Origin of the sequence: Sphingobacterium sp. NGMCC 1.201703 (assembly GCF_047784615.1) — a bacterium.
Lineage (GTDB): Bacteria > Bacteroidota > Bacteroidia > Sphingobacteriales > Sphingobacteriaceae > Sphingobacterium.
The window spans coordinates 519,045-634,387 of the sequence record NZ_JBLOHD010000002.1 but is presented as its reverse complement, the minus strand read 5'-3'; the positions used below and the strand labels follow the sequence as shown (position 1 = coordinate 634,387).

Sequence of the window (115,343 nt, the reverse complement as noted above, 5' to 3'; positions counted from 1 at the left end):
TCAATATAATCAAGCCTTAAGTTACGATAGATAGCTTCTTCACTAGAAAGTGAAGGCAAGTCTGGAAGAATATTGAATAAAAGATCCAAGTGTGCGGTCGATCCTGTGCTGAGAATAAGGTCCCGATAAAAATCATTGATATTCGTACTGAAAACCTTGAAGGTAAAACCTAGTTCATCGGTGATTTCCAGTGAATTTTCAGTTTTCTGTACCAAAGTATAACCGCCTAGGAATTTTTCTACGGCATCTATGCTTTCAGAAATGAGCAAGTCTACCGTACTCAGAACCTCGCATTTTCTTCTAAAATCTCCTGTAAAGGATAGGAGAGATGCAGGAAAATGTGTTTTTAAAACAGCATAGAATGCATCAGCTTGGGACAATACTTTCGCGTATAAGAACCAACCTTGATTGGAGATAGAAAATTCGATGGATTTCTTTATTTCTTCCTGCGTTTTTAATCCAAACCCCTTGGCTTCAACAAGGCGGTTTTCATTGCAGGCATAGAGTAGTTCACCTACACTCTCTATGGCCAAGTCTTGCCAGATTATCTGGACTTTTTTAGGCCCGAGACCTTTGATGGCCAACATTTCAACAACTCCTGATGGCGTATTCGCCAATAGGTCCTGGAGCTCCTTAAACGTTCCGGTTTGTGCGACCTCTTTCGCTTTTTCGGCGGTACTTTTTCCTATGCCCGGCTGTGCGCTCAATTCTTCAAGCGAGGCACCATCGATCCGAAAGGGCAATTTGTCCAATTTAAAAGATGCACTAGCCATAGCCTTTGTTCGGAATGGATTTTCGTTATGAAGTTCCATTAATTGGCTACACAATTTAAAAATTTTAGAGATCGCTTTATTGTCCATTATTGTCGGAGAGTTGTTAGGCTACAAATATCCTAAATTTTGAACCAAAATACCAACCAAGTTGATAATATAATGCCGTTAAATAATGTGAAAAAGCTGATTTTGGTCAAAATCATGCGCTGTTTTTTTAAATTAACAACAAAGTGACAAATGACGACTCACTTAACCGGTCATTTTGGCTAAGTTTGCCGTTTTTGGATATTAAAATCGATAAAGGATATGGAGTTTTTTGAACATATCCGATAAGAATTAAGGTGTTATGATAGCAGATATAAGTGACAAAGAGGTCAGTGGTCTTTATAAGACAGGTATTATTCAACAAACAGCCTATTGGTCTGCCGTGAAAAAGATGCAAGGGATAGAATCGAAAGCCTTTAATTTTAAATCCAAGCAATCCGATCTTTATATCGGCGTCCAAGACGATACCTATTTTGTTGGTGACCTATTAATCATCATTCAGGCGATAGATCGTGAACATAGTATAGCTTATGTACCATACGGTCCTGAAATAGAACCTTCGGAAGAAAATCAGGGCCTGTTTTTAGAGCAGCTTTCGGAAAGCTTACGCGCATGTTTACCTCCCAATTGTATTATGATACGTTATGATCTATCCTGGGAATCGCATTGGGCGAAGGAGGAAGATTGTTATGATCTTTATGGCAATTGGTTGGGTGTACCTGAAAAACGAATCCAGGAAATGCGTTTTAATTTTAATACAGAAAACTGGAATTTTCACAAAGCGAATACGGATATTCTTCCTTCGAATACAATTTTTATGAATCTTAGGAAGGAGGAGGATCTCCTGTTAGCCAATATGAAATCCAAGACACGTTATAATATCCATTTGGCTGAAAGGAAAGGTGTAAAGGTTCGTTCTCTGGGTTTAGAGAGTCTGGAGATCTGGTATGAGCTGTACCGGCAGACTGCGCTCCGGAATAATTTTTTCTTGCATGACATCAATTATTTCAAGATTGTGTTATCTGCAAAGGCAGCGGATACCTTGTCACCGGCAGATGTTTTTTTATTGGTCGCTGAAGTGGACAATAAACCTCTGGCGGCTATGTTTCTGGTTATTGCTGCAAACCGCGGGACTTATCTCTACGGTGCCTCTGCTTCCGAAAACCGTAATTATATGGCGACTTACGCTCTGCAATGGCGTGCGATGCAGGTGGCAAAGGAAAAAGGGTGTACGGAGTATGATTTCTTTGGTGTATCGCCTCAGGCTGATCCATCACATCCATTGTATGGACTTTATAGATTCAAGACTGGTTTTGGTGGCGACATCTATCATCGAATGGGTTGTTGGGATTATCCGTTAGACAATGAGAAATATCGCTATTACGCCTCCATGGAGTTTAAAAATCAAAGCTACCATTTGGGCTAAAGATTAAAATACTTCACCTAGTGTCAATCTTACTCCACGGTGATTGGTGCTAACACCATAGTCTATGCCGATGTTGGTGCCCGAGTTTTTGTTGAATTTAATTCGAGCACCTGCACCCGTCCCGATGTTCCAGTCTGCAAACATGGTGTTTTTTGGCCCATTTACGGTGGTGAGATTTATAAAAGCCACAAAGCCAAATAGCCCGTTCTCAGTAATATCACGGCGGTATTCTGATTCTAGGTAAAATAGCGATTTACCACGGAACCGACTTACCGGGAAGCCTCTTCCGGAACTGTTGTAAGGATCCCAGCCCAGATTGGGTAAATCGAGGTAAGGTGCTTTGCTATTGAAAACAGTCCAGAAAAAGCTACGCACAGCAATCATATTCTGCTTATTCGGATCCTGGGTCAAGCGATGGTATCTCCTGATTTCGAGGAATAAGGACTTCCAATTCTGATCACTTCCCATGAAAACCGGGTTAAGGCGGAATTGTAGATTGGCATAGTTGCCAGACCAGGTATTGATCGAGTTGGCCCGGGTGTCATAGATAAGGTTAAGACTGAGTCCCGAGGAAATAGTATGATCTTTCAACGCTGTACCATACGGGTAGGAGGTATATTCTTCAAGAGGAACCGCACTCGTGGATTTGATATTCATACGGTAATCCAGATCATAACCAATACCCATAAACAGTCCGCCGTGGATTCTTTTCAATGCGTGTTGATATAGTCTAAAATAAGTATAATCCAAATTGATCTGTTGGTCGCCGTGATATTCTTTGCCTATTCCCCAGGTTTCATGCGGGTATTTTAATAGCCTGATATCACCATCGATAACCCATGTATTATCTTTTAACCACACATAGGAGCGGATAGGTAAGCCGAATCGCTTTCCAAAATTGGTATAGGGAGTGAAAGTTACTTTAGACATATAGGTACTTTTGCGCTCGCCCAGGTAGAATCCTGCAGTCGTACTTGTAATTAATGCATGCCCCCCTCCAGGGACATTTGTCGAAAAAGGAAGGAATGAAAAGTAAACCTTTTTTCCAGTACTATCGACGGATTGTGGGGGCTTAACATGGAGTATCTCCTTGCCAATATCGATTAGATCCCTTTGCCTACTTGTGTCCGAAATATGCGTGGTTATTTCTATTTCATTGACTGGGCGTTGTGCATAGAGCTCAGATTGAAATATCCCCAATAAAAATGTCAAGGAAACAAGCTGATGTAAAAAAGGATGTCGTCTGTCGTAGTGTGCCATGAAAGCACGCAATCTAAGAGGAATTGCACAGAATTACAATATTGTAAAGAATATTTTATCTGTTATGTCGCGTTTTGTCTATAGGTTGAATAAGCCTGAATTTCATTCACCTAGAAAAAAATAGCGTTTACCGATTTTAATGTAATGTTAATCTAAATGTAATGGAATCAACATATTAGTTGTCTTAAATTTGAATCAGAAAATAAATAAGAAAAAGTTGCAACAAATTTAGCTTGTCTTCGACAATAGAATAAAGAAAATATACTAATACATTATAAAAGAAAAAAATATGAAAACTTTAGTAAAAACATTTGTAGCGGCAGCAATGATAGCGATCTCTACTTGCTCAATGGCTTCGGTTAAACCAGAAGAGCGTAATTTAATTACAGCAGATTTGGCGATTGATGAATATGTTGGTGCAATGACCGAAGGTCAGGTGGGGAATTTAAATAAGCTATTCACTTCTGATTTTAATCAGAAAATCTGTGGTAAACAAGATTTAAATCACAGTCGTTCGGAGATGATCGAGTTCTTGAAAAAACAAAAAGGAATAAAAATGAACTGCAAAACAACAACGCAGATCGTTGAAGAATTACCAGATTACGCTATTGCAAAAGTAACCATGCAATTTGATGGTTTCGCTAAGACCGATTTGATCACACTTGTGAAGGAAAATGGTGCATGGAAAGTTTCTAAATCAGTTAATTCTTACAAATAGGAATTACTGCAAATTGAAATGATGTTTCGGGAAAACGGATCAATGTATAAAAACAACAAAGAGGCTACTTGTGAAAAGTAGCCTCTTTTGTTTGTGGAGCATATCAGGATCGAACTGATCACCTCTTCACTGCCAGCGAAGCGCTCTAGCCAGATGAGCTAATGCCCCTTATTTTTTCTGTCGCTAAGATAGTACCTTTTTTGTAAAAACAAAATTGCTTTTTTATTTTTTTAAATATTATTATTTATTGCTTCTCAGTAAGTAGTTCCTCAGTACGTTTTATCTGCTGATTGTCCTTCCATGCGTCATGTCCCGGAATAACCATTTTTATCTGTGGATACTTCGCTAACAATCTTGCCAATGCAGGCTTCCAGGCTTTGACATCACCATCAGCAACAAATCCCAAGTCTTTGGCTTCCGAACTTTTGATGAAGCAACCCCCATCCAGAATTTGATAGTCTGGAAACCAGACAACGACATTATCCAACGAATGTCCTGCGCCAAAAAAGTTCAAAACGAAGGATTGACCACCGACTTTATAGGTCTTGTTGACTTTAACGAGATGCGTAGCTTGGGCTTTATGATTTGCTTTAAGCAGGTCATTGGTCATTTTTGTCGCATAGGTTGGAATTCCCATACGATTATAATATGCAAAGCCTCCCGCGCGATCCTCGTGCCAATGGGTAGCGTATACTGCAATGACAGGTAGCTGGTGCTTTTGTTTTATGCTGTCCAAAAGCGGGTGATATTGTGTCGAGTCCCAAGGCGTGTCAAATAGAATAACACCTTTCTTGGTGATTAGATAGACCGCATTAGCAGCGTATTTGGTGCCCTCAAAAGTATTATAAGTCGTATAAAGATATAGTTGTGAGTTGATCTTTTCAATGGATAATGGTTTTTCCTGTGCGCGCAAAGATGGCAATATACAGCAAGAAAGACCGAGAAGTAGCGTGGCTACTTTGGCGGAGAAGAGCGAAATAGTATTTTTGAACATAAGTAAATAAACGATTGTTCTGAACGAATATTGTTTTGTTGGACCAGTAAAATTCCTTTTTTTCTAGCTACAATGATGTAATGAAATCTTCTCGATGTGGTGTAAAGGAATCTATCAATTCACCTTCTTCAAGACATTCACAGCCGTGGATTAAATTTGGGTAAATAATACAGGAATCACCTACAGTTAAGATTTCATCTATGCCATCGATGTGGTACCTAAATTTTCCGGCGTTGACATAAGATATTTGTGTATGTGGGTGTTGATGTAGGGCACCGATTGCACCTTTTTGAAAACGTACTTTCATTAACATCAATTCATCGTTATAGACTAATATTTTACGTTGTACACCATCGCCTAGATCTGTCCAGCTCTGCGTTTTATCGTGTTGGAATATCGCACTCATTTTAACCGCTTTTATTTTGAAAAATTAATCAACAAATCTTTATCGTCAATGATAGGAAATAATTATGACTTTTGTACCTCAGCTTTAAAAGTTCTTGATAAGTGTACCTTGTTGATGAGAGAATACCCCGATTTTCTCAGGAAAATAAAGAACATGGATAAAAACTGATCGGTAAAGTACTTGAAAAAACTGTTACTTTGTGTCTGATTAAAGCGAATGTACTGATATGAATTATTTCGACGAACTTATTACGCTATTAGGTGAAGAACAGCAATATGATAAGATGCAGCATGAAGCATTATTATTGAAAAGCAGTTTAAATGAACGAAGAATGCAGGGGGTGACCTGGTTTCCGATTCAGATCACGGATAGCGAACTGGGGCGGGGTGATTATCTGTCAGTTAGTTTAAAAAAAACCAATCACCTTGATGTAGATCATCGGTTTCGTTTTGGGATGCCTGTTTCTCTATTTTCAAACCACGACCCAAATGCGGACAGAATAGACGGCATTATATCTTCGGTTAATAAGGAAAGTATGCGGATTTCATTTCGTGTAGATGAGCTGCCGGATTGGAGTCGAAGGGGAAAACTTGGTGTGGACTTGTTATTTGATGAGCACTCATACCGTGAAATGGAGCATGCATTGCGACAGGCAAAGGAGCTCGCAGCTGATCCACGAAAAGGTAAATTGATCAGAAAGCTTATTGGTGGAGAACAATTACATATTAGAGAAAAAGACGCACATTTTGAGCATACTGATCTTAATTTCGGTCAGAATAAGGCCGTTCAGCAGGTTTTGGATACAACAGATATTGCACTTTTACATGGGCCTCCAGGGACAGGGAAAACGACAACGCTGATCAAGGCAATAGCCGCATTACTCAAGAATAATCAAAAACAGATACTGGTTGTAGCACCTAGCAATACGGCGGTTGACCTACTGACAGAGCGTTTAGATGCTGCTGGAATATCTGTCACTAGGATAGGTAATCCGGTTAAAGTATCTGAACATCTGCAGGAGTTAACCCTTGACAGCAGAATAGATCGTCATAGCGCGAATAAGGATATAAAGTCCTTGCAAAAGCAAGTTAGAACTTATACGGATATGGCCCAAAAATATAAACGCAATTTTGGCAAGGCCGAGCGGGAACAAAGAAAAGCATTGTTCGACGAAGCTTACAGAATCCGGAAAGATGTTGATAAGATTCAGGATTTTATCGTAGCGGATATTCTCGATCGCTCTCAGGTAATAACCGCGACGCTCGTAGGGGCAAATCAAGATGTTATACGAAACCGGAGATATGAGACGGTTGTTATTGACGAAGCTGCTCAGGCACTGGAGCCTGCCTGCTGGATTCCGATATTAAAGGCAGACAAATTGGTGTTGGCTGGAGATCATTGCCAACTCTCACCAACAGTGAAATCAAATAAAGGTATAGGCAATAAGCTGAGCCATACACTGTTTGAAAAACTAATCAATCTTTATCCCGAAGCGATTTCGTTGCTCGATATCCAATATCGAATGAACGAGCAGATCATGAATTATCCGTCCTCAGCTCTGTATGGAGGTCTCTTGAAAGCGGATTGTTCGGTTGCGCATTGGACAATAGCAAACGATTCGGAACCGATTGTATATATTGATACGGCTGGGGCAGGTTTTGAGGAAACCGAAAGCGATGGTGCCATCTATAATCTTGGGGAGGCCAGTTTTCTGAAATCTCATTTAAAGGCAGCCATCGCAACTTGGGTAGGGTCTTCTCCAAGCGAACAATGGCCAAATATTGGGATAATAGCACCTTACCGGAAGCAAGTGTCTGTATTAAAGGAAATGTTGGAGCAGGATGAAGAATTACGGCCGTATGCTGCTATTATTAAAGTACAGACCATTGATAGTTTTCAAGGGCAGGAGAAAGATATTATTTATATCAGTTTGACGCGAAGTAATAACGAACAACAGATTGGGTTTTTATCCGATGTGAGACGGATGAATGTCGCCATGACAAGGGCCAAAAAGAAGTTGGTCGTCATTGGCGATAGTGCGACGATAGGGATTCATTCGTTCTACCAGAAATTTATTGATTACGCAGAAAATCTTGGCCACTACCATAGTGTTTGGGAATGGGATATTGCAGAGATGTAATAGAAAAAGGGACTGCGATGAAATTTTTTCGCAGCCCCAGTCAATTTTTATAAAGAGATGAAATCCATCCAATCAGCCTTTTCGTCATAGTGCATAAGCGGTTCGGCATTATTGTTATTGGAGAGTTGACCGACCAACATGTACAGATCCATACTAATATGCTGACGGGCAATTTCAGTCATTTTATCATTAAAACCAGCGTTATTGATTTGCAGGACATATTGGAAGCAAACAACACGTGCAATTATTTTTCCTAAAGTCACCATCTCGCGCTGTTTAGGTTGAAGCGGGAAGTCGAAATTCAAAATAGAAGAGAAAAATGGAGCCGCAAGTCCGGTTGCCGGATTTATTTTCAGGAATGAAAGCAGATTGCTTTCTTTGCTTTTGCGCATCAGTTTAGCGATTGCCTCCGCTACTTGCGAATAGAGCATCTCGTTTGACCCTTCAAAAATTTGGAAAGGTCTGCTATCTACTAAGCCACGACCTGCAACATGATCCAATCTATAACCATTTGCTCCAGATAATTGTACACAGATCTGTGCAGATTCATGCATCAGGTCGGTCACGAGTGCCTTGACACTATTGGCATCCACGCTGTGGCCAGAAAGATCATTTTGAATTGAACTGATCGAACTACTGTATGCACACATCGCTGAACATATCGTAAAAGCAGCCTGCAAGCGAGACAACTGAAACTTAACCGAATCCAGTTCGTTCAATGGAATTCCACTAACACGTCTTTCCGTGCAATGCTTCATGGCTTCATCCAGCATTCGTTTTATGAATCCCATTCCCATTCCAGGAAACTGAAGTCTGCTCCGGTGTAAAGTATCCAACATCAGTTTTATACCAGTGCTTTCTGGTGTTAACCTATTGTCGACGGGTACTTCGATGTTTATTTTATTGATACCATAAGGAATAGCATACAATCCTAAGCTATTGTATTTTTTTGTTACTTCAATCTTTTGTTCTTCGATGGAATTGTCGGTAACAAAGAAATCTATATCACGTACAAGTTCACCATTCTCATTTTTCTTTCGGGCAGTAACAAGCCAAAAGTCAGCAGCACCTGTTAAACCTTGCCAATGTTTTTCTCCGTTAAGGCGGTATTTATCTCCATCCTGTTGGTAGGAGGTACGCATATTGAGGGCATCACTACCATAGGCTTGCTCAGTAATCATCAGCCCACCCATGGCTTTATTTTCTAGAAATTGATGGAAAACTTTTTCCTGAAGTAAGGTATTACCGTATTTAGCAAAAGGCTCCAAGAATAAAGCGATATTGATCCCGAAGATCAAAGACAGTGAAAGTGATTCATAAGACGCCGCCGCAAGCACTCCTAAACATTCTTTTACATGTAGGCCACGGCCTCCGTGATACTCGGGAATAGCAACAGACAATGGTCTCATTGCCATGATTTCGCTTAAAAACTGAGGTGGTAAACCACGTGATAAGCTTAGGTTATTATAGTCGTATTCCGTATGGAATAAGGTTGATAATCTTTCTTTAAAGTTTCCGATAAATAAATCGAAATTTTGGGCTTTGTTCGTGTGATCTAAAACGTTGGACATCGCTATATTAATTAAATGATGAAACATTTGCAATAGAAGATGTTTACGATAAAGCTTCAAAAAATAGCTGTGAATTTTGCTTACATCCCAATCGCTATACAAAAATAAATCATATCGCTGTGATCGGTCTGTCCACTTCAGTATAAAAGATAGGACAAATCGTGCATATCTGAAAAATATTAAGTTGCCTTGTTACGATAAGAAGTAGGGGAAATTCCTACGATTTTTTTGAATAAACGGGAGAAATAGGAGGGATCAGAAAAATCGAGCTCATAACAGATATCGGCAATACTTTTATTTGATTCAAAAAGAAGAAATTGACTATGCATGATAAGTACTTCTAAGATCAGTTCTTTGGAAGACTTTTTGAACACCGAAAATACGCAGCGGTTTAGGTAATTGGTTGACACCGCGAGCCGGTCAGCATAAAAGCCGATATGTTTTTGTTTTTTGAAGTTTTTGTGCACAAGCTGTTTGAACATCATTGCAATTTCCTGCCTTCGGTTGAGTGCTTGATTGGAAGATGATAGCTTGATAATCTTTAGCAAAAGGGATTTTAGTAAACTTTCGAAGAGTTCTTTATAAGGAGACTCAGAAAGTAATTCATTGTAGAGCAATTTGAATAGCTCGTTAAGGTCGGTACTATCCTGTGAAGCTAAGTTGAGCAGCGGTGAAATGTTAAAGATATTCAGGATCTCCTGTTCCCGAAAAATCGAAGTCATCGCATTATCGTTGATCAGTACACAATGTCCTTTTGCCGATTTGTCCACAGATTTGATCGTCGAAATATTACCATAGTTGCTAATCAGAATCGCTGGTGCTTTTACCACATATTCTTTTGCACCGATCTTATGCTTAAAATGGCCTTCTGTTATATGTACAAGGAGATTGTATCCCAAAAAAATTGGCGGTGTAGGGAATTTAATATATGGAGCGATTTCACTGAGCTGAAAGATCTTGACAGGAGATTGCTGGTACTTTAGGTGTTCCAGACTACCAGTCATAAATCTATCTACAAATTCACCTGCATTTACCTGCTTTTCCATTTTTGTCCATTATGTTTTTGCAAAAACATCAAATTCTCCTATTATCCGATGATTACTATTCGTTGCAAACGGATTTAACGTAATATCAGGATAATATTCCAAAGGTAATGGGATAAAATAGGTTTGTCAATATAAAATGTATGATGGTTTTCAAAATAAGTGCAATATGCTGCCATTGTTACCAATAGCAGCACTCCATGATCGTTTTTATACGAGAGTAGAAAGGTAAGCGGATTTTCTAATCATATAAAACCTGGGCGATAGTTATAATCGATAAAAAATGATTTTGGAAAATGAAGGTTTATCATTAGCTTTAATCATTAGCAAAATCCGAATCGTTTGTTTATCAACGACTTATTTATTATAAACCGAGCGAGTATGAATATTGTATTTATTTTTATTTCATTATTTCTTTCTGTTGTTGCTGTTCGGGCGCAGGACCGGATGAATTACTGTAATGATCACATCCAAACCGGTGCAGAGCGAACTGAGCAATATATACCTTACCTCAATGGTAAGCGTGTAGCTATTTTGGGTAATCCATCTACCGTGATCAAGGAAAAACATCTTGTGGATAGCCTACTCGCCAGAGGAATTAAAATCGTAAAAATATTTGGGCCTGAACATGGATTTCGCGGAAATGCCAGCAACGGAACGAAAGTGCGGGATGAAGTCGATCCAGCAACCAAAATTCCAGTGATCTCGCTCTACGGAAATAAAAAAAAGCCTTCATCGAAAGATCTAAAAGATATTGATGTTTTCATCTTTGATGTACAAGACATGGGGGTAAGATTTTACACCAATATTAACACACTTCGGGACATCATGGAAGCCTGTGCCGAAAATGAGAAGGAACTCTTGATTTTAGATCGCCCTAATCCAAATGCGTATTTGGTCGATGGCCCTATATTGGATATGAAATATAAATCGGGTATCGGTCAGTTTCCGGTTCCGATTGCGCATGGGATGACAATTGCAGAGTTTGCCCAGATGATTAACGGCGAGGGCTGGATGGCGACGACAAAAAAATGCAAGCTAAAGATCATACCTGTACTAGGATATAATCATCAAATGTTATACAAACTACCGGTTAATCCTTCTCCAAATTTAAATACCGAACAGAGTATTCTCCTTTATCCAAGTACTTGCCTTTTTGAAGGTGTAAAGATCAATCATGGAAGGGGGACGGATTATCCCTTTACTGTTTTTGGAAGTCCAGCCTATAAAGAGGTATATCGTTTTTCGTTTACGCCTGTGAGTAAAAAGGGAATGAGTGAAACACCTCTCTTTATGAATGAAGTATGTTATGGTTTAGATCTACGTGAATATGATTTGCAGAAGCTGGTGGACAGTAAGAAAATAAACCTTTCCTGGATGCAGGAACTCTATCGGAATTCTCCGGAAAAAGATAAATTCTTTGATCAGTCATTTTCCAAGCAGATTGGAAGTATAGAAAAATTGGTTGGTGTTGATTCCTTTCGACGACAGGTCACTGAAGGTGTTTCTGAAGAAGAAATTCGAAAAAGTTGGGAACCTGGATTAACACGTTATAAGGAGATGAGAAAGAAATATCTTATATATCCATAATAATTTTGTACCTGTTTTATGTACAGAGGCAAGGAATGTTTTGGTCTTCGGTGATGAATTTATTTTCTTAAAATTTTTTCCATTGACTTGCCTTTCGCCAGTTCATCAATCAGTTTATCTAAATAACGGACTTTTTGAACAAGTGGATCTTCAATATCCTCTATACGATAACCGCAAATGACACCTGTAATCTTTGTTGCATTGCTGTTGAAATTCGGTGCCTGGCTGAAGAAGTGTTCAAAATCAATTTTATCAGCTATTACTTGATTCAGGGAAGTTTCATCATAGCCGGTTAACCAAAATATGATTTCATTGACTTCTTCTATTGTGCGACCTTTTTTTTCTGCTTTTTGTATATAATGTGGATATACTCCAGCAAATGACATGCGATAAATTCTAGTATTGTCCATTTTTCTACTGATGATCGTTTGTGGTTTTTGCTAATTTACTATTTTTTGAACGTGAAATTTCTTTACAATATAATTTTTCCTGTTGTTTTATCAAAAGTAATGGTTTTGTTTTTATCTCCATAAAAGAGTGTAATGAGAAGTGTTTTATCCGTTTCCGAATTGAAAATGATATCTTTTGCGCTCCCTATCTTTAGTTCTGTTTCGCCATTTATGCTATTATCGGTGCAACTAAAAACCCTTTTTTCAATTATTCCTCTTTTCTCAATGATTTCTAACCAAGGCGGGGATAAAACACTATATCCAACGATTTGTGCACGATATTTTTCATTTAGATCTTTTTTCATCCGTAGGCCGTAAGAAGACATGGACAACATCACTGTGTAAAATGGAAGCATCATTGGCAAGATGCTACAAATTAATCCCAATATTAATATAGCCAGCATAACCTTTGCCAGGATCTTTTTCCAGAAGATAACGATAACAGCCATAGTCAGCCCTAGCCATATCCAGAAAAGCAAGACGTCACTAAAATAGCCTATTAAACTTATCTTTTCCAGGTAGTAAGCGAGTATGTCTACGCACAGCAATAGGGTAATAAAAATATATATTATTTGTATTTTACTTTTCATTGTTTGATTTATCGTTTTAAAACAGGATTTTTTTCTTAGATTTTATTCGGAGCATGAATATGATTGAATCTATTGTAACAGTAAATATACGGATCGGAAACAATAAACAATACATTGCAATTGGTTTAAGAAACAATTTTAGGATTAATTGATAAAGGTGATCTAATAATTTTTAAATCCTATCTTTATTGGATACAAAATTTCTGTGAAAAATGAGTCTGAGATACAAGCGAAATATCATTCATATTGAAGAAGAGGAACAGCTACGTATTCAGGATTTTACGGTGCTTATTGGAGGTTGTGGTATTGGGAGTTATATCGCTGAGTGTCTATTACGTATGGGATTTGAAAATTTGATCATCGTGGATGGCGATACAGTGGAAATGACGAATCTTAATCGTCAGAATTATGTAGTGGCGGATATTGGAGTAAATAAGGCGATTGCGCTAAAAGACCGCCTGATGGCCATAAATCCAGAAGCGAAGATTACGGCTTATCCTGAATTTCTTGACCGGAACAATTTGTATAGCCTTGATCTAAATTGTAAAGTCGCTATTAATGCCCTGGACTTTTCCTCCGATATTCCTTTTTTATTTGATGAATATATGGCGGAGCATAACATCCCTGTTGTGCATCCTTACAATTTGGGTTGGGCTGGGTTTTTAACTGTCATTACAGCAGAGAGTCGCAATCTGCGTTCTTTGGATAAAGAACATCATGCCTTTGAGATCAATGTCGGAAAATTTATTGTTGATCGATTACAGAAACAGCATATTGATACAAAATGGTTGGAAGATTTTTTATTGGCATACGGTAAAATTGCTATGGATTCTCCACCACCACAGCTCTCATTGGGGCTATATTTATTAGCTGGAATGGTTTGTCAGGTTGTATTCAATATTGCCACAGATAAACCCATAAAAGTTTTTCCTGAATCCTACTATTTGTCTATGCGTTAATGAAATGACCTATATTGATTGCAATAATTATTATATTTTTGTATTGCATCTGCGTCTCTGTGATGATCTAATCAACAAAAGCTATTTTATAAAAAATATTGAATTTCAACTGCATGAACTGGACACCAGAAAATTATTATTTTACCAAACTTAATAGTGCAGAGCTACCTGAACTTATCCATTTTTATTTGACCACCCTCCAACAGCACTATAAACTTGACAAGTATTCAAAAGAGGATTATCATGCGGACTATAATGCTTTGATAGGAGAGGATTCAGTCTTTTTCGATCAATCTATTTATTATGTTTTGCGGAGCAAGATAAATCATGAAATCCATGCCTCAATTCGAATTACGTATTGGGATAAGAAAACCAGCTTACCTATTCAAAAGCTATTTGGTATTAAAACCGATGACCTGCTGATACCCGGAGTTGATAATTTTTGGCATATCGGACGTTTTGTAATTTCAGGAAAAATTATGGGAAATCGGATTAATATTCTGAAAAAAATGCTTTTTGATGCTTTTTATGGCCCTTATAGTATGGAGGATGGTTTAATCATTGCCGAATGTGACCGGAAAGTTGTGAATACGCTGCGTAAACTTGAAATAGAATCATATCAATTGGGAGATCCGATTATTTATTTTTATTCTGAGACATTACCCATCTATATTAAGTCGGAATGGCTGGAGGCCTTTATCCAAAAAAATAAAACTTCGCAGTACAGTAGTAGGAATGATAGTGACATCCAAAAATTTGTGACTATGTCCAAAGCTATGTTATTGGATTCCAAAAACAATTAGTGAATTTAAGCGCCTTTTAAAAAAGAGATAACTCGATTGCTAATGCTGTGGCTTCAGTTATACTCTTTACTTTTAACTTTGAAAATATCTGTTTTTTGTGAAATTTAACAGTATCAATAGATACATAGAGCCGATCTGCAATCTGATCCATTGTCAGACCCTGTGCAGAAAAAAGTAAAATGTCTTTTTCCCGGGGTTTTAATTTAACACGCGGCGTTTCAACCCAGATATCTTTCACCAGATCATATTCAAATTGCCTTCCATCTTCATCTGATTTGAATCTGATATTACCAGCATTTGGATGCGAAGACATAGAAACCAAACAGAGTGCAATCCAGGGGTTTGAATGGTTATCCAGTAAAAGTGGCTTCAATTTGTGGTTAACAAGTAACGGTTTACTGCCGGGCTGTTTTAGATGAAAATCATACGATATGGAGTATTTTAAACGCTCATCTGCAGATAACTTGCCATAGAAATCAAATCCAACATCGTTTATCTTTTTTAATAAGTGAAGATCATCTTCAGGAACATTATTTACATAATGATGATATCCTTCTTTCATCACTTCCGCAGAGGAACTTCCACATAGAAAGATAGGATTGTCGGAAACAAATAAAAAACTTTTCTTTGAATAGTCAATTAGATAGATGCTCTGATAAGTTAGTCGACTGAGGGATCTTGCGAAATTAATAAATGCGTTGACGATCTCATAATCATCTTGGCTAAAGTTGTCTTTAACATGTATCGGCTCAAAAAAATCTTCAATTTTTATTTTCATATTGTAAAATGGCAAAGATGATCTATTGTTGCTTCAAAATTTCCACTTAGACGAATGTCACTTTTAATAGTAGTTTACAACAATAACAGTTCTTCCTAAATCCAAGGCCTAAAATGGATCTTTCCAAGCATAAGTTGACCCCGCTATTTAAATGAGGGGCTTTTTTGTCTTAAATTCCTGTTGTATAATGGAATAATGTTCTACACAAATGGGTAGAATATTGTCCAGCATGATAAAATGTCGGATTTTACTTTCTATCTTTATATTTTCAAGGTAATTTAAAATTATATAAAGATAGTTTATTGGATTCAAAATACCCAATGACATGTGCTGCTTTATATAGAATCTTCATAAAAATTTTAATTTATTTAGGCCTTTCTTAAAAATACCTCTCCCTGATTATTTCAATTTTCGATTTTATTTTAACGGTGCTAAGTCATCCTTAACTTTAGTCCTATTAAGGGGATAACAAACAGCTTAGATAAGAATATCTCTTGTTTTTACTATGTATGTACATTTATATTTTTTACTTGATATTTCTTATTTTTTATAGTATTATTGTGTTCTTAAATTAAACTTTTGAGCTTTTAATCGTGCTTTGTATTGTTTTTTATTATGTATATACAATATTTCGCCGGTTAAATGAATGCTTGGGGGCGACTCTTCTTATTCAACTGAATTGGAAGCGAAGATAAATTTAAACAGGTAAAAAGAACCGAATACTAGAATAAGCATTTACTGCATATTTTTTATTATAAAATCCATCGATTATGAAAATGCATCTCCCCATTTCCGTTTGTGCCGGTTTACTGTTAATGACTGGGCAGCTTGTTTCGGGACAGGAAATTACAATTTGGCAACTGGGCAATTCTGATGGCTCCAGTGGAGAATTCGCACTGGCTCCAAAGGATTATAAAAAATTCCTTGAACACGATTTTGGTTACGAAGACAATTATTTTTTGGTTGGGCAATCTTCGTTATCGCGAGATTTACCCTATGTGTTACCCGGACCTGCCAACGAATGGGGCGGGACTGGTGGAACTTCTGGACTAAGAACCCATTTTCTGAATTTATACAGTGTATTGAGTGGTCCGGTTGAAAATGGGAAATGGGCTCTGGAAGTAAAATTGGCAAATAGTGATCCTCAGAATAAACCGACCTTACAAATCGCAATCAATGGTAAATCTTATAATTACGAACTCAAGAATAGTGATGGCCCCGTTGATCCGATAGCTACGGGTTCGAAGTCTGGAGCCTCTACCATACGGATAGCATTACCTGACCATCTTATTTCGACGGGATTTAATCAGGTGACCCTTACCGTAATAAAAGGAGGATGGGTTGAGTTCGATTCCTTTAAGTTATTGGGGCCTGAGCAGGTCAAATTGTTAACAGATTACACCTCAGTAATAAAAGGGGTAAGGCAATCGGATTTTGAACTGAAAAATGGAAATGAACGTATACAGTATATGCTTGTTGACCTTTTGAAATTGAAAGATGACGAGCGCATAAAAGTACTATTGGATGGGAAGAAAATCTATGATAAAACTCATGAGAAAGGAGTATCTCGACTTGAGATTCCCATGCCTTATACATCGAAGGAAGTACGAAGCAAATATGCCATCTATGTCAACGATAAATTAATTCGTACAGCTTTCATAAAACGATCCCCAAAGCGATTAGGTGGGGTTTCGGACTATGTCAATACCATGATAGGGGCTGCGCATTCCAGGTGGATGTTGGCACCGGGACCATGGATGCCATTTGGAATGGTTAAGATCAGCCCCGATAACCAGAATATCGGCTGGCAGGCTGGTTACGAGCCATCGATAGAATCCATTGGTACATTTAGCCATATACACGAATGGACAATGGCAGGGCTTGGCACTTTTCCGACAGCGGGCCAATTGAAGACTAGTGTGGGAGACCAATATAGTGTGCATTCAGGTTACCGTTCTGCAATAGATAAAACAAGTGAACAGGCTCCATTGGGATACTACTCCGTCCACCTCCTCGATCAGGATATTGATGCAAAACTTACTGCGGGAACGCGGTCTAGTTTCCAGAAATATACCTATCATAAGTCAGATACCGGACGTGTTATGATCGATCTTAAAGTGAATGGTGAATATGATTATAAGATCAAAGATCTCTCACTTAAAAAGGTTTCAGATTATAAGGTTATCGGTTATAGTAGCCAGTTGTCCGAAAATGTCTGGTCTACTGATGCCAAGCAGGATTATGTCGTTTATTTCGTCATGGAGTTTGATAAGCCAATTATCAATTTCGGTACCTGGCATGATAGTCGTGTTACAACTAAGGCAGATCTGGATGCGGACAGCGCTCAATTTGCAGGTATGTATGTAGAGTTCGACGTTCGTAAAGACAAGGAAGTGCAATTGCGAACTGGGATTTCCTATGTCAGTATAGCTAATGCAGCAGAAAATCTGAAAACAGAACTTTCAGATCCGTTTGGTTGGTCTTTTGAAGCTGTGGTCGAAAATCAACACCGGGTATGGAATGAATTATTAGGTCGCCTGGAGATAAAGAGCAATGACTATCTGGAAAAAGAGAAGTTTTACACCAATATGTACCGCACTTTGGCTAGCCGTAATACGTTTAGCGATGTCAATGGTCAATGGCGATCTTCTGACGAGAAGATCAGAACGATGGAACAGGCAGGGGATCTGGCCCTGGGATGTGATGCGTTCTGGAATACATTCTGGAATTTAAACCAGTTCTGGAACCTGGTAACACCGGAGTGGTCGAACAAATGGGTGCGTTCGCAATTGGCGATGTATGATGCCGATGGCTGGCTGGCAAAAGGGCCCGCCGGGATGGAGTATATTCCCGTAATGGTGGCTGAACATGAAATTCCTTTGATTGTAGGAGCCTATCAGATGGGAATACGCGATTACGATGTTACAAAGGCATTTGAAGCCGTTAAGAAAATGCAGACAACAAGTCCGCTGAAATTTGAAGGTGGTTTTGCAGGTAATCGTGATCTAGATGTTTATCTAAAGTATAAGTATGTTCCTTATGACCTTGGTCGTTTCTCAAATTCCCTGGAATATAGTTTTGACGACTGGAGTGTTGGACAATTTGCAAAATCATTGGGAAAGGAAAAGGAATATGGTTATTTTAATGATAGAGGTAGCTGGTGGAAGAACGCAATAGATGTTAAAAGTGGATATGCGAGGATGAAAGATGCCAAGGGTGAATGGTATCGCGACTTTGACCCGTTTAAATCCGGAGCCAATCATCATTATGTTGAAGGCAATGCATGGCAGTTAACGTTCTTTGTGCCTCAGGATATTCCTGCATTGGCTAAAATGATTGGTGAGGATGTGTTTCTAAAGCGTTTGGAATGGGGGTTCGGAGAAAGTGAAAAATGGCGGTATAATGGACCAAATGATCAATATTGGGATTATCCTGTGGTTCAGGGAAATCAACAGTCTATGCATTTCGCTTATATTTTTAACTGGTTAAACAAACCATGGCTTACACAAAAATGGAGCCGGTCTATCGGTGAACGCTATTATGGACAGGGCATTTCCAATGCCTATCTGGGAGATGAGGATCAGGGACAGATGAGTGCCTGGTATATCATGAATGCGATTGGATTATTCCAACTGGATGGGGGGACACGAACAAAACCTATTTATGAAATTGGTAGCCCATATTTTGAAGAAATTAAGATCAAACTGGGACGGCAATATGGGCGCGGAGATCAATTTGTTATAAAAGCTAAAAATGCGAGCAAAAAGAATATGTATGTGCAACGGGCGATTTTAAATGGTAAACCGCTGCAGACATTTTATTTCGATGCAACGGAATTGCTAAAAGGAGGTGAACTTGTTTTGGAAATGGGCGATAAACCGAATATGCAATGGGGATTGTTGCATTAATCAGATCGTACTGAAATTAACTTTTGACGGGAAACTACACATTCAGATTATTACTTTCTTCGTTAGGCAGGACTGTTTGTTAAAGTTTGGTTAAACACAGTGGAGGGGGATAACAAAGCTCGAAGGATGGCGTTATCAATGTAGTTTTCATAATTTAGGTTAATAATTGGTTAGTTAGTAAAAATCCTGGAGTTCCCCGCTTCAGGATTTTTTTGTTGAAAGATCTTCCTCCAGAGTTGACAATACGCCGATTGCTATTCACAGATATTGGGACTGTACTTTAAAATCAGCAGAGTCGTGGTGATTTAAGTTTATTTTTACTCTTGCTAAATCCTATTAACATTTGTAAAATGATAGATATATGTTTAGCGGATATTTGTAAATCTTTGGTATTATCTGTAGTATTGTGACCACACTTAAAAATGTGCAATCCGCTGTTCATTGTAGCACAAAAGTAGATTGCCTTTATCAACATGATATGATCAAGTTTATCCGCTATTTCCTTTTGGGATTATTTGTTTGGAAGCACGCGTCTGCGCAAAAACTGCCAACAGACTATGTGAATCCTTTTATTGGTACGAGTAATTACGGGACGACCAATCCTGGAGCTCAGGTACCTCATGGTTTAATGAATGTGTCCCCCTTCAATGTAATGGGATCCTCACTTAATGCCTTCGATAAGGACGCGCGTTGGTGGTCTACACCTTATGAACATAGTAATAGCTATTTTACCGGTTTTTCACATGTTAATCTGAGTGGTGTAGGTTGCCCGGATATGGGAAGTTTGTTATTGATGCCTACAGCTGGAAAACTGGAAGTTGACTACCATCAATATGGAAGTACTTATACGCAAGAAGAGGCTCATCCAGGCTATTATAGTAATGTGTTAAAAAAATACGGTATCAAAACAGAGGCGTCCTCAACAGCTCGTGTAGGAGTGTCAAAATTTACTTTTCCGAAGGGACAGGCGAATATTCTCCTCAATTTAGGCGAGGGACTGACGAATGAAACAGGGGCTACAGTCCGTTATGTCAGTGATACGGAACTTGAAGGTTCGAAATTATTAGGTTCGTTCTGTTATACCAACAATCAGGCCGTATATCCTATTTTCTTCGTGATGCGTTTGAATAAAAAGCCCACAAAAAAAGGGTACTGGAAATTTCAACGTGCGGGTGAAAAATGGGAAAACGACTGGAACAAGGATGCCGGCAAATACAAGATTTTTACCGACTATTCAGGCCAACTATCTGGAGATGATCTTGGCGCCTTCTTGAGCTTTGATGTCCAGGAAAATGAAAGTGTGGAGGTTCAGTTGGCGGTATCTTTCGTGAGTGTTGAAAATGCCCGAAAAAATCTGGAGGCAGAGCAGCCAGGTTTTGGATTTGAACAGATCCGAACGCAAGCTTCATCTTTGTGGAACAGTGAATTGTCAAAAATTCAGGTAGAAGGAGGTACTGAAGATCAAAAAACGGTGTTTTATACAGCTATGTATCATGCTATGATCCATCCTAATATATTACAGGATGTGAATGGCGAATATCCGGCTATGGAAAATAGAAAGACCCTCGTTGCAGATCACAACCGCTATACGGTATTCTCTTTATGGGATACTTACAGAAATGTACAACCATTAATGTCACTGGTCTATCCAGAAAAACAGGTTGGTATGATTCGCTCTATGATTGATATCTATAAAGAAAATGGATGGATGCCTAAATGGGAACTTTATAGCCGTGAGAGTTATACAATGGATGGGGATCCAGCCGTACCTGTTATTGTAGATGCCTGGATGAAAGGCATTCGGGATTATGATATTGATACCGCCTATGAGGCATTTTTGAAATCAGCAACGACCACCGATTCGACGAATCGAATCCGTCCGGATAATGCCGATTATGTAAAATATGGTTATGTTCCGCTACGTGATTCTTTTGATAATTCGGTTTCCCACGCAATCGAATATTATGTCGCTGATTGGAATTTAGCACAACTGGCCAGCTCGTTAGGAAAATCCAAAGATGCGCAGACTTTTGGCAAAAGAGCGCAAGGTTACAAACATTACTATTCTCCAGAATATGGAACATTTAGGCCTATTCTTCCGAATGGATCATTTTTGACACCTTTCAACCCATTGATGGGAGCTAATTTTGAGCCTAACCATGGTTTTCATGAAGGAAATGCCTGGAATTATAGCTTTGCGATCCCATTTGATATCCCTGGTTTAGTTCAACTGATGGGGGGGAAGAAGAAATTCGTGGCTAGATTGCAAACAACTTTTGATAAGGGGTATTTCGATGTAACCAATGAACCTGACATGCTTTATCCACATGTTTTTTCGGAGATAAAAGGTGAAGAATGGCGTACACAAAAATTGGTTAAGCAGATTTTGGATAAACATTTTACGAATAGCCCCAGTGGGATACCGGGAAATGATGATACAGGGACAATGTCGACTTGGGCATTAATGAATATGATGGGAATTTATCCTTTTTGTCCCGGCAGACCAGATTATACGATCGTTACTCCGGTATTTGATAAAGTAACTATTCAACTTGATAAAAAGTATTATCCTAAGTCTGATCGTGTGACCATTAGACGCCAAAAAGAGGGCAATGGAGAATTCATCAAAAAAATTATCGTCGATGGAAAGCCATTAGGAGGTTTTAAGATAAGCCATCAAGTTTTGGTCAATAGCAAAGATATCCTGATTGTTACGGGAGACAGATAAATGACACGCAGATTAAAGAAGCTATCTACACTATGAAATATATGAAATACCTGGCAGGTGCAGGTTTATTGGGAATACTGAGCTGTGCCTCACAGCAGGATTCGGCTGAAGGTTCTTATGCAAAATCAGTCAATCCTTTTATAGGGACAGATTTTACGGGTAACACCTATCCTGGAGCACAATCGCCCTTTGGTATGGTGCAATTGAGTCCGGATAATGGATTGCCCGGTTGGGATCGTATTTCGGGTTATTTTTATCCCGATAGCACGATTTCGGGCTTTAGTCATACCCATTTAAGTGGGACGGGAGCTGGGGATCTATATGATATATCGTTTATGCCAGTTACATTGCCTTATCATGAAGCCGCGGAACCTTTGGGCATTCATTCCAAGTTTTCCCATCAGGATGAACAGGCGCATGCGGGATACTATAAGGTAAAGCTGACAGATTATAATATCGATGTAGAGTTAACAGCAAGCCCGCGCTGTGGTATCCAACGTTATACATTTCCTGAAGCGCAGTCAGCTGTTTTTTTGGATCTGAAAAAAGCGATGAATTGGGACGCTACCACCGATTCATATATAGAGGTGGTCGATTCGGTCACCGTACGAGGCTACCGATTTTCTGAGGGCTGGGCCAGAGGGCAGCGTGTCTATTTTGCAACCCGGTTTTCAAAGCCCTTCGAAGCAATTCATATAGACAGTTCAGCAATACAATCAAATGTTGATACGCTTACAAAATCATCCAAACGCATAGGGACGGCTTTCAAAGCACGTTTTGATTTTAAAACAACTGCCGGTGAGCAGGTAACACTTAGTACAGCACTTTCGGGGGTAAGTATGGACGGTGCTTCCAAGAATCTGAAGGCAGAGGTGCCAAAAGATGATTTCGATTATTATTTAAAAGAAGCTGAAAAAAGCTGGAACAAGGAACTTGGTAAGATCACCATCCAAACCGCAGACAAAGAAGCTAAAATGAAGTTCTATACAGCACTGTATCATTCAATGTTGGCTCCTACCATATTTGGAGACGTAGATGGAACCTATTTTGGCGCGGATAGAAAGGTGCATCAGGCTGAGGGCTGGACAAATTATAGTACTTTTTCGCTTTGGGATACCTACCGTGCTTCACACCCCTTATTTACTTACCTTGATCCAAGCCGGGTAAATGATATGGTTAAATCATTTCTTGCATTTTACGAACAGCATGGTCGCTTGCCGGTATGGAATATCTACGGTAGTGAAACAGATATGATGATCGGTAATCATGCAATCCCGGTTATTGTAGATGCGTACTTGAAGGGAATAGGTGATTTTGATGCGCATAAAGCATTGGCGGCTTGTGTGGCTACGGCAAATATAGATAATTATAGGGGGATTGGGTTGTATAAAAAGCTGGGATATGTTCCCTATGATATCGTGGATAAATACAATGCTGATAACTGGTCTTTGTCACGTACGCTCGAATATGCGTTTGATGATCATTGCATTGCTAAGATGGCAGAAAAGATGGGAAACAAAGCCGTGGCATCAACTTTTTTCGCAAGAGCAAAAAGTTATAAAAATGTCTATAATCCTACTACGTCTTTTATGCAGCCACGTAATAGCCAGGGCGCATTTGTAACTCCCTTTGATCCGGAGGAATACAGCGCGCATATCTGCGAAAGTAATGCTTGGCAATATTTTTGGTCAGTTCAGCATGATATCCCCGGATTGATCAATCTTGTGGGGGGAGACGAGCGCTTCGGGCAGAAGTTGGACAGCATGTTTACCTTTCACCCGTCTGATACAAGTAAATTACCTATTTTCAGCACAGGTATGATCGGACAATATGCGCATGGAAATGAACCTAGCCATCATGCTATCTATTTGTTTAATGCAATCGGGCAACCATGGAAAACGCAGCAATATGCTGCTGAAGTAATGGAAAAACTCTATCTCAATAAGCCGTCGGGGTTAAGCGGAAACGATGATTGCGGACAGATGTCTGCTTGGTATGTCTTCAGTGCGCTGGGTTTTTATCCGGTAGATCCTGTGGGTGGAAGATATGAAATCGGTACCCCATTGTTTGAACATAGCGAATTTAAACTTGCGAATGGGAAAAAGTTTACTGTCAAAGCGGATCATGTAAATAAAACCAATATTTACATCCAGTCGGTTACTTTGGATGGGAAGCCGCTCGAAACGAGCTATATCACACATGAGCAGATCATGTCGGGGGCTACCCTTATTTTCCAAATGGGAAGCAAACCTGGGCCGAGGTGGTACAAAAAATAACTGAAAATTAATGCATCGTTTTTGTTGAAAGAACCTCCACTAGCTAACAGCTACTGGAGGTTCCTTGGTGAATGAAGCTATTATTGAATGTTTTTATAAAAGTAGGTTGTACTACACGGTGTGCCATCCGGAAAAAGCGCATAATTCGGAATATTTCCCACAACTTTCCAGCCGCATTTTAGATATAAAGCATGGGCAGGACTATCGGTTACGGTGTCTAAAACCAGAAGTGATTTTTTCATTTTCTTCGCGATGATTTCAATATGTTGCAGTAGATTCTCGGCTATACCCAGACGTCGAAAAGACGAATGTACCAACATTTTTGCCACATCTGCCCGGTGGGGCTGATTTTGGGGAAGGTCTATTTGCAATTGTACAGTCCCAACAATCTGTTCAGTTAGGCTGTCTTTTGCGACAAGTAGTACTGTTTTTTGTTGTTGTACCTTTGCCAGTACATTGTGCCAGAATTCACTTGCCTTTTCTTTACTTATATCCTGCATAAAGCCTACTGAGGCTCCCCCTTGAACAATATCCAATGTTAATGCAGCTAGGTCCGAAACGGTGTTGTTATTTATTTCCTTTAATTCTTGAATGTGGATACTTCTCTTGTCTGAAATATGCATGGTTATATTATCATGTTTTAGTCGTGTGGGATAATTGCGCTTTAATTGAGAAATAGAATTACCGCTTCATGCTGTAATGCGGCCATATGATAAAATGCTTTCAAGTCCTCGAAGTATTGAAGCAGATAATCTAATGCATTTTCATCATCCCAAATTGTGGGATATATATCTTTCTCTAACATCATGATGGAGTCAAAGCGCTGTGTTAATTCTGCTGCTGAAATTTCCTGTAGCGCTAAATCAATCTGTCTGGTTTGTTCGATATCCGTATAGGTCGCTGGACCATAGCCCATGTCCTGATTCCGGTCGATGTCATTGGGGCCAACTAATAGCCAGGATAAAGGAGGTGAGGCCTGATCGTAGGTTCCGATGGATTCTCCTGTTAATAAAAAGAAAATACCTTCCCAGGCTTTATCTATATCGATCAGATTGTTCAAATGTACGGCCTCTTTGCTGTAAACCATATTTCTTAACAGGCGACTATCCGTGAGAAAACTATTCAATGTTTCTGAATTGACCCGGAGAAAATTTTGTATCATGCTCATGATCCCTCGATTTTATCTGATTATTTTTTTTGTTTTGCAGCGTTGTAATGAAACAATGGATTGCACTGTGAATACGCTTCCTGTACCTATGAATTATTACTTCGTGTAAATGCAAAATAAATAACATAGAGCCATCCTAAGATCCCATGGATCAATGCCCATAGAATAGATTTGTTGCGATCCCATGAAGTGACAACTGCAATTACAGAACCAAGTCCGATCCCGGATCGCGTAATCGTCTCAGTTGTAGAGCGGCTAATTTCCTGTCCGAAAACCATACCCGATATCCCAATGAACATAATTAATAAAGCTAATTTTTTCATCATGTTTTATTTAGTTCTTTTCGTTCTTGATTCGTCATTGATTTTCTTCATTCTATTGAATTTCATCTAATGGTCTGTATTCTTTTTCTAAGTTCCGTAATTCTTTTTTAAGAAACAAACTAACGTATCTCTTAACTGGTTTTATCATTCATTAAGGACACAAATGTGGGATCTTTCTTTAAAATTGATCTTTATAAACAGCAAAATAATAACGGATCTTAAAAAACAAGCAGCGAATATTAACTGACTTAAATTGCCTGTTTTGAAAAGACGTTATTTGTTAAAAAATGAGCTATGAGAATTATTATTTTGACATTAATCATCAGTGCATTTGCATTGACATCTTGTGGTGGTAATCTGGATTTTGGTTATAACGAAAAGATTGCCGATCTTTTCTATCAATGTAAGGAGAAGTTGGATGAGAGCTACAATAAATTGTTGGAAGGAGCATATGATGTAGATAAAGCTGACGAATTATCCTACGAAATGACGCTAAAAGAAGTACAGGCATTGAACAGTTATATCAAGGGAATAAAGAGTGAAGTTAATGCATTGACGCCCAGTGAAAGCGCTAAGAGCTTTCATTCGACCATAATGACTTATATGACAAGAATTGCGGATGGTTATGGACCGTTGTTGATCAAATATGTAGATGAACAAAAAAAAGGTGCGAGACAGGCCTTATTGAGAGATATTACTGACGAAAGAGCTAAAATAACAGTCTTAGCTGATACTTGTTTAGAGAAACAGGTAGAATTTTTAAATCGTGTGGGAATAAAAGTTACTGCTGTGCGGTAACACTATTAATTTCGGACAAATGAGAACATGTTTAACAAACCATAGATTTTATTTAATAGGTGTTTTATTCTTGCTAATTGTATCCTGTAAAAGCAAAGCTATAAAGCAGGCTGTTAGCGTTGCCGATCAGCGGCAAATGGTAAGGCCAGACTGGTTAGCCCAGAAGTATTCGCAAGTGACAATGATTGATAATGATCATGTGGCGGTATTAAATGGGAATTACCTCGTGGACATACCATTGCAGTTTAATACAGATTCCAGCTATGTATTTTATTTGAATGCCAAAATTCCAGTCGGACTTTTTAAGGAATCATTGGGGTTTTACCCCGAATTGAAGCAGTTTATTCTTATTGTTCCTGATTGGAAATTTTATGCTGAAGTCAGTAAAATGGCTGCAATGAAAGGTATGTGCGTAGAACCGGAAACGACTAATTTTTACTACTTTATAAGACGGGAAGAGGATCATGTAAAAGTTGATAGAGCTCGCCTTGGAGGACTAGAAAACCCATTGCTTGATTTTGACAAATCTGCGGTTCCGGATGATATGCTAACCGTATACAGGAAGGAAAGCTATGGCTCTGTCTGTTGTCCTCGTGATCCAATGTGGGATATCGCTGATCAGGATAGTTCCTTTATTCGCGGCTTTGAGGAAAAAAATAAATTCAAGGTAACTACTGGGCGATATATTCAAATGCAAGGAAAAGAAGGTGAAAATAGTATATATTACACATTGCCTGGATTAACAACACTACAGCGATTGCAATTTCTGCTTGAGAAACGTGCCCAATGGAGCTTAAACAGAGCAGCCAAGAAAATGCCGCCTTCACCTAAATTGTTTACACCACAATTATTTCAGTTGATAACAATCGGTTTTAACAGGTTTGAGAAAATGCTTTAATAGATAAGACTTCATTGTGGGGTGCGGACCTCCGCTTTTTAAATCTGTCTGTTTTAAGCTGCATGATTTAAATAACATTTGATAAATAAATATAATTTTGAAATAGTATGAGCATAAACAATCCATATAAAATTATGGGCATGGTAGCAATAATCGTATTTATAAGCAGTTCTTGTCAAGGACAAGGTTCAACCAAAGCTGCTAAAATAGCTTCGGAAGAGGCTATTTTGCCAATCAGTCAATTGCAGGGGAAATATAATGCAGCCGAAGATATTTGGGAAAATCCAGATACTGCCTATGAACAATTTATACGATTTGATGGCGAAAATCTTGCTACTTTTTATCGGACGGATGCTGATGGAGCTTTAGGGACCGTTGGTATTGTTGATAAAACAGGAAAGGTTATTGTCCAACCCAACTATTTCAGTACATCAACAAAACCGCGATCTGGCTTTTTTGAAGTACAGGATAGCCAGCAACGTGTAGGTTTGATCGATGTGAATGGGGTAGAAGTTGTACCACCTCAATATGAAACTATCTTTTTGGACGACAGTTTGTTGGAGATTGACAGCACGGTGATCAAAGTCGATAAAGATGGGAAACAGGGTTTTATCGATCGTAACGGGAAGATCGTAGTACCGCTAAAATATCAGCTCCTTGATATCGCGGGTAAGAATAGAATTATGTATATGGAATCACCCCAACATTGGGGATTGATGGATTATAATGGCAAAATAATCACAGCCCCAGTTTTTACACACAGCGGTATCTTTGTCGAAGGAAAAACTGTCTTACAACAAGCCGATGGCGAGGCGTATACCCTTTATGAAGATGGGAGAATTGATAAGAAATAATCGCTATTGTGGACAATGGCTGGAAACGTTCATTTCTGTAAAACTTTGGAATGGTGGGATATGTTTTATGCTGGAAGAAAGATAAACATAATTCCAAAAGAAACCTAAATCATTGTCAAAAAGAACGGAATATGTTCATATGGAAACCTACGGCAGATTGTTCGCAGCCCATTTCAAGTAGTGGACTTGTAAAGTATTATTTGAAATTTGATCTATTTGTTCGTTTCAATTGTTCTAGTGTTATGGAGGTTCAATATTTTTCAGGCACAAGTGGAATCCTGTTGCCTTATAAGAATAAAAGTTATTTTCCCGACAGTCTAAAGGACAGAAGTAGGCTTTCTGTATACAGTCTATTGTTTAATTCGTTGGAGGTAAACAGCTCATTTTACAAAATACCCCGTAAGGAAACTGTCGCTAGATGGTCTCAGGAAACAAGTGATAACTTTCGTTTTACTTTTAAGCTTTGGAAGGGAATTACCCATCAAAAAGGTTTGATTTTTGAACCTAGTGATGTTGTTAGATTTTTGGATATCATCAACGCAGTGGGTAATAAGAAGGGATGTTTATTAATACAATTACCTCCGTCAGCCACGTTTTCTTTGCTGATCAAATTAGATGAACTGTTAAAATGCATTGCGACAGATACACGAAGTTTAGGTTGGCACATCTGCGTTGAATTTCGTCATCGGTCTTGGTATTGTCAGAAAACATTAATCTTATTAAAATCTTATGGTATGAATTTGGTGTTACACGATAAAGATGGTTGCGGAATATACAATATGATGCATGCTGAAAATGATATCATCTATCTGCGTTTTCACGGTCCAGAAGGTGATTATAAGGGAAGTTATGAGAATGCTGTTTTACATGAGTATAAAGGTTATATCAAGGAATGGTTAGCTGAAGGAAAGGAAGTGTATGTCTATTTTAACAATACTATCGGTGATGCTATTAAAAACCTAAGAACCTTAGAAGAGTATGTTAAAAGAGGATAATATACGGATTGTTTAAAAGATATTTTCACGGATATATTCTTTCCCCATATAGCCGTCCCAATTTTCATGGTCTCGCATAATGTGATGATAGACGGTGGTCAAAGCCTGCATTTTGGTCAATAAAGGAATACCTTTCCGAATGCAGTCGTAATCTGTGTAAATTCCATTGCAATCATTCCATTGAAGCCATTGCAGCAACTCCTGACGTTTCATGTGCGTGAGCCTGTCAAAAAGGGATTTATCTTTTAAATCCAGGAGTTGATAGCGCCAATCCTTTGACTGAGAATTCATTGCGATGATTTTTGGTAATTGATAACCGATAATCTGTTTGATGAAAGATTCCATGTGCTGAACAATTAGTTGTTGAACATAAGTTGTATTGGACCATGCGAAACACGATTAACCTGCTTTTTCGTATGATTTCGCAAGATCGCTTTGTAGGTGTATTCTACCGCCTTTGACTTACAAAGAGGCTTAACACCATTATGCATACATTTACGATCAGTGTAATTACCTTTGGGATTATACCATTGGAGCCAATCAACAAGTTTCTCCCGGTCCATTTCCTCGAGCCGTTGAAATAAACCATTTATCTCGCTTTCTTTAAGCTGCTCACGCCAATCGGTCCATATGGGACGCGACGTAAATTCTCTGTTTGCTTTAAATTTATTTTCCATTGTTTTTACTTTTCTGTCGGACTGTAATTAAACAATTAACTTGCTTATGATCGCATTCCCTAATTTACTTTTCATAAATAACGCAATCTGTTGGAGCAATTCAGGGCTGACTTCTGGTACTCTTTCCAGATCCCGGATATACCATTTTTGAATCATTGGATAATGCTTCAGAGCTGGATCAAATTTTACCACTTCAGCTCTGGATGATCTACCTTCGGGATCGTAATACGACCAAAGTACAATAAAGATTGTATGAGGATCTTCATCCGGATAGGGTGTATGAAAGCGAACAATATCGCCAACATGTAATTCCTTATTGTCATATCCTTTTGCCTGTTCCATAAAGACCTTGTCTAAAATTGATATTCAAATATACTAAAAATATTAGTTTTGTAAAATTTTATTGATTTTTTTTGCTAAATATATTGATGGTCGAAATCAGGGCGCTTTGCCTTCTTTTCTATCGGTGAAGAATAAATGATAAAAGGGATTTTGATTAGCGGTTTGCTGGCTAATTTCTTTTTTTGAGCTAAACGCAGTTTATACACTTCTTATTTTTCGTAGAACGTAGACATACCATAGCATTAAGTGGATGAAAAGTAATGTGAAGCAGGAATAATTGTTATTATTCAACAATAATATACTAGAGCTCTTTTTGCGGAGCTCTTAGACGGAAGAGATAATAGTATCAGTCTTTCAGAAACGAAATAAGAGGTTTGATAAATCGGTCGAACGCTTCAATATGGGGCAGGTGTCCGACGTTATCAAGTTCAACGAGTTTTGATCCTTTAATTTTTTGCTGAGTTTCCTTTCCCAAATACTGATACAGACCCATTTTTGCGGCTACTTTAGGATCTTTTACATTGGCTTTACCGATCGCAGTTCTATCTCGCGTGCCAATGATAAGAAGGGTGGGGGTTTTTATATGTTGAAATTCATAAACAACAGGTTGGGTAAAGATCATGTCTGATGTCTTTGCATTTACCATAGCGACGATGGAATAATCCTTAGCTTTTGTCCACCCCGTAAGCAGGTATACCCACTCGTCATATTCCGGCTTCCATTTGTTGTCGTAATAGAAACTACTTTGGTATTTTTTTGCAGATTCATATCCAGCTTTTAATTCCGTTTGAAAATTTTGATCGATGGAAGTATAAGGAGCGACAAGTTTCCAGTCTTCCAGCCCAATGGGATTTTCTAATACAAGTTTTTCTACAGTTTCGGGATACATTAATGTAAACCTCGTTGCGAGCACACCACCCATAGAGTGGCCAAGTAAGGCGACCCTATTAAGTCCCAATCTGTCTAAAAGCAATTTTGTATTTTGGGCTAGCTGCTGAAAAGTAAACTGATAAGCTGTGGGTTTCGAAGATTTGCCAAATCCAATCTGATCAGGTATTATAACGCGATACCCAGCCGAGTTTAGCGCCTGAATGGTTGTTTTCCAGTACGCACCATTGAAATTTTTGCCATGGAGTAGTAAAACGATGTGACCATTTGGTTGCTGCGAGCTGACATCCATATACGCCATTTTTATTTTTTCACCCTGACTGTTTAAATTCAAGTAATGTACTTCATATGGATATTGATAATTATTGAGCATAATATCCAGTACAGGGCGATCTGTTTGCGCGTTTGATAACGAATAGACGAGGCTGAGCAGTACTAGTGCGAACTGTTTTATCGATGACTTCATGTACGTTTTTTTTTAAGTAAACATCATCACTTTGGCAACTTTATTTTATAAACCTGATAGGGTAATTCAACCCAGTCTATGCCATTATTCCATTGCGCATCTCTGGATAGTTGTGCGCATGAAAAGTAAAGATAACCATTACCATCTATACCCAAAGAATCCGGCCATAGCAATCTGGGGTCCTGTGTCAAGAGATGAATTTGTCCATCAGGACTCAGGTATTTGATACTGTAATCCATTGAGGTTGTCAGATAAATGTTGCCGTTCCGATCCGCAAGCAAGCCATGTGTAACGCCTACATTTCCCATATTTTCTACTTTGTCTTGCAGGGCTGATTGGGATAGTGTATCATCCGCAAGGTACTTTGTAGCGATGCGGTATAAGTGCTTTTTATTAATTGGCTTAAAATAGAAGTAATTGAAGTCATGACTTAGCGCTATTCCGTTAACGTGAGAAAGAAAAGGTTTACCGTCCTTATAGCGCATGTCTATGCCGGAATAGGAGATGACAACTTCCGGATCAGCTAATGTGAAGAAACTTTTTTCCAGTACTTTTCTACTATTTCCCGATTGAAGGTCAAGAACAATTATTGCGGCCTGACCAGGATCGGAAAGATAGGCTAGATTCCTTTTGAGGTCAATGCGCACGTCGTTCAACCCTGATTTCGCTTTGTCTAGATCGTCAAATGTATAGATACGTGTTATCTGATTATTTTTTGTATTGATTTTAAGGAGTTTGAATTGTCCGGTGGAAGCAGCACCATCCGGGCCAAAAATAGACCCAGAGGTTGATGGTTTAGAGTCTAATACCCATAAGTTGTCTTGTGCATCCACAAAGATGTCCTGAACGTTTACAAAATGCGAGCTTTCGTCCCCCGAGCTATTCCATGCTTCATTGGGATAAGGGATGCTTTTACCATCAATGATTTCAGTAAGGGCGTATCGATAATCTTTGTTTTGTTTAGGAAATGATACGAATAATCTATTTGTCGAAGTTGCGCTGACGCCTATGGGACGGTATGGTCCAAAAGATGCCGCGACTTCCAGTTTCGGATCCAGCGCGAGTTTATGTTGTGCTTGCATTGTAGAGCATAATAGATGAACGAATAGGAAATAAAATAAAAGTCTTTTGAACATACTTGGTATTTATTTGAGATCTGATGACCGCGCTGAATGAATTGTGAAAACCAATATTCTATTTTATAACTTCTTTTTTACTGTTATTGTTTAATAGGATTATATATAATGGAGGAGGATAGCGCTGTTAGTTCAGATAGAATGGATTCGTGGTGCAAGGAATGATAGATCGTCACTGATTAGATAAAGCTATGAATGCTTTGGATCTTTCAGTAATATCTTCTGTAAGAGCGTTTCGATTTCTTTTGCATGTGTGATAGTCATAAAATGACCAGCTCCTTGAATAACGAAAGTGGGGATCAGATTTCTAATGGGGATAATGCGGTCTTTGCTGCCATGGATATGGATCAAGTTGTTGGGGATAGCCCTGTTTTTCCAATTGAGGATTTGATTAATCGCCCAAGACAGAAATTTAGTATCCGTATCTCGAAGTATTTGTTTCAGTAACTTTTGATCTTCTTTTGAGCTAACACCAAAGAAATAATTTGATAAAATATGATGTGATTTTAGAATTGGAGCAGGAACAAATTTATGGAACTTTAGTGTCGCGATAAGTTTATAAAGTTTAGGAAGTTCGTTATCATCTTTTGCAGATGCGAGTAAAATAACTTGTCTTACATCGATCATTTTAGCTATTTCCATGGCAACCATCCCTCCAAAAGATAAACCAATAAGAACGGGGCTTTTTGTCGTAATTTTAGTCGATAATCGTCGCGCATAGCATGAAATTGATTCGGTTGAAACCGGGGCGATCCATTCCAGGTAGGTAACTTTTAGGTCCTTAAAATTTATTTTGTTGAATACTCTTCGGTCGACACCTAATCCACTAATTATATAAACATGTGCATCGGACATGATGATAGGTTTAAATACATTTTGGCTGCAAGTTATTAATAATGCCTCTATATCCAAAGGCGATTAATATTTAGGTTATGGAACTTCCTAAGACTTCTTAAAAACAAGATACCCAAATACGAGTGGATATCTTGTTTTATGTATAAAGTTTAATAACAGTCTTTTATGTGTTTTTATCTTATGGCTGTTGATAGGGGTCATCAAAATACTTAGATCATTGATATGATTAAGACAAAGTTGCTAAGCTTTTGGCCTCAAAGACAGATAAGTCTTCAAATTGCTCTGCTTGAACTTTTTTTACCCAATTTGGATCTTGTAAGATAGCCCGGCCTACTGCGACCAAATCAAAGTCCCCTCTTTCGTATCGACGTACCAATTCGTCTAGTGAAGCTGGAGATGACTTAAATTCTGAATTTGTAAATACTTCGCCAAAATCTTTATCAAGTCCTACTGAACCCACCGTTATTGTCGGTTGACCGGAGACCTTTTTCAGCCACCCGGCGAAATTTAAATCACTGCCCTCAAATTCTGGCTCCCAATAGCGTCGTTGACTTCCATGAAAAATATCCACGCCCGCGTCGGCTAATGGTAAGATCCAATCTTCCATCAGCTTTGGGGTAGGGGCTAATCTCGCAGTGTAATCTTGCTGTTTCCATTGTGATAGTCTGATGATAATTACAAAATCGGGTCCCACTGCTTTTCGCATTGCTTTCACCACTTCAACTGCAAATCTGGAACGCTCTTTTATCGTTTTACCACCGAATTCATCTGATCTGTGGTTCATCCCTTCCCAAAAAAATTGATCAATCAAATAACCATGTGCTGCGTGTATTTCAAAGGCATCGAAACCTAGCTCTTTTGCAGATTTTGCTGCATCAGCATACGCTTGAATCGTATTTTCTATATCGGCCAAAGTCATTGTGTCGGGACTTTCAAAAGCTGCGGGCGGAGTCCACTGCATGGGGGTATACCCTACATGCCATAGTTGAGGTGCTATTTTACCTCCTTTTGCGTGGACAGCATCTAGAATGTTCTTCCAACCGTTTAAAGCTTGGTCTCCATAAAAATTTGGAATGTCCTTTAAGTTTTTTGACGCTGGCCTTTCGATGACAGTTCCTTCAGTTAGAATCAAACCAACGTCTCCTGCTGCCCGTCGTTCATAATAACCTGTAACGACATCTCCAGGGACCCCGTCAGTAGAAAATGCTCGTGTCATGGGTGCCATGACGAAACGGTTTTTTAATACAAGATTTTTGTATTGGAACGGACTGAATAGTGTTTGTATGCTCATTTTTTTATATCATTTGCGAGTTTCTTTACAAAGATATTTTAAATAGTGTATTTTTGTAACTATTGATAGTATAAAGTAGTTACCTTTGCGTAACTATCAAATGTTTTGGCAATGAAAAGAACTGATTTTAAGAATTGTTCATGCGCGATGCAACGCTCTATGGGAATTTTGGGAACAAGATGGAAGCCCATTATTATATACACACTAAGAGATCGGAAAGCCCGATTTGGGCAACTTGATGCATTGATCGAAAATATTTCAAGAAAGGTGCTGACTTCCTCATTAAAAGAATTGGAGGAAGATGGAATTATTTTGAGAGAAGAATTTAAAGAATTACCTCCTCGGGTAGAATACGCTTTGACTGAAAAAGGCAAGGCACTTATTCCAATTATGTGCGAGTTGGCGAAATGGAATGAGGAATATTATGAGGAGCCCGCACCGTTAGAATTATAAGAAATAGCAAGTAATTTATACCCTTTTGGATATATAACTTACAGAAAATGAAATTTTAAACTCATACGGTTCATAATTATTTAAAATTTAAGTAATATTGAAATGTGAAAAACAAGGTAAATCAAGGACGCAATAAACAGGATTTCATCGAATCTTTTCGTGAAGGTGAAAGGGAAGGTTTAAAGTTCTTGTACAAAACCTTTTATAGTCCAATGTGTTATTTTCTCGAAAAAATGAGCTTGGATAAAGTTATTATCGAGGAAATTGTCCAAGATGTCTTTTTAAAGTTATGGGAAAGGCGGGACGATTTTAATCATTTTGAGTCGATCCGGAGTTTTTTATATACCAGTTGTAGAAATGCCGCACTTAATCGGATTCAACAACATAAGAGATCACAAGAGCTTGCTGATAATTACAGCACACAGATCGATTTGATAGACTTGCCAATCAGCCATCAAATGATCTATCTGGAAACGCTACGTGAGGTTCACGGGGCAATAGAGACCTTGCCAGAACAATGTCGAAATGTAATATACAAGCTGGTCGTTGAAGATTTAAGTCCTCATGAAGTTGCGGTTTCCTTAGGTATTACCACAAGTACGGTATACAATCAAAAGAAAAGAGGAATTGAACTTCTGAGACAAAGGCTTAGGCCTGATCAGTTTTTTTGTCTACTCTTACTTCTTCTTTATTATTAAGTTGTAAATTATAGATTTGATTTTCAATTGGATACAAGGATATTCTCCATCTCTTTAGAGAAACGAAATCGAAATATTGTTTTAAGTATATAAAACAATATGGAGCATACAACCGAACATATTATCTATTTATTGAGTAAGTCAAAGCTTGAGGTATTAAGTGACGACGAACAATTACAGTTAGATTCTTGGCGCCTCAATGCGGTTTCGAACCAGGATGTATATGATATGTTGGACAACAAGGAGTTATTGGTTAAAGATTTGAAGGGCTTGTCTGCCTATGATTGGGAAACTTCCTTTGAGATTTTTGAACAGGAGCATCTAGGTACTCCAAAAACTATTTCCCCTTACTGGAGGATTTGGTTGTATGGAATCGCTGCTATTCTAATTGGTGCATTCACATTGTTTTTCACCCATTATCTGACCGATTCCGGCTATCAAGACAGTCCAGACGTCAAAATTCTTCCAGCCAGGATTGCAGGAACAATCTATCTGAAAAATGGTGATTCGATCGCAATTTCACCTAAAGATACGGTGTTATCTTTCACTTCTCTACCTGCTCGTGAGGCTAAAGAAAATGATAGCTTGCTTATTTCAACACCTAAAGGTGGTAAAATGGCCGTGCTCTTGCCGGATGGAACCAAAGTTTGGATGAATGCCGAAACGCAATTGGATTACTACGAAATAGATAGTCTCAGACAAGTTCGATTAGTCGGTGAAGCTTACTTTGAAGTAGCAAAGAAATATTCTCCTTCAGGAGAACAACCAAAATTGAAACCATTTATTGTTCAGACCGGCGATATTCACGTGACGGTATTAGGCACCCATTTTAATGTTAAGGCAAATCGAAATTTAACTGATTTTAAGACCACATTATACGAAGGAAAAGTAAGGGTTCAGCAGGGAGAAAGACAGCTTATTTTATCTCCGGGAGAAGAGGCATATATGAATACGGGACGCATTGAACGCAGAGTTATAGATACTGAAATAGGCAATCCACTAAAAGATGGTTATTTTATATTCAACTCGGAACGGCTGTCAGTCATTATGGCGGATATTTCTGCTTGGTATAATGTCAACGTGATTTACCTGGATCATGAGATAAAGTCGGAAAAATTTGAGGGGATGCTGTCACGCAATAGCCGTTTAAAAGATATTATCAATGTATTAGAGAGTACAGGAAAAGTCAATTTTAAATTTAAAGAAAATACGATTTATGTAGATAAAAAACGATCTAAATGAAAAGACGAAGCCCTAGACGCTTGCAACAAATAGGGCTTCTGGTCAAGCAATGCTAACTGTAACTGAATTTTATTTCTTAACCTAAAACAAATGTATAAAAATTATGCAGAAGTTTGTCGTGCCCTACACGGACAAACGGAAATTATGAAAAACAGCGATCGGACGGACTTTTGGGGAAGGTCGCATTGGAGGGGAAACATTATGCGTATATCGCTTACAACCATTATGATGTCCTGTTGCCTGCTTCATGTTGGAGCTAAAACTTACGGACAAAGTGTATCTATTCATGAAAAATCTGTTTCGTTGAGAAAGGTTTTTTCGACGATCAATAAACAGACGGGCTATTCCTATGTATGGGCGGCGAAAACGATTGATCCCGATACGAAAGTTAATCTGAACATCGAAAAAGGCACATTGAATGGAACACTCGAAAAATTATTGAATGATCTGAATCTTAGTTTTGAAATTAAGGGGAAGATCATCGTTGTACATGAAAAAGCCGAAAATGCAGCAAGTATATCTAGATACACTGGTTTATCAGATCAAAAAATACTGATCAGGGGATTTATTGTTGATGATAATGATCGTCCATTACAAGGTGCAACCATTCGTGTTAAAGGTGTACCGCAGGGTACGACTACAGATCAAAATGGGTATTTTGAAATCGGTAACGTCAGTACAAAGAATTTGTTAGAGATTACAATGGTCGGATTTTCGCCACTTTCACTACCTGTAAAACCTGATCTTGGAACAATTCGGCTACATGTAATAGATGCGCAATTGCAGGAAGTTAATGTCACTGTAAATACCGGGTATCAAAAAATCAATAAAGAGCGGGCTGCAGGTTCCTTCGCACAAGTGACGGCGAAAGATATGGAGGGACGATTGCAACCCAATCTTTTGGATCGGATTGATGGATTGCTTCCTGGTCTAAATTTGGTTCGTAATACCTCCAGCCCGCAAAATGAAAGAAATAATCTCGGTATCGAAGTCCGTGGACGTTCAACTATCAATGCTCAGGCCGCCCCATTAATTGTTGTGGATGGTATGCCTTATGAAGGTGACCTCACTGCGATCAATCCCAATGATATTGCGTCTATCACTGTTTTAAAAGATGCTTCGGCAGCTTCAATCTATGGTGTACGTTCATCCAACGGTGTTATCGTGATCACAACAAAGATCGGTACTGCAGGTAAAACCAAGGTTGATTATAGCAATACCTTGTCCTTCCGTGGCCTCCCGAGCCGGAAGTATCTCAATCAGATGAGCAGTTCGGAACTGGTCGATTTTCAGAAACAGATGTTCAATTATAGATCAGGTGACTATGCAGCGATTGATCCCCGAAAAGCAATGAACGACGTTTACCGAATTCTTTATAACCACAAAGGTGGAGTGATCTCTGAAGAGGAAATGGAGAAGCAGTTGGACGTCTATCGTAATCGTGACCGATTTACCCAAATGAAGGAATTTCTGAACACAACCCGATTTGATCAACAGCATAATTTGGCGATTTCTGGTGGATCAGATCGTTACACTTATCACTACTCGCTTAATTATACACAACCAGGAGACTATAACAAAGGAAGGGCAACGAATAAGGAGCTGGGATTCAGCCTTAAAAATAATTTTAAGGTGACTGACTGGTTCAATTTTAGAGCCAACATCTTGGGAAAAAACCAAAACAGGGAAGGCGATATCGGCTTTAATTTCTATGATAACTATATCGGTTTTAATGAAAAATATGTGGGGACAAAAGCTTCCTATTTCTTATTGCGTAACGAAGATGGATCACCTGCGCAATGGTATGGATCCAAATCTCAATTTGAGATAGACCGATTAAACAGGTTAGGTTTGGAAGATGAAACTTATATCCCGTTGAACCATGTTTCAGCTGTGCATGAAAAGTTCTATAATAAGTATATCAATTTCAATTTTGCGGCTAACTTTAAAATCATTAAAGGATTGGATTTTGATCTATCTTACCAAAACGAACGAACCGAAGGGTATAAGGGTACAATCAATAGAAAGAATGCTCAATCGGTTGCTGGCATGGTCAATGATGCCACACAAATTGGAACAGACGGTGTAATCAAGCGCAATATTCCGCAAGGCGGACAATTCTTGGAGCAGCGTAATGATGTCAATAGCTATACCATCCGTGGTCAATTCAACTATCAGAATAATATTAGGGATAAACATGAGATCGCCGCAATCGCGGGTGCAGAACGGAGACAGGTTCACAATCGTTATACCAATATTTTTAAATATGGTTATGATGAGAGTAGCTTGGCCTTTAAAGGAATTAACGAAGAATTGTTTGGTATAATGATTCCAAATACTCAGGCACTGTTCAACAGTTATACTATTTCCAGAAATAAAGATGAAGGCTTCCGTGATGCCATTGATAGATTCGTCTCTTTTTATGCGAACGGATCGTATACATATAGCAAAAAACTGACCTTAAGTGGAAGCATACGGGTGGATCAATCCAATCTTTTCGGTACAGATATCAAAAATCAATACAAACCTTTATGGTCGATTGGCGCACTGTATCAATTGCCAAAATTAAATTGGGAACCATTGGACCGTTGGGCAATACGAATGACCTATGGGGTGAACGGAAATGTGCCAAAAGATAACGGACCATATTTGATCTCGAGAGTAAGTAAATCTGTTAATCCGTATAATGGCGAATTACAGGCTACAATTGATTCACCTCCAAATCCATTATTGCGTTGGGAACGCACATCGGTATGGAATGCTGGTCTGGATTTTTCCCTATTTAAAAATAGACTTTCAGGAAGTATCGATTTTTACAACAAAAAAACGAGAGACTTATTGGGTAATACCTCCTTAGATCCAACATTAGGCTGGGACCTTGTACTACTCAATTACGGCAATATGCAGAATAGGGGTGTTGAATTGGGGCTTAATGGCAAAATTATTCAACATGAACAATTTAGTTGGAACAGTACCCTGAATTTCAGTTATAATAAAAATGAGATCACGAATCTCTTTGTACAGCAAAATACACCTTACTATTATTACTATATGCCTCAAAATCGTGTTGGGGTGCCGATGGGAAGTTTGTATAGTATCGATTACGCGGGCTTGAACGATAAAGGGAGACCTTTGGCAAGAAAGGCGGACGGGAGCCTAGTCGAAAGTACGCAGCAACTGACAGTCGACGATCTCATTTACGAGGGAACGACAATACCTCCGTATAGTGTTTCTTTTAGAAATGGATTTAAATACAAAGACTTTACACTGTCTTTTATGTTTATTTACAACGGTGGACATGTAATGCGCGGCGTTCACCCAGAGTTCCTGAGTAAATATGCAGAGCTAAACTATAACAGTAATTTCGATAAGCTTTGGTTGAATTATTGGAAACAACCTGGCGATGAAAATAATCCTGATATTGCCCCTGCTTTTATCTCTGCCGCATCCGGTAATATATCGGATATCTATAATGCTGCACATAAATTTGTACAAAAAGCAGACTACATCAAGTTGAGGGATATTTCCCTGTCTTATAATTTCCCAAGCAAATGGATAGCACCGACCAAACTAAGTTATATCCGATTGACTGGGCAGGTATTGAACGCCTGGCGTTGGGCCGCTAACAAGGAAAATTTGGATCCAGAGGCCTGGGTAGGTTATACAATCGCGACGAGTACAAATATGTCAGGACCTAGCCGTGGAGTGACAGCTCCGGTGATTTATAACTTAGGTGTTTCTGTAGGATTTTAAAAAGAAGATATCATGAAAAAAATATACATAGGATTGCTATTTGGCTTAATGACATTGAGTAGCTGTAATAAATACTTAGATATAAAACCTAAGGGATTTACTATTCCAGAAAATCTTAATGATTATAAATTATTATTAAACGATCAAGGACTAATTAATGCGTCCCCGGTTTACCCGAATTACCTAACCGATAATCTACAGTCCGGTGATCCGCAAGATGTGCAGTCTGCTGCTAGTTTTGATTACTATGATTATGTCAAGAAGCAGCTTTATAGGTTTGCTCATGGTGCAATATTTGAAGATGGCCAAACTGATCATTATTGGGAGACAGCTTATGGCCATATCTTTACATACAATGTGATTATCAATAATGTACTGGGAGCGACAGATGGTTCGGAAACTGAGAAAAGAAGGGTCTGGGCCGAAGCAAAGATCGGCCGAGCATTTGAATATCTGAGTTTAGTCAATATGTATGCTGCTCATTATAATCCAGCCACTGCAGCCAAGGATTTGGGTGTACCTTTGGTCATAAAGGAGGATATCAATCAAAAATATGAGCGGGTATCCGTACAGGCCATTTATGATCTTGTGCTTGGCGATCTCCAGGATGCACTGCCGCATTTGAGTACTGCACAGTCAAATAAATCTCAAGCAGTACGTTCTGTCGGATTTTCTTTCCTAAGCCGTATGTATCTTTATCAGGGTAAATTCAAGGAGGCATTGGAAAATGCCAAACAGGCGCTGGCTCTGAATAAAAACCTGATCAACTACAATCTCTATACGAATAAAGACAAAACAACTTGGGGACGTGTCTGTCTAAAGAGCAATAATTCGGTACAATTTCCTGATGCTAGAACAAACGTAGAGTCTGTTTGGGTCCGTTCGGGAACAAGTTCATTGGGGCGACAAAATGCGGAGTTTTATGCCTCGAAGGAACTGATAGATAATTATGCAAAAGACCTTCCGGCCGGAGCAAATGACAAGCGCTATGAATTATTTTTCTGTCGCGATCAAGCTTCCTTTGGACCTAATTTAGTGAAGTTTCCAGGACGTGTACTATACGCGCCTTATGTTGATTTTAGTACCGGATTTAATACACCTGAATTATTTTTGATCGCAGCAGAAGCAGCGGCACGTACTGGAAATACTGTGGAAGCTTTAGATTTCTTGAATACATTAAGAAATAGCCGAATTGAAAATAACAAGGCATTGACAACAAGTGATCCGAAAGTCGCCCTACAGTTGGCGCTTGATGAAAGACGACGCGAAATGCCATTTATGGCTTCTGATAGATTGATTGACCTGAAACGTTTGTTTATTGTCGACAATTATAAGAAATCAATCAAGCATCCACTGGCAGGTCAAGTTTTTGAAATGGAATCGACAGATCCTAGAATGATCCTTCCTGTTCCGCCAAAGGTACTTTCCTTAAATCCAGGAATTCCACAGTACGAACGGTAAAACATAATTCTTTTACTACCCAATCTTTGCCTTTGATGGCAAAGGTCGGGTAGACATTTTTAAAAAAAATTCTTTCATGAAGAGATTATTATTAACCTCACTAGCCTTTGTCCAGTCTATGATATTGCTGGCACAGGATCATATACAGTTCCAAAAGTTAACATTCAGTGAGGCAAAAGAATTGGCAAAAAAAGAAAATAAACTGATCTTTTTAGACGGTTTTACTTCCTGGTGCGCTCCCTGTAAGTGGATGGAAGGTAATGTATTTTCGCAGCCTGAAGTCGCCGCCTATTTTAATACACGATTTATTAATACCAAATTTGATTGTGAAGTGGGGGAAGGAGTGGAGATTGCAAAAAATTACCAGATAAAAAGCTTTCCCACCTATTTGTTTCTAGACGGAAAGGGGACATTGATTTATAGGACGCAGTCCCGTATGGAAGCCGATCTTTTCCTAAAGCAGGCCCAACAGGCGAATGATCCCGACTATCAGATTCCTAATCTACGAAAACAGTATGATCAGGGACTTCGTGAATCCAACTTTCTGCTACGTTACATCAAAGTGATGGAACAGACGGATAGTAAAGCCGCAAATAATGCTAAAAAAACGCTAGACAGTGTCGCTACGGATGAGTTTTTACTTAGCCCAAATGGCTGGGAAACGATTAAAATGATGGCACAAAGCTATGAGGATCGCTATGGTAAATTTTTTGAATCCAATAAGTCTTATTTTAAAAGTGTCGCTTTGGCAGCTGAATTTGAAAATAAAGAAACACAACTCCTGAGGTATGCGATGTATGGTTATATCCGTGATAACAAAGCTGAAGAATTCAGGAAAGGGCTCGCCTATTTTGAACAGTCAAATAAATCGGAGCACAAGATTGATGCGGCGATGTATCAGGTTGAATGGACCGTAGCCCATGGCACCGAAAAAGAATTTGTTTCGTTGACCGACCACTTACGAAAGGGGCTATTAAAAGAAGAGGATGAGAAGCTGAGTTTTATCGCCCGACGGAATGCCAACGTAAAGGGAGATGCTGCTAAGCCCAGTATCTTAAAACAATGTTACATTCTGGCAAAACAGGCAGTGGAGATGAACCCTTCGAGCTACTCCAATCAAGGTACCCTAGCAGATATCTGTATTGCATTGAAGAAAAAGAAGGAAGCGATCAAAGCGGCGGAAGCAGCAAGAGGCTTAGCGGAACTGGAGACCTCGAAAATCATTAAACTGGCTGATGCGTTATTGGAGCGAGCCAAATCACTTTAACGAACAACATGAAAAAAATATTAATTTCGGCTCTTTTGAGCTTTTCTATGATTGGGATTTCGGTGGGACAAACACAAGATTTTCAATTGTCTATCAACGGGCGAACAGCCCCTTCAGAGGCCAAAATATTTGTCCGCTACTTTGTTGGTCAAAAATTAAAAATAGATTCTGTTAGTTTAACATCTTCAAGTGTCACTTATAGCGGGAAAATTGAAGAACCTACACAGATTATATTATTTTATTCTAAAGATGGCACTTCCTTTTTCAATAGAAAGGGAGGACCTATGCAACGTCTTACCTTCTACGCGGATCCTCTTGATCCCAATACAGAGATTACTATTCAAGATCCTTTTGAATCATCTCTTGTAAAGGGGGGACAATTGCAGGTTGCTTTCCGGAAATATCAGGAATATTTATATCCCTACGAAAAGCAATTGATTAAACAGCAATCCATACGTGCTGATTTATATCAGGATAAAAATAAAAATGAGGCGGCAATGAAGCAGGTATCAGCAGAAATTGAGAAAATAGAAGAATTGCGTATCCAGGCACAGCGCAAATTCATTGCTGAAAATCCGGACAATTATTTTAGCTTATTGTCGCTTCAGGAAGTTGCTCGCTATAGCAATGATGTCAGTCTTATTGAACCGCTCTTTTTCAAATTAGCTACTAACTTGAGAAAAACGGCAATAGGGGAGAAACTGGAAAGAGAAATTTTACTAGCCAAAAAATTAAGTGTTGGACAGCCTGCACCCGAATTTGAACAGACAACAGCCGATGGTAGATCGCTCAAGTTATCTGACTTCCGGGGTAAATATGTATTACTGGACTTTTGGGCTTCTTGGTGCGGTCCCTGTCGCGCCGAAAATCCACATTTGGTTAAAATATATAAACAATTTCAAGGGCCAGCTTTTGAGATATTAGGTATATCACTTGATAAGCCAGGAAAGAAGGATAATTGGATAAAAGCCATCGAACAAGATGGATTAAAATGGCCACAGGTGTCCGATTTAAAGGGCTGGCAAAATAGCGCAGCTCAGTTATATGGTATCCAGGCAATTCCGCAAAATTATCTGATATCACCAGAAGGGAAGATTGTAGGTGTCAATTTAAAGGGCAAACAGCTAACAGAAAAACTAGCTGAATTAATCAGATAAAATTTTCAAGAAGGTAATTACTATTTGTAATTACCTTTTTTGTCTCCATCATCCAGATCTGATCCGCTCACGGAGATTTTCTTTTTATATAGTGTTTGCTGTAAATAGGAAAAGTGAATTACTCGAGTAAGGCATCTTAACCTATTATAGGAAATGATTAGGACAATTGTTTCTTAAAGTTGTCTATTTTTTCGTTAAGTGTGCTAAGATGCTCGGGGTTGATGACACCGTTGTTGAGATCAAAATTCTCATAGAATTTTGGTAGGGAAAAGCTCTCTTTGATGATAGCACCGAATTGTGGGAAAAATTTTAGAGCTTCGGCCATTACATTTCCGCCACCATAGCCCCCTGGAGAGGTGGTCATTAATAACATTGGTTTGTCCTGAAATACTTTTACATTTATTCGGGAAGCCCAGTCGAAAACATTTTTAAACGCAGCACTATACGAGCGATTATTCTCTGCTAAGGAACAGATAATAAAATCGCTTTCGGCAATATTATCCAGAAACCGATGCGCCTCCCTAGGAAAACCATTTTTTTCCAGGTCGACAGAAAAAATAGGCATGTTATAATCGTTTAAATCGATCAGATTGACCTCATGGTCACTAAAGCTTTTTAGAACAAACTTGACTAATTGTTTATTGATCGATGTGGAAGAATTGCTTCCGGCAAATGCAAATACTTTCATGTTGTACTTTCTGTGATTGTCTATATTTAAATTTACCGAATTTTTCGATAAAAATAAACTCAGTTTCATTGTTTAGCAAGCGTCTGATCCGCTAGGGGATCACAATAAATCTCCGTGTAAAAATAAAGGGAATAGCGTTATTTCCAATATCCTGCCCATACGAATTGGTCTTAGCTGAAAAGAATAAGGTCTGGTTATAGGTGAAATTGTATAGAAACCCGCCGGCTATAGTGGGCGATAGGTAATATTAGTCAATATCTTCTTTAAAAATCGAATACATTGGGATATCATAATATTTTCCATTTTTCTTGAGATGCTGCTTCAGCAACGCCTCTTTTTTCATACCTATCTTGCCCAGGACTTTTCCTGAGGCCGGATTGTATTGGAAATAGGTAGCAAAGATCTTATTGAAATTCAATTCCCGGAATCCATAATCAATAATCGCTTTTGCGGCTTCAGTGACATAGCCCTTATTCCAGTTTGGAATCCCCATCCAATAGCCTAATTCTGCTTTATCCGAGCCTTCATCGTGAAGACCGATTGCCCCAAGTAATTTCCCTTTTTTATCCCGTATGGCAAAGGTAAATCCTTTACGGTTTTTAAAAGCTTCGGCGGACAGTTTAAGCCAAAACTCGGCATCTTCCTTGCGATAGGGGTATGGGATATTTGACGTATGATCAGAAAAGACCTTGTCCTGGAGATATGCTACTATCTGTGGGATATCATCCATTGTTATTTTGTCGAGAATAAGTCTTTCTGTTTCTAATTTTGGAAAGTCATTCATCTTTTGGTTGTTATAAAGTGATTGTGAACAATTGAACTGAGATCACTCAGCTAAAAATAATTAAGATGCTGATTCACTTTTCTATTGCTGTTGGTTTTCTATCAATTCAATATGTCCTTCAATAAGCAATAAATAGAAGTTTTCAAAACAGTCCTGATATATTTTGTGTTCGAGAAGTTTTATCTCCTCAGTAATGCGTTCCCTGCTTGTACCGGCGTAACTAAATTCGGGATTTGCTCCCATGATTTCTTTTTGGCATGAAAAACTTTGCAACTGTTTATACAGCTCGTTCAGATCCGCGATATCTTCACTACGATGGTATGAAGGATGAAACCATACCCAAAATTCCGATTGATTTTTATAGGGGTGCGGTAGTAATTGAACAGAGGTGTCCCTAAATAAATCTCCAGGATGCTTTTTATAACGAAAATGGGTTACAGTGGCCTTTATACTATTCATACGGTTAATTTGAGTGAATATCTAAAAATATATTCGAGAATAAAGCGTATAAAATTAAATATCGTTAAAATTATTTAATAATAAAAATTTATAATGATTTACGCGTTTTCTGTTCCCTTTTTCAGATTCTTATATCGACTTGGCTTATGTTCGATCTTATTTCGTTGTGAGCTGTTCATCAATCCATTGACTGAGTACCGTCCGTTCTCCATAACGAGAATAAAAGTATTGACCATTTGCGGTAGCCTCAATTACCCAATTGTCATCGGCCTGCTGCTCTTTATAGCCTTGTATTGTATAGTAAGGAGTGTATGCCGATGGTCTACCGATGATTTCAAATTGAATAGGGCGTAATTGGCTCTGATCCCCGGATAGCAGTTTGTCAACTTTAGAAATCGCTGCAAACTGGTTTAAACCGTTCAGTATTTTCTCTTCGGCAACAGTGTATTGAAAGGGATATGGATAGTAAAGCTCTCCATAGTAGTAATCTTTTGTTGAAGTTGGTTTTTTACGGCCATGCACCTTTTCCCCTTTTCGGTTGATTAGATAGTGTTTACCCTTGTTATCGGTAGGGGATACTGTCCAGTGCTCACCTCCGGGTTCATAGACCTTGGTCACAGCCCCTTCATAAAATGCGGCATAACCGTAGTTGAACATTTTTGCAAAGCCTGTTTTAGCTTCCGTGAGAATGGTATTGTTTAGGTCTACATAGCCCACCTTGCCATTAGATACATAACGGCGGATGCCCTCTTGCCAATAATCGGGACCGTTATCATAAAGAAACGGGGTATATATAAAATTACCCGTTCTATCGTATACACGGCCTACGGCTTGATTAGGATTCATCGGGTCGGTTGTCGTATCCGGATAGGCATAGAAGAATTCGATAAAAGCGCTCGTTATGGGTTCTTCTAAATCGTAGTAGCCGATCATTGGGAACTGCAATGGGATAATGACCTTTCCCGATACTGCACGTACACCCACCAAACTGCTATCCGCATTGGTAAAGTAATAAAGTTGTTCCTGCGAAAATGACTTAAGGGACAATACTAAGGTTATAAATATAAATAAAGGTTTGATTGTATCCATTATAAATACGAACTATAAAATTAACGTTCCTATATCATACTTTTGCTCGTTGTCAATCAATGAGTTTTAAATCATATAGCTTTTCCAATAACACCCTATACACGTCCGTCAGCCACTGCTTTAAAAATACCAAAAAACTGAATGGAATTGTCTACAATATCCACATTTAATTCCTCAGGTATCTCTCTCTTCAAGCAGGCTAAATCAGTTTCACCCTGTTCTCTTTTTCCGCCGGGAAAGTACAGTTTCTCTTTGGACTTTGAACGGGTACTTAAATTTTCTTATCAGAAATATGAATTAATGCGACTTTATCAATGATATTATTGCTCATCTGTTTTATTTAAAGATCGAATATAACAAAAATGCGATAAACAAGGCTATTTCGATGCGTCCATGCTATGGAGTTATCCTTCGAATTTTTAGAGGATTTAATTCACTAGTTAAACATTGAATAATGAGTGGTTTCACGATAACTTTCGATTTAGAAAATCTGTTAAACAGATTGATTAATAGGATATATCGTCTTCGTGGGGATTTTAATGAAGTCGTCGATTAATTAAAGCTGGATTTTGATGTTTTACTTTTATTTTAAATTGATTTTATATCTTTGCGAACTCTTCAAAATGTAAGTTTGAAAATGCTCCTATAGCTCAGTTGGTTAGAGTAGAAGACTCATAATCTTTTGGTCCCTGGTTCGAGCCCAGGTGGGCGCACCTCTTTTTCCTACATCCTAAATACAATAAATTAATTTTTGCACCCTCTCCTTTTTCTGATATAATTCAACAACAATAAAATCAATTGTATCATTTTTTGCGATTAAGCTTTAGCGAGCGAAAGATATTACACGTTTATAAGCAGCCCAAATTAGCCATAAATTCTATAAGTTGTAAGGTATCGAATAATCTGTGCCCGAATTTTAAATAAAAGCAGCTATAGCTTAGTATAATTTAAATTACCTAACTTAGTTATCAATCTTGGTTGCAAGGTTCGGAACATTCCCTAGCGAACTAGAAAAATGAACCGGCTTTGAACCACTTGCCCCCGATTTTCGGGGGCTTGTTTTTTTAAAGTATTGAAACGTGTAAATTTGAATGAGACCGAGAGTAGCAAGTTGGTGTGGTCTGTACAGGAATAGAGACAAAAAACAAACAATGATAAAATTCTTTAAAGCTAAGGGTACTCTCTTTTTTATCCTTGGGATATTAGGCTTTGTTGGCGTAGCGGCCGCTGTGATCGTGTTGGCTACGGGACATTCTGCCCCTGATAAATTAATGGCTATGTATATCGCGATGTTTGGTTTGGTTCCGATCCTGTTGCTACTCGGTATCGATAGGATCTGCGTATGGAAATTTGGTGTAGCCAAAGTCAATAAAGCAGAACAGTATATCTTCGGAATCCTTATTTTGCTTTTTGTGTTGAACTGGATCCGTCTGCAGTTACAGTCTTAGATGCTATTGATCGCATACCATGCTAAAAACTATGATGCCCATTCATAAGAAAGAATTGTCTACGCAGGGAATTGAGATCTACAATGTTTTGATCGCCGTTAATCCCGTTGGGTCGCCTTTGCTAAAATGTGGGTAATAAGCCGGTCAAACTCAGCCTGTGAATCAACAAGGTATGCCTGCTGATAATGGTCAATGCGGTACTTGATATTCATACGTATATCTTGTTCACTATGTGTCGAGATAACAATGACATATTTATTATGAAGGTCTATCTGCTCCAGCATATTGTTCACCGAAAAGTTTTTACCACTACCGAAGAATAGTATGTCTGCTTGGGCAGCAGCTTTGAATAGGTTGGTATCGTTGAGCAAAGTAAGCCGATCGTTCCCTTGGATCAAGGCTGAATAAATATCGGTCAACCAGAAATAAGGCTGCCAAAGGCAAACGCTGTAAGATTTTTTGAAGTTAAGGGGAATCCTCTCATTTAAACTGGTACTTTGTTCGTTCTGCACCGGAGGGTAGAGGGCTTTACCAACTGTTAAAGGTCGGTCTGATAGCCGTGTAAGACTCCTGGCGATATTAGCTCGATGTGTATTATAGTGCAGAGCCATATTGAAATGTTGGTCAATGGTATTATGGGTATATAATTTTCGTGGCCAAATAAATAGTGTATTAAATCGTGTTCTGATTTTGTCGTACAATCTTTTCATTTCATTATAAATTGATGTCAGGAAATTTCTGAAGTGGATTTCCGGTTTATTTTCTCAAAAAAATAAACCGGAAATTGGTGTTAAAGGTGCTTATCTGGTTCGTCCATCATTGGACATATAATCGTTCAGTAATTTACATACTTACTTTATAGCGAATATTGATTGCGAGCTGCCCTACGAAGGCTGTTTTTCTATTGCTTTGGCTATTTAATTCCGCCATTGTTTCAGCACCATTGATTACGATATCCTTCAGGTCGGGCTGATCATCTTTTGAAGCGGTTTCTTTGAAAAACTGAACCGGCTGCCCGAGCTCGTAACTATTTGCAATCGCTTGGCTCAAAGTTTTTTGTAGGTCATCGGGCATTGTCATCAGTTGAAATTTTTGACTGGTGGTCAAAGCGAAATTTGCGGCCATCCAAGAAAGAAAATTTTCACGAATAGCACTTACTTCGACCGCCAGTAAACTTTCGGGTAATGACAAGATCCTGAATTGCACTTTGGCTACACCATGGTTGTTGAATTGTTGTTTCATTATTTAAATTTATTATATTACAATATCTCAATCTTTGCTTATAAATTGTTTGGTTTTTGTTTAAAAATATGATAACACGACAGTGAAATGTAGGTTATTGGCCAATTACGCCTGTATCATACATGGATTCATTCTCTAAAATAATAAATATCATTCGCTTATTAACATACTTCAGGCACGAATAGAGTTATGCTTTTGTTATTTTTTTATAAATATTATCGTGTACGTGAGGTTTTATTTTGCTGTTTTGATGTTGTTTTGTTATATTAGTATAGTTTTGTAATTGAATATTGCTAATTTATTATCCTAACCAGATATTATTTCGGAGAAAAGTCATGAAATCTATTATTTATTTTTTGAGTTCGCTGATGCTGTCTATTGTTTTTAATCTAAAGACAATATCGTTGCAAGGTTTTTTTGAACGGTCAGATCAGTTGAAATATTGGATTTTGGTTGTCATTATGCTCTGTGTCTTCTGGATTGGAGCGACAATAGTATCGTTAGTGCTTAACTTGCCCACCTACTGGAGCGTACCCTATATGCGTGAGCGACTAGGGGAGCAGGTCAAAAATATACCTGGGCTCGATGTTATCCTGCATTTTATCGCCTTCTTCTCACTTATATTGGTTTCTGTTTTTCCATTTATACTTTTGTATGTTGCCGTTATCTTTATTTACAGTCAGTCGTCAATAGAACGATCATTGCTTTTTGAACTACATATGCAGGTCTATGGAATACGTTATGCAACTATTTTTGTGTCATATAGTCTATTGGTCTATATGCGCGAAAACTGGTCGCTGCTTTATCACTCTGTCGGGCAGCGGCAAAATCTTGCTGTTATCTACAACCGACCTCTGATGCAGATCGTACACAATGTGGGAGCAGGAAAAGAATTGCCAACTCCACAGCCCTTGGTGACAAAAAGGAGACTTTTTATTAAAACAAGGCCAGCATTTGAACAGTTCGAACAAAATGCTGCAATCATTTCGCTGAAAGAAAAGCGGATGATAAAAGATGAAGGGATGAAGAGCAAAGAGCAATGCTATGGAATGGATATTAACAGCATCGACGTGTATTTACTAGGCGATCTATTAAATAAAAAAGGGGAGTTTGTCGAACAGATCAACCTGCAGCAGCTCCGATTTATAGACATTATCGCCGTATATACAACTGCGGAGACGAAATGTGTTATCCTGCGTAACGGAACTACATTGGATTGCTCGACAATCTTTGATCAGTTAAAGAAAATCGGTATGGACGAGTGGATTGTCAAAATATCAAAAAATTACGCAGTCAATATGTTCTTTGTCCAATATCCGATCAAACGTGTGGCAGATAACCTGAAGTTACAGCCCTTTATGACGAAAATGCTGTTGCAAAATATTCAAGAGGAGCAGCTTAATGAAATATTGAAAACCGGAAAAGGACTTAGGGGGCATAACGTGAAAATTTTCTTAAACAATCAGCATGACTACACACGTTCAGGTTGGGATGCACATATCCGAATATAGAGATAATATGGGCCCTGGGACAAAAGAATTTTTATAGGTTTCGGTATTTCCGTTATACTTATCGGTAGAGCGATTTTTTATTTTATGCAAAAATTATCTATTTTTGCCCCATTAGATCATAATTGTTATACATCTTTTAAAATATAAAGCCATGTAATGCTGTGCCAATATGCAGGGAAAAAGTAATCAGCTGGGATAGATGCCCAACTTGGTTGCTGCTATACCTGTGTTTTTAAATCAGTATTATTCACTTTAGTTTAAAAAAATGGAATCAACAAAATATGGTCGTACCTACCATTTCCCTTTTTCACCGGGAACCAGCAGTGACGATCGTTTTAATCATGAGTACTGGACGGATATACAATCCTTTTCACAGCTACTTTATACCGAAAAATTGGATGGCGAAAACAATTGCCTGTCCAAACGGGGCGTGTTTGCCCGATCTCATGCTGCTCCGACAACATCTCCATGGACAGCACAATTACGGGAACATTGGGGACGTATGAAAAATGATTTGGGTGACCTGGAGTTTTTTGGAGAAAACCTGTATGCGGTGCACTCTATCGAATATACCCAATTGGAGCACTATTATTTTGTGTTCGCTGCCCGTATCAAGGAGGTTTGGCTTTCTTGGGAGGAAGTTACCTTTTATGCTAGCTTATTTGACTTGCCAATGGTCCCCGTGTTGCGATCGGATAGGGTGCAAGATCTTACGGCGACTTTGTTAGAAGAAACTTTAAAACACCTGGCGCTTCAACCTTCGATCTTGGGGTCTATGGATCCGCGAACAGAAACTAACTGTACTTCAGAAGGTCTGGTCTGCCGCAATGCTGCCGCATATCCTGTCTCCGAATTTCAACATAATGTGTTTAAATATGTACGAAAAGGACATGTGCAGACGGATGAACACTGGACAAAATCTTGGAAAAGAACAAAACTCGTTTGGGAAAGGGGGACAAACTAATGGAATGGAAATTAACAGCAGATAAAGATTGGTTGCAACTGGAAAAACAATTTTCCTGGATAGCGGATATGCGGAATGTGCCACAGGATCCCATTCATCATGCGGAGGGAAATGTTGCTATTCACACCCAGCTTGTGCTTGAGCACTTGGAGCAATCCATTAAGTATATAGGCTTGAATAGCCAAAGGCAAGAAATCCTTTGGGCTGCGGCATTATTACATGATGTCGAAAAACGGTCTACGACCCTGATCGATGGACAAGGACGGGTCAGTTCTCCAAATCATGCAAGAAAAGGCGCACAGACGGCACGTGAAATATTGTTTCGCGATGTTGAAGCGCCCTTTACCCTACGGGAAGAAATTGTAGGTTTGGTTCGTTTTCATGGTTTGCCGCTCTGGCTTATGGACAAAGTTAACCCCATGCGTAGCGCGTTAGAGGCGTCTTTAAGGGTAAATATGGCGGAATTGAAACTTCTAGCTGAGGCTGACGCTAAAGGGCGAGTTTGTCAAGATCAAAGTAGCCTGCTCGATGAATTGGAGTTATTTGAACTGTATGCAAAAGAAATTGGTTGTTGGGAGTCTCCGCGACCATTTTCGACTCCAAATGCTCAATTTACTTATTTTAATAGTGAGGACGGTTATGTGGATTACATTCCTTTTGATAATTTTAGATCTAAGGTCATTATGCTATCCGGCTTACCAGGAATGGGAAAAGACCATTATATCGCTAATCACAACAGGGATGTACCCGTCATTAGCCTTGACGATATTCGTCGTCAACATCGTATCGATCCCACAGATAGAAAAAGGAACGGTTGGGTGGTCCAACAGGCGAAAGAACAGGCCAAGATGTACCTGCGTAAAGGCCAAGATTTCATATGGAATGCCACGAATATTACGGCCTTGATGCGTAAACAGTTGATCGACCTCTTTGTCAGCTATCAGGCTTATGTTGAGCTAGTCTATATCGAAAAACCGCACCGGCAATGGCGTGTTCAAAATCGAGATAGAGCCTATCCGTTACCAGATGCAGTTTTGGATAAAATGCTCCATAATTTGGAGGTGCCACAACAGACCGAGGCACACAGGCTGCGCTACATCGTTGAATAATCCATAACCTCAGGTTGCTTTTGGCGAATGCGCCAAAAATCTATTTAATAAATAGACAGTTTTGATAGAAATCATCAGCAAGTGAACGCTTATTTAACGCAGGGAAATCTCTGAAGCGGGATCTTGCCTGCTGATAGGTTGATCTACAACTTGTACAGGAGAGAGGTCTGAAATCATTTCATTCATTTGGATGATGTATTGGCAAAAAAATTGCTTACAGAATTTACCCGATTATGATAAGCAGAACTTACTTAAACCATACGGGCAAATGGGAACTTTATAATGAGAGTTTAGCCCCACTCCAAAATAGCTCGCATTTTTTGGAGATGTAGCTCTTTGTTATAGGTCGGCTCCTGTATATTGATGGCGTTGAAAGTTTAGCTCGCCAATTGGTTCAGAGAACATAAGAAGAAAATGGAAGGAACGAAAGCATGCGCACTGTGCGCTACGGATAATGCAAACAGATCTAACGACAAACAAACTAATACCGCTTTGATATTGTTAGGATCAAATATCGATTCTGAAAAAAATATTACCAAAGCCCTAAGCTATATCCAGGAATTAGGAAAGATAGGAAACCAAACGGATTTTATCTATACGAAACCTCTTCAATATGAAGATCAGCCTGATTTTTTGAATGGAGCGTTATTATTACAGACCTGTTTATCCTTTGATGAACTATACAGTGAATTAAAACAGATCGAATTGGACATGGGACGCCTTAGAAGTAAAAATAAGAACGCTCCCCGTATTATCGATCTGGATGTAATTACTTTTAATGGAAGTATTGCCGATGAAAAAGATATTGTACAGCTTCCTTTCTTATATGATTTTGTAAAACAGCTACAACCTGAAATCTTCAAATGGCGGTAAATATTTTCCAACTGCTTGCGCTTCCCGCATTTGGATATTATATATGGAAATATCGCCGTAAATCACGCTAATTTATCCGGTACATAAACTTTTATTTAACAAGCGGGCTGAGCTTATTAAGATAATTTACATTTTGGCCAAACTAATTTTTATGGTACCTTGCAGTAGATGCCGAGGTGTATGGCATTAAAATAAAAAGCAAGTTATTGGAAAGATTTAGAACACATTTGGAAAAATTTATCCAGATCGATGACGGGACCTTTGAGCAGATATCGGCATACTTTAGCCTAATTTCAGTTGCAAAAAAAGAAAACCTGCAGGAAGAAGGTCAGATCTGTAAGTACCATTATTTTGTGCTAAAGGGAATATTGCGTAAATTTTTTATAAATGAAAAGGGGGTGGAACAAACCACCGAATTTGCTATTGAAAATTGGTGGCTAACGGATAATATGGCTTATGAACATAAGCTTGTAAGCTCCTTTTATATTCAAGCTGTTGAAAAATCCGAAGTCTTATATATTAGTCAGGAAAATCAGGAAAAATTAATGACAGAATTTCCGTTGATGGAACGCTATTTTCGCTTTGTATACCAGAGAGCATATGCAGCAGCACAAATGCGTGTTAAATATCTTTTTTCCCTACCTAAAGAGGAGTTTTATCGCGACATGGTACGTAAATATCCTGAGTTTGTACAGCGTGTACCACAATATCTTATTGCATCTTTTTTAGGGTTTACACCTGAATATCTGAGTGAAATTCGAAAAAAAATAAGCTTTTAATCCCCATAAATTTCAAAGCACAGGGGCTGCTGCATATAATATTTTTACGAACACGGCTTTCTGTTTTCTCAAACGTTTTCGTAAAAAAATCATGCAATTCGATTCATTTCACCTATATTAATTGATATCTTGTTTCATAGAACCAATTGAAAAAAAACAATTGCTATGGAGGCTGTACAGCTCTCCTAAACCGATAGGGATTAAACTGCACAATAACTTTAAATATCCCGATAGTAAAAAATACGGTGCACAATAATAAGATTAATAGACCAATATACAATACATAAACCGGGCATTCGAGCTCAAGAAGTAATATCACAATGAAAAGAAATACATTATTTAAATCTGTCTTACTGGCGGCGATGGTTGGAAATACAATATTGTCGCATGCGCAGGGGAGTAAGGCCTCAGAAAAAGGTTGGACAAATCTTTTTGACGGGAAAACACTGAATGGATGGAAAGCCGTGGGTGGGAAAGCTCCTTATTCTATTGAGGGAGATGCGATCGTGGGACGGATGACTAAAGGAACACCCAATTCATTTTTGATTACAGAAAAAGAATACGGTGATTTTATATTGGAACTGGATGTTAAGCTCGAGGGCAGTCAAACGAATTCGGGGATACAGACCCGGAGTCATCTTGATCCGCAAGCAAATGATGGGCGGGGCAGAGTCTACGGAAGGCAAGTGGAGATAGATCCTTCATCCAGGGCCTGGACAGGGGGGATTTATGATGAAGCACGCCGTGGTTGGCTTTATCCGTTGGATCTCAATGAAAACGCAAAAAAAGCATACAAGGCCGAAGAGTACAATCATATTAGAATCGAGGCAATAGGTGATGAACTGCGTACCTGGATCAATGATGTTCCTGTTTCTTATGTCGTAGATACAATTGATCGAACCGGATTTATCGGATTACAGGTACATAGTATTCCTTCAGAATTGGATGGAAAGAAAGTCTATTTTAAAAATGTTAAAATAAAGACCAGTGATCTCAAGACGAAAGATTTTCCAAAAGATGTTTATATCGTCAATCTAAAGCCAAATGAAATAGTAGCTGCCGAAAAGAAAAAGGGCATAAAACTATTATTTGACGGTAAAACTAATAACGGCTGGCGCAGCATCCATGGTGATAAATTTCCTGATCGTGGCTGGGAAATCAAGGATGGTCAATTGACCGTCTTGAAATCTGATGGTGGGGAGTCCACTAATGGCGGTGATATTGTCACGAAAGATAAATATGCCATATTTGATCTCTCTTTTGAATTTAAACTTAGCCCTGGAGCAAATAGTGGGGTAAAATATTTTGTAACCCTAAAGGAAAAGTCCAAAGGATCAGCTATCGGTTTGGAATATCAAGTGCTTGATGACGCCTTGCACCCTGACGCAAAGCTAGGACGGGACGGTAATCGTACGTTGGCTTCACTATATGATCTTATTACTTCGAATAAAGAGGGACGTGCCCGAAGAGCGATAGGTGAGTGGAATAGAGGTCGGGTAGTGGTGACAGCGGACAATAAGGTTGAGCATTATCTGAATGGAATAAAGATGTTGAGCTATGAAAGAGGATCAAAAGAGTTCAAGGATCTTGTCGCTATCAGCAAATATAAGGATTGGGACAACTTTGGCGAAGCAAAAGAAGGGTTCATTTTATTGCAAGATCATGGTGATCGGGTCTCATTTCGTAGTATAAAGATTAATACACAAAATTAAGCTCCTATGAATCATTATCTATCACGTCGAAGTTTTGTTAGACAATCTGTTATTGCAGCGGGTGCTGTCATGTTATCCAATAGTGTTCTCGGTAAGGTCAATTTGGCAAAGCCGAATGAGCGGGTCAATCTGGCCTGTGTAGGTCTCGGAAATAGAGCGGCGGAAATTATCAAAGAACTCTATAAAACTGGACTCTGTAATATAGTTGCGCTCTGTGACGTTGATCTAGGAGCTAAACATACGCAGGAAATATTGGGCATGTTTCCTGATGCCCCAAAATTTAAGGACTTTAGAGTTATGTTTGACAAGATGGCGAATCAGATCGATGCGGTTAGCATCGGCACACCCGATTTTTCCCATTTTGCCATTACGATGTTAGCCCTGGATCTCGGCAAGCATGTTTATGTAGAAAAGCCAATGGCAAGGACATTTCTCGAAGTTGAACTAATGACAAATAAAGCGAGGAAAAATCCGAAGCTTGTCACACAGATGGGAAATCAGGGGCATTCCGAAGCGAATTACTTTCAATTTAAGGCCTGGAAGGACGCTGGGATCATTAAAGACATCACACGCATAGACGCTCATATGAATATGCCCCGTAGATGGCATGGCTGGGATGTGAATATGAAAGGATTTCCGGCCGCCGAAATAACACCAGATACACTGGATTGGGAGCTGTGGCAAATGCAGACCTTGGGACATAACTACAATAAAGATTTTGTGAATGGGCAATGGCGCTGTTGGTATGATTTTGGAATGGGGGCTCTAGGTGACTGGGGAGCGCATATTTTAGATACAGCACATGAATTTTTGGATCTAGGATTGCCTACTGAAGTTAGTGCGGTAAAGCTCGATGGACATAATTCATTTTTCTTCCCGATGTCTTCGACCCTGAAGTTCCATTTTCCGAAACGGAAAAAGATGCCTGCGCTTGATATTAACTGGTATGATGGCTTAAATAATTTACCGCCAATACCAGAAGGCTATGGGGTTTCGGGATTGGATCCGAATATTCCGGCCCCTAGTACAGGTAAGTTGGAACCAGCAAAATTAAATCCTGGGAAAATCATCTATGGAAAAGATCTGACTTTCAAAGGTGGCTCCCATGCAAGTATTTTGCAGATTATACCTGAAGCGAAGGCACAGGAAATAGCATCCCGTCTTCCAGAGGTCCCGCAGTCACCTTCTAATCATTATGCCAACTTCCTGAAAGGGTGTAAAGGGGAGGAGAAAACAAGGTCAGCTTTTGAAGTTGCAGGGCCGTTAAGTCAAGTTTTCTGTCTAGGAGTAATTGCACAGCGTTTGAATGCTCAACTGATTTTTGATCCCCAGAAAAAGGAAATCAGTAATGATAAGTTTGCGAATGCACTGTTGGCAGGACCTCCGCCTGCAAGAGGTTGGGAACAGTATTATAAAATGTAATTGGAAATAGTTTATCTGTATAAAAGGCGAGTGATATGAAATGTATCCCTCGCCTTTTTTCTGGAAATCTGTTTTTATTGCGGGCTCTCTAGGCCTGGTTTATTGGTCAGCAAGAAGCATCAGTTTATTTTCATGGTATTGGTATTTATGAAATCTTAATTTTTTATAGATAAGCTAGCTGGATTTTTATCGATCGGGATAGTGCAATTAATATAGGTTAATTCCTCAAAGAGATAGACCTCTTCGTATGGAGTTTTGGAACCTTGTCGAACCGAACTGCTGTCTAAAAAGAAGCAATTGATCAAATGGTTTTGAAGTAAGCGAATTAATAAATGAAAAGGAACTGAGCTGAGAAACTATAAAATGAAGAACGAAAAAACAAATTTAGATGAAATAAAAAAAGGTTTTCAAACGGGGAGAATGAAAACCTTCAATAACCAATTATAAACCTAAATTATGATGACACAAATGTAAGTGTATTTTTTACACTATGCAAATTTATTTTACATTTTTTTGTTAGGTCTGGTTTTTATGCCGGATCACCTTTTAATTTTTTACCCCATTTGCCAAGTTCACGAATAATAGGGGATAACTCATAACCAATAGTTGTTAATTCATAGGTCACACGTGTTGGGACTTCCGCGTATACCTTTCTTTGCACTACTCCGTTTTCCTCTAATTTTCGTAATTGTAAAGTCAACATACGTTCGGTGATATTTGGTAGGCACTTCTTGATTTCACTGTATCGGAGACTCCCATTGATGAGATAACAACAGATAGCCAACGACCATTGACCGCCAATAATATTGACCGCAAATACCTCCGGGCAATCATTTGTAAGAATTTGTTTATTGGCAAAATTAGTTGAACTCTCTTTGATCTTAGTCATTACGCACATTTTTTATAGTACCGAACATTGGGCTACATGGGGTCAAAATAAGGAATATCTTGCTATTTTTAATTCAAATAACTGAGTTAAATAAAACGATCTTAGCTCTAAAATGCTGAGATAAAGAGTATCTAAACTTTTTGAATAAAGAACAATAATGAAAACATTGGTCATTGTAATACACCCAAATATAAAAGAATCACTTATTAATAAAAGGTGGATTGAGGAATTGGAAAAGCAACCAGAGAATTTTGAAATTCATCAGTTGTATGAAAAATACCCAGATGAAAAAATTGATGTTCTCCTAGAGCAGCAATTGCTTGAAAAGTATAATAAAATAGTATTTCAATTTCCATTTTATTGGTTTAATTGTCCCCCATTTTTTAAAAAATGGCTGGACGAAGTATTAACCTACGGCTGGGCATATGGAAAATCGAGTGGCTATAGGTTGGCGGGAAAGAAGATTGCTTTGGCCATCTCCGTAGGCATTGACGAAATAGAATATAATACGAATGGAAAGTATAAATATAGCCTGGATCAATTAACAAGTCCATTTGAAATTACATTCAACTATGTTCACGCGGATTATCATCCACTTTTTGCCTATTACGGTATCGAAAAACATACCTCCAAAGAATGGATTGAGCAGAGTGTGCCCCTTTATCTTAATTTTTTGCAACAGCTGTAGAAAAGATCCATGAACTGAATTGCTTATGAATTTTGTTGATCAACTTTACTATACTTCAAAGGCATCTTTTATGTAATAAGATGCCTTTGATAATGTCAGATTTTCCCATTCTTTCCCCAGCTGATCTACAGTAAAAAGTCAATATTAGGGCAGAGTTGATTAATTCATAAGAAGACAGCAGAACTTATTGCCTATAGATTTGTGTTAACGAATTAAAAAATTATTAAGCTATGACACAATTGAATTGGGAAGGAATTTATCCCGCAATGTTATCTCCATTTGATGAGAGCGGAAATTTGGATTTTGACATGTTTGCAAAAAATATTGAAGCACAAGTAGAGGCTGGTGTTCACGGATTGATTATTGCGGGATCATTGGGCGAGGCAAGTGTTTTGAGCACGGAGGAAAAGTATGCCTTACTGAAACAGGCATTGAAGGTAGTGAACGGACGTATTCCGGTTTTGCTCAATATTGCGGAGAATACGACTGCCGATGCAATCAAAGTTGCAACAAGCAGTGAAAATTTAGGTGCGGATGGATTGATGTTGTTGCCTCCTATGCGTTATAGGGCTGATGACAGGGAAACTGTTGCTTACTTTCGCGCGGTTGCACAGAGTACAACATTACCAATTTTAATCTATAATAATCCTGTTGATTACGGTACATATGTGTCCTTGGATATGTTTGAGGAGTTATTACTGGAACCCAATATACAGGCGGTGAAAGAGTCAACACGAGATGTGACAAATATTACTCGTCTGAAAAACCGTTTTGCCGATCGCCTAAAGATATTAGGGGGTGTAGATACCCTCTGTTTGGAATCTTTGATGTTGGGCGCTGACGGATTGGTCGCGGGGTTGGTGGATGCCTTTCCAAAGGAGACCATTGCAATGTATCGTCTCGCCCGTAAAGGAGAATATAAGCAGGCTTTAGCTATATATCGTTGGTTTATGCCTTTATTGGAATTGGATATTCATCCCAAGCTCGTTCAGTATATCAAATTGGCCGCTACCGCAGAGGGAATTTCCACACCGTATACAAGAGCTCCGAGATTAGCATTGATTGGGGAGGAGGAGCAGCGGGTTAATAAAATCATTGCGGACGCAATAGCAACAAGACCTGAATTATAATCAGATTTCACTGGACTACAACCTTCGGAAGAGGTCCTGCGAGGTCTCTTCTGAATATTTTAGAAATACGAAAATAGAAAAAGAATGATTGCATCCGAAAATGAAATTGATGTTGTAGTAAAGCGTGCTGAAGCCGGGTTTCAGTTTCTACAACAGTGTAATGTGATCGAGCGGGCAAAATTGATGCACACGATTGCTGATGAAATTGAAGCAATGGGTACAGTTTTGATCGAAACTGCCCATCTGGAGACCGCCCTGCCTGTCGGTAGACTGGAAGGTGAAAAAGCGAGAACAGTGAATCAATGGCGTATGTATGGGGATGCGGTTCGTACCGGTCTGTACACCGAGGCTCGAATTGACCAGAACCTAGGGGGACAGATCGATTTACGAAAATACAATGGCGGAATAGGGCCTGTGCTGGTCTTCGGAGCAAGTAATTTTCCATTTGCTTTTTCCACAGCTGGCGGGGATACTGCAAGTGCTTTGGGAGCTGGATGTTCTGTGATTGTGAAAGCTCATCCTGCCCATGTCAGGACATCTCAATTGATGGCCGACGCCATTCATCGGGGTATTTCGAGCTACGGTGCTCCTGCGGACATATTCAGTCATGTCCTGTCAGATTCGTTGGAAATAGGCCAGCAGTTGGTCAAGCATCCATTGGTAAAAGCGGTGGCTTTTACAGGCTCGTTTGCAGGAGGAAAGGCCTTATTTGATTTGGGACAATCAAGACCTGATCCTATTCCGGTCTTTGCTGAGATGGGGAGTATAAATCCTGTATTTGTTTTGCCCGATTATTTAAAGAACAATGTTGAAACATTTGCAAAACAATATATTGGCTCACTAACATTGGGACAAGGGCAGTTTTGTACTAATCCAGGAGTACTGATTGGGCTCTCAGGAGAAAGATTCGATACGCTCAAGGCTCATCTGAGAGCCGAAATACAAACTATTTCAGCTGGTAAGATGTTGCATCAGGGTATAGCTGATCATTATATCCGCTTGAAAAATGAGCGCGTTGAATGTGACGGAGTTCGTATATTGGCACAAGGAAAAGCCAATACGGAAGAAGTATTTGCTCAAGCCATCTTGGTTGAAGCAGATGCAGCGCGTGTATTGAGCAAACCAGAATTACTGGAAGAAGTTTTCGGTCCATTTGGACTGGTTATCTCCTGCGCGGATCGTCATGAAATGAAGGTTTTAATGAACAGCTTAGCTGGTCAGATCAGCTTGACGTTTGCGGCGTCTGAGGACGATATGAGGGAATATCAAGAGCTGTTTACCATAGCGAAGAATAAGTGTGGAAGATTATTGTTTCAGGGTATGCCAACCGGTGTTGAAGTAAAATATGCAATGCAACATGGAGGACCATTTCCTGCGACAACTGATCCGCGTTTTACTTCGGTGGGTCCTGACGCTATTAAGCGTTTTATACGTCCAATCAGTTTTCAAAACTGGCCCGATGAGTTCCTGCCGAAAGAGTTACAAGATGGTAATCCGTTGCAAATAGAACGCTTGGTAAATCAGCACTGGACAAAAGATTAATAACGACAAAAAACCGATTATGAAAAAAACATTTTTCTGTATTGACTCGCATACCTGCGGATGCCCTGTACGATTAGTCGCTGCTGGAGCCCCGCTCTTAAAGGGGAATTCAATGATGGAGCGCAGACTGCATTTTATGCAGGAATATGACTGGATTCGTAAAGGACTGATGTTTGAGCCACGTGGGCATGATATGATGAGTGGAAGCATGCTTTATCCGCCCTTAGATCCACAGAATGATATTGCTGTCCTTTATATTGAAACCAGTGGTTGCTTACCCATGTGTGGGCATGGTACGATCGGTACTGTGACCATCGCTATAGAAGAGGGGCTGATTCAACCAAAGATACCGGGGAAATTAAGATTGGAAACCCCTGCAGGACTGGTTCATATCGACTACGTTCAGGAAGGGGCAAAAGTAAAAAGTGTCAAGTTGACAAACGTAAAATCTTTTTTATACGCCGAAAACTTAACTGTCGACTGTCCTGATTTGGGGCATATTTCTGTTGATGTGGCGTATGGCGGAAATTTCTATGGTATAATTGACCCTCAGGCTAATTTTAAAGATATTAAATTTTATTCCGCGAGTCAGCTGATTCACTACGGTAAAATAATTCGCAAATTGCTCAATGAAAAATATACATTCATCCATCCTGAAGATCCCAATATCGAGGGGTTGAGTCATATACAATGGACAGGAGAGCCTGTACATGTAGGTTCCTCCGGGCGAAATGCAGTATTGGTCGGTGAAAATGCATTGGATCGCTCTCCTTGTGGCACGGGTACTTCAGCTCGAATGGCACAGTGGTATGCAAAAGGTAGATTGAAAAAAGGAGATGAATTTGTTCACGAAAGTTACATTGGTTCTCAGTTTATTGGCAAAATAGAAGGAGAGACTACCGTCGACGGAAAACCAGCAATCATACCGTCCGTAGAAGGATGGGCGAGAGTAACAGGCTACAATACCATTTTTTTGGATGATGAAGACCCATATTTTGACGGTTTTCAAGTAATTTGATAGTTTAATTGATATAAAAAGTGAAAGAACATATAAGAGGTACAGTAGTCGTAATCGGTGCCGGAATTGCTGGACTTGCTTCAGCCTATTATCTTGTTAAAGACGGATGGGAAGTGAAAATTCTGGAAAGAAATGAGGTGGACAATAATTGTTCTTATGGCAACGCAGGGATGATTGTGCCGAGTCACTTCACGCCTTTGGCGGCACCGGGAATCGTAGCACAGGGAATAAAATGGATGTTTAACAGTAAAAGCCCTTTCTATGTACGGCCATCGTTAAATCCACGTTTGCTAGATTGGGGACTAAAATTTTTAAAACATGCAAATAAGGCACATGTTGATCAGCACGCGACGGCCATTCGTGACTTAAATCTATATAGCAGCCGGTTATATGACGAATTGAATTCAGCCGATGGTTTCGATTTTGAACTGGAACAAAATGGTATTCTGATGATGTATAAATCCAACGAGGTGAAGCAGGAGGAGACGGAATTGGCACATCGTGCCCATGACCTTGGACTGGATGTTGAAGTATTGGAAGCAGACGCTGTAAAAGCCTTGGAGCCGAATCTCAAACTAGATGTCTTGGGAGCTGTACTTTATCGCTGCGATGGAAAATTATATCCCTCCAAATTAATGCAACAGTTGATTCAGTATTTGAAAACTGCTGGTGTGACGTTTTTTGAGAAAACTGAAGCTCAAAAATTTATCACGGTCGGAAATACCATTAAGACTGTTTTAAGTAATAAAGGAAGTTTCGATGCAGATGCATTCGTCATAACAGGCGGAGCCAATTTACCACAATTGATGTCCAAATTGCATGTTCATACGCCGCTTTTGCCAGGGAAAGGCTATTCCTTTATGTATGACACACAAGGGGAGAGGAAATTGAATCACGCCGCATTGTTGCTAGAGGCTAGGGTGGCTGTTACACCAATGAATGGGCAGATCAGATTTAGCGGTACTATGGAATTGGGAGCTGCAAACGATAAGATTTATGAAAATAGGGTAAGGGGAATTGTAGAAGCTATCCCCAAATATTATCCGGAACTGCAGGTGGATTATCCAAAAGATAAAATATGGTATGGTTATAGACCTTGTTCACCGGATGGATTACCTTATTTGGGGAGATTAAAAAAATACAATAATGCTATTGTCGCTGGTGGTGGTGGGATGATGGGATTGAGTTTAGGGCCTGCCTACGGTAAGGTTGTATGTGACCTGTTGGCTGCAAGGAAAATTGAGCCCGTTATTGCGGGGTTTAAGCCCGATCGTTTCGCACGTTAAAAACTTGTTTTCGAAACGGCTGCCCTAAAAATAGTCTGAACTATCTTTGGGGCAACCGTTAAAATTTTGCTCCTGGGTTGATTAGATTCGGATGTTCATCTTGTATGATACCTGAGTTTCTAGCATACTTTGTAATAAATGCTATTCTGACAAAAGCCCTATGTAATAATTGAACGTATCCACATCGATGTTTTCCTTGTTTAATCCTGGGATTTTAATTGTTCGGAACTGTTGATCCAGTTGAATAAGTTGTTTGTTTTTGCCTTTTATCCCAATATGGATTGGCATCTGAAATCCTTTGACCTCGCTAATCCACCGGGCCATTATTTTTCCTGCAGCATCTTGTTGGATTTCTAATGTTGGAATGGAGCTGTGCCGGACATATTGTTCAAAGACTTTTGATAGGTCCAGACCAGATTGTTGGGTTACATAATTGACAATGTCATTGTAATCGACCTGTTGATGATAGAATTTCGAATTCAAACCTCGTAATATTGAACGCCATTTTTCATCGTTATCTATCATTGTACGAATCATATTGAGCATGACACCGCCCTTTGGATACATATCACCAGACCCTTCTTTGTTGACATGATATGGCCCTTGCATCGGGCTATCATTACGAATACCACTTCGGATGCCATGTGCATATGCTTGGCTGGCTTCTTTGCCGTAGAAATAGTCAATAAATAGGCCTTCTGAATAATTTGTAAAACTTTCGTGGATCCACATATCTGCGAGATCGGCAGACGTAATATTATTGCCAAACCATTCATGACCAGATTCGTGAACGACAATGAAATCCCATTTTTGGCCCCAGCCTGTACCGGAAGCATCACTTCCGAGATAGCCATTTTGATATCGATTGCCATAGGCGATCGCACTTTGATGTTCCATGCCCAAATGATATGTTTCAACCAATTTGTAACCATCCTCATAAAAAGGGTATGGACCAAACCAATGCTCAAATGCTTCCAGGGTCTGTCTGGCATTTTTTTGAAGGTGAGCCTTTTTGTCGTTTTTATCATTCTCCCGCAGAATATAGTAGTCGATATCTAAAGGACCTTTTTCACCTTTATATTTTTCTTTAAAATGAACGTAGTCCCCGATATTGATGGCGACATTGTAGTTGTTGATCGGATTATCGACTTTCCAATGGTATTTTGTGTAACCATCTTTCATTTTTTCCACTTTTACCAACCGCCCATTAGATACGTTCATCACTTCTTTGGGAACAGCAATGGAAATCATCATACTGTCGACCTCATCATATTGATGGTCTTTATTGGGCCACCAGACACTAGCGCCCATACCCTGGCAGGCGGTAGCCACCCAAGGTTTGCCATTGCTGTCTTTTTTCCAGTCAAAGCCACCATCCCAAGGAGCGCGGGCAGCTTCGGTAGGATGTCCTTCGTAATATACCGTGAATTCACTTAGCGTATTTTTGGCGATCTTGGCGGGAAAGTCCAAAAATACAGCATTATGCTCCCTGTTAAATGAAAGCTCTTTCCCTTGATAAACAACCTTGTTAATTTTAAGATTGGCAAACAGATCAAATTGTAAACGTTCGAAATCTTCCGTTGCCTTAAAGCGGAAGAGGTTTGAACCGGAAATGAACTTATTATCTACATCTACTTTCACGTCCAAATGATAGTATTGGATATCGTAACAGGTCCGCAATGGCGTGAGGTGACCCCGCAATGAATCCGCTCGTGTGAATTCATTTTTTTCTTTCATCAATTGTGCAGTGGATTGCTGAACACCTGCAACTAAAATACCATAGGTACCTAGGGCATATAATAATATTTTTTTCATTAGTTTATCTTCCACCTGGAGGGCAATGTTGTTTTAAATAGTTTGTATACAATGTTCTGAGATGCTCATAAGTCCCTTGTCCTTCACTGATCGAATGGCTGCGGTTGGGGTAGGACATCAGCTGAAATTGTACATTATTTTTTATGAATTCATCTATCAGAACTTCTGCATTCTGATAATGAACGTTATCATCTCCCGTTCCGTGTATATACAGTAGATTTCCTTTTATATTTTTAGCATATTTCAATGGCGAACCATTCTCGAAGTCTGCTAAATTTTCTTGAGGAAGTCCCATGTAACGTTCCTGGTAGACATTGTCATAAAGCAGTTGGTTGGCAACAGCGGCTATTGCGATGCCTGTTTGATAGATTTGTGGATATTGTCCCAGCAGATTGAGCGTGCTCGACCCTCCACCGCTCCATCCCCAGACTGCTACGCGCGAGTTATCGACAAAAGGCCATTTCAAGATCTCCTGAGTAGCTAATGCCTGGTCGCGAATATTGAGTTGACCAATGTTACGATAGATACTTTTGCGCCAGAGACTACCCTTAGGAGCGGGTGTACCTCGATTGTCCAAGGAAATATAGATGTATCCATCCTGAGCCATACTTCCTTTATATAGGCTGTTGTGACCTGCACTAAAGTTGTCCAAAACAGTTTGTGAAGCTGGCTCGCCATATACCATAAAGACTACAGGATACTTTTTATTGGGATCGAAATCCAATGGTTTAACCATCCAGCCATCTAGTTCTATCCCTTCGGAGGTTTTAACTTTGAAAAATTCAGCGATACCATCTTGCGCTTTCTTTTGACGTTTGACCTCAAAATCTACTACCATCCGATGTGCGGGAAGGTCGATAACAGCATCCTGTTTGAACTCGGCGCGGTTACTGAAGCTGAAGATAGCGGTCTTGCCATCTTTCGAAATATCATAATCGCAGGTGCCTTCAAAAGATGCTGGTGTGAGCCTTTTGGGCGAGCCGCCTTTCGTGGAGATACTATAAAGATATTTTTGCGTCGCATTCGTAGGAGAAGCAGTAAAATAAATTGTTTCTCCTTTTGGGTCAAGAAAATCAAGATTAATAATATCGTAATTTGCGTTGGTAATCAGTTTTTCATTGCCTTTTAGGTCGATTTGATAGATTTTTCGCCAGCCGTCTTTTTCGGATACCCATATAAATGCTTTCCCATTTTGTATCCAGTCCCAGCCCGAAGGATCATTATTATTCCATCTTGCCTTAATATCAATCCAAGAGTCGCTCGTTTCCTGATGTATCGATTGAACTTCATTGGTCACGATGGACGCTGTATAGATCTTGCTCTCGTTTTGTTTCCTGTTGAGCTGTTGCAAAATAAGCTGTTTGCTGTCCATGCACCATTCCATGCGTGGAATATAATGTTGTTCAGGATCCCCCGGAATATTGATCCGGCTATTCTTACCAGTAGCGAGTTCGTAAGTCCATATGGAGCAGGCGCTTGGAGACTGTCCTACTTTAGGATATTCTACCGGGATGGTAAACGAGTAAAGACTATCCGTATTATTAATCATTAGAAAATTACGGATACTATTTGCATCAAGTTTCCAATAGGCAATGGAGAGACCATCGGGGGACCATCTGAAACCATCTTTGCAACCAAATTCCTCCTCATAAACCCAATCGAAAGTTCCATTGATCATGCGGTCTGTACCATCCTTCGTTACTGCATGAGTAGTTCCTGTCGCCAGATCTTCCACATAGATATTATGATCTGCTTTGTTCACATAAGCTACTTTATTCGCTTGAGGATTAAATTTAGCAAACATCAGCTGGGACGACGGAAATTGGCGGCCTAATTGAGTCAATTGGTTGGATTTCTTATTGTACACCCAATAATCGCCCCGCGTATTTTCACGCCATACTCTTTTGCTGTTGGTGTAGATTAAAATGAGTTCCTTATTCCCGGAGATTGAAAAATTTTCAACTTTCAATGCGGCATTGCCGCCTTTTGGAATAAGAGCCTGTTGGGATAAAAAGATTCCCCGGTTTCCATTTTTTGGATTCACAATCTCAATCCCTTTATCCGAAAACTCATAATATTGGTCTCCAATATCTGTCCAGAGTCTTTGTGCAAAGAGTGGATTGGATAGGTAAAGAACCAATAATAGCTTTGCAATAATAAAATGTCTAATGCTATTCATTTGTATATAATTGTTTAATCTATAGAAGATGCGTTTGTTGTCCCTGCTCATGTAACTAATCGATTGCATTATCTTTTAAACGATAAATTTCTTCTACTTCACGTTCGAGATATTTTCCAAGACGTCGGTAACCATTTTCTTCAATAAGATAATTGTCTTCAATACGAATTCCCCCAAAATCAAGATGTTTCTTTAGAAAGTCATAATTGACAAAATCCCTATGAAGATTTTGCTGCTCCCATAGCTGTGTCAGTTCAGGGATCAGGTAGATGCCTGGTTCAACAGTAAGTACATTTCCTGCTTCCAATTCTTTCCCTAATCGCAGAGACTTAAGACCAAAGGTCTTGGTATCCTTGGGCTCGGATTTGCTGTAGCCTACATATTGTTCGCCTAGGTCTTCCATATCATGTACATCCAATCCGAGCAGATGACCTAGACCACATTGAAAGAATAAGGAATGGGCATGGTTGGCAACAGCATCTTGTGGATTACCTTTCATGAAACCTACCTGTATTAGTCCATCCACAAGAGCTTCACAGGCTTTTAAATGGATGTCTTTAAAGCGTATTCCAGCGGTCAATAACTTTTCTGCTGATTTAAATGCATGTAAAACGACCTGGTAAATTTCCTCCTGTAGCGTGGTAAAACGTTTGCCAACTGGAAAGGTACGTGTGAGGTCAGAAGCATATCCCAATGAGGTTTCAACTCCCGAATCATTCAATACAAGATCCCCCTCATGAACTTGATGGAATTGCATATGGTTGTGTAGGATCTCACCTCTTTTCGTAACGATGGGGGGATAAGAAAAGGTCATGCCCTGATCCTGTGCGAAATGCTGCATGGCATTGCTGATCTGATATTCATAACAACCGGGTTTTGTCATCCGGATAGCAAGACGATGCATGTCAACTGCTACGTCTACAGCTTTTTCCAATTCGATAATTTCTGCTGTTGATTTAATACTGCGCTGTGCAGCTACAGCTTGAATTAAAGGTATAGATGGTTGAAGCTGTTCAACAGGACAGTTAAATAATTTCCCGAGCAATAGCTTATTGTGCGATTGATAGGGGGGGAGGTAATGAAACATATGTTGGCCATGTTTTACTATATAGTCAACGAGCTGCTCAAAGGGAAGTAATTTATTGATTCCCGAAAGAGCCGCTTTTTCTGATAGCGTTTGTTGCTGTCCCATCCAGACAATATCGTCGATGGTCATTTCATCCCCAAATAGCAAAGTTTCTCCATTATCAATATCAAGTACAGCCGCTAATTGGGGGCTTTTTATCCCGATATAATATAAAAAACTACTGTCCTGGCGAAAAGGATAGGTGTTGTGTTCAAAATTGATCGGGTTTTCAATATTTCCTAAGAATAGGAGTTTACCCGAAGAAAATTTTGAAATAAGCTCGTGCCTGCGGCTAGTATAGATTTCTTTTTTAAACATATTTACGAAAATTAAGAGCGCCGATTTCTAATTAAGATTTAAAAAGGCGCCTTATTAAGATTTAAAAAGGTATTATTAACATATATAATATAAGAGCCAATATCGTAAATTTAATCTTTTAATTCTTGAAGGCTCCCATTCAAGAAATGGTATTATGGATTGTATTTTAACGTTGTTACAATTGCCTATTTTTACTGATTAATTCATGAAAATGGAATAATATCGGTATTTAATAAAGTTCTAGGTTTCTATTGAATATTAATTATCACAATTTATCAAAGTCTAATTGTATTTTAACCTTGTTTTTGTAAGATAAGGAGTTTTGATTTCTTGTTTTATGAAAGATTGAATAGAAAAATTACAGATTGCTAAATATTATCACATGATATACATATTTTGTTTTTATTTTTTCAAGTATTAATAAGGATATGTTTACTTGTTACGTAGTTATTATATTTATATTAACTAAACAGCAGTAAATACAAATATAAACTTACGAAATCCTATGAAAGCGCTCCAATTTAATGTGCCAGCAATGCAAGGCCAAAGCTTAACGATACAAGAAGATATTTTAGAGACTTTTTACCCTCACCTTCATAGGCATCAGGAAGCGCAACTTATGTGGATCGTAAAGGGAAGAGGGGTATTGATTGTTGAAGATACTTTACATCCTTTTAAGGAAAATGATATATTCTTTTTGGGAGCAAATCAGCCGCATGTATTTAAGTCCTCTTCCCAGGATGGGTTTTCAAATGAGTCCCGTTCGATCTCGATTTTTTTTGACCCAAACGGTAAGCTCAAATTCTTATTCTCTTTAGAAGAATTTGAATCATTAAATCAGTTTATCTATAATAATTCCTGTGGTTTTAAAATTCCGGAGGAATATTTTAAGCAGATTTCAGAACGCGTTTTACAATTGAAGTCTTCGGATCAAATCGACAAATTGATGCACTTTTTCTACCTATTGAGGTCTTTGGCGAATATATCAAGAGAGACGGAGCCACTTTGTGCAGAGAGGGCGGAAATGTTGGATACCATTCATAGCACAAACCGGATCAATATCATCTGTAATTATATTAAAGAAAATCACAAACATGATCTTAGCCTGGAGGAGGTTGCGGACTATGCAAGCCTTACGCCGCAGGCATTTTGTCGATATTTTAAAAAACACTGCGGAGTTACCTTCGTAACTTATTTAAATAGAATTCGCGTAAAAGAAGTCTGTAATCAATTGACCGAAGATCACCTAGATAGCGTTTCGTTTATCGCTTACAGCTGTGGTTTTAACAGTATTACAAATTTTAATAGAGTGTTTAAGCAGATCATTGGTTGTAATCCAAAAGAATATGTGCAACAGTATAAGCAAACATTATACTCTGTAATTTAATGCAAAATTATGTGCTGAAAAATTGAAAATATCTACTCCATCGTTTTCATAATTCAATTCAGGACATTGCCTTCACGTAGCGGCGGCTGGGTATAGCAATTGCTAAAAAATGTTTGCGGAAAAATAAAATTTTTCATTCGGTTTATGATATAAAAATAAAGAAGATCAGATGATTTTTTTGTCCATATGGGAATTTGAATAAACAAAAAAAGGTTTTCAAACGGGGAGAATGAAAACCTTAAATAACCAATTATAAACCTAAATTATGATGACACAAAGATAGTGTGTTTATTACACTTTGTCAAATTTTTTTTAAAAAATATTAAATCTTTTTAAAGAGGATACTCGAATTATGCCCACCAAAGCCGAAAGCATTGCTCATAGCGGTTTGAACATTCTTCTCCAAGGGCTGATTGATAACAATGTTGATGCCTTCGGGAATTGCAGGGTCGATATTTTCGATGTTGATGCTCGCTGGAATAACATTATTGTTTATCGACTTTATGGCGACAATTGCTTCAATTGCTCCCGCGGCACCGAGCAGATGTCCAGTCATTGACTTGGTTGAGCTTACCCAAAGATTGCTGGATGGACCGAATGCAAGTTGCATGGCTTTCAGTTCAGCAATATCGCCCACAGGGGTAGAGGTGGCATGAAGATTCAGATAATCCAACTCGGTACTGTTCATTTGAGCTTCTTCCATCGCCAAGGACATTGCTTTGGCTGCACCTATACCTTCGGGATGAGGTGAAGTCATATGATAGGCATCTGCTGTCATTGATGCGCCTACAAGTTCGGCATATATCTTTGCGCCCCTTCTTTTGGCATGTTCGTATTCTTCCAGTACCAGAGCTCCCGCACCTTCGCCCATGACAAAGCCGTCGCGATCCCGATCAAAAGGCCTACTTGCCCTTGTCGGATCATCGTGTCTGCTGGACATTGCTTTCATCGCAGAAAAACCACCGACTGAAGCTGGAGTAATGGGGGCTTCTGAACCACCACTGATAAAAACTTTGGCCTTCCCTAATCGAATGTAATTGAATGCATCCATGAAAGCCGTATTCGAAGTCGCACAGGCAGACACTGTTGTATAATTTATTCCCTTCAAACCAAATTTCATCGATATCATCCCTGATGCCATGTTAACAATAAGCCTCGGAACGAAAAAAGGACTGAACCGTGGCGCGTAATTGCCTTTTACATAACTCTCAACTTCATTTTCGAATGTTTCCATTCCACCTTGACCAACACCCCAAATAACACCTATATCAAATGGATCCATGATGTTGGGATCCAAACCAGAATCTTCCAGCGCCTGGGATGCGCTATATAAAGCATATTGTGTAAATAAGTCACTTCTCTTGATCTCATTTCTGTCCAGGTACTTTTCCGGTTGAAAGTTCCTGACCTCACTTGCGATTTGCGTCCGAAATAGAGATGCATCAAAACGGCTGATGATAGCAGTATGATTTTCACCTCGTAAAATATTCTCCCAGAATGTATCAACATTCTCGCCCAAGGGGTTAATTGTCCCCATGCCGGTAATGACTACTCTTTTCATTTTTTATTTTTTTTCATTAATATTCAATATACCGATTGGTATATATTTTGTTAAAAAAAATTAGATTTTGATCTCCCGATCGACCATGTCTTTCATATTGTCCAAGACAATACTTAGATCTTTAGCCCGGCCGGAAATCTTTGCAAGTAAAATCCCACCCTCAATCATCGCCATGAAAATAATTGCAAATTGTTCGGTAGAAATATGCTTTTTAAATTCTCCATTCTTAATTCCTTCGTCCAATATCGAAATCAATCGTTCTTTCCAAAGCGTAAACGACCGTTTGACCTTTGGGGTTAAAAAAGGGAGGGAATCATCCACCTCAACTGCAGCATTCATCAGCGGACATCCCCCTGAAGCAGCGATATTTTTGAAATTTTCTTTGTAAAAATCAAAAAAAGCGAAGAGTTTTTTTAAGGCCGTCCTGTGGGGGCTGATCTGCTGTTCCACAGCGTTGGCAATTTTTTTGCTTTGATAACTATAGACCTGGAGGGCTAAGTCATCTTTGTCTTTAAAATTACCATAAATACTTCCTTTTGTTAGGCCCGTAGCTGTTGTAATGTCCGAAAGTGAAGTAGCAAAATATCCTTTTTTATTAAAGATTGGGGCTGTCTTCTCAACGATAAATTGTCGGGTCTGTTCCGCTTTTGACATAATGACACTATTCTTTGGATGCAAATATAAAAAATACTTTTCGGTATATTATTTATTTCCATGGATGTACCTGAAAAAGTTACATTATTTTCTTTCCGTTATGCGATAGGTACAGCGGGAACCATTTTCGATCAGGTATTCTATTCTAACGATCGAATAAGATGGACCGATAAGCTGTTGAAAATTGTGGAGTTCTGAACGACAAAAACCTTGACATTCAGTCGCTGCGGCACAAATGGGACAGTGATTCTCAATGAGAAGATAAGATTCTTCATCTTTTCTCCATTCAGCCATATACCCCTCTTCCGTTCTTTTGCTGGCAATGATATCAAGTTTGCTTTCGATGGATTTACTAGCAGACAATGCTTTTCTATATTTCTCATATACTTTTGATTCCCGATCGCTGATCAGTAGATCCAAAGCATTCTCACCGAGCAACTGCTTAATGGATTGCAGCAGTTGTACCGTAATGTCAGCATGACTATCCGGGAATTTTGCAAGTCCTAGCGCTGAAAGACAATAGTAGGTCGATGGCCGGCCTCTGCCTTCACTTCTCGCATAGGATTCAATCAAACCCTGGTTAGCAAGATTGAGTAGCTGTTTGCGGGCGCCCTCCTTTGTAATACCTAATTCTATCGCAATAAGAGCGGCGGTAACCTCACCCCGCATTTTTAATAACATTAATATTCGATCTGCTGGAGTCTTTTGCATTTGGCAATTAAAAAGTTGTTTTAATTCTAGTCAACAAAGATACTGTTTTTCTTATTGTCGCTATAATGCATGATAATAAAGTTTTTTCTCACGACGGAATAATTTTATGACATTAATAAAACAACTTATTGGTTGTTTTATTAATGTCTATTATTTAGTTTTGAATCATTATTGAAACAATAAATTAGAATAATATGAGCATATTTCAGTTACCGGATTTACCCTTTACTTATGGGGCACTTGAACCTTATTTTGATCGGGAGACAATGACGATTCATCATCAAAAACACCATCAGGCCTATGTCGATAATTTAAATAAAGCCCTAATTGGTACAAATGCTGAAGGCCTTGAATTAGAAGATATATTGGCACAGGTGAGTCAGTATAGTCCTGCTATACGTAATAATGCGGGCGGACATTATAACCATTCCTTGTTTTGGCAAGTTCTATCTGCCTCACCGAAAACCGCGCCTACCGGAAAGTTGGCGAGTCAAATAGATGCAACTTTTGGTTCTTTAGATGAGTTGAAAGCGAAGGTGAAAAATGCTGGACTTGGACAATTTGGTTCAGGATGGTCCTGGCTTTACATCAAATACAACGGTACTTTGGATGTAGTGGCTACAGCCAATCAGGACAATCCATTAATGGATACACAATTCACCAGTAGAGGAGTTCCCATTTTGGGAGTTGATGTATGGGAACATGCCTACTATTTGAAATATCAGAATAAAAGAGCCGATTATTTGGATGCATTTTGGTCTGTCCTGGACTGGTCTGCAGTCGAAAAGCGATACGAAGAGATGATTGGCAAACTGATATAGCATGTTAAATGTTTTGGGTAGCGGAGCTAATAATTATAAAAAGCATGTTTGTAAATAAGGTTGAGAATTCGGGTATATTGGCGCTTGATCTCATTGATTTCAAACCCACAGTTGACATTATAGACTTTGACATTAAAACCCTTTTTTTCCAGGAAATGATCGTCAAAGAAAAGGAGTTTAAAGCGGCTCTTGCTGCATTGGAATTGACCCCTTATAAAGGCAAAGCTGTCGCTTTTACCTGTTCCGCTGATGCCATTATTCCTCCTTGGGTTTATATGGCTTTAGCGGAGAAATTTCATGCTGAGGTAGCATATTATGATTTTAAAACTGTGGAAACGCTGGAATTGGAATTATGGACACAGAATTTGACCAGGGCAGATCTGTCTTCCTATCTGGGGCAAAAGGTGGTTGTAAGGGCGAGACCAAATATGCCTGAATCACTTTATATGTTAGCTGCCGAACGTTTAATTCCGATTGTTAAATCATTGATGTACGGAGAGATCGGAATGCCAAAAGTTATTTTTAAAAGAGCATAGAAAAGAATGAAAGCATTGATATTTAATGGCGCTCTGGAGCGTAGACAAGAGTCGACTTCAGGAGTATTGTCTAATTATTTTGCCGAAAAATTGAATCAGCTTGGTATTGAGAACAGTGTGTTTAATCTCGCGGATAGTGGCATACCACTTTTTGATACAAGTCTCAGTAGGATACCCAATAGTGTAAAGATCATGAACAGTCTTTTTCTGGAGGCAGATCTACATTTTTGGTTATCGCCTTTATATCATGGCGGTGTGCCGGGGGTAATGAAAAACTGTTTGGATTGGCTGGAGATAAGTGCAAAGAATAGCCCGGCCTACCTCACCGATAAAACTGTAGGTCTGGTTTGCTGGGCAGATGGTGTACAGGCTTTGCAGGGGATCAATGCGATGGATGCAATAGCTAAATCATTACGGGCATGGACTTTACCTTTTAGTGTCCCCATTGTAAAAAGGGAGTTATTTGGAAACAGTGGTTCAAAAGAACTATCGTCGAAATATAGCTGTAAATTGGATCTGTTGATCAATATAGCAACTACGCGAACGGCAACGTTTGAAACATTATTGGGACGTTCCTGAAAATATTGTTTCCATAAAGGCAGTTTATAAATTACTGCTGCATCTTATAATAAAGCACCTCAATATCCATTGGGGTGCTTTATATGTTTTCAAAATTGTTTAGTTTTGAGAAACCGTGTATGGGAGTGTTCATCATATTCATCGAATTTTCCGGAATAACACAGCTATGGAGCCGCATCTCAAAAAAATGCAATATACTGTATTTATTATTCATCAGATATAAGTTTTAGTTAATGAGTTTACAACGTATAGTTTGGTTAAAGTTAATTGCATGTTGTATGCTGTATTTTACTGTACAGCTCAGCCGGGCCCAAAGTTTTCTGCCCTTAAATGAGGATCAATATCGGGCTGATGCCGAAATGCTGTTGAAGTCGACCTCAGAGGATAGTGTAAGGGCACTACAATACTTTTATCTATCGGATTACTACCGCTTTCGGGATACGCTGAAATTCTGGGAAAATATGCGGCAGGGAGAGCGATTAGCTAAGCCCTTTCGAAGCCTTCGGGCTATGGCTGCACTTTACAAAAGCATTTACTATGGGCAATTTTTGGACAGTAAGCATGCCGGGATAGAAGCCCAAAAATGCATAGATATCCTTGCTGATACCAAACTGCCCTTTGAGCAAGAGCTGTTGGCCAGAGCATGGTATAATCTGGGATTAATTCGGTTCCCAAAAAAAGGCTTTGCTGATCTCCTGGATATACTTAATAGTAGGTGTATGCCCTATGCCAAAGCACATGATCCCCTCATGGAAGGGGCTATAAATACCATGATTGGTATGGCCTTTATGTCATCCAATCAATTGGCGAAAGCAGATGAATATCACCAGTTGGCGATTAAACAGCTGGAGCAGCAACCAAAGAGTACAACGCTATTGGTCGCCTATTTAAATGCTGTTAGCACTTATTGTTATCAAGTCCGATCAAAGGAGGCCCGGCTATTGTTAGATAAAGTCAAGGTCATGTTGGGCGATAATGCCAACTCCTCGCAATTGCCCAATTACTATTACAATGAAGCACTTTATTTTACAACGAAGCAGCAAACTGATGAAGCGTTGCGCATGCTGAATACTGGTTTGGATTGGTCTAAGAAAACGAACAATTGGAGATCTTACCAGATGATGCTGTTTAGAAAGTTTAATGTCTATTTGATGCAGAAAAAATATGCTGAAGCGAAACAGCCCTTAGAAGAGATTATAAAAAATGGACTGTTGACACGTGATCTCTATAACAGTAAAATTGTTTATAGCCAACTGGCCGCTGTAAATGAATTAATGGGAGATTACAAAGAAGCATTGAAGATGTCGAATGTTGCAAATAAGCTCTCGGATAGTATACAGAAGGTTCAGCTTTTGGAAAAAATGAATGAAATGGAGGCTAAATACAAAGCCGTCGAAAAAGAAAAAGTGATTTTAAATCTTCGCGCAGATAAAGAACGTAACCAGCTAAAGGTTTTTCTTGTCTTGGGTATTGCTGTTTTACTTTTCATAGCTGTTTTATTTGCCACTTTTTCTTATAGGAAACAACGGAAGCTGAATGGACAGATCCAGATGAATCATGAGATTGCTTTGGAGAAACTGGCGAAGGAAAAACAGCTGCAGATCTCTGAGTCTATGCTAAAGGCCGAAGAGCAGGAACGGCAACGTATTGCGCAAGATTTACACGATAGTATTGGCGGGATGCTGACAGGATTGAAATTTAAGATCGCTGGAGAGCAGACTGGAGAATATGATCTGAAGGACGAATTACCGCACAAACTGAATGATATTTTGGGTGAAGTACGACGTATATCGCATAATCTGATGCCCGAGTCATTGCGGCAATTTGGTCTGATAGCAGCATTGGAACAATTATGTCTTTCAATGAAAAATAATAAGGTGCAGATCCAATTTGAAAACTATGAGGACGAAGTACAGCTCGACTTCCAAAAAGGGTTGGCAATCTATCGGATTGTCCAGGAGGCAATCTCAAATGCATTGAAATATGCAGATGCAGACCTTATTATTGTTCAGGTAAGTAAATCAGCAGCAATATTGCAGGTTTTGATAGAAGACAATGGAAAAGGATTTGATGCTTCTGTGGCAAATTATGGAATGGGATTAAATAATATTGTCAAGCGTATTAACTGGATCAATGGATCTATTGAAATACGGAGTAAACCGGGATCTGGTACCCAAATTGAAATAGGAGTAAGTGTTTAGCTAAAAACCAGTGTATGAAAATTATTGCCGTACTAGACGATCATCCCCTGTTGCTGGAGGGGGTGACTTCTTTTCTTAATAATCAAAAAGGGTACAAGGTATATTCCTTTCTAAAGGAAGTATCATTGATGGAATTTCTGAATACCACGGAAGTTGATTTGGTACTTATGGATATGCAGCTCTTGAATATCAGCGGACTTGAGGTTTGTGTACAATTGAAAAAATTATTTCCTTGGGTTCCTGTTGTCGCATTGAGCAATATAGCCGACCGCAATCTTATTTTTCAGTTTATGCAAAATGGCGGAAATGGTTATATATTAAAGGATGTGTCCAATGATGAATTTCTTCGTTGTGTGCATCTTGGACTGGACAGAAAGGTAGCCCTTTGCGATAAAGCAAAGGAGCTTTACACGGGAGCTGTTTCTTCCCTGCAAGATCTTCCACGGTTAACACAAAGGGAAAAGGAGATTTTGACAATGATTGCAAATGGCCATACCAGTAATCAGATTGCAGAGAAACTATTTTTAAGCCCTGTAACGATCGAAACACATCGACGTAATCTATTGACCAAATTTAAAGTGAAAAACATGATTGAACTGGTGCAACTTGCACTAAAACATAAATTATTGGAGCTCTAGTTTGTTCCTGTGATGGTCTAATGCTCGCCATAGCCTACGTCATCGAGTTTTCCTTTAAAGACTCTAAATTGAATAACGAAATAGGCTACGACCAAAATCGCTGCAAAAATAAACCATCCCAATCCTACAGAAAGGCCATACTCATGTGCTGCCGCATTCTGTATAGTGAGTGAAGGGTTCACTTCATTGGTTGATGGTAATAGGGTTGGAAACATAGAGGCGACTGTGGTTGCAAAGCTCCCCAGGATAAATAGGGAAGAAAAGAGGAAACCTGTACCGTCTTTTCTGAATGTTCTGATCCAGAATTGCCCTAGCAGGCCTATCGTCGCAATTAAGGGAAATACCCAAAGCCAATAATGATGTTGAAAATTATTTAAGGAGATTGGTTTTACATAATGCCAGATATAAGCCGATAAGCCTACTAATAATAGCAATACGAAATTCAACTTGAATATGATGGTTTTGAGACGCTGATTGAGAGAACTGGATGTTTTCAATATGACCCATCCAGCACCGTGGATCGTAAGTGTCACTACCGCGACTAAGCCCAGTATTAAGGTAAACCAGTCAATGATGCCCTGATGTTCGGCCAAGGGGTCGAATGTCGGGTTCCAGAGCGCCAGGAAGAAGTAATGTGGCTCTTGTGTCGATATCCCATTTTCCACCATCCCAAGATTGACTCCGCGCACGACATTGCCTAGAGCAGCGCCAAAAAATAGGGCAAGGAGTAAACTGGCTAAACCAAACCCTTTATCCCATAATGCCTCCCAAAGTCTATGATGGATCTGTCCCCTCAGTTCAAGACTTATTGCTCTAAAGATCAGCAGCCATAATACTAACATCAGCGGGAGGTAGAATCCGCTGAAAGATGAAGCATATAATGTTGGAAAGGCGAAGAATAAAACACCACCGGCTGCGATTAGCCAGACTTCATTGGCATCCCAAAATGGGCCGATTGCATTTGTTACAGCCTTTTTCTCCTGTTCGGTCTTTGCAAAGAATAAATGTACAATTCCTGCTCCAAAATCGTAGCCATCAAGGACAATGTAGATACCCAACATGAAAGTCAATACAATAAACCAGAATATTTCCATGACAAATTTATTTAAGCGATATGGGGCTCGGGGCCTCTTCTAATAATTTTCAATACTAACATCAGGAATAACAGTCCCAAAAGAATATATAATCCGACAAATCCGAGTAAGGTAAATAAGGTGTTACCAGAAGATACCGTAGGGGATACACCATCTACCATACGCATCAAGTTGTAGACCAACCAGGGTTGCCGTCCGAGTTCGGCTGTATACCATCCTGCGGTATTGGCGATATAAGGAAAAGGAATCATAAACATAATGATCCATAAGAGCCATTTGGTCTGGTATAATTTATCCCGCCAAAGTAAAACAGTGCCCAAGATCATGATTCCGATAAATATTGTGCCTAGGCCGGCCATGATGTGATAACTATAATAAAGACCGGGGACATTGGTGGGATGTAAAGCGTCCTGAAATTCATTCAATCCTTTTATTTCCGCATCCCAACGCTGATAGGTGAGGAAGCTTAAAACATTAGGAACTGCAATTTTATTGTCCAGTTTTTTGTTTTCCATGTCAGGTTGACCGATAAGGATAATCTCGGATCCCCCTTTCTCCGTCTTGAAGATCCCCTCCATGCCTGCGAATGCTGCAGGTTGATATTTCACCACATTTTTGGCCGCTAGATCTCCTGTAGGAAACGCAACAAGAATGGAGGAAATAGCTCCAAAGATAACGCCGCTTTTAACGAATATCTTGCCAAATTTGCTATGTCTGTCGCTGAGAAGATAGAATGCTCCAATTGAGGCTACAAAAAAGGAACTTGTGACTAAGGATGCCGCCTGATTGTGTAGATAAGAGGGCCATAACCATGGATTGCTGAATAAAGAACCAAAATTGTTCAATACAAATTTGCCATTTTCGAGAATTTCATATCCAACCGGATGCTGCATCCAGGAATGCGTGGCAATAATCAGAAATCCACTCGCCCAGGATCCAATGAATACCATCAAACCGGAGAGAAAGTGCAGCTTGTGGCCAAGTAATCTTTCTCCAAAGAGAAACATTCCCAAAAAAGAAGACTCCAGAAAAAAAGAAAACATACCTTCCATGGCCAAAGTTTGCCCAATGATTCCCCCTGTAAGCTCGGAAAACTTTGCCCAATTCGTGCCAAACTGAAATTCCATAGGGATCCCCGTCACAACACCCATTGTAAAATTCAATGCAAAGATTTTCATCCAAAATTTTGAGGCATGGTTGTAATCTTCGTTGTGGGTTTTTAGAAATTTCCATTTGAAATAAACAATCATCAAGGATAATCCCATAGTCAATTGAGGGAATAGGTAGTGGAATGTAATTGTAAAGGCAAATTGAAGCCGATTGTAAAGAATCATGTCTTCCATGGATCCGGAGTTTTGGTTAATGACATTTAAATATAAAATTTTTTTGTCGTACCTAACTCCCACGCTGTATTATTTTTTTTGTCTTATCTTCGCCCTGATAACAGAAAATGGCGACAAGGGAAGCGGAGCACAGGAGATATGAAAAAAGCGATAATTTTAATAGGCGTTTTGCTTATACCTATACTCTTTATTGTACTCAACAATAAGAACAGGGGCAAAGTGGCTGCGGATAATGTAATATTCCGGGATAAATTATCCGATTATGGTTTGTTCAAAGGGAAAATAGCAGATCTTGTACCTAATGACCAAGGAGTTTCTTATGAGCTGGCTTCGAGTCTTTTTACAGATTATGCGGACAAAAAACGTGTTATCTTCCTGCCAAAAGGGAAAAAAATAGTTGCTTCGGATGATGGACTGCCTGATTTTCCGGATGGAACTATTATTGCCAAATCTTTTTTTTACCCAAATATAGATAGTTTACGAGGGCCTAAATCAGTCTTGTTAGAAACGCGTCTCCTGATCAACAAAGGGGGACAATGGAATGCAGCGACTTATCAATGGAATTCGGCACAGGATGAAGCTGTCTTATTAGCTGATAGTGCAATTGTCCCTGTTTCATTTTTAGACGGTAAAGGTGTGAAGCGGCAGACGCATTATATCATTCCTTCCCGTAAGGACTGTATTGCATGTCATCGCCAAGGGAACCGTATCCTCCCGATCGGTCCCAAAATCAGAAATTTAAATCGGGTTTTGTATCGGGCAAATGATACCATTCAACAGCTGGATTATCTGAAACATCTAGGCATACTGGCTATTTCCCCTTTGAGAAAACGAAGTCTGTTACCAAGTTACGAAGACCATAATCAATCTGTCGAGCGGCGTGCAAGAGCTTATATGGAGGTGAATTGCGCCCATTGCCATAATCCTATGGGAACTGCCTATATGACGATGCTCGATCTTAGATTTGAAAGCCCGCTAAACGAAACGGGAATTTTGCTCAAACAGGCAAAAATTATTGGCCGAATGTCTGTATTGGGTGAGATGCATATGCCCCAAAAAGGTACTACGATACTTCATGCGGAAGGCATCACACTAATAAAGGACTATCTCAATTCCTTGAAATAAATATTCTATTTGTAGAGTATTTGTATTTAGTATTCACGGATTTATGCATTCCACAACGTGTATTTTATTGGGAATTTAATAAAATCTATAGAATTAGTAGATTATATTGAAATATCTTTTATATTTGTGAAGGACATCGAAAGCGTACGAGGATGAAAATGGCGTCTTTGTAGCAAAAGAAAATTTTAATACATTATGAACTATACCAACATTAGTAAAATCACATTCCTTACAAGTTTTACTTTAAAGTCTTTCATGGCTAGAATCCCTTCTGTAAGAAAAATGCGAATGTGATCATAGGATAAATTTCCCTTATCTTTTCTCAAATTGACAATTGGGGAAGCGCTCGCTTCCCTGAATGTCTTCAAAATAGAAACAAGTTTTCGATTGGCGTTGGCACTTGTTAGTATTCACAATTAAATCTTTACCTATGAAAAATTTTAGGGTACTACGGTATTCTACATTGTCTTTATGTTTAGGCTTATCTTGTCTTGGGCAATATACCTATGCACAAACTGAACCTAAACCCATTATTAATGCATCACTAGCCGGATATATCTACGACAGCCAGAGCAAATTAGCACTTGGAGATGTAACCGTTCAACTTGAAGCAGTTACACATAGCGTTAAAACGGATCAAAAAGGATTTTTTCAATTTGTTACCGGACAAAAGTTGCCGCTGTCGATCACTGTTTCACGCGTTGGTTACAATAGAAAGACGATCTCTGTGTCTCAATCCCCTGTTATAATAGAGTTGGAGCCTGTCACCAAGGATCTGGATGAAGTAATTGTCGTAGGGTATGGAACACAGAAGAAGATTTCTTTGACTAATTCGATTGCTAGTATCGATGGTGAGAAATTGAACAAACGCCCTGTTTCTAATACACAACAAGCATTGCAGGGGATGCTACCTGGTGTAACAGTACAGGATTTAGGAGGGAAACCGGGGCAATCTGCTGCAAATATTCGAATTCGCGGATTGACTACTTTTAACACCAATTCAAGCAACACCAGTGGGTATGATTTGAGTAAAAACAATGCGTTGGTTATTGTAGATGGTATCGAGCAGCCTTGGTCCAAGCTCAATCCAAATGACATCGCTTCAATTTCTGTTTTAAAAGATGCATCATCCACAGCAATATATGGCTCCCGTGCTACCAATGGTGTTATTCTTGTAACGACAAAGAGTGCAAAAACCGGTCATGTTATTATTGATTACAATGGCTACTATGCGGTGCAGAAATCAATCAATCGGCCACAGCAAATGGATGTAATATCCTATCTCCAATTGCAGCAGGATGCTTATCGTAACGCCGGGCTGGCTGTACCCGCACGATTTACGGATGAATCAATCGAAAGTTATCGCAATGCAACAGATCGTCAAAAATACCCCTTGCCAAACACATGGTTTGAAACCTTATTGAAAACAGCGCCCCAGCACGATCACTCGCTATCATTTTCGGGCGGGAACGAAGTATTGAAGTCTAGATTGGCAGTGCGCTATAACAAACAAAACGGTATCATCGATAATTATGGCGCAGAACTGGCTGACTTTCGATTGAATAATGATTATAAGGCAACACCCTGGCTCAATTTTACTGGAAGTATTAATTACCGTTATAGTAAAGCCTATGAGCCCGGGCGCGATCCGATTAACAACTTCCTTCACGGCTCGATGTGGGTAGTTCCCAAATACGATGATGGAACCTATGGATTGAGTACACAAGGAAATAATCCATTGATGTTGATTGAGAAAAGCGGTTATAAAAAGGTAAGCGAAAATTATTTAAGCTCCATTGTAAAAGCAGATGTACAGCTGTTGGAAAACCTAACTTTTACCTCCCAGTTCGGAGTCCGACTGAATTTTAACAACACAAAGACTTTTCTAAATGCCTTTGAAAACAGGGACAGGAATACAGGAATAGTAAAAAGTTTTCCTATAAATTCGTTGACTGAGCTTAGGGACAATAACAGTGAATATACCTGGAATAATTTACTTACTTACCAACTGACGAGTGGTTCACATCATATCAAAGCGCTTGCAGGATATTCACAGATCCACAATTACCAAAACAATCTCACAGCATATCGGGAAAGATTTTATAGTAATGACATCACATCCATTGGGCAAGGGGCGGATGACGCAACCAAAAATAACAATGGGTACGACGCACAATATGGATTACGCTCTTTTTTCGGTAGGCTGAACTATGATTGGAATGGCAGATATCTAGTTGAATTTAATGGTCGATATGATGGCTCATCCCGTTTTACGGGTGATAAACAATACGGTTTTTTCCCTTCTGCCTCAGCTGGGTGGCTGCTGTCTAATGAACAGTTTTGGACACCAATAAAAAACTGGCTGAATGAGTTTAAACTACGTGCTTCTTGGGGTAAAACTGGTAACCAATCTGTCGATCTATATAGTTATTATTCTGCCTTGGTGGCGGCCGGTTATAATTTTAGTGGCAAATCCGTGCAAGGTTATCGACTGGATAGCTACGCGAATCAACAACTTGGCTGGGAATCTACGCAACAGTATGACTTAGGATTGGATGCTTCATTTTTAAACAATAGATTGGCTTTTACATTGGATTACTATCATAAAGTGACCAATGATATTTTATTAAATTTGGATATTCCGGCTGTGTTGGGGCTAAAACCTTCACCTCAGAATGCAGGAAGCGTACTTAACCGCGGCTGGGAATTTGCAGTAAATTATCATAAAAGAGCATCGCGTCCCGGTGCTTTCACCTATCAAATAAACGCTAACTTGCGCGTCAACCATAATGAGGTGACGGATTTGAAAGGTACGGGACCCTATATCGTCGGCTCTGATATCGATCCCCGATATATTATTGCAACAGGACTGCCAATCAATACCCTGTGGGGATATAAGACTGATGGCTTATTTCAGTCCGCTGAAGAGATAAAAGCCTATGGCGCAACCTATGCAACAAATACGCAACCCGGTGATGTGAAATATGTAGATCTGAATGGAGATGGTGTAATCAATGCGGGTGATATGACAGCTATTGGAAATTCTTTTCCAAAATATACTTTCGGACTGAATGGTGGCTTTGCCTTCAAAAATTTTGATCTTGATATCCTATTTCAGGGGACAGCAAAAGTTGATGCCCGACTTTCGGGTGCACTGGCAGAGATGGGAAATCAGGAGGGATTTACCCATGAAATTTATACCGCTAATTATTGGACACCAACACATCCCAATGCATCTTTTCCACGCGTGGTGAAATATGATCTGCGCAATGTTGCAACCGCTGACAGATTGGTTGTCAATGGCTCATATCTCCGTTTGAAAAATATACAATTAGGATATACTGTTCCACTAAACAGGATAGGGAAAGTGAGTGTCAGCAAACTGCGTGTATATCTGTCTGCTACTAATTTGCTGACCTTCTCCAAACTGAATGAATGGAATTTGGATCCAGAGGCGGAATCGGGAAGGGCAGTTTATTATCCTCAGACAGCACTGTATACCTTCGGCGTGAATTTGACCCTTTAGACCATTTTTTGTGTTTTTTTAAATTGAAGAGCAATGAATTTTTATAACTATTTATATCAAAAAAGAAATCTTTTTTACGCTTTCATGATCCTATCCTTGCTGACGGCCGGATGCGATAAAGATCTCCTAAATACAGTACCTACAGATCGACTTTCGGAAAATATATTTTGGAAAAGTCAAGCAGATGCAGAATTAGCTGTTAATGCATTGTATAATGACCTGGATGGAGCGGAAATTTTCTATCTGGATGCGTTAACAGATATTGCGCATGTCAATCAGCCTTTTGCAGTAGACGCGTATATCGAACAAGGAACTTATGATGCATCAAGTTCGCGTCTATATAACACCTGGAGTAATGCGTATAAGGGAATTGGTGCCGTCAATTATTTCTTGGCAAATGTCAATAAAATTGAAGGAAGTAAAAATGAAGCATTAATTATGCAATATATCAGCGAAGCTCGGGTATTAAGGGCTTATCAGTATATCAAGTTGGCCTATTTATTCGGTAAGGTGCCTTTGGTAAAAACACCGTTGACATTGCAGGAAGGAAGGGAAGTGCAGCAGGCAGAGCTTGTTGAAATATATGATTTTATTGACAAGGAACTGGAGGAAGCAGCAGCGGGCTTACCTAATTTTTATAGCGGGAATGATATCGGGAGGATCACGCGCTGGGCAGCCTTAGGCCTGAAGGCACGAGCAGACCTCTATGCAGGACGTTTTGCAGCTGCAGTCAAAGCGGCCAAGTTAATTATTGATAGTCATCAGTTTGAACTGTATCCTTCCTATGCGACGCTTTTCTCCTATGCAGCAGAAAATAATAAAGAAGTCCTTTTAGATAAGCAATTTTTAGAAAATATATATACTCAAAATGTTTTCAGTCAGTTGGCACCTTACAGTCAGCAGAATGGACAAAGCACTTATGTACCGACAAAAGCTTTGGTCGATAGTTACGTGACCAGTAACGGACAAGTGATCACAGATGCTGCTGACTATGACGTCAAAAATCCTTATAAAAACCGAGATCCTAGACTTTATCATTCGGTTTTTTTAGATGGCGATCAACTACCTAGTGGTGCGATTTTTCATCCCGCGCCGAACAGTGGGACCGCCGATGCAGTAGGTAGTACCTATATTGCGTCAACAACAGGATTTAATATCAAAAAATATATTGATAAAAAAGACTTCTCCAACCCTTCCAAAAGTGGACTAAATATTATACTGTTACGTTATGCAGAAGTATTGCTGACTTTTGCAGAGGCTAAAATTGAAATTGGAGAAATCGATGAAAGCGTCTATGCTGCAATTAATCAAGTAAGAAACTCCCGGAATGACGTAAAATTACCAAATATAAATGCAATAGGAGACAGCGAGCAGCTTCGTCAGCTTGTTCGTCGTGAGCGCACTGTCGAACTTGCTTTCGAAGGCTTACACCTGGCGGACATTCGAAGATGGAAAACGGCTGAAAAGGTCGTCCCCGGTAAAGTGTATGGTATTACCTATCAAAATAACAAGGGCGAAACGGTTGTAGTTGAAGCAGCTTCCGAACGTCGTGTTTTCGATCCGCTAAAACATTACCTTTGGCCAATCCCCCAGCGTGAAATAAATCTAAATTCTAACTTACGGCAAAATCCAAATTGGTAATTTCTTATATTGCGACATTGTTTCCAATTAAATCATACAATCATGATGCGATATACTAAACTTTTCATGGCAATGACCATGTTTCTCTTCGTTACATTTGTTAATGCACAAAACAAGAAGCCTAATATAATCCTGATTCTTACAGATGATTTAGGTTATAGTGACCTCGGCTGTTATGGTAGTCCGAATATTTCGACTCCTTTTTTGGATTCCATCGCCAGCAAAGGTGTGCGTGCAACAAATTTTATGGTGTCGACTCCCTCTTGTACTCCTTCGCGGGCATCTTTGCTGACCGGACGATATGCTTCTCGTTATAATCTTCCGGTGCCAATCGGTCCCGGATCAAATGTCGGGCTACCTGATGAGGAGGAAACCATTGCCGAACTACTTAAAAAAGTAGGCTATCGTACTGGTCTGATCGGTAAGTGGCACCTTGGTGATAAACAGGTTTATCATCATCCCAATAAACAAGGTTTCGATTTTTTCTATGGAATGTTATATAGTCATGACTATCGCGACCCTTATGTAAAAACAGATTCTGTAATTAAAATCTTTAGGAATAGAAAACCCGAGGTCATTGCTCCCGACGATTCGGATTTAAGTGCATTATACCATAAAGAAACGGTGAATTTTATTGAAAATCAGGATAAAGATCATCCATTCTTTTTGTATTACGCGCACAATTTCCCCCACCTTCCATTAGCCTTTGCGAACAAAAAGAATAGATTTGCGGATCAACAGAATGCAGGTCCGTTGGGAGCCGTCATGCGGGAACTGGATCATAATTTTGCTGAACTTTGGAAGACCGTTGAGAAAAAGGGATTGGCAGATAATACAATTCTGATTTTCTCGAGCGACAATGGCCCATGGATCGCCTATCCTTCGCGGATGTCAGATGACCATGCAACAAAAAATTGGCATGTAGGTACGGCAGGAGTATTTAAGGGCTCGAAAGCCGAAACTACGGAAGGTGGTGTACGTGTACCGTTTATCGTATACGGAAAAGGATATGCCCAGGAAGGAAAAGTGATTAGACAGGCAATCAGTAATTTGGATGTATTACCGACAATCGCAAAATGGACAGGGGCTCCTCTTCCAAAAAAATCCATCGATGGCCAGGAAATAGATGATTTATTGAGTGGTAAAACAGAAGATCTAAAGGCGGTACACCCACCGATATTTCTGGTAAACTATGGACATGTTGAAGCTGTTCGAGCTGGTGACTGGAAATATAGACGAGTACCGGCGGGGGTTAACCAAATATCGGGAAAACCCTACGAGGCGGTAGAAGAACTACATAATATTGCTTGGGACCCGAGCGAAAGAACGAATGTAATTGCAGATTATCCGGAGAAAGCAGCGGAATTACGTGCACTATTTGAAACCTTCGATGGAAATATGAAATAATAAGAAATTGGGAGTTTACGCTAATAGCGCTAATTTTTCTGTGGGGATTATTAAGTCTATTGTTGATATCGTCGTATTTGTTTTAATGGGTGTAGACAATGTGGTATTTAACGTATGACCAAGTTCGTACCATCTTCGTCAGTAGAACTAGATTAACAGTTATTTTATAAGGTATAAACAGGGGGTTAATAGGGGAATACCCCTGTTATACCCCTGTTAACCCCCTGCTATATCCCTGTTAAACCCCTATTAAAGGCGAAGTTGGTATTAATCAGTAGTTAATTTGCACTCAGTAAGTGTCGAGTGAAAACTATCTAAAAGTAAAGCCAGCTGCGAATGGGGCAGATCGACTTTAAAGTAGTTTAAAATTCCCCTCTTTAACATCACGGCTATTAGGACCGATATAGACTTTAAAATCTCCCGGCTCGGCTACATAGTTCAGATTATTATCGAAGAATTTGAGATCCTTTACGTTAATCTCAAATTTAACCGTCTTTGTTTCACCTTTCTTCAAATATATTTTCTGAAACCCTTTTAATTCTTTTACCGGGCGGGTAACAGAGCCAACCAAGTCCTGGATATAGAGCTGAACTGTTTCTTCGGCGTCATACTTCCCTGTATTGCTAATCGTAATATTCGCTTGAATACTACTGTTGTTGTCTAATGTGTTTTTATCTAGATGAATATCACCATAAGTAAAGCTTGTGTAACTCAATCCATAGCCAAAGGGGTAGAGCGGTGAGTTGCTTACATCTAAATAATTCGATTTAAATTTTTCAAAATCCCCAGAATTTCCGTAAGGTCTTCCTGTATTTTTGTGCGCGTAGTAGATGGGGATTTGCCCGACATTGCGCGGAAAAGTTGCTGTAATCTTTCCAGAGGGAACGACATCTCCAAACAATACATCTGCAACCGCCTTTCCGGTCTCCGTGCCCCCAAACCAAACATTTAATATAGCGGGGACATGTGCATCTTCCCAGGTCAAGGTAAGCGGCCTACCTGTAAATAAAACAAGCACAACTGGTTTTCCGGTTGATAACAATGCTTTTAAAAGATTTTGCTGATTTTTCGGAATATCCAGTTCGGAACGGCTTGAGCTTTCGCCGGACATTTCTGAGGATTCCCCAAGTGCTGCAACAATGACATCAGCTTGTTTGGCAACCTTCAACGCCTCCGCAATAATTTCATCTTCTTTTCGGGGATCCCTGGCTATTGTACGGCCAAACATTGTTGCATGTTTTTGATAAGTAGGATCTTCCAGAAGGTTACTGCCCAAGTGCGTAAGGAGATTTACTTTGTTACCCAAAACCGCTTTCATTCCTTCCACCAATGAAGCTGTTTCCTCTAATTCCGCACTCACACTCCAGGTTCCCGGCATATTGGCACCTGAATTGGCTAGCGGGCCGATTACAGCGACTGTGCCCGACTTTTTTAATGGGAGAATCTGATTTTCATTTTTCAATAAAACGAATGATTTAGCCGCAATTTCTCTTGCTTTGGCCTGGTTGGCTGCAGAACTGATTACGGTTTTTGCGCGCTGATCATCGCAATAACGATAAGGATCTTCGAATAATCCCAGTTTATACTTTGCTTCCAGTACAAAACGACAAGCTCGATCAATATCTGTAAGTTTAACTTTACCTTCATCAAGTGATTTTTTCAACGTGGTTAGAAAACCTTCGCCGACCATATCCATGTCTACTCCGGCATTTAAGCTGAGCGCCGATACCTGTTGCAGATCTCCAAGGCCATGTGCAGAGAGTTCATTAACAGCGGTATAGTCGGTTACGACCAAGCCTTTAAAGCCCCATTGTTTGCGTAATACGTCGGTCATCAACCATTTATTGGCCGAAGCCGGTACGCCATTGATGTCGTTGAAAGAAGTCATGATGCTCCCGGCGCCAGCATCTATAGCCGCTTTGTAGGGCGGTAGATATTCATTGTACATACGATGAAGGCTCATATCGGTACTGTTGTAGTCCCGGCCAGCTTCTGCGGCACCGTATAACGCAAAATGTTTCACACAGGCCATCATGGTATTGTGTGCAGCTAGATTATCGCCTTGAAAACCATGAACAACAGCTTCGGCAACCTTCGAACTCAGGTAAGTATCTTCACCGGCGCCTTCAGAAATACGACCCCATCTTGGATCCCTCGAAATATCTACCATCGGCGAGAAAGCCCAGTTTATCCCATCAGCTGTGGCTTCCTCGGCAGCAATATGGGCAGACTGCTGAATTAATCCCATGTCCCATGTCGCTGCAAGGCCCAAAGGAATAGGGAAAACCGTGCGATAGCCATGGATAACATCCATACCAAAGATAATCGGAATCTTAAGCCTGGACTGTTTGATTGCAATTTCTTGGGTTTTCCGAATCTTGGATGGCGTACTCATACTGAATATGCCACCAATCTGACCATTTCGGATTTTAGTTTCCACATCCGTGGAAACCGTAGTTCCTGTTGTCGCTTCACCGCCTGTGACCAGATTTAGCTGCCCGATCTTTTCTTCTACAGTCATTTTAGCCATGAGTTGGTCTATAAACTGGTCCATTTTTTGATTCGACTGTGCTGGGCTGGCATGCCAAGCCAAAAACGCAAGGAGGAATGTTCCTACTACTTTTTTCATGTATTAATTTCTTTTATATTGTTATGAACGATTGTTATAAACGGGCTTACCATATCCGGTTTTGTGGATGATTGAAGTTTTGTTAGATCACGATTACATGCTATAACCTAATTTAATTTACAGCTCAATATGATCTTTATAATCTGTTCATGTTTGTTATTGACGGTTTTATATTTTCGTGGAGGGAACCATTTTTAACGTGTGACGGATTAAAAATGATTCCGACGTTTACCACTACTTTAAATAAGGACTTGTAAAACCAAGTTTTTTCAGTCCTTGCTGGATCTCTGGTGCTTGCATAAATAAATCCCAGATCTTTCCTGTTCTATAATTCTCGATCATAACAATGATCGGTCCTTGATCGATGGCTAGATAACGTTGTGGAAACCAGTTGGCAGTTTCACTGTAGGCATCATAATAACCATATTTACCCCAAACTTTATCCCTTAGTTTTCCGTTGAGATATTGCGCAAACCGGATACTTTCATGTGGGGTGTAGGGTATCGAAGATAATGCTGCGGTAGGTGAGATGACACCCGGGTCGTTGTCGGGATGATGCGCATCATATCCCTTGATGGAATAGCTGGCTGTCCAGCCCCAACCTTTGTCAGGTCCATAACCCTTGTAACCTTTTGGGTTTTGTCCCGCATAAGCCAGATTTATTTTAACATGGTTGCTGGTGGCCTCCCAATAATCAGCATACTGATCTTTTAAGCCTTTCGGGCTTAAACCTAAGTAAGAATAGTGTTCCCAAAACAAAGGGCCTACTTCGCCTTCTTTGGCATTGTGTTTAAGGACTAATGGAATATCATATTTTTTAGCATTGCTTTTAATCCCGCCGGATCTTGCCCATCCTTCGTGGTACACACGCGGTGAAATCGGGTGAGTGGGAGAGGAGGCTGCTAGAACATAGGTAATCAGACATTCATCATAGCCTTTGATGGGATGGTTTTGTTGAAAATTAAATTTTGGACTCCAATGCCAGTACAGCACATTTTTTCCATTTGTATAATGGTTCCAGTCGATTTCTTTCCAAAGTTTATCCGCTTTTTGGGAAACTACTTTAGCCGCGTCACTCTTGTCTTTTAAATATTCACGTATAGTGATGAGTCCCTGTGCTAAGAAGGCCGTTTCAACAATATCTCCACCATTGTCTTTGTCACTAAAAGGTTTGGCCGTGCCTAATTCGCCGTTATACCAATGTGCCCAGGCACCGCGAAATCTTTCGATCTTGGCAAGATAGTCCATCATATGGTTGAGCTTTTGAATACCTTGTTCCGCTGTGATAAAGCCTCGTTCCATGGCAACGATCATACCCATCAGACCAAAACCGCTTCCACCGATAGTCACCACATTACGATCATTCTCCGGATATACACCATCCATGTGGATACGTTCGCGTGCTAGCCCTGACGTTGGCTCGGCACCCTCCCAAAAATATTGGAAGGTCTGTTGTTGAATATTCGTCAACAGCGAGTCTTCATTCATTTGAGATTGATCTATAGAATCATTTGTAGATGGATTTCCAACGTTTTTGGTGGCGGTGTTTTGGCATGAACTACTGAGAAGAAGGGCCAAAGCAATACCAGCGATGCTTGGATATGCTGTTCGTGTTCTCATGGATAAAAAATTTTTAAGAGTCTTGAAAAATGTCCAAACGACACGATGGTCGTTTGGACGGTGTTATTTTGTGCTATATTACCAACCTGGATTTTGGGGCATTTCTGGTGTTTGTATACGCTGATTTTCTGGAATTGGAAAGAGCATCATTTTATCTTGAAATGTCTTTCCTTCGGCAGCCATTGCAGCTTTGGCTTGTTTCGTCCGTATCAGATCAAACCACCGGTCGTGCTCAAAAGCCAGTTCAAGACGTCTTTCTTTCCAGATCAATTGACGGAGCTGCGCTTGATCCGTCGTCGTTATTTTCGGTAATTTTACACGTGTACGGATTATATTGAGTGCATCTAAGGCTTCATTGCTGTTACCAAGTTCGTTGGCTGCTTCGGCAAGGATAAGATAAATCTCGCCCAAGCGAAGATAACGAATGTTTTTGTCCGTATCACCGGCACCACCGTTTGCGGAAGAATAGGCTTTTTCGTTATACATGGGATTTTCTACGCCATTGTCGATCAACCGGCCATCATAAAGCGTTTCACCTCTGAAAATAATGGTTGCGTCGCGACGGATGCTGTCATTTTCTGCATTGAAAGCATTCAGTAGATTTTGGCTGGGGATATTGAAACCCCAGCCTAAAGCGACTGCACCACCACGGGGAGCCTGTACTTGGCTATATTGTTGGATGCCATGTGCAATGGATGTTCCGCGTGCCTGCCATTCAAATAATGATTCGGGACCATTCTCTCCTGCCAGCCGCCAAATTGTCGCGTAGTCTTTTTCAAGGCTATAGCCCCCTGAGTTGATAACAGTTTTGGCCATATCGGCTGCTTGTTGCCACTTATTTTGATATAGATACACTTTTGATAATAATCCTTGTGCAGCACCTTTGGTCGCGCGTCCGAGATCTTTTGCCGCATATGCAGATTTTACAGGAAGGTTGTCAATTGCAAACTTAAGATCCGCTTCGATATACGCATAGACTTCGGCAGCTGGTTCCCTTTTGATGTAATCGCGTTCTTGGATGGGAACGTCCCCCCAGCCGCGGACCAAATAAAAATAGTTCAGTGCCCGAAGGAATCTGGCTTCTCCGATTAATCTGTTTTTATAGGCCTCATCAGTTAGGCCATACTCTTCAGTATACTCAATTGCGCGTGTAGCGCGACCTATAGATTTATACCATCGGGCCCACATCGATTGAAATGAACCCGCTGTGGAGGTATAGGTAAGATTATCCAATAATAATTTGTCGCCACCTGAATCGGTTGCGGAGCTCCCTTTATCTGCGTTATCTGAAATCATTTCAGTTATTCCCAAAAAGGAAAAAGCATAATCCCAATCCGTAAACATGCCATAGACACCATTCACAAATTGTTCAGGGGTATATACCGTACCACTATCTTCTGCCTCGACATTTTCTTTTGAAGGAACATCTAAAAATTTGCTGTCTTTGCAGGAATGTAATGTCAAACCTGCGCTGAGTACGATTGCTATATAGAGTTTATTAATTTTCATCGTGTTGTAATTTTAAAGATTAAAATTGCATGTTAAGTCCAAAAAGGAAATTACGGGTGGTCGGATAAGCCGAAAGCTCGATACCGGAGGTCAAATTGGGACTACCGTCACCAGCCAATTCAGGCGAGAAACCGCTATATTTGGTGAACATAAATGGATTCTGAGCGGTTACATATAATCGTAATTTTGATTTTGAGCTATATAGTTTATCAAATGTGTAGCCAATAGTGATGTTGTTGATACGGAAATAACTGCCTGATTCAAGGAAGTAACTTGAGGCCCAGATTGCCCGTTCGGCTCCTGGATGTACATTGGTTGAACCTGGTCCTGTCCAACGGTTCTCAAAGGTCGACAGGGCAATATTTTCTCCACCATCGGTACGTGTACTTTTCATGCCATTATAAATCTTGTTGCCGGCAACACCATAACCTGAGACATTAAAATCAATGGCCTTATAGTTGATACCCAGATTAATCCCATAGGTTGAACTTGGTATAAAGGAACCGAAAAATTTCTTATCTCTGGTATCAATTACGCCATCCTCATTTTGATCTTTATATTTTAAGTAACCTGGTTTAGCTGGTCCGAAAGAAGGATTATTAGCGATATCATTCGCATCCTGAAATACACCGATTGATTCAAACATCCACCAAGCATAAATAGGTTGGCCGACCCGCAGCTGCTTTGTGATTTCACCATTGTTCAGACTCCCCCCGGTAGCGCCATCATAGGTATGGACTACCTCTGTTACTTTGTTGCTGTTATAAGAATAGTTGACTCCGACCGAATAACTAAAATCTGGCGAGATATTCTTGTTCCAATTTAAGGCGACTTCAACTCCTTGATTTAATACCTTGGCGCCATGTGCGTAATAGTTTTTTTCATCTGGTGACGAATAAATCGGAGTGACGTCGAGAATGGTATTGGTATTCTTTTTATGATAATAATCGACTGAACCTGACAGATTATTAAATAACGTGAAGTCTATTCCGGCACCGGTTTCCTTGGTAACCTCCCAGCTTAAGTCGACCGGAGGTGTCCCTTTGGCGCTACCGTATACCATATTCTGTTCGGGACCAAAAACATAGTTGTAGTTGGAACTCTCCGGACTGGAAAAAATATTAAAGACGTTTAATGGAATATTCTGATTCCCCAAATGACCATAGTTAGCCCTAACTTTTAAGAAGTTGATCCAGCTGATGTCTTTAACAAATTCTTCATTGGATGCGGTCCAGCCCAGGCCGAAGGATGGAAATGTTCCCCAATATTTACCTGTATTACGAAATACACTTGAGGCATCTCTTCGAACTGTTGCTGTTAAATAATAGCGACTGTCATAGTTATACTGCGCCCGCCCAAAATAAGAGGCTAAAGCTCTCGGTGTATAGTAAGTCTGACGAGTGACCAATTTGTATTCATCCGATGCCAGATCAATATTCCAGTACTGTTCCTGCCCCGGGACATTATAGCCCATTTGGCTATTCATATTGTTTATATCATATTTTTCTCGAGACATTCCCAGTACAGCTTCGATGTTGTGCTTATCAAAGGATTTGTTGAATGTTAGGAAATTTTCCCATGACCATCTGAACTGTTCAAGATTTTCATATTTGAGGCTATTGTTAGCAAAAGCAACATTGCCAGCGCCCCCTTTTGCTTTCTCGGTATAGAAATCGGCTTCCGACCGCAATGGGTTAGCCTGTAGCCAATTGTTTTTGATATCAGTGAAGACTCGCTGTTTAGAATAGAATTTGTTGGCACCGATGCGAGAATTTATTTTTAAATAATCCGTGATTTTAAATTCAGCTTCGAAGCTCCCCTGTAACCGTAAGGTATTTGTGCGTTCATTTTGTCGAAGCACTTCATAGACTGGATTACCGATCGTATTTAAATTTCCAATGGTCTGTCCGGCAGTTCCGTCAATTCCCACTATCCCTGTTTTTTGGTTGACACGTCCGATCCCATACCGTCCGTTCGAATACATTAATGGCACGAGCGGAGATTGCTTATATGCGCTTGTAAAAGCGCTATTGGGTTTTGGCGTCGCGTTTGTTAAAGTTAAATTGAGGTTTTGCGAAAATTTGAGCCTATTGTTTAGAAATTTATAGACATTGTTGTTCCGGATTGTGTTTCGGACATATTTGGAGCCATCGAGGATTCCATTCTCGGTAAAGTTATTCGCCGAAACAAAATAATCGACCTTTTCAGTACCACCGGCAATGTTTATGGCATTATTAAATACAGTTCCGGTTTTGATTAATTCGTCATACCAATCCGTATTATTGGGCTGATTTTCTTTTAATTCCCAATCAGTTATTCCAAGAGAGAGTAAGTTTTCATTAAAATACGTTCTGAATTGATCCCCATTGGCCATTTTGACACCATTTAGAATTTTTTTCATCCCAGCATAACTTTCATAATTAATGTTGACAGTACCCGCTTTACCCTTTTTTGTGGTTACTATAATGACCCCATTTGCAGCCCTTAAGCCGTAGATAGAAGCCGAGGAAGCATCTTTTAGCACATCCATAGATTCGATATCCGAAGGATTGATGTTATTAATATCATCTTGGGCGATACCATCAACAACATATAATGGATTACGTCCAGAAAGCGCTGTTCCTAAGCCTCGGATAATGACATTGGGGGATGAGCCCGGAGCTTCATTGGCAACAATATTTAAACCTGCGGCCTTACCCTGTATAGATTGCATCGCTGACATTGCGGGCTGTTTAGTTATATCAGCTGATTTTAATGAACTGATTGATCCTGTCAGATCGGCCTTTTTCTGGGTACCGTAACCGATTACGACAACCTCTTCCAAGGCTTTATTTTCGTTCTCTAGAAAAACATTCAGTTGAGTTTGGTTTCCGATGTATACCGTTTGCGTGCGGTAGCCTAGAAAATTGAAAACTAAGGAGTCGGTAGGAGCGGCGTTGATCTGAAATTTACCCGTTGCGTCGGTTTTGGTAGATACTGCTTTCCCCTTGATACTAATGGTGACCCCGGGCATGGATATCATGCTGGAACCATCTTTGACCACTCCCTGTATAGAAGTTTGTCCATAGGCAACCGAGACGACCATGGATGTCAAAAATAATGCGGATAGATTCCTCATATCGTAAAATTTTGGTGTTTGTTTAAAAATTCAATTGGTTATTCCCTCAGCAAATATGTTGATGTAGTACAAGTTTGCCAAAATTTAACATTTTCACATCACTACTACAGTGGATTTGTACTTTCTCAATGTAATTTTTGTTTAGTTGTAATATTTTGGTATTGAGGATTTTAATTTATATTTTTTGGTAAAAAAAAGAGCGCTTTAGTGTTGTTTTTACACTAAAGCGCTTGTGTGGTAATGATGTAGTCTTTGTAGCAAAAATTTAACGTTCCAATAGAAATTCGGATAGGTTTTTGTCCGTTGGTATGCCCAGTTTTTTGCGTAAACGGTAGCGCCTGATCTCGACCCCGCGTGTACTGATGTTAAGTAGCGAAGCAATCTCTTTACTGGACATATTGAGCCGCAAATAAGCACATAGTTTTAGATCATTGGGAACGAGATCCGGAAACTCCTGCTTTAATTTTTTAAAGAAATTCTCATGTGATTCATTGAAACTTTTCTCAAAAATATGCCAGTCGCGATCGTCGTTATGCGCATCTTCGATTAGCTTATTTATTTTTTTCAGTTCGTCCGAACTGAGCTTGTTTCCTTCAGCATCTTTGAGTTGTTTGAGTTCATCGTGTAGATTGTTCAGCATTTCATTTTTATAAACAATATTGAGCGCAGCATTGGCCAATTCTTTATTTTTTAGATTGAGTTGATCCTCCAGTTGCTGGTTTTTTAATTTAATCCATTCTTTCTCCTGTTGTTCGGCATCTCTTTCCAATGCAATTTTCTTTTCCTCCAGCCATTTTCGCTTTGCTTGAAACTGTCGTTTCCTTTCTCGTTGAAGGTTGAAGTTATAAATAAGGTAGATCAGTCCTGTAATAATCAGGGTATAGCCAATTTTTGCCCACCATGAGAGATACCAGGGGTATTTAATCGTAAAAGATATTGTCCGTATTTCCGAAGTCAGGCCGGTATTGGTTCTAGCCCTTATCTTAATTTCAAAATGCCCATAAGGTAGATTTGTGAAATCTTGATAAGCTGTTTCACTCCAGTCTGACCATTTATCTGAATAACCTTCCAGGTAATACTGATACTGTAAGGGAGAAGAAGAGTAGTAAGGACTTGAGAAACTCACTCTCAGGTTATTTTCGGACGAAGCCAATTTGAGATCAGCATTGGGTATGATTGTTTCACCAGTTGCGAGGTTGGTCAATTGAGCAACCTGGGGTGGAGGCAATACAAATTTATAATTTTGACCTGAATTCCGATAGATAGCAAAACCATCATCTAATCCGATAAGATAATAATGATTTTCGATCGGTAGGATGTTTTCATAATTGCTCATCATCCGATCCTGCAAGGGGCTCAGCAGGTTAGAATCGATTTTAAGCTTTCCTTTGCTATCAAAATCTACCTTGGCGATTCTTGTCTTTTGAATAAACCAATAGCTGTTGGTATTGATTGGAATGATCTTGTTTGAATTTTTATAACTTCCTAAAGCATTGTTTAGTTCGTTTGCATAACTAAAGCGTTTGACGATATTATCAAACTGCATGAATCCACTATCCGTAGCAAAAACAAGGTTGTTTTCCAGCGTGTAAATACCCGTAAATCTTCTTTTGGAAGCAAGACTATCTTGCCTTGATGTAAATTGAATTTGGACTTGTTGAAAGTTTTCGTCAAGACCAATTAACTGCACCTGTCCCCAGTCACCAATCCAGAATGAATGATTGTCTTTTTGGGCAAGGAATCGGACAGGTTCTTTAATGGTGGAAAATTGTTGTACAAATCGCAGCTGCATATCATCAAAAACGAATTTTGATAATCCCGTATAATTTCCTTGAAGGATATTTTTTGTCCCGAATATAGGTCTGAATATCCAGCCCCCCGTAATATCAGAAATTTTTTCCAGTTTACCATTGGCCAATCTAAAGGTTCCATCGTTGTGGCCGCAGATCAGTTCTGTACCGAATATAGCCAATGTCCAAACCTGACCATTTGAATTGGGCACTTGGGCAAAATCCAGGGAATTATAATTGTTTAATCCTCTCCAGTCGCTGACAAATAAGCCTTTATTGGTTCCTAGATAAATTTTCCCCTGGTAGATAATGGAAGTATACACGGTACCTATTTTTCCTGCAAAATCGGTGTAAAAAGATAAGGGGGAGTTGATTTCAATCCGGTCAATACCATTGTCCAGGCCGACCCAGATATTTTGTTGTCTGTCTTTCCCAATACTGAGTACAGTATTGTTCTGTAGACCATTATTCTTATTGATATGTTGGACGACTTCTCCATTTTTATTAATAATAATTACACCATTTTGGATGGTTCCAAAGGCATACTGTCCTCCAAATAAATAGATACCGTTGTTTATTTGGGATTGGATTAGGATTGAATTAGCAGCAATGGACCAGGGTTTAATAGTCCCATTGGAATCCATAAGATAGAGCCCGTGACGGGCAGTTGCTATAATTGATCTATTTTTATCATAGGGCAATATGGCCAAGACATTTTTGTCTTTAAGTGCCGCCCTTCCTGGTACAGGTACTAATTTATCCGCTTTGAATTCATGTAAGCCACTCGGAAGTTGTTCAAAAAACAGCTGGCCGTTAAGTTGATGTGGAAATAAGAAAGGCTCACCTTTAGCTGTAAGCGGTCTTATCGTATTATTTTCCCAGATATAGGCTTTGGAAAATGTATGAAAGAATACACGATGATCCTCCACAATGATCTTCCAAATTTCCTCGTTTGGAAAATAAGTTTTGTCTTTGACCAGCTTGGAAAGGCTATGGTAACTCATATCTCCAAAAGCCTTTGGTGTCCAATAGCCAAATTCACCGCGTCCACCGGTGTATACTCTTCCCGCTTTATCAACAGCTACACTGCGGACCGTCGAGTGGTTGGGGAGTGGGTATATGCGCCAGTATTGTCCATCAAACCGCAATAATCCCTCTGTATTAGCACTATAGATTCGCCCTTCGTGATCAACAGCCAATGACCAGTTTTGATTTCCAGCCTTGTATTGGCTTTTCTTGTACTGCTTTACAAAAGGTGTGCCTGTAGGTATGATTGTCTGACCGTAGCCAGTATTCATATTCAGTATAAAAAAAGCGCATAACCAAAAGATATAGGCAACGCTATATTTTTTTGATATCATCGAATCCGTCACTTTAAATTGATTTTGAAAAGCAATATATAGATTTTATCGCAAATGGCAGAATACTTACAGCAGATGAATGTCATTATAGGCATTCAAGCTTATTTTTTTGATCAAATAGTCGAAATCGTTTTCGCATTTTTAATAGTCCGATTCAGTAAAGTCTACTCGTTTTTTAATTACCTTGGAAACAAATAACCAAATAAAACATGATTATGACTTGAACAAATCTTTAGAAATTAGATTTGGATTCAAACGAATTGCTCAAGGAGTGAATCCATCAATTACAAACGTAAACCCAAAAACACTAAACAGTAAAATTATGAAATCAAAGCTTTTCAGAAGAGGGCCTTGTGCACTTATTCCCTATGCTTCCATGGCCATATTTTTGTCCCCGGGCTTATCCATGGGAGCAACTAGGGGCGAAGGTAGCGGTATTTATCATCGCATTAATCAGGAAGAATCAGAAATCAGAGGTAAGGTTGTCAATAGAGACAATTCGCCTTTGCAAGGAGTTTCTATTAGCGTAAAGGGAGTTCGTGGCCGGAGTACCCAGACCAACGATAAAGGCGAATTTACGCTAAAGGTACCTGCACAAGCAACATTAACTTTTTCGTCCGTAGGTTATGCCAAGCAGGAAATTAAACTTGCGGCAAATCAAAAGACTATACAGCTTACCTTAGAGTCGAATGAGTCAGTTATGGATGAAGTTGTCGTGGTGGGGTATGGAACACAGCGAAAAAGCGATTTAACAGGTTCTGTATCTTCCATTAACGCAAATCAAATCAATGCTTTCCCATTGGCCGGTACTGCACAAGCTTTACAGGGACGGGCTGCTGGAGTTTCGGTCACCAGCACGAATGGAGAACCTGGCAAAGCTCCGCGCGTACGGATCAGGGGTGGTAGCTCTATCAATGCAAGTAGCGATCCCTTGTATGTTGTAGACGGATTTCCTGGTAGCTCGGCTCCGGCTCCCGAAGATGTTGAATCTATCGAAGTATTAAAAGATGCTTCTGCAACAGCGATCTATGGTTCGAGAGGTGCCAATGGAGTGATCATGATTACAACGAAAAAAGGGCGTTCGGGCAAACCTGTTATTGAATTAAATAATTCCTTTGCCTCTCAAAAAGTAGGTAAGCGCCTTTCGCTATTAAATGCTTCGGAATTTGCTTCTTATATTAATGATACCTATGCGAATGCAGGGAACAACAATTTACCATTTAAAGATCCGCAATCTCTTGGTGAAGGAACAGATTGGCAGGATCTTATTTTTAGAAACGGAAATCAGTTGAATAATCAAGTCTCTGTGTCCGGTGGCAGCGACAACATCCGGTATTATACCTCCGTGAGCCATTTTGGACAGAAAGGAACCGTGATCAATTCCGATTTTAGAAGATTATCTGGGACCTCAAATTTAGAAATGAAGGTTTCTGATCGAATCAAAATTGGAACAAGGTTGCTGTTTAACCGCAATAAATTGAATGGAGTAAGGACACAGGAAGGAAGTAGCGGAACGACAGGCGCGGGAGTGATCTCCGCAGCATTGCGTTTTGAACCCACACAGGGCGTTTACAATGCGGAAGGAAAATACACGCTGAAGCAGTTCGGCGATCCACATGACAATCCGGTAGCGGCTGCTATGGAAAGGAAAAATGAGGTGATTACAGACCTTTTTCAGGGAAATGGATTTGTGGAGTTGGGGATTTTAGAAAATCTAATCTTTCGCAGCACCTTCGGTGTGCAGGTCAGTAATCAACGTACAGGTAACTACGTGTCAAAAGAACTTGTCGAAGGAAGAAATTTTGGTGGAGTTGGATCAATTGCGGCGCATAAAAATACCAACTTGATCAATGAGAACTTCTTGACATATACACAAACATTTCACGAAGACCATAATCTGAATGCCATGGCTGGTTATTCTTATCAAAGTTCAAGAAATGAAACCTGGCAGGCCAATAATCGAAATTTCATTTCAGACAGCTTCAGCTATTGGAATCTGGGTGCTGGTTCCAATTATCAAAATGCAGCATCGAATCTCGAAGATTGGGTAATGTCTTCATTTTATGGACGCTTAAACTATAACTACAAAAATCGCTATTTTATTACAGCTACAGGGCGGTATGATGGATCTTCGAAGTTTGGTGATAACAATAAATGGGCCTTCTTTCCTTCCGGCGCACTTGCCTGGAACCTGAGCCAGGAGCCGTTTATGAAATCCATCGATTGGCTGAGCAATTTGAAATTGCGAACAAGTTATGGCGAAACCGGAAATTCGGAAATTGGTTCCTACCAATCCTTGGCTAGATTTTCACCTACCTTAACAACAATGGGCGGAAGCCCTGTTAATGCTGTTCGGCCTACGAATGTTGCCAATCCTAATTTAACCTGGGAGACAACCAAGCAGACAGACGCTGGATTGGATATCGGTATTCTAAAAAGCAGAATCAATCTATCGGTAGACTATTATTACAAAAAAACAATCAACCTGTTGTATCAGGTGCCACTGCCGCTTTATTCAGGTTTTACAACTGCACTCCAGAATGTGGGAAGTGTGCAAAATAAAGGCTGGGAATTTGGATTGCAGACAACGAATCTCAACGGTGCTTTTGGATGGAAAACAGATTTTAATATCAGTTTCAATCGCAACAAGATTTTGCAGCTTCCCGGCGGTGAGATCCGATATAACACCATACCGGGACACATGCTTTCAACGGATTCGCAGCTACTACGTGAAGGTGAGGTCCTTGGCGCATTTTTTGGATGGGTGACCGATGGAATTTATCAGCAGGGCGATGATTTTAGTGCGCAACCAAATAAGAAACCTGGAGATATTCGCTATAAGGATTTATTTGGGCGCGATAAGGATAATCAGTTGACTGCTGGCGCAAATGGCGTTGTGAATGCCGATGACCGTACGATTATAGGCAATCCAAATCCTGATTTCACCTTCGGTTTTAACAATGATTTTAAGTATAAGAATTTCGATCTGAACATTTTTATGCAAGGAAGTTATGGAAATGATATGTTGAACATCACACGAATGGAACTGGACTGGATGGCCGGAAAAGGAAATGCTACCAAGGATGCCTTGCGACGCTGGACACCGGAAAATACAAATACGGATGTTCCAAGGGCAAGCTCAACAAACAATCCGGAAGTTTCCTCACGCTGGGTAGAAGATGGCTCATATCTTCGCTTGAAAAATCTTGCTCTGGGCTATAATTTTTCAGAAAAGTCGCTCGAAAAAATTCATTTAAAATATTTAAGAATATACCTCAGCGCACAAAATATATGGACCTGGACCAACTATACGGGTTTTGACCCTGAGGTAAGCTATCAAGACTCTAACCGAAATGTAGGGTTGGATTATATGGGTTACCCCAATATTAAATCGTACACCCTTGGTCTAAATCTAAGGTTTTAACATCAAGTAGAACCTACGAAGTACTATTGATGGTAAATAAATGAAAAATAAATAATTGGGTGTAATAGTTTTTAGCAAGATGCTGGAAATAAAACCCATTAAAATTTATGCTAATGAAAAAGATAACTCTATATCGTATGATACTTACGGCGCTGTGTTTTACCAGCTTGTTTTCCTGTACAAAACTAAACGAAGAACCGGTAAGTATTTTGGATCCTAAGCAATATTTTAAAACCGAAGCGGATGCTGAGGCTTCCGTTATGGGAATTTATGGACTTTTGGCCAATGCAGATTTTTATGGACGACGATTGACAATGGTACTGCAATTGCTGGGAGATGACATTGATATTGCGGATATTGGGACACAGTCTAGTCGTATTCAGCTCAACAGTTTTACACACGATGCAAGCAACCAAGATCTGCTAGCCGTATGGAAAACCGCTTATTTGGGTATTGGTGCGGCAAATGCCGCGATAGATGGTATTCCGGCTGTTACCATGAATGAGGCTAAAAAATCCGCACTTATCGCCGAAGCGAGATTGCTACGGGCTTTGTATTACTATCACTTGGTTCAACTATTTGGGGACATTCCCTATATTAGCGAATTCGTCAGTGATCCAAGTAAGGTAATTGCTATCAGCAAAACTCCGGCAGCAAAGGTTTATGACAATATCATCGCGGATTGCGAATATGCCATAGCGAATTTGCCGAATACCTATGCCAACAATAATAAAGCGAGACCATCTAAGGGCGCCGCGCAGACTTTGTTGGCTTCGGTCTATATGGTCTTGAAAAAATGGGATGATGCCGCTAAGATGGCTGAGGCTGTAATCAATGATGCAAACAAATACCAGTATGCCTTGGTCAAAGACTACAATAGCCTATGGGATGCCGATCTTGGTTTTCAGACCGAACATGTTTGGGTAGTTGACTTTTTAGGCGGAATTACTGGTGAAAATGCATCCAATCAGGATTATACCGCCCCAATGACGGGGGTACGGGATGCTGATATGTTGGGATGGAGTGTCATTGTACCGTCCAATGGCGTATATGCAAGCTTTTCCGATCAAGATTACAGAAAGAAAATCAGCTTCCTGACCGAAACACCTGTAAAAGGAGTGATGACCCCTTATCAAAAATGGAAATGGCCCCGTATACATACCGCAAAATGGTGCCTACACCCAGGAGCTAATGCCGGGGCGGATGGTTCTGATTCTGATATCAAGCATGTTATCTTTCGCTACGCCGAAGTTCTTTTAATGGCTGCTGAAGCTATAAATGAGAGTAAAGGTGGACCAACAGAGAAAGCCTATAGTTATATAAATGCTGTTCGGGCCAGAGCAAGATACACACCGGCGGGAGTACAGAATTTTCCAGCGGATCTGACAGTAGGTATGACACAGGCTGACTTTCGAAAAGCAGTGCAAGAGGAACGCCGTGTCGAATTGGCTTTTGAATGGAAAAGATGGTACGATATCAAACGCTGGGGACAGGTCGTGGAGGCATTTACAAGACAGGGTGCTTATGAAAGCCAGCCAAAAGTAAAAGATTTTCACGCACTGATGCCTATTCCTCAGGATGAAATCGCACGTAATAACAATTTACTACCTCAAAATCCAGGGTATTAAACCTCAGTAGCATACTCCTTTGAAGCAAAAAAAAGAAAATATCAACCTATTCGTAAGTTGATATTTTCTTTTAATAAGTATATAAAAAGCATTTTTCAGGCCCTATTCAATAGTGAATCAGCAATTGAAAATAAGATTTTTTTAAAAATCCGTTTAATTCCGCTGAAAATCGAGGGAAAAGACATTTTTTCCACTTATTTGAACGAAAATTCTCCCTTGGGAAACCCGCGATTTTTGATATTTGGTTTCATTTATTGAGTTCAAATAACCACATAAACCAAGAGAACTATGATAACACCGATAACCAAAACGGTAGGGAAGGGTTTGCTTTTATTTTCGCTGATGAGTATGACTGCGCCAAATGTATTTGCCCAGTCTCAGTTAAAAATAACCGGAAAAGTAACCTCACCTGCGGGCGAACCACTCGCGGGGGTGACAGTACAGATTAAAGGCGCAAAGAATGGGACTGTTACAGATGTATCCGGCAATTACCAAATTATAGCTAAAGATATCGATGTATTGATCTTTTCTTTAGTAGGTAGAGAAAAAGCAGAAATAGCTGTTGATAAAAAAGATCATATCAATCTTGTCCTACAAGAATCAAGTAGTCTTATGGATGAAGTTGTCGTAGTAGGCTATGGAACCCAGAAGAAGAGTAACTTAACAGGGGCTGTTGCGGCAGTGGACGGAAAAACCTTGAACAAGCGGATCGCAACAAACCCTACACAATTACTTCAGGGGCGTATGCCGGGACTTCGTGTGACACAGGGCTCCGGAGAGGCCGGGAATGAAAATGTGAATTTACAGGTTAGGGGATTGGGCTCTTACGGTGCATCTTCTGCGCCATTGGTCATCGTAGATGGGATTCCTGGTAGTTTGGAAAACCTGAATCCACAGGCGATTGAAAATATTACGGTATTAAAAGACGCCGCCTCCGCAGCAATCTATGGGGCAAGAGCTGCAAACGGTGTCATCCTAGTGACAACCAAACAGGGTAAATCTGGAAAGGCACAATTGAGTTACGATTACAATGTCGGCATCACAAAGGCTTCAGCATTGCCTGATTTGGTCTATAATTCGGTAGATTATATGAGCCTATATAATCAAGCTGCTAAAAATTCAGGTATTACCAATGCGAATTCGTTTTTCAGCCAGGAAATGATCGACGCCTATAAAAATGCGACGGATAAGACACTTTATCCGGATTTCAACTGGTTGGATGCCGTATTTAAAACGGTACCTGTGCAAACGCATAATTTAAGTTTAAGTGGTGGTGCTAATGGAACCAATTACAACGTCATCCTTGGCTATGTTGATCAGCCCGATATTATGATCGGCACGTCCTTTAAAAAGTATAATTTGCAGTTGAACCTCAATTCGAAAATCAATGATCGAATAAGTTTTGGTTCGAGCATTACGCTGAATTACGGTGATCGAAAATATCCAAGAAATGGAGCCGAAGATCAGTTTCTGTCAACAATAAGCCAATCGCCGTTATATGGTCCAGTACTCCCGGATGGTAGTGGTCGATATACTTCCAGGGCATATCCTTTTCAGTCTCCCAATAAAAACCCTGTAGCCGTTGCTGAAAATGCATTCACAAGGCTAAACAATTATTTTATGCAGGGAAATATTTTTGTTAATATAAAATTACTGGATGGCTTGGAATGGAAAACCAGTGGCGGTCTGACTTATGGATTTACAAAAAACTACACCAACAAACCTGTAATCAACCAGTACATGTGGCAGGCAAAACCAGATGCGCTTCCGGCGCGACAATTGGACGTTGGTGGCCAAGGATTGGAAGTGACGGATGATAATAATGTCTATCCTGTAGGTTATACCCAACTAACGTATGATAAGTCATTCGGAGACCATAATCTGAAGGTATTGGCAGGTACACAGACCGAATATAATAAGGCGCAAAAATTATTTGGCAGCAGATTGCAGTTCCCAAATAAGGATTTGCTGGAATTAGATGGTGGCGGCGCAGGACAGCAGTCTAATAGTGGTATCACGAATGAATGGTCGCTAAGGTCCTATTATGGTCGTTTGAATTATGATTACAAGGGTAAGTATCTCTTGGAGGGAAATGCCCGTTATGATGCTTCTTCACGTTTTCCTGAGAATCGTAAATGGGCCTTTTTCCCATCTGTATCGGCAGGATGGAAGATCTCAGACGAGGCTTTTTTTGGCGAGCAGCTTAAAGAAACAGTGAATGAAGTCAAACTTAGGGCTTCCATCGGAACCTTGGGTAATCAGAATATTGGCAATTACCCCTATCAGACGGTTTACAGCTCTGCTTTTGCCTATCCATTTGAAGAAAACCTACAACAGGGCGCACGTCAGGTTGCCATGGCAAATGAACAGATAAAATGGGAGAGCACCCGGGTACTCGATTTTGGTTTTGATCTTGGATTCTGGAATAATAAACTGACAGCCTCCTTTGACTGGTACAATAAAGTCACCTCTGATATTCTTTCCTCGTCGACAGCATTCCCTTCCTATATTGGTCTGACGGCACCGACGGTAAATTATGGAACGCTCCGTAATCGAGGGATCGAACTCGGACTGCAATACCGTGAAAAAATAGGTGAGGTTTCGCTGACATTGAACGGAAATATTCAGGCCAATCGCAATAAGGTTATAAAATATGGAGCTGAACGTATTTCGGGCAATACAATTACCCGTGAAGGTCTACCCTATGGCAGTTTTTATTTATTGGAAAGTGTAGGCATATTTCGCTCTAAGGAGGAGGTTGCAAATTCGCCAAAACAACAAGTGCCAGCACAACCTGGTTATTTGAAATTTGCAGATGTCGATGGCGATAATATGGTGGATAATAATGATCGCGTTGTTGTGCCAGGAGCATTCCCAGATTTTGATTATTCCTTTAATGCAACAGCAGTATGGAAAAATTTTGATTTTACAGCATTTTTCTTTGGATCTCAAGGCCAGAAAATATTTGTTAGCGAATGGGGAATCGTTCCTTTTAGACAAGGGGGAACTTTCACCCGTGAATGGATGGATGCCTGGACACCGGAAAATCCAAATGCATCGTTGCCGATTGTAGGCTTAGATAATTCTCCTGCAGCAAACAATGTCAGGACAGCCTCGACATTTTTCCTGAAAGATGGATCTTTCTTGCGATTGAAAAATATTCAAATCGGATATAGTCTTCCGCAAAGCACATTGTCGAAGGCAGGTATCTCAGGTCTTCGGGTTTATTTTGCCGCAGATAATCTGCTTACTTTTTCGAAGTTCCCAGGTTTAGACCCTGAAAGAGGTGTATCCAGCAGCGGTGGTGCTACCTCAGGACGTTATGTAACCCATCCTCAAAATAAAGTTTTTGCATTTGGTGCAAATATCACCTTCTAACTGATGAGATCATGAAAATTAAACTTAAAAAAACATATCTATATTTTTGCTTGGCGGCTACCACAGCGCTGGGCAGTTGTGCAAAAGATTTCTTAGATAAAAACCCAACTGATAAAATACCGGAATCTACCTTTTGGAAAACTCAGGCAGACGCAGACCTCGCGCTATCGGGTGTGTATGAATTCCTATGTCGCGGCTATAACTCCACATCTTCTTCCAACGCGAGAGGGGGATGGGGCGGTGCCAGCATGTTTTGGGACGGGCTTTCCGATGATGCATTTATATCCAGTACCTCGAATAATTTTAATACAATTTCTAGAGGTGGATTGACCTCAACAACAGGCGGTATGCAAACTGAAGGATACGAGATCTCTTATCAAGCAATTGCGGCTTGTAATAAATTGATTGCGAATATTGACCGAATTACCAGCATGAGCCAACAGGATCGGGATCGGTATAAAGCTGAGACGCGTTTCATTCGTGCACATTATTATTTTTTGCTGACTAATCTCTATGGTGATGTACCCTTGATACTTGAGCCCTTGGGGATGGATGATGCCAGTGCTAGACTGGGAAGGGCCGAAAAAGGCAAAGTAGTAGAAGCTATTTTGGCAGACCTTGATTATGCCATTGAAAAATTGCCAAATACGGCCTATAAAGGCCACGCTGTTAGGGGGGCTGCCCTCGGTTATAAAGCAAAGGTATTATTGACAAATAAGAAATGGGCTGAAGCCGCCACAGCGGCTAAGATGGTGATCGATGAAAACAAATTCTCGATCTATCAAGGTGGATACCGGGATTTATTTAGAAAACCCGGTCAAAATGGTAATCCCGAAATCATGTTTTCAGCACGCTTTTTACCACCTAATATGTACAGTCCTGCGGATATGATGTATTCTTATTTAATGACGGTACAGCCTTTGGGTTATCTCGTAGATTCATACCACTGTATTGATGGTAAAGATATCAGTACTTCTGCCAAATATGATGCGAAAAATCCGTATGAAAATCGTGATCCGCGATTGAAGGCATCTATTATCTACAGTGGCGTATGGCGTGGTACGACAGCTTCCTCCGCATTTGATCCTGTAGCAGCGGATGTTAAGGGTGGCTTCTTACCTAGAAAATATATCAATGAAGCCAAATGGCCCACCAGCTATGCTACGCAAAGTGACCAGGATTGGGTATTTCTTCGTTATGCCGATGTGCTGTTGATGTATGCTGAGGCAAAAAATGAAAGCGTTGGACCTGAGCAAACTGCAGTAGACGCGTTGAATCAAGTGCGTTCGCGCGCAGATGTTAAAATGCCTTTGTTGGAATTTAGTTCTTCATTGACTAAGGATGAATTTCGAAATATTATCCGCCACGAGCGACGTGTTGAACTAGCGCTTGAGGGGCAACGTTATTTTGACCTGAAGCGATGGGGAGTCATCAAACAGATCATGGATAACACCAAAGATCCCGATGGTGCGATGCGCTTATTTGCCGCGAGAGATACCCTTTGGCCGGTTCCACAATCTGAGGTAGATATTGCTAAAAGTTTGGGAAATGATAAATTTAAGCAAACAATAGGATTCTAAGATATAACCAAGATAGGTATGAAGACTAAACTCAACATGTATAAAATAGTATTGCTGATACTCTTGGTATCAGGAATGTCAAGTAGCACATCGATGGCGCAAGAAAATAAGCTTCCTGATAGTCTGCGCATGAAATGGTGGGAGGAAGCCAGATTTGGCATGTTTATCCATTGGGGGGTATATGCGCAATTCGGTGGGGTCTATCGTGGTCATGAGCAAGCTCGAGGGGGAGCAGAGTGGATTATGAACCGTTCAAAGATCCCCGTTGACGAATACCAGGCAATGGCAGCTCAATTTAATCCGATACAATATAATCCAGATGAATGGGTACGTATGGCGAAGGATGCCGGTATGAAATACCTCATTATCACAGCCAAACATCATGATGGTTTTGCGTTATTCGAAACAAAAACCAGCAAATGGAATATGGTTGATGCAACTCCCTATGGTAAAGATCTGTTAAAACCTTTAGCTGCGGCTTGTAAAAAGTATGGCATTAAATTAGGATTCTATTATTCGCAAGCACAAGACTGGAATAACCCAGGAGGTTCAGCTGCTCGAAAACTCATGCGGGAAGGTTGGCCAAATCCGGATTCAGCGAAGATTGATGCGTATACCTTAGCGCACAAAGGCCATTGGGATCCCAAGCAAGAGGCAGCGAGCTTTGACGACTATATCAAAAATGTGTCTGTACCACAGGTGAAAGAACTGTTGAGCAATTATGGCGACATTGCTGTGTTATGGTGGGATACACCAACAAATATGACTGATGAAGCCGCAAGTATGCTCCAGGAACAACTGCGCCTGCAACCCAATATTATTACCAATGATCGTTTGAAAAGACCAAATTTTCCTGGCGACACCAAGACGCCAGAACAGAAAATTCCTGATTGGAGCGAATTAGAAGGAAAGCACTGGGAAACTTGTATGACGATGAATGGAACCTGGGGATATCGTACCTCTGACCATAAATGGAAGTCGGCGGAAACATTGATCCGTAATTTGGTTGATATCGCATCCAAAGGCGGGAATTATTTGCTAAATGTTGGTCCGAAACCCGATGGTACCTTCCCACAGGAAAGCATAGATAGATTGGCGACGATAGGGAAATGGATGAAAACAAACAGCGAGGCTATCTATGCGACCAAAAGCAGTCCTTTGCAGCCTTTTGATTGGGGAAGATGCACAATGAAGGAGCAGGGCGACAAGACCCTGCTTTACCTGACCATATTTGACTGGCCTCAAGATGGAACGGTGGTTCTTCCAATAAAGAATAAGGTTTTAAAAGCCAGTTTTTTGGCGAATGGTAAAACACTTAACGTGAAATCGCAGTCTGATGCGATCAAGATTGAAGTTTCCAAACAAGCAATTGATCCTGTGGCAACGGTGATCAAAATGGAGTTGGCTGGAAAACTAGAAAGAGATAAGACAGCCACAGCAAAGAAAATGAAAACCGGAGCCTTGGATGAGTAATCCGGGACCAAAGATTAAGAAAAGAGAAGCACGTTAATGATAACAGAAAATAAATTTTATAAAATACTTACACTGCTCTTGGGATTTGGCGCTTTACAGCTCCAGGCTCAGGAATCAAAGCGAATCGATCAAGAATGGGATTTTCTAAGGAGTGATCTTGGGGGGATCTGGGAGGCTGTCCGGCCTGTAGGAGCAGGCAATCCAGAATCCGTTCCACTATGGCAAACCGTTAGTTTACCACATTGCTATAATGCTTTGGATGCGGTTGATCCCGATGTCAATTATTATCAGGGACCAAGTTGGTATCGAAAGAGATTAACGATCGAAAATCCTTATCCAAATGGTCGTACATTGCTCCATTTTGAAGGTGCAGGACAAAAGTCCACGGTTTATATCCATACGCAAAAAGTAGGAGAACATGTTGGGGGATATGATGAGTGGACAGTAGATATTACTGAGGCGGTCGAGCAGTTTAAAAAAACGGAAGCCTATAAAACACAGTTTAAAGGAAAGATACCTGTTTCAATTCGGGTAGATAACTCACGTGACCTCGAAATGATTCCCTCGGATCTTTCCGATTTTAATCTTTATGGAGGTATCTATCGCCACCTGAATTTGAAATATGTACCACAGACTGCTTTAGAAAAGGTCTTTGTTAGCCCTACAGTGGATGTGGACGGAAAGCAAGGTCTGTTGCAAATCCGTGGTCGGCTATTAACAGAATCCAACAGCTCAAATTTTGATGTCGAAACGCAGCTTTACGACCCTTCGGGTAAATTGCTTGAGCGTCAGACTCCAGTTGTTCGTTCTGCTAAAGGCTTACTCGACCTTGGGAAATTAACAGTTAAAAAACCAGCATTGTGGAGTCCGGATCATCCCGCTTTGTACCGTTTGGTAACCATCGTCAAAAGCAATGGGCAGACGTTTAAAGAAGAGACCGTTTTTGGTTTTCGTCATGTAGAATTTAAAGCGAATGGTCCCTTTTTGCTAAATGGAAAAAGATTGTTGCTCCGTGGGACTCACCGTCATGAAGATCATGCTGCCGTAGGAGCAGCGATGACGGATGCACAGATTCTACAGGAAATGACGATGATGAAAGAAATGGGGGTCAACTTTATTCGATTGGGGCATTATCAGCAAAGCCGCAGCGTGCTCGAAGCATGTGACAGCCTCGGTATTTTAGTCTGGGAGGAAATCCCTTGGTGCCGTGGTGGCTTGGGCGGTGAAATCTATCAGCAACAGGGAAAACGTATGCTGACAAATATGATAGAGCAGCACTATAATCACCCTTCGATCATTATCTGGGGCCTAGGTAATGAAAATGATTGGCCTGGCGATTTCCCTGAATTCGACAAAGAG

88 protein-coding genes, 2 tRNA genes and 1 pseudogene (2 of these 91 cut by a window edge) are annotated in these 115,343 nt (G+C 39.7%); 50 read left to right on the top strand and 41 right to left on the bottom strand.

Features of this window, described 5'->3' with window-relative positions; all coding sequences use genetic code 11:
- A protein-coding gene (locus tag ACK8HY_RS07940; protein WP_077432555.1) for a DNA polymerase/3'-5' exonuclease PolX crosses the window boundary here: on the bottom strand, positions 1 to 860 show its 5' portion. The gene continues 799 nt to the left of window position 1, outside the view; only the first 860 of its 1,659 coding nucleotides appear in the window; its start codon is at positions 858 to 860; its stop codon lies off the left edge, out of view.
- Between the two features lie 259 nt (positions 861 to 1,119).
- On the opposite strand from ACK8HY_RS07940, the gene ACK8HY_RS07935 reads away from it, so the two are divergent.
- Positions 1,120 to 2,244 carry a lipid II:glycine glycyltransferase FemX gene (locus ACK8HY_RS07935; protein WP_077432556.1) on the top strand — a complete coding sequence of 375 codons (1,125 nt, stop codon included), beginning with the start codon at positions 1,120 to 1,122 and terminating at the stop codon, positions 2,242 to 2,244.
- 3 nt (positions 2,245 to 2,247) lie between these two features.
- Here ACK8HY_RS07935 and ACK8HY_RS07930 read toward each other — a convergent pair whose 3' ends face one another.
- Entirely contained in the window at positions 2,248 to 3,504 is a 1,257-nt protein-coding gene (locus ACK8HY_RS07930; protein WP_077432557.1) for a hypothetical protein, read from the bottom strand.
- Between the two features lie 289 nt (positions 3,505 to 3,793).
- Here ACK8HY_RS07930 and ACK8HY_RS07925 point away from each other — a divergent pair, with 289 nt between their 5' ends.
- Positions 3,794 to 4,222 (top strand): nuclear transport factor 2 family protein, encoded by a 429-nt coding sequence (locus ACK8HY_RS07925; protein WP_077432558.1) that lies wholly within the window; start codon positions 3,794 to 3,796, stop codon positions 4,220 to 4,222.
- A 94-nt stretch (positions 4,223 to 4,316) separates the two neighbouring features.
- Here the strand turns inward: ACK8HY_RS07925 and ACK8HY_RS07920 are convergent.
- The 3 genes from ACK8HY_RS07920 to ACK8HY_RS07910 all read right to left on the bottom strand — a co-directional run bounded on the left by ACK8HY_RS07920 (position 4,317) and on the right by ACK8HY_RS07910 (position 5,622).
- Positions 4,317 to 4,390, bottom strand: a tRNA-Ala gene (locus tag ACK8HY_RS07920).
- A 76-nt stretch (positions 4,391 to 4,466) separates the two neighbouring features.
- Entirely contained in the window at positions 4,467 to 5,216 is a 750-nt protein-coding gene (gene bla / locus ACK8HY_RS07915; RefSeq protein WP_077432559.1) for a BlaB/IND/MUS family subclass B1 metallo-beta-lactamase, read from the bottom strand.
- Positions 5,217 to 5,283: 67 nt separating this feature from the next.
- The gene (locus ACK8HY_RS07910; RefSeq protein WP_416133304.1) at positions 5,284 to 5,622 is read right to left on the bottom strand and encodes a cupin domain-containing protein; all 339 of its coding nucleotides are present in this window, start codon (positions 5,620 to 5,622) and stop codon (positions 5,284 to 5,286) included.
- Between the two features lie 226 nt (positions 5,623 to 5,848).
- On the opposite strand from ACK8HY_RS07910, the gene ACK8HY_RS07905 reads away from it, so the two are divergent.
- Positions 5,849 to 7,762, top strand: a complete 1,914-nt coding sequence (locus ACK8HY_RS07905; RefSeq protein WP_416133303.1) for an AAA domain-containing protein — start codon at positions 5,849 to 5,851, stop codon at positions 7,760 to 7,762.
- Between the two features lie 47 nt (positions 7,763 to 7,809).
- Here the strand turns inward: ACK8HY_RS07905 and ACK8HY_RS07900 are convergent, their stop codons facing one another.
- Together ACK8HY_RS07900 and ACK8HY_RS07895 are read right to left on the bottom strand one after the other, a co-directional pair.
- Entirely contained in the window at positions 7,810 to 9,333 is a 1,524-nt protein-coding gene (locus ACK8HY_RS07900; RefSeq protein ID WP_416133302.1) for an acyl-CoA dehydrogenase family protein, read from the bottom strand.
- A gap of 179 nt (positions 9,334 to 9,512) precedes the next feature.
- Positions 9,513 to 10,379 (bottom strand): helix-turn-helix domain-containing protein, encoded by an 867-nt coding sequence (locus ACK8HY_RS07895; RefSeq protein WP_416133301.1) that lies wholly within the window; start codon positions 10,377 to 10,379, stop codon positions 9,513 to 9,515.
- A gap of 378 nt (positions 10,380 to 10,757) precedes the next feature.
- Here ACK8HY_RS07895 and ACK8HY_RS07890 point away from each other — a divergent pair, with 378 nt between their 5' ends.
- Entirely contained in the window at positions 10,758 to 11,966 is a 1,209-nt protein-coding gene (locus tag ACK8HY_RS07890) for an exo-beta-N-acetylmuramidase NamZ domain-containing protein (RefSeq protein ID WP_416133300.1), read from the top strand.
- Between the two features lie 59 nt (positions 11,967 to 12,025).
- Here ACK8HY_RS07890 and ACK8HY_RS07885 read toward each other — a convergent pair whose 3' ends face one another.
- Positions 12,026 to 12,376 (bottom strand): DUF2200 domain-containing protein, encoded by a 351-nt coding sequence (locus ACK8HY_RS07885; RefSeq protein WP_416133299.1) that lies wholly within the window; start codon positions 12,374 to 12,376, stop codon positions 12,026 to 12,028.
- 62 nt (positions 12,377 to 12,438) lie between these two features.
- Positions 12,439 to 13,005, bottom strand: coding sequence for a hypothetical protein (locus tag ACK8HY_RS07880; RefSeq protein ID WP_416133298.1), 567 nt, complete (start codon positions 13,003 to 13,005; stop codon positions 12,439 to 12,441).
- 212 nt (positions 13,006 to 13,217) lie between these two features.
- Here ACK8HY_RS07880 and ACK8HY_RS07875 point away from each other — a divergent pair, with 212 nt between their 5' ends.
- Both ACK8HY_RS07875 and ACK8HY_RS07870 read left to right on the top strand, forming a co-directional pair.
- Positions 13,218 to 13,964 (top strand): HesA/MoeB/ThiF family protein, encoded by a 747-nt coding sequence (locus ACK8HY_RS07875; protein ID WP_416133297.1) that lies wholly within the window; start codon positions 13,218 to 13,220, stop codon positions 13,962 to 13,964.
- Positions 13,965 to 14,077: 113 nt separating this feature from the next.
- Positions 14,078 to 14,767, top strand: a complete 690-nt coding sequence (locus ACK8HY_RS07870) for a hypothetical protein (RefSeq protein ID WP_077432568.1) — start codon at positions 14,078 to 14,080, stop codon at positions 14,765 to 14,767.
- A 16-nt stretch (positions 14,768 to 14,783) separates the two neighbouring features.
- Here ACK8HY_RS07870 and ACK8HY_RS07865 read toward each other — a convergent pair whose 3' ends face one another.
- Entirely contained in the window at positions 14,784 to 15,545 is a 762-nt protein-coding gene (locus tag ACK8HY_RS07865) for a response regulator transcription factor (RefSeq protein WP_077432569.1), read from the bottom strand.
- 770 nt (positions 15,546 to 16,315) lie between these two features.
- On the opposite strand from ACK8HY_RS07865, the gene ACK8HY_RS07860 reads away from it, so the two are divergent.
- The 3 genes from ACK8HY_RS07860 (at position 16,316) to ACK8HY_RS07850 (ending at position 24,457) form a co-directional block, all read left to right on the top strand.
- Positions 16,316 to 19,453 carry a GH92 family glycosyl hydrolase gene (locus tag ACK8HY_RS07860; protein ID WP_416133296.1) on the top strand — a complete coding sequence of 1,046 codons (3,138 nt, stop codon included), beginning with the start codon at positions 16,316 to 16,318 and terminating at the stop codon, positions 19,451 to 19,453.
- Positions 19,454 to 19,931: 478 nt separating this feature from the next.
- Complete coding sequence (locus ACK8HY_RS07855; protein ID WP_416133295.1) at positions 19,932 to 22,181, top strand: GH92 family glycosyl hydrolase; 2,250 nt, start codon at positions 19,932 to 19,934, stop codon at positions 22,179 to 22,181.
- A 32-nt stretch (positions 22,182 to 22,213) separates the two neighbouring features.
- Positions 22,214 to 24,457 (top strand): GH92 family glycosyl hydrolase, encoded by a 2,244-nt coding sequence (locus ACK8HY_RS07850; protein ID WP_077432572.1) that lies wholly within the window; start codon positions 22,214 to 22,216, stop codon positions 24,455 to 24,457.
- 80 nt (positions 24,458 to 24,537) lie between these two features.
- Here the strand turns inward: ACK8HY_RS07850 and ACK8HY_RS07845 are convergent, their stop codons facing one another.
- The 3 genes from ACK8HY_RS07845 to ACK8HY_RS07835 form a co-directional block, all read right to left on the bottom strand.
- Entirely contained in the window at positions 24,538 to 25,080 is a 543-nt protein-coding gene (locus tag ACK8HY_RS07845; RefSeq protein ID WP_077432573.1) for a GNAT family N-acetyltransferase, read from the bottom strand.
- 41 nt (positions 25,081 to 25,121) lie between these two features.
- On the bottom strand, positions 25,122 to 25,625 hold the full coding sequence (locus tag ACK8HY_RS07840) for a YfbM family protein (protein ID WP_077432574.1): 504 nt from the start codon (positions 25,623 to 25,625) through the stop codon (positions 25,122 to 25,124).
- Positions 25,626 to 25,711: 86 nt separating this feature from the next.
- Positions 25,712 to 25,951, bottom strand: a complete 240-nt coding sequence (locus ACK8HY_RS07835) for a hypothetical protein (protein ID WP_416133294.1) — start codon at positions 25,949 to 25,951, stop codon at positions 25,712 to 25,714.
- Positions 25,952 to 26,242: 291 nt separating this feature from the next.
- On the opposite strand from ACK8HY_RS07835, the gene ACK8HY_RS07830 reads away from it, so the two are divergent.
- The 4 genes from ACK8HY_RS07830 (at position 26,243) to ACK8HY_RS07815 (ending at position 29,493) form a co-directional block, all read left to right on the top strand.
- Positions 26,243 to 26,746 (top strand): hypothetical protein, encoded by a 504-nt coding sequence (locus ACK8HY_RS07830; RefSeq protein ID WP_077432575.1) that lies wholly within the window; start codon positions 26,243 to 26,245, stop codon positions 26,744 to 26,746.
- Positions 26,747 to 26,882: 136 nt separating this feature from the next.
- Positions 26,883 to 27,644, top strand: a complete 762-nt coding sequence (locus ACK8HY_RS07825) for a hypothetical protein (protein WP_416133293.1) — start codon at positions 26,883 to 26,885, stop codon at positions 27,642 to 27,644.
- Between the two features lie 140 nt (positions 27,645 to 27,784).
- Complete coding sequence (locus ACK8HY_RS07820) at positions 27,785 to 28,498, top strand: WG repeat-containing protein (protein ID WP_416133292.1); 714 nt, start codon at positions 27,785 to 27,787, stop codon at positions 28,496 to 28,498.
- Positions 28,499 to 28,629: 131 nt separating this feature from the next.
- Positions 28,630 to 29,493, top strand: coding sequence for a DUF72 domain-containing protein (locus ACK8HY_RS07815; protein ID WP_416133291.1), 864 nt, complete (start codon positions 28,630 to 28,632; stop codon positions 29,491 to 29,493).
- A 12-nt stretch (positions 29,494 to 29,505) separates the two neighbouring features.
- Here the strand turns inward: ACK8HY_RS07815 and ACK8HY_RS07810 are convergent, their stop codons facing one another.
- From ACK8HY_RS07810 to ACK8HY_RS07780, 7 genes are all read right to left on the bottom strand, one after another.
- On the bottom strand, positions 29,506 to 29,838 hold the full coding sequence (locus ACK8HY_RS07810) for a hypothetical protein (RefSeq protein WP_077432578.1): 333 nt from the start codon (positions 29,836 to 29,838) through the stop codon (positions 29,506 to 29,508).
- Positions 29,839 to 29,849: 11 nt separating this feature from the next.
- Positions 29,850 to 30,170, bottom strand: a complete 321-nt coding sequence (locus ACK8HY_RS07805) for a hypothetical protein (RefSeq protein WP_077432579.1) — start codon at positions 30,168 to 30,170, stop codon at positions 29,850 to 29,852.
- 27 nt (positions 30,171 to 30,197) lie between these two features.
- Entirely contained in the window at positions 30,198 to 30,512 is a 315-nt protein-coding gene (locus tag ACK8HY_RS07800) for a hypothetical protein (RefSeq protein WP_077432580.1), read from the bottom strand.
- Between the two features lie 346 nt (positions 30,513 to 30,858).
- The gene (locus ACK8HY_RS07795; protein WP_416133290.1) at positions 30,859 to 31,866 is read right to left on the bottom strand and encodes an alpha/beta fold hydrolase; all 1,008 of its coding nucleotides are present in this window, start codon (positions 31,864 to 31,866) and stop codon (positions 30,859 to 30,861) included.
- A 26-nt stretch (positions 31,867 to 31,892) separates the two neighbouring features.
- On the bottom strand, positions 31,893 to 32,948 hold the full coding sequence (locus tag ACK8HY_RS07790) for an L-dopachrome tautomerase-related protein (RefSeq protein WP_416133289.1): 1,056 nt from the start codon (positions 32,946 to 32,948) through the stop codon (positions 31,893 to 31,895).
- 243 nt (positions 32,949 to 33,191) lie between these two features.
- Entirely contained in the window at positions 33,192 to 33,857 is a 666-nt protein-coding gene (locus tag ACK8HY_RS07785; protein ID WP_416133288.1) for an alpha/beta hydrolase, read from the bottom strand.
- A gap of 226 nt (positions 33,858 to 34,083) precedes the next feature.
- On the bottom strand, positions 34,084 to 35,148 hold the full coding sequence (locus tag ACK8HY_RS07780; protein ID WP_416133287.1) for an NADH:flavin oxidoreductase: 1,065 nt from the start codon (positions 35,146 to 35,148) through the stop codon (positions 34,084 to 34,086).
- Between the two features lie 111 nt (positions 35,149 to 35,259).
- Between ACK8HY_RS07780 and ACK8HY_RS07775 the strand changes: the two genes are divergently transcribed.
- The 7 genes from ACK8HY_RS07775 (at position 35,260) to ACK8HY_RS07745 (ending at position 45,179) form a co-directional block, all read left to right on the top strand.
- Positions 35,260 to 35,601, top strand: coding sequence for a winged helix-turn-helix transcriptional regulator (locus tag ACK8HY_RS07775; protein ID WP_416133286.1), 342 nt, complete (start codon positions 35,260 to 35,262; stop codon positions 35,599 to 35,601).
- 104 nt (positions 35,602 to 35,705) lie between these two features.
- A complete protein-coding gene (locus ACK8HY_RS07770; protein ID WP_416133285.1) occupies positions 35,706 to 36,299 on the top strand; it encodes an RNA polymerase sigma factor in 594 nt (197 codons plus the stop codon).
- A gap of 99 nt (positions 36,300 to 36,398) precedes the next feature.
- Positions 36,399 to 37,541: a FecR family protein gene (locus tag ACK8HY_RS07765; protein ID WP_416133284.1), complete on the top strand. Its 1,143-nt coding sequence runs from the start codon at positions 36,399 to 36,401 to the stop codon at positions 37,539 to 37,541.
- 90 nt (positions 37,542 to 37,631) lie between these two features.
- Positions 37,632 to 41,294 (top strand): SusC/RagA family TonB-linked outer membrane protein, encoded by a 3,663-nt coding sequence (locus ACK8HY_RS07760; protein ID WP_416133283.1) that lies wholly within the window; start codon positions 37,632 to 37,634, stop codon positions 41,292 to 41,294.
- A 12-nt stretch (positions 41,295 to 41,306) separates the two neighbouring features.
- Entirely contained in the window at positions 41,307 to 42,755 is a 1,449-nt protein-coding gene (locus tag ACK8HY_RS07755) for a RagB/SusD family nutrient uptake outer membrane protein (RefSeq protein ID WP_416133282.1), read from the top strand.
- A gap of 76 nt (positions 42,756 to 42,831) precedes the next feature.
- Positions 42,832 to 44,022 (top strand): thioredoxin family protein, encoded by a 1,191-nt coding sequence (locus ACK8HY_RS07750; RefSeq protein WP_416133281.1) that lies wholly within the window; start codon positions 42,832 to 42,834, stop codon positions 44,020 to 44,022.
- Between the two features lie 8 nt (positions 44,023 to 44,030).
- Positions 44,031 to 45,179 carry a TlpA family protein disulfide reductase gene (locus ACK8HY_RS07745; RefSeq protein WP_077432589.1) on the top strand — a complete coding sequence of 383 codons (1,149 nt, stop codon included), beginning with the start codon at positions 44,031 to 44,033 and terminating at the stop codon, positions 45,177 to 45,179.
- A 157-nt stretch (positions 45,180 to 45,336) separates the two neighbouring features.
- Here the strand turns inward: ACK8HY_RS07745 and ACK8HY_RS07740 are convergent, their stop codons facing one another.
- From ACK8HY_RS07740 to ACK8HY_RS07720, 5 genes and pseudogenes are all read right to left on the bottom strand, one after another.
- A complete protein-coding gene (locus ACK8HY_RS07740) occupies positions 45,337 to 45,867 on the bottom strand; it encodes an NADPH-dependent FMN reductase (RefSeq protein WP_416133280.1) in 531 nt (176 codons plus the stop codon).
- A gap of 247 nt (positions 45,868 to 46,114) precedes the next feature.
- On the bottom strand, positions 46,115 to 46,651 hold the full coding sequence (locus ACK8HY_RS07735) for a GNAT family N-acetyltransferase (protein ID WP_416133279.1): 537 nt from the start codon (positions 46,649 to 46,651) through the stop codon (positions 46,115 to 46,117).
- Between the two features lie 81 nt (positions 46,652 to 46,732).
- Positions 46,733 to 47,110: a hypothetical protein gene (locus tag ACK8HY_RS07730; protein WP_416133278.1), complete on the bottom strand. Its 378-nt coding sequence runs from the start codon at positions 47,108 to 47,110 to the stop codon at positions 46,733 to 46,735.
- A 156-nt stretch (positions 47,111 to 47,266) separates the two neighbouring features.
- Entirely contained in the window at positions 47,267 to 48,199 is a 933-nt protein-coding gene (locus tag ACK8HY_RS07725) for a hypothetical protein (protein ID WP_416133277.1), read from the bottom strand.
- Between the two features lie 95 nt (positions 48,200 to 48,294).
- Positions 48,295 to 48,450, bottom strand: a pseudogene (locus ACK8HY_RS07720) (NUDIX domain-containing protein); the annotation flags it as partial.
- A 388-nt stretch (positions 48,451 to 48,838) separates the two neighbouring features.
- Here ACK8HY_RS07720 and ACK8HY_RS07715 point away from each other — a divergent pair.
- Both ACK8HY_RS07715 and ACK8HY_RS07710 read left to right on the top strand, forming a co-directional pair.
- A tRNA-Ile gene (locus ACK8HY_RS07715) sits at positions 48,839 to 48,912 on the top strand.
- Between the two features lie 438 nt (positions 48,913 to 49,350).
- A complete protein-coding gene (locus ACK8HY_RS07710; RefSeq protein WP_416133276.1) occupies positions 49,351 to 49,647 on the top strand; it encodes a hypothetical protein in 297 nt (98 codons plus the stop codon).
- A gap of 98 nt (positions 49,648 to 49,745) precedes the next feature.
- On the opposite strand, the gene ACK8HY_RS07705 is transcribed toward ACK8HY_RS07710, so the two are convergent.
- Both ACK8HY_RS07705 and ACK8HY_RS07700 read right to left on the bottom strand, forming a co-directional pair.
- Positions 49,746 to 50,357 (bottom strand): hypothetical protein, encoded by a 612-nt coding sequence (locus ACK8HY_RS07705; protein ID WP_416133275.1) that lies wholly within the window; start codon positions 50,355 to 50,357, stop codon positions 49,746 to 49,748.
- 133 nt (positions 50,358 to 50,490) lie between these two features.
- Complete coding sequence (locus ACK8HY_RS07700) at positions 50,491 to 50,889, bottom strand: hypothetical protein (RefSeq protein ID WP_077432597.1); 399 nt, start codon at positions 50,887 to 50,889, stop codon at positions 50,491 to 50,493.
- Between the two features lie 335 nt (positions 50,890 to 51,224).
- Here ACK8HY_RS07700 and ACK8HY_RS07695 point away from each other — a divergent pair, with 335 nt between their 5' ends.
- From ACK8HY_RS07695 to ACK8HY_RS07665, 7 genes are all read left to right on the top strand, one after another.
- Positions 51,225 to 52,400, top strand: a complete 1,176-nt coding sequence (locus ACK8HY_RS07695; RefSeq protein WP_416133274.1) for a hypothetical protein — start codon at positions 51,225 to 51,227, stop codon at positions 52,398 to 52,400.
- A gap of 265 nt (positions 52,401 to 52,665) precedes the next feature.
- Entirely contained in the window at positions 52,666 to 53,364 is a 699-nt protein-coding gene (locus tag ACK8HY_RS07690; protein WP_416133273.1) for an RNA ligase family protein, read from the top strand.
- The gene (locus ACK8HY_RS07685) at positions 53,364 to 54,473 is read left to right on the top strand and encodes an AAA family ATPase (protein ID WP_416133272.1); all 1,110 of its coding nucleotides are present in this window, start codon (positions 53,364 to 53,366) and stop codon (positions 54,471 to 54,473) included. Before ACK8HY_RS07690 ends, ACK8HY_RS07685 begins: the two co-directional genes overlap by 1 nt.
- Positions 54,474 to 54,887: 414 nt before the next feature.
- Positions 54,888 to 55,346 (top strand): 2-amino-4-hydroxy-6-hydroxymethyldihydropteridine diphosphokinase, encoded by a 459-nt coding sequence (folK, locus tag ACK8HY_RS07680; protein ID WP_077432601.1) that lies wholly within the window; start codon positions 54,888 to 54,890, stop codon positions 55,344 to 55,346.
- A 206-nt stretch (positions 55,347 to 55,552) separates the two neighbouring features.
- Complete coding sequence (locus ACK8HY_RS07675; protein WP_416133271.1) at positions 55,553 to 56,125, top strand: Crp/Fnr family transcriptional regulator; 573 nt, start codon at positions 55,553 to 55,555, stop codon at positions 56,123 to 56,125.
- A gap of 320 nt (positions 56,126 to 56,445) precedes the next feature.
- Positions 56,446 to 57,837 carry a DUF1080 domain-containing protein gene (locus ACK8HY_RS07670; protein WP_416133270.1) on the top strand — a complete coding sequence of 464 codons (1,392 nt, stop codon included), beginning with the start codon at positions 56,446 to 56,448 and terminating at the stop codon, positions 57,835 to 57,837.
- A gap of 6 nt (positions 57,838 to 57,843) precedes the next feature.
- On the top strand, positions 57,844 to 59,259 hold the full coding sequence (locus ACK8HY_RS07665) for a Gfo/Idh/MocA family oxidoreductase (RefSeq protein ID WP_077432603.1): 1,416 nt from the start codon (positions 57,844 to 57,846) through the stop codon (positions 59,257 to 59,259).
- Positions 59,260 to 59,788: 529 nt separating this feature from the next.
- Here the strand turns inward: ACK8HY_RS07665 and ACK8HY_RS07660 are convergent.
- Positions 59,789 to 60,148, bottom strand: coding sequence for a winged helix-turn-helix transcriptional regulator (locus ACK8HY_RS07660; protein WP_077435663.1), 360 nt, complete (start codon positions 60,146 to 60,148; stop codon positions 59,789 to 59,791).
- A 157-nt stretch (positions 60,149 to 60,305) separates the two neighbouring features.
- Here ACK8HY_RS07660 and ACK8HY_RS07655 point away from each other — a divergent pair, with 157 nt between their 5' ends.
- From ACK8HY_RS07655 to ACK8HY_RS07635, 5 genes are all read left to right on the top strand, one after another.
- Positions 60,306 to 60,836, top strand: coding sequence for an NAD(P)H-dependent oxidoreductase (locus ACK8HY_RS07655; RefSeq protein WP_077432604.1), 531 nt, complete (start codon positions 60,306 to 60,308; stop codon positions 60,834 to 60,836).
- Between the two features lie 230 nt (positions 60,837 to 61,066).
- Entirely contained in the window at positions 61,067 to 61,966 is a 900-nt protein-coding gene (locus ACK8HY_RS07650; protein WP_416133269.1) for a dihydrodipicolinate synthase family protein, read from the top strand.
- An 84-nt stretch (positions 61,967 to 62,050) separates the two neighbouring features.
- A complete protein-coding gene (locus ACK8HY_RS07645; RefSeq protein WP_077432606.1) occupies positions 62,051 to 63,508 on the top strand; it encodes an aldehyde dehydrogenase (NADP(+)) in 1,458 nt (485 codons plus the stop codon).
- 19 nt (positions 63,509 to 63,527) lie between these two features.
- On the top strand, positions 63,528 to 64,526 hold the full coding sequence (locus ACK8HY_RS07640) for a 4-hydroxyproline epimerase (protein WP_077432607.1): 999 nt from the start codon (positions 63,528 to 63,530) through the stop codon (positions 64,524 to 64,526).
- 20 nt (positions 64,527 to 64,546) lie between these two features.
- Positions 64,547 to 65,812, top strand: a complete 1,266-nt coding sequence (locus tag ACK8HY_RS07635; RefSeq protein ID WP_077432608.1) for an NAD(P)/FAD-dependent oxidoreductase — start codon at positions 64,547 to 64,549, stop codon at positions 65,810 to 65,812.
- A gap of 141 nt (positions 65,813 to 65,953) precedes the next feature.
- On the opposite strand, the gene ACK8HY_RS07630 is transcribed toward ACK8HY_RS07635, so the two are convergent.
- Genes ACK8HY_RS07630 through ACK8HY_RS07620 form a run of 3 tightly spaced genes read right to left on the bottom strand, consistent with a single transcriptional unit; the run spans position 65,954 to position 71,250 of the window.
- Positions 65,954 to 67,627 carry a M1 family metallopeptidase gene (locus tag ACK8HY_RS07630; RefSeq protein ID WP_416133268.1) on the bottom strand — a complete coding sequence of 558 codons (1,674 nt, stop codon included), beginning with the start codon at positions 67,625 to 67,627 and terminating at the stop codon, positions 65,954 to 65,956.
- 4 nt (positions 67,628 to 67,631) lie between these two features.
- Entirely contained in the window at positions 67,632 to 69,806 is a 2,175-nt protein-coding gene (locus ACK8HY_RS07625) for a DPP IV N-terminal domain-containing protein (protein ID WP_416133267.1), read from the bottom strand.
- Between the two features lie 55 nt (positions 69,807 to 69,861).
- Positions 69,862 to 71,250 carry an aminopeptidase P family protein gene (locus ACK8HY_RS07620; protein ID WP_416133266.1) on the bottom strand — a complete coding sequence of 463 codons (1,389 nt, stop codon included), beginning with the start codon at positions 71,248 to 71,250 and terminating at the stop codon, positions 69,862 to 69,864.
- Between the two features lie 505 nt (positions 71,251 to 71,755).
- Here ACK8HY_RS07620 and ACK8HY_RS07615 point away from each other — a divergent pair.
- The gene (locus ACK8HY_RS07615) at positions 71,756 to 72,637 is read left to right on the top strand and encodes an AraC family transcriptional regulator (protein WP_077432611.1); all 882 of its coding nucleotides are present in this window, start codon (positions 71,756 to 71,758) and stop codon (positions 72,635 to 72,637) included.
- A 322-nt stretch (positions 72,638 to 72,959) separates the two neighbouring features.
- Here ACK8HY_RS07615 and fabF read toward each other — a convergent pair whose 3' ends face one another.
- The 3 genes from fabF to ACK8HY_RS07600 all read right to left on the bottom strand — a co-directional run bounded on the left by fabF (position 72,960) and on the right by ACK8HY_RS07600 (position 75,563).
- Positions 72,960 to 74,198: a beta-ketoacyl-ACP synthase II gene (fabF, locus tag ACK8HY_RS07610; protein WP_077432612.1), complete on the bottom strand. Its 1,239-nt coding sequence runs from the start codon at positions 74,196 to 74,198 to the stop codon at positions 72,960 to 72,962.
- A 60-nt stretch (positions 74,199 to 74,258) separates the two neighbouring features.
- The gene (locus tag ACK8HY_RS07605) at positions 74,259 to 74,852 is read right to left on the bottom strand and encodes a TetR/AcrR family transcriptional regulator (RefSeq protein WP_077432613.1); all 594 of its coding nucleotides are present in this window, start codon (positions 74,850 to 74,852) and stop codon (positions 74,259 to 74,261) included.
- Positions 74,853 to 74,936: 84 nt separating this feature from the next.
- Positions 74,937 to 75,563 carry a helix-turn-helix transcriptional regulator gene (locus tag ACK8HY_RS07600; RefSeq protein WP_416133265.1) on the bottom strand — a complete coding sequence of 209 codons (627 nt, stop codon included), beginning with the start codon at positions 75,561 to 75,563 and terminating at the stop codon, positions 74,937 to 74,939.
- Positions 75,564 to 75,757: 194 nt separating this feature from the next.
- On the opposite strand from ACK8HY_RS07600, the gene ACK8HY_RS07595 reads away from it, so the two are divergent.
- The 5 genes from ACK8HY_RS07595 (at position 75,758) to ACK8HY_RS07575 (ending at position 80,338) form a co-directional block, all read left to right on the top strand.
- Positions 75,758 to 76,384, top strand: coding sequence for a superoxide dismutase (locus ACK8HY_RS07595; protein WP_416133264.1), 627 nt, complete (start codon positions 75,758 to 75,760; stop codon positions 76,382 to 76,384).
- Positions 76,385 to 76,428: 44 nt separating this feature from the next.
- The gene (locus tag ACK8HY_RS07590; protein ID WP_217699973.1) at positions 76,429 to 76,920 is read left to right on the top strand and encodes a DUF2480 family protein; all 492 of its coding nucleotides are present in this window, start codon (positions 76,429 to 76,431) and stop codon (positions 76,918 to 76,920) included.
- A gap of 6 nt (positions 76,921 to 76,926) precedes the next feature.
- Complete coding sequence (locus ACK8HY_RS07585; protein WP_416133263.1) at positions 76,927 to 77,499, top strand: NADPH-dependent FMN reductase; 573 nt, start codon at positions 76,927 to 76,929, stop codon at positions 77,497 to 77,499.
- A gap of 278 nt (positions 77,500 to 77,777) precedes the next feature.
- On the top strand, positions 77,778 to 79,700 hold the full coding sequence (locus ACK8HY_RS07580) for a sensor histidine kinase (RefSeq protein WP_175991925.1): 1,923 nt from the start codon (positions 77,778 to 77,780) through the stop codon (positions 79,698 to 79,700).
- Positions 79,701 to 79,714: 14 nt separating this feature from the next.
- Positions 79,715 to 80,338: a response regulator transcription factor gene (locus ACK8HY_RS07575; protein WP_416133262.1), complete on the top strand. Its 624-nt coding sequence runs from the start codon at positions 79,715 to 79,717 to the stop codon at positions 80,336 to 80,338.
- A 17-nt stretch (positions 80,339 to 80,355) separates the two neighbouring features.
- Here the strand turns inward: ACK8HY_RS07575 and cydB are convergent, their stop codons facing one another.
- Together cydB and ACK8HY_RS07565 are read right to left on the bottom strand one after the other, a co-directional pair.
- The gene (gene cydB, locus ACK8HY_RS07570) at positions 80,356 to 81,432 is read right to left on the bottom strand and encodes a cytochrome d ubiquinol oxidase subunit II (RefSeq protein WP_416133261.1); all 1,077 of its coding nucleotides are present in this window, start codon (positions 81,430 to 81,432) and stop codon (positions 80,356 to 80,358) included.
- A gap of 11 nt (positions 81,433 to 81,443) precedes the next feature.
- Positions 81,444 to 82,775, bottom strand: a complete 1,332-nt coding sequence (locus ACK8HY_RS07565) for a cytochrome ubiquinol oxidase subunit I (protein WP_416133260.1) — start codon at positions 82,773 to 82,775, stop codon at positions 81,444 to 81,446.
- A gap of 138 nt (positions 82,776 to 82,913) precedes the next feature.
- Between ACK8HY_RS07565 and ACK8HY_RS07560 the strand changes: the two genes are divergently transcribed.
- The 4 genes from ACK8HY_RS07560 (at position 82,914) to ACK8HY_RS07545 (ending at position 90,474) form a co-directional block, all read left to right on the top strand.
- Positions 82,914 to 83,900: a hypothetical protein gene (locus tag ACK8HY_RS07560; protein WP_416133259.1), complete on the top strand. Its 987-nt coding sequence runs from the start codon at positions 82,914 to 82,916 to the stop codon at positions 83,898 to 83,900.
- A 430-nt stretch (positions 83,901 to 84,330) separates the two neighbouring features.
- Positions 84,331 to 87,426, top strand: coding sequence for a SusC/RagA family TonB-linked outer membrane protein (locus tag ACK8HY_RS07555; protein WP_416133258.1), 3,096 nt, complete (start codon positions 84,331 to 84,333; stop codon positions 87,424 to 87,426).
- A gap of 33 nt (positions 87,427 to 87,459) precedes the next feature.
- Complete coding sequence (locus ACK8HY_RS07550; protein WP_416133257.1) at positions 87,460 to 89,067, top strand: RagB/SusD family nutrient uptake outer membrane protein; 1,608 nt, start codon at positions 87,460 to 87,462, stop codon at positions 89,065 to 89,067.
- A 42-nt stretch (positions 89,068 to 89,109) separates the two neighbouring features.
- A complete protein-coding gene (locus tag ACK8HY_RS07545) occupies positions 89,110 to 90,474 on the top strand; it encodes a sulfatase-like hydrolase/transferase (protein ID WP_416133256.1) in 1,365 nt (454 codons plus the stop codon).
- Positions 90,475 to 90,826: 352 nt separating this feature from the next.
- On the opposite strand, the gene bglX is transcribed toward ACK8HY_RS07545, so the two are convergent.
- The 5 genes from bglX to ACK8HY_RS07520 form a co-directional block, all read right to left on the bottom strand.
- A complete protein-coding gene (gene bglX / locus ACK8HY_RS07540) occupies positions 90,827 to 93,103 on the bottom strand; it encodes a beta-glucosidase BglX (RefSeq protein ID WP_416133255.1) in 2,277 nt (758 codons plus the stop codon).
- Between the two features lie 234 nt (positions 93,104 to 93,337).
- A complete protein-coding gene (locus ACK8HY_RS07535) occupies positions 93,338 to 94,723 on the bottom strand; it encodes a glucoamylase family protein (RefSeq protein WP_416133254.1) in 1,386 nt (461 codons plus the stop codon).
- Between the two features lie 78 nt (positions 94,724 to 94,801).
- A complete protein-coding gene (locus tag ACK8HY_RS07530) occupies positions 94,802 to 96,232 on the bottom strand; it encodes a RagB/SusD family nutrient uptake outer membrane protein (RefSeq protein ID WP_416133253.1) in 1,431 nt (476 codons plus the stop codon).
- A gap of 19 nt (positions 96,233 to 96,251) precedes the next feature.
- The gene (locus tag ACK8HY_RS07525) at positions 96,252 to 99,350 is read right to left on the bottom strand and encodes a SusC/RagA family TonB-linked outer membrane protein (protein WP_416133252.1); all 3,099 of its coding nucleotides are present in this window, start codon (positions 99,348 to 99,350) and stop codon (positions 96,252 to 96,254) included.
- Positions 99,351 to 99,615: 265 nt separating this feature from the next.
- On the bottom strand, positions 99,616 to 102,501 hold the full coding sequence (locus tag ACK8HY_RS07520; protein WP_416133251.1) for a triple tyrosine motif-containing protein: 2,886 nt from the start codon (positions 102,499 to 102,501) through the stop codon (positions 99,616 to 99,618).
- Positions 102,502 to 102,823: 322 nt separating this feature from the next.
- Between ACK8HY_RS07520 and ACK8HY_RS07515 the strand changes: the two genes are divergently transcribed.
- From ACK8HY_RS07515 to ACK8HY_RS07490, 6 genes are all read left to right on the top strand, one after another.
- The gene (locus ACK8HY_RS07515; RefSeq protein ID WP_416133250.1) at positions 102,824 to 105,925 is read left to right on the top strand and encodes a SusC/RagA family TonB-linked outer membrane protein; all 3,102 of its coding nucleotides are present in this window, start codon (positions 102,824 to 102,826) and stop codon (positions 105,923 to 105,925) included.
- Positions 105,926 to 106,038: 113 nt separating this feature from the next.
- Positions 106,039 to 107,553 (top strand): RagB/SusD family nutrient uptake outer membrane protein, encoded by a 1,515-nt coding sequence (locus tag ACK8HY_RS07510; protein ID WP_416133249.1) that lies wholly within the window; start codon positions 106,039 to 106,041, stop codon positions 107,551 to 107,553.
- Between the two features lie 288 nt (positions 107,554 to 107,841).
- Positions 107,842 to 110,931 (top strand): SusC/RagA family TonB-linked outer membrane protein, encoded by a 3,090-nt coding sequence (locus ACK8HY_RS07505; protein ID WP_254846151.1) that lies wholly within the window; start codon positions 107,842 to 107,844, stop codon positions 110,929 to 110,931.
- Positions 110,932 to 110,942: 11 nt separating this feature from the next.
- Positions 110,943 to 112,511, top strand: a complete 1,569-nt coding sequence (locus ACK8HY_RS07500) for a RagB/SusD family nutrient uptake outer membrane protein (protein WP_416133248.1) — start codon at positions 110,943 to 110,945, stop codon at positions 112,509 to 112,511.
- Positions 112,512 to 112,529: 18 nt separating this feature from the next.
- A complete protein-coding gene (locus ACK8HY_RS07495) occupies positions 112,530 to 113,984 on the top strand; it encodes an alpha-L-fucosidase (protein ID WP_416133247.1) in 1,455 nt (484 codons plus the stop codon).
- 36 nt (positions 113,985 to 114,020) lie between these two features.
- On the top strand, positions 114,021 to 115,343 hold the 5' portion of the coding sequence (locus ACK8HY_RS07490) for a glycoside hydrolase family 2 TIM barrel-domain containing protein (protein ID WP_416133246.1). Its footprint extends 1,152 nt past the window's final position; 1,323 of the gene's 2,475 nt are visible here — the first part of the coding sequence; the start codon lies at positions 114,021 to 114,023; the stop codon falls past the right edge of the window.

Coding starts and splice junctions, on each gene's coding strand:
- bla (WP_077432559.1), bottom strand. CDS start 5,216: ATGTTCAAAAATACTATTTCGCTCTTCTCCGCCAAAGTAGCCACGCTA.
- ACK8HY_RS07830 (WP_077432575.1), top strand. CDS start 26,243: ATGAGAATTATTATTTTGACATTAATCATCAGTGCATTTGCATTGACA.
- ACK8HY_RS07870 (WP_077432568.1), top strand. CDS start 14,078: ATGAACTGGACACCAGAAAATTATTATTTTACCAAACTTAATAGTGCA.
- ACK8HY_RS07565 (WP_416133260.1), bottom strand. CDS start 82,775: ATGGAAGACATGATTCTTTACAATCGGCTTCAATTTGCCTTTACAATT.
- ACK8HY_RS07795 (WP_416133290.1), bottom strand. CDS start 31,866: ATGAAGTCATCGATAAAACAGTTCGCACTAGTACTGCTCAGCCTCGTC.
- ACK8HY_RS07555 (WP_416133258.1), top strand. CDS start 84,331: ATGAAAAATTTTAGGGTACTACGGTATTCTACATTGTCTTTATGTTTA.
- ACK8HY_RS07875 (WP_416133297.1), top strand. CDS start 13,218: ATGAGTCTGAGATACAAGCGAAATATCATTCATATTGAAGAAGAGGAA.
- ACK8HY_RS07880 (WP_416133298.1), bottom strand. CDS start 13,005: ATGAAAAGTAAAATACAAATAATATATATTTTTATTACCCTATTGCTG.
- ACK8HY_RS07885 (WP_416133299.1), bottom strand. CDS start 12,376: ATGGACAATACTAGAATTTATCGCATGTCATTTGCTGGAGTATATCCA.
- ACK8HY_RS07520 (WP_416133251.1), bottom strand. CDS start 102,501: ATGATATCAAAAAAATATAGCGTTGCCTATATCTTTTGGTTATGCGCT.
- ACK8HY_RS07545 (WP_416133256.1), top strand. CDS start 89,110: ATGATGCGATATACTAAACTTTTCATGGCAATGACCATGTTTCTCTTC.
- ACK8HY_RS07805 (WP_077432579.1), bottom strand. CDS start 30,170: ATGGAAAATAAATTTAAAGCAAACAGAGAATTTACGTCGCGTCCCATA.
- ACK8HY_RS07695 (WP_416133274.1), top strand. CDS start 51,225: ATGAAATCTATTATTTATTTTTTGAGTTCGCTGATGCTGTCTATTGTT.
- ACK8HY_RS07775 (WP_416133286.1), top strand. CDS start 35,260: ATGAAAAGAACTGATTTTAAGAATTGTTCATGCGCGATGCAACGCTCT.
- ACK8HY_RS07645 (WP_077432606.1), top strand. CDS start 62,051: ATGATTGCATCCGAAAATGAAATTGATGTTGTAGTAAAGCGTGCTGAA.
- ACK8HY_RS07845 (WP_077432573.1), bottom strand. CDS start 25,080: ATGCATATTTCAGACAAGAGAAGTATCCACATTCAAGAATTAAAGGAA.
- ACK8HY_RS07725 (WP_416133277.1), bottom strand. CDS start 48,199: ATGGATACAATCAAACCTTTATTTATATTTATAACCTTAGTATTGTCC.
- ACK8HY_RS07515 (WP_416133250.1), top strand. CDS start 102,824: ATGAAATCAAAGCTTTTCAGAAGAGGGCCTTGTGCACTTATTCCCTAT.
- fabF (WP_077432612.1), bottom strand. CDS start 74,198: ATGAAAAGAGTAGTCATTACCGGCATGGGGACAATTAACCCCTTGGGC.
- ACK8HY_RS07505 (WP_254846151.1), top strand. CDS start 107,842: ATGATAACACCGATAACCAAAACGGTAGGGAAGGGTTTGCTTTTATTT.
- ACK8HY_RS07820 (WP_416133292.1), top strand. CDS start 27,785: ATGGTAGCAATAATCGTATTTATAAGCAGTTCTTGTCAAGGACAAGGT.
- ACK8HY_RS07500 (WP_416133248.1), top strand. CDS start 110,943: ATGAAAATTAAACTTAAAAAAACATATCTATATTTTTGCTTGGCGGCT.
- ACK8HY_RS07630 (WP_416133268.1), bottom strand. CDS start 67,627: ATGAAAAAAATATTATTATATGCCCTAGGTACCTATGGTATTTTAGTT.
- ACK8HY_RS07785 (WP_416133288.1), bottom strand. CDS start 33,857: ATGTCCGATGCACATGTTTATATAATTAGTGGATTAGGTGTCGACCGA.
- ACK8HY_RS07655 (WP_077432604.1), top strand. CDS start 60,306: ATGAAAACATTGGTCATTGTAATACACCCAAATATAAAAGAATCACTT.
- ACK8HY_RS07840 (WP_077432574.1), bottom strand. CDS start 25,625: ATGAGCATGATACAAAATTTTCTCCGGGTCAATTCAGAAACATTGAAT.
- ACK8HY_RS07765 (WP_416133284.1), top strand. CDS start 36,399: ATGGAGCATACAACCGAACATATTATCTATTTATTGAGTAAGTCAAAG.
- ACK8HY_RS07660 (WP_077435663.1), bottom strand. CDS start 60,148: ATGACTAAGATCAAAGAGAGTTCAACTAATTTTGCCAATAAACAAATT.
- ACK8HY_RS07860 (WP_416133296.1), top strand. CDS start 16,316: ATGAAAATGCATCTCCCCATTTCCGTTTGTGCCGGTTTACTGTTAATG.
- ACK8HY_RS07905 (WP_416133303.1), top strand. CDS start 5,849: ATGAATTATTTCGACGAACTTATTACGCTATTAGGTGAAGAACAGCAA.
- ACK8HY_RS07650 (WP_416133269.1), top strand. CDS start 61,067: ATGACACAATTGAATTGGGAAGGAATTTATCCCGCAATGTTATCTCCA.
- ACK8HY_RS07735 (WP_416133279.1), bottom strand. CDS start 46,651: ATGAATGACTTTCCAAAATTAGAAACAGAAAGACTTATTCTCGACAAA.
- ACK8HY_RS07835 (WP_416133294.1), bottom strand. CDS start 25,951: ATGATGAAAAAATTAGCTTTATTAATTATGTTCATTGGGATATCGGGT.
- ACK8HY_RS07605 (WP_077432613.1), bottom strand. CDS start 74,852: ATGTCAAAAGCGGAACAGACCCGACAATTTATCGTTGAGAAGACAGCC.
- ACK8HY_RS07745 (WP_077432589.1), top strand. CDS start 44,031: ATGAAAAAAATATTAATTTCGGCTCTTTTGAGCTTTTCTATGATTGGG.
- bglX (WP_416133255.1), bottom strand. CDS start 93,103: ATGAAAAAAGTAGTAGGAACATTCCTCCTTGCGTTTTTGGCTTGGCAT.
- ACK8HY_RS07550 (WP_416133257.1), top strand. CDS start 87,460: ATGAATTTTTATAACTATTTATATCAAAAAAGAAATCTTTTTTACGCT.
- ACK8HY_RS07730 (WP_416133278.1), bottom strand. CDS start 47,110: ATGAATAGTATAAAGGCCACTGTAACCCATTTTCGTTATAAAAAGCAT.
- ACK8HY_RS07585 (WP_416133263.1), top strand. CDS start 76,927: ATGAAAGCATTGATATTTAATGGCGCTCTGGAGCGTAGACAAGAGTCG.
- ACK8HY_RS07705 (WP_416133275.1), bottom strand. CDS start 50,357: ATGAAAAGATTGTACGACAAAATCAGAACACGATTTAATACACTATTT.
- ACK8HY_RS07615 (WP_077432611.1), top strand. CDS start 71,756: ATGAAAGCGCTCCAATTTAATGTGCCAGCAATGCAAGGCCAAAGCTTA.
- ACK8HY_RS07590 (WP_217699973.1), top strand. CDS start 76,429: ATGTTTGTAAATAAGGTTGAGAATTCGGGTATATTGGCGCTTGATCTC.
- ACK8HY_RS07700 (WP_077432597.1), bottom strand. CDS start 50,889: ATGAAACAACAATTCAACAACCATGGTGTAGCCAAAGTGCAATTCAGG.
- ACK8HY_RS07750 (WP_416133281.1), top strand. CDS start 42,832: ATGAAGAGATTATTATTAACCTCACTAGCCTTTGTCCAGTCTATGATA.
- ACK8HY_RS07665 (WP_077432603.1), top strand. CDS start 57,844: ATGAATCATTATCTATCACGTCGAAGTTTTGTTAGACAATCTGTTATT.
- ACK8HY_RS07800 (WP_077432580.1), bottom strand. CDS start 30,512: ATGGAACAGGCAAAAGGATATGACAATAAGGAATTACATGTTGGCGAT.
- ACK8HY_RS07855 (WP_416133295.1), top strand. CDS start 19,932: ATGATCAAGTTTATCCGCTATTTCCTTTTGGGATTATTTGTTTGGAAG.
- cydB (WP_416133261.1), bottom strand. CDS start 81,432: ATGGAAATATTCTGGTTTATTGTATTGACTTTCATGTTGGGTATCTAC.
- ACK8HY_RS07535 (WP_416133254.1), bottom strand. CDS start 94,723: ATGAGAACACGAACAGCATATCCAAGCATCGCTGGTATTGCTTTGGCC.
- ACK8HY_RS07810 (WP_077432578.1), bottom strand. CDS start 29,838: ATGGAATCTTTCATCAAACAGATTATCGGTTATCAATTACCAAAAATC.
- ACK8HY_RS07895 (WP_416133301.1), bottom strand. CDS start 10,379: ATGGAAAAGCAGGTAAATGCAGGTGAATTTGTAGATAGATTTATGACT.
- ACK8HY_RS07780 (WP_416133287.1), bottom strand. CDS start 35,148: ATGAGCATACAAACACTATTCAGTCCGTTCCAATACAAAAATCTTGTA.
- ACK8HY_RS07910 (WP_416133304.1), bottom strand. CDS start 5,622: ATGAGTGCGATATTCCAACACGATAAAACGCAGAGCTGGACAGATCTA.
- ACK8HY_RS07760 (WP_416133283.1), top strand. CDS start 37,632: ATGTATAAAAATTATGCAGAAGTTTGTCGTGCCCTACACGGACAAACG.
- ACK8HY_RS07850 (WP_077432572.1), top strand. CDS start 22,214: ATGAAATATATGAAATACCTGGCAGGTGCAGGTTTATTGGGAATACTG.
- ACK8HY_RS07600 (WP_416133265.1), bottom strand. CDS start 75,563: ATGCAAAAGACTCCAGCAGATCGAATATTAATGTTATTAAAAATGCGG.
- ACK8HY_RS07685 (WP_416133272.1), top strand. CDS start 53,364: ATGGAATGGAAATTAACAGCAGATAAAGATTGGTTGCAACTGGAAAAA.
- ACK8HY_RS07740 (WP_416133280.1), bottom strand. CDS start 45,867: ATGAAAGTATTTGCATTTGCCGGAAGCAATTCTTCCACATCGATCAAT.
- ACK8HY_RS07710 (WP_416133276.1), top strand. CDS start 49,351: ATGATAAAATTCTTTAAAGCTAAGGGTACTCTCTTTTTTATCCTTGGG.
- ACK8HY_RS07935 (WP_077432556.1), top strand. CDS start 1,120: ATGATAGCAGATATAAGTGACAAAGAGGTCAGTGGTCTTTATAAGACA.
- ACK8HY_RS07890 (WP_416133300.1), top strand. CDS start 10,758: ATGAATATTGTATTTATTTTTATTTCATTATTTCTTTCTGTTGTTGCT.
- ACK8HY_RS07930 (WP_077432557.1), bottom strand. CDS start 3,504: ATGGCACACTACGACAGACGACATCCTTTTTTACATCAGCTTGTTTCC.
- ACK8HY_RS07815 (WP_416133291.1), top strand. CDS start 28,630: ATGTTCATATGGAAACCTACGGCAGATTGTTCGCAGCCCATTTCAAGT.
- ACK8HY_RS07625 (WP_416133267.1), bottom strand. CDS start 69,806: ATGAATAGCATTAGACATTTTATTATTGCAAAGCTATTATTGGTTCTT.
- ACK8HY_RS07755 (WP_416133282.1), top strand. CDS start 41,307: ATGAAAAAAATATACATAGGATTGCTATTTGGCTTAATGACATTGAGT.
- ACK8HY_RS07640 (WP_077432607.1), top strand. CDS start 63,528: ATGAAAAAAACATTTTTCTGTATTGACTCGCATACCTGCGGATGCCCT.
- ACK8HY_RS07865 (WP_077432569.1), bottom strand. CDS start 15,545: ATGAAAATAAAAATTGAAGATTTTTTTGAGCCGATACATGTTAAAGAC.
- ACK8HY_RS07495 (WP_416133247.1), top strand. CDS start 112,530: ATGAAGACTAAACTCAACATGTATAAAATAGTATTGCTGATACTCTTG.
- ACK8HY_RS07900 (WP_416133302.1), bottom strand. CDS start 9,333: ATGTCCAACGTTTTAGATCACACGAACAAAGCCCAAAATTTCGATTTA.
- ACK8HY_RS07560 (WP_416133259.1), top strand. CDS start 82,914: ATGAAAAAAGCGATAATTTTAATAGGCGTTTTGCTTATACCTATACTC.
- ACK8HY_RS07530 (WP_416133253.1), bottom strand. CDS start 96,232: ATGAAAATTAATAAACTCTATATAGCAATCGTACTCAGCGCAGGTTTG.
- ACK8HY_RS07595 (WP_416133264.1), top strand. CDS start 75,758: ATGAGCATATTTCAGTTACCGGATTTACCCTTTACTTATGGGGCACTT.
- ACK8HY_RS07925 (WP_077432558.1), top strand. CDS start 3,794: ATGAAAACTTTAGTAAAAACATTTGTAGCGGCAGCAATGATAGCGATC.
- folK (WP_077432601.1), top strand. CDS start 54,888: ATGGAAGGAACGAAAGCATGCGCACTGTGCGCTACGGATAATGCAAAC.
- ACK8HY_RS07690 (WP_416133273.1), top strand. CDS start 52,666: ATGGAATCAACAAAATATGGTCGTACCTACCATTTCCCTTTTTCACCG.
- ACK8HY_RS07790 (WP_416133289.1), bottom strand. CDS start 32,948: ATGCAAGCACAACATAAACTCGCGCTGGATCCGAAACTGGAAGTCGCG.
- ACK8HY_RS07580 (WP_175991925.1), top strand. CDS start 77,778: ATGCTGTATTTTACTGTACAGCTCAGCCGGGCCCAAAGTTTTCTGCCC.
- ACK8HY_RS07620 (WP_416133266.1), bottom strand. CDS start 71,250: ATGTTTAAAAAAGAAATCTATACTAGCCGCAGGCACGAGCTTATTTCA.
- ACK8HY_RS07575 (WP_416133262.1), top strand. CDS start 79,715: ATGAAAATTATTGCCGTACTAGACGATCATCCCCTGTTGCTGGAGGGG.
- ACK8HY_RS07525 (WP_416133252.1), bottom strand. CDS start 99,350: ATGAGGAATCTATCCGCATTATTTTTGACATCCATGGTCGTCTCGGTT.
- ACK8HY_RS07670 (WP_416133270.1), top strand. CDS start 56,446: ATGAAAAGAAATACATTATTTAAATCTGTCTTACTGGCGGCGATGGTT.
- ACK8HY_RS07825 (WP_416133293.1), top strand. CDS start 26,883: ATGGTAAGGCCAGACTGGTTAGCCCAGAAGTATTCGCAAGTGACAATG.
- ACK8HY_RS07510 (WP_416133249.1), top strand. CDS start 106,039: ATGAAAAAGATAACTCTATATCGTATGATACTTACGGCGCTGTGTTTT.